The sequence below is a fragment of the Mycobacterium paraintracellulare genome, assembly GCF_000276825.1.
GTDB lineage: Bacteria > Actinomycetota > Actinomycetes > Mycobacteriales > Mycobacteriaceae > Mycobacterium > Mycobacterium intracellulare.
In genome coordinates this window covers 3770291-3882159 of the sequence record NC_016948.1, presented here as the reverse complement: position 1 = coordinate 3882159, position 111869 = coordinate 3770291, and the positions used below count along the sequence as shown (strand labels likewise).

Below are 111869 nucleotides of genomic sequence, written 5' to 3'. Positions count from 1 at the left end.
GCAAGGTCGACGTCACCCTCTCCGACGGATCGACGCTGACCGGCCGCATCGGCGAGACGAACGAGGACGCCGTCGCGCTGGTGGTTCGCACCGGCCGGGACTGGGCGATCCGCGAAATCTCGCTCGGTGATGTCGTCAAAGCTGTTGTCCAGGTGGAGTTTTCGCCCCCTGCCGACGCCGAACTGGCACTGGCGAAGCGTGGGGCTGGGGAGGAGCGGTGCTGATGAACCGCGCCGGCGACGATGCAGAGCGTAGCGATGAGAAGGAGCGGTGCTGATGAACCGCGCCGGCGACGATGCAGAGCGTAGCGATGAGAAGGAGCGGTGCTGATGAACCGCGCCGGCGACGATGCAGAGCGTAGCGATGAGAAGGAGCGGTGCTGATGAACCGCGCCGGCGACGATGCAGAGCGTAGCGATGAGGAGGAGCGGTGCTGATGAACCGCGCCGGCGACGATGCAGAGCGTAGCGATGAGAAGGAGCGGTGCTGATGAACCGCGCCGGCGACGATGCAGAGCGTAGCGATGAGAAGGAGCGGCGCAGATGAACATCGACATGGCCGCACTGCATGCGATCGAGGTGGATCGGGGCATCTCGGTCAATGAGCTGCTCGAGACCATCAAGTCCGCGCTGCTCACCGCCTACCGGCACACCGAGGGCCATCAGAACGACGCGCGGATCGAGATCGACCGCAAGACCGGCGTCGTCCGGGTGATCGCCCGGGAGACCGACGAAGACGACAACGTCATCAGCGAATGGGACGACACCCCCGAGGGCTTCGGCCGCATCGCCGCCACCACCGCACGCCAGGTGATGCTGCAGCGATTTCGCGATGCCGAGAACGAGCGCACCTACGGTGAGTTCTCCACGCGTGAGGGCGAGATCGTCGCGGGCGTGATCCAGCGTGACAGCCGGGCCAACGCGCGCGGCCTGGTGGTGGTGCGGATGGGCACCGAGACGAAGGCGTCCGAGGGCGTGATCCCGGCGGCCGAGCAGGTCCCCGGCGAAAGCTACGAACACGGCAACCGCGTGCGGTGTTACGTGATCGGGGTGACCCGCGGGGCCCGCGAGCCGCTGATCACGCTGTCGCGCACCCACCCCAACCTGGTTCGCAAGCTGTTCTCCCTGGAGGTGCCCGAGATCGCCGACGAGTCGGTCGAAATCGTGGCCGTGGCGCGCGAGGCCGGCCATCGCTCCAAGATCGCGGTGAAGTCGAACCTGCCCGGCCTGAACGCCAAGGGCGCCTGCATCGGCCCGATGGGTCAGCGGGTCCGCAACGTGATGAGCGAGCTATCCGGCGAGAAGATCGACATCATCGACTACGACGAGGACCCGGCCCGCTTCGTCGCCAACGCGCTGTCACCCGCCAAGGTGGTCTCGGTGTCGATCATCGACCCGTCCGCCCGCGCCGCCCGGGTGGTCGTCCCCGACTTCCAGTTGTCACTGGCCATCGGCAAGGAGGGCCAGAACGCGCGGCTGGCCGCCCGGCTCACCGGCTGGCGCATCGACATCCGCGGGGACTCGCCCGGCGGGCATCCGGAGAACGAGCCCGAACACGGCGCCACCCACGGAATGGCCCACGACCGCTAGGGCGCGCCCGCACATCCTCGGGCGGTGCTGACCATCGATCCGGTGACGCTAGACTATTTCTGATCCAGCGTGAGCCTTCGGCCTCCGAAACCCAGAAGGGCGCACCGACACATGGGTGGACCCGTGCGGACGTGTATCGGGTGCCGAAAGCAAGAGTTGGCCGTCGAACTGCTTCGCGTGGTGGCTGTGCCGACCGGGAACGGCGAATTCGCCGTGATCGTTGACACAGGCAGTCGCCTGCCGGGGCGGGGTGCGTGGCTGCATCCCGTGCCGCACTGCGCACAACAGGCGATCCGGCGGCGGGCTTTCACCAAGGCGCTGCGCATCACCGGTTCACCGGACACCTCCGCGGTGGTCGAGCACATAGAGTCGCTGAGTGCGCCCGATCGCCCGGCAACAGAACAGGTAGCAAAGAACATGAGCACACCGTGAAGTCCCGATGACAATGTGTCATAGCTAAACCCGAGGCGCGGCCCCACGACTGTCGCCTCATAGACAGGAGATGTAGTGGCAGGTAAGGCCCGCGTACACGAGTTGGCTAAGGAACTCGGTGTCACCAGCAAGGAAGTCCTCGCCCGACTGAATGATCAGGGCGAATTCGTCAAATCCGCATCGTCGACGGTAGAAGCACCGGTCGCTCGCCGGCTGCGCGAGTCCTTCGGGGGCGGCAAGCCCGCGGCCGAGAAGGCCCCCGCGAAGGCCGCGAAAGGCGACGCCAAGGCGTCCGCCAAGGCCCCCGACAAGTCGCTCGACGCGGCCCTCGACAACGCGATCAACAAGCCCGCCGGCAACGGCGAAGCGACCGCGACGCCGGCCCAGCCCGGTGGCGCGGCGCCCGCCGCCGCCGCCCAGGCCTCCGGCGCCGCGCCGAGCGACGCCCCGGCGCGACCGGGGCCGGCCCCCGCGCGCCCGTCGGAGCCGTCGCCAGGGCAGCCGAAGCCGCCCGCTCCCGGTCTTGTTCCGCACCCCGGCATGACGCCAGACCCGCGCCCCGGCCCCATCCCCAAGCCCCGCGCCCCGCGCGTCGGCAACAACCCGTTCTCGTCGGCGCAACCCGTCGACCGGCCCATCGCGCGCCCGGCGGCGCCGCGTCCCGGAGCGCCCCGCCCGGGCGCGCCGCGGCCCGGCGCCTCCCCGGGCAACATGCCACCCCGGCCCGCCGGCGCGGCCGGACAGGGCCGCCCGCCGCGCCCCGGCGCCCCGCGGCCCGGCGGCGGCCGGCCCGGTGGTCCCGGCGGTCGTGACGGGGGAGGCGGCAACTACCGCGGCGGAGGCGGCGGAGTCGGCGCCCCGCCCGGAGGCGGCGGCGGTTTCCGCGGCCGGCCCGGTGGCGGCGGTGGCCGTCCCGGCCAGCGCGGCGGTGCGGCCGGCGCGTTCGGCCGTCCCGGCGGCGCGCCCCGGCGTGGCCGCAAGTCGAAGCGGGCGAAGCGCGCCGAGTACGAGAACATGCAGGCCCCGGTCGTCGGCGGTGTGCGGTTGCCGCACGGCAACGGCGAGACGATCCGGCTGGCCCGCGGCGCGTCGCTCTCCGACTTCGCCGACAAGATCAACGCCAACCCGGCCTCGCTGGTGCAGGCGCTGTTCAACCTCGGTGAGATGGTGACGGCCACCCAATCGGTGGGCGACGAGACGCTCGAGCTGCTGGGCAGCGAGATGAACTACGTCGTCCAGGTCGTCAGCCCGGAGGACGAGGACCGCGAGCTGCTCGAGTCCTTCGATCTGACCTACGGCGAGGACGAAGGCACCGAGGAAGACCTGCAGACCCGCCCGCCGGTGGTGACCGTGATGGGTCACGTCGACCACGGTAAGACCCGGCTGCTGGACACCATCCGTAAGGCCAACGTGCGCGAGGCCGAGGCGGGCGGCATCACCCAGCACATCGGCGCCTACCAGGTGTCCGTCGAGCACGACGGCGACGAGCGGCCGATCACCTTCATCGACACCCCGGGTCACGAGGCGTTCACCGCCATGCGTGCCCGCGGCGCGAAGGCCACCGACATCGCGATCCTGGTGGTGGCCGCCGACGACGGTGTCATGCCCCAGACGGTGGAGGCCATCAACCACGCGCAGGCCGCCGACGTGCCCATCGTGGTCGCGGTCAACAAGATCGACGTGGAGGGCGCCGACCCGGCCAAGATCCGTGGCCAGCTCACCGAATACGGTTTGGTGGCAGAGGATTTCGGTGGCGAGACGATGTTCGTCGACATCTCCGCCAAGCAGGGCACCAACATCGACGCGCTGCTCGAGGCGGTCCTGCTGACCGCCGACGCCGCCCTGGACCTGCGGGCCAACCCCGACATGGAGGCCCAGGGTGTCGCGATCGAGGCGCACCTGGACCGCGGCCGCGGGCCGGTCGCGACCGTGCTGGTGCAGCGCGGCACGCTGCGCGTCGGCGACTCGGTGGTCGCCGGCGACGCCTACGGGCGCGTGCGCCGCATGGTCGACGAGCACGGCGACGACGTCGAAGAGGCGTTGCCGTCGCGGCCCGTGCAGGTCATCGGGTTCACGTCGGTGCCCGGCGCCGGTGACAACCTGCTGGTCGTCGACGAGGACCGCATCGCCCGCCAGATCGCCGACAAGCGCAGCGCCCGCAAGCGCAACGCGCTGGCGGCCCGCTCGCGCAAGCGGATCAGCCTGGAGGACCTGGACTCGGCGCTGAAGGAAACCAGCCAGCTGAACCTGATCCTCAAGGGCGACAACGCCGGTACGGTCGAGGCGCTCGAAGAGGCCCTGATGGGCATCCAGATCGACGACGAGGTGGCGCTGCGCGTCATCGACCGCGGCGTCGGTGGCATCACCGAAACCAACGTCAACCTGGCGTCGGCGTCGGACGCGGTGATCATCGGCTTCAACGTGCGGGCCGAGGGCAAGGCCACCGAGCTGGCCAACCGCGAGGGCGTGGAGATCCGCTACTACTCGGTGATCTACCAGGCGATCGACGAGATCGAGAAGGCCCTGCGCGGCATGCTCAAGCCGATCTACGAGGAGAACCAGCTGGGTCGCGCCGAGATCCGGGCGATCTTCCGGTCCTCCAAGGTCGGCATCATCGCCGGCTGCATGATCAGCTCCGGCGTGGTGCGGCGCAACGCCAAGGCCCGGTTGCTGCGCGACAACGTCGTGGTCACCGAGAACCTCACGATCAACTCGCTGCGACGCGAAAAGGATGATGTGACCGAGGTCCGCGAGGGCTTCGAATGCGGTATGACGCTGGGCTATTCCGACATCAAGGAAGGCGACATCATCGAGTCCTACGAGCTGGTCCAAAAGGAACGGTCGTGACCCGGCATGGCTGACCCCGCCCGGGCCCGCCGCCTCGCCAAGCGGATCAACACGATCGTCGCCTCGGCGATCGAGTTCGAGATCAAGGACCCCGGGCTTGACGGGGTCACCATCGTGGACGCGAAGGTGACCGCCGACCTGCACGACGCGACCGTGTTCTACACGGTCATGGGGCGCACGCTGGACGACGAGCCGGACTACGGCGCGGCCGCGGCCGCGCTGGAGCGGGCCAAGGGCGCGCTGCGCACCATGGTCGGGGCGGGCACCGGCGTGCGCTTCACGCCCACCCTCACGTTCACCCGCGACACCACGTCGGACAACGTGCAGCGGATGGACGAGTTGCTGGCGCGGGCCCGCGCCGCGGACGCTGATCTGGCGCGGGTTCGTTCGGGCGCCAAGCCGGCTGGGGAGGCCGATCCATACCGGGATAGCGGATCGGGCGCCGAGCCCGGCCTCGACGGGAGCATCGGTGACGACGACCAACGCGAATACTGAACTGGCCGGTGTGGGTGCACGCGTCGACGCGCCGGCCGCCGTCGACCTACTGTCGGACGCCGCCACCGTCGCGGTGATCGCCCACGTGCATCCCGACGCCGACACCATCGGCGCCGGTCTGGCGCTTGGTTTGGTGCTCGACAAGTGCGGCAAGCGGGTCGAGGTCAGTTTCGCCGAGCCCGCCGGCCTGCCGGAATCGCTGGCGTCGCTGCCGGGCCGTCACCTGCTGGTCAGCCCGGACGCGATGCGCCGCGACGTCGATCTGGTTGTCACCGTTGACGTTCCGAGCGTCAAGCGCCTGGGCGCGTTGAGCGAGCTGGCCGTGTCGGGCGCCGAGGTGCTGGTGATCGACCACCACGCCTCCAACGACATGTTCGGCACCGCCAATTTCGTTGACGTGTCGGCGGATTCGACCACGATGATGATCGCCGACATCCTCGACGCGTGGGGCAAGCCCATCGATTCCGACGTCGCGCACTGCATCTACGCCGGCCTGACGACCGATACCGGATCGTTCCGCTGGGCCAGCGCGCGCGCCCTTCGTCTGGCCGCCCGGCTGGTCGACGCCGGCGTGGACAACGCCGCAATCAGCCGGACCCTGATGGACACCCATCCGTTCGGATGGCTGCCGCTGCTGTCGCGCGTGCTGGCGTCGGCCCAGTTGGTGCCGGGCGCGGCCGGCGGCCGGGGGCTGGTGTATGCCGTTGTCGGCCACCAGGATTGGAGCGGCTCCCGCCCGGAGGAAGTCGAAAGCATCGTCGACATCGTGCGGACCACGCAGCAGGCCGAGGTGGCCGCGGTCTTCAAGGAGGTCGCGCCGGGGCAGTGGTCGGTATCGATGCGGGCCAAGGCCGAAGTGGACCTGGCGACGGTCGCGTCCGCATTCGGCGGCGGCGGGCACCGGCTGGCGGCCGGCTACTCGACCACCGGCCCGATCGAGGACGCCGTCGCGGCGCTGCGCACCGCGCTCGGGTGACCGAGCCGGATCGACCCGACGCCGGGGGCCGTCGGATCGCCGGCCTGGCGCTACCCGCGCTGGGCGTGCTGGCGGCCGAACCGCTCTACCTGCTCTTCGATACCGCGGTCGTCGGCCGGCTCGGCGCCCTGAGCCTGGCCGGGCTGGCCATCGGCGGGCTACTGCTCAGCCTGGTGGGTTCCGACCTCACCTTCCTTTCCTACGGCACGACGGCACGCTCGGCCCGCCACTTCGGCGCCGGCAACCGCTCGTCGGCGGTGACCGAGGGCGTGCAGGCGACGTGGTTGGCGCTGGGGCTGGGCGCACTCGTCGTGATCGCGGTGCAGACTGCGGCGGTGCCGCTGGTGTCGGTGATCGCCGGCGGCAAAGTGGGCGGGGAGGCGATCGCCGCGGCGGCGCTGCCGTGGCTGCGCATCGCGATCTTCGGCGCCCCGGCCATATTGGTGTCTCTGGCGGGGAACGGGTGGATGCGCGGCGTGCAGGACACCGTCCGCCCGCTGCGTTATGTGGTTGCCGGCTTTGGGCTTTCGGCGCTGCTGTGCCCGCTGTTGGTCTACGGCTGGCTGGGGTTGCCGCGGTTGGGGCTGGCCGGATCGGCGGTGGCCAACCTGGCGGGCCAGTGGCTGGCCGCGGTGCTGTTCGGGCGCGCGCTGCTGGCCGAGCGGGCACCGCTGCGGCTGGACCGCGCCGTGCTGCGGGCCCAACTCGTGATGGGCCGGGACCTGGTGGTGCGGACGCTGGCTTTTCAGGCCTGCTTCGTCTCGGCGGGCGCGGTCGCCGCCCGATTCGGCGCCTCGGCGTTGGCCGCGCATCAGGTCGTGCTGCAGCTGTGGGAATTCCTTGCGCTGGTGCTGGATTCGTTGGCGATAGCGGCGCAGGCCCTCGTGGGCGCCGCGCTGGGCGCCGGTGACGCCGCACACGCGAAATCGGTGGCGCGACGGGTGACGCTGTTCTCGGCGGCGGCCGCCGCCCTGCTGGCGGCCCTCTGCGCGGTCGGGTTTTCCGCGCTGCCCCGCCTGTTCACCGACGACCGTTCGGTGCTGGCCGCGATCGGGGTGCCGTGGTGGTTCCTGGTGGCCCAATTACCCTTTGCCGGAATTGTTTTCGCCCTGGATGGCGTGCTGCTGGGTGCGGGGGACGCCGCGTTCATGCGCACCGCCACCGTGATCAGCGCGCTGGTCGGCTTCTTGCCGTTGATCTGGCTGTCGCTGGTGTTCGGCTGGGGTCTGGCGGGCATCTGGACGGGGCTGACCACGTTCGTGCTGCTGCGGCTGGTCTTCGTTGGCGCCCGGGCGATCTCGGGCCGTTGGGCGGCCACCACGGGCCGCTAGAACGCCCAGCTGCCCGAGCGCTGCACGACGAATCCGTGGTCGCCGCTGGTGGTGTCCAGGCAGGCGACCAGGTTGTCGGCTCCCACCGCGCAGGTGACGTTGAGGTAGGTCAACTTCTGGCCCGCGGCCAACAGCTTGGCGCCCGTGGGCAGCGCGGGCGGGTTGCCGTCGCATCCGCTGTAGGACATGCGGCTCAATTGGTAGCCGGGGCCCTTGAAGTCGACGGAACCCACGACGCAATCGCCCGGCCGCGGGTGGCCCCCGGGGATGGGGACGTCGTCCATGCCCGACATGTCGCCCTTGCACTTGATGTCCTGCGAGGGTTGCGGCGCGGGCGCCGGCCCGCCGTAAAAGTCACAGACCAGCGCGTACGGGGCGGAAAAGGCGATCCGCGGCGAGGCGCCGGTGCTGAGGTAGCCCTCGGCCGGGACGGCGGTGTAGCCGTCGAGGTTGGGGAACTTGGGCGGCGGCTGCGCGGCCGCGAGGGGGCCACCGGCCGCGATCGCCGATGCCGCCAGCGCCAGGCAGGCGAGCGCCCTGCTGATTCCCACAACCGCGCGCATCACCTGATCGTATTGGGTGGCCGGAAATCGGCCCGACCGGACCGCCCGATCAGCGAACCTGGGCCCGCCCGCGTTGCAGCACGGCCTCGCGGTTGGCGGCGATGTCGTCGCCGCTGGTCCGGAATTGCCGGGCCGCCATCGCCTCCTGCCAGAGCCCCGCGCCGGTCTGCGCGTCGTCGATGCGGTGATAGGACGCCAGCAGCGCCCGCACCGCGTCCTGGTTGTTCCCCACGATCGACGCGGCGACCTGGCGCGCGGCACCCAGCAGCCGCTCGTGGGGCACCGCCTCGGTCACCAGGCCGGCGCGCAGCGCGTCGGCGGCGGACAGGTAGTCGCCGGTCATGCTCATCCGCCGGGCCAGGCCGATGCCCACCTTCTGCGGTAACCGCACGCTCAGCCCCCAGGTGGGCAGCAGGCCCACCCGGGCATGCGTGTCGGCGAAGCGGGCGTTCTCCGAGGCGATCAGGATGTCGCAGTACAGCGCCAGCTCCAGCCCGCCGGTCACGGCGGCGCCGTTGATGGCGCCGATCACCGGCTTGGTCATCGCCGGCCACCGCGGCGAGATGTCCGGCAGCGCCGACGAGCCGCCGAGCTCCTTGAGATCGAGTCCCGCGCAGAACACCGGGTCGGCGCCGGTGACGATGACGACGTCGACGTCGTCGTCGGTTTCGGCGTCGGCCAGCGCGCCGAAGAAGCGGTCCCGCAACGCCGAGGACAGCGCGTTGCGCGATTGGGGTCGGTTCAGGGTCAGGGTGCGGACCCGTTCCTCGGTGTCGATCAGCAGGATCTCGTCGGTCATGAATGCAACCGTAGTCAGCCGTCCGTTGCGACCGGAGGCGGTACGGCGGGGCAGCGCTTATCGTGGGGACCATGTGCCGGAACATCACCGAACTGCGGGGTCTTCAGCCGGCGGCCACCGCGGAGGAAATCGCCGCGGCGGCCCGCCAGTACGTGCGCAAGGTCAGCGGCATCACCCACCCGTCGGCCGTCAACGCCGAGGCGTTCGAGCAGGCGGTCGCCGAGGTCACCGAGACGACGACCCGGCTGCTCGGGCGGCTGGCCCCGCGGCGTCAGCCGCCCAAGACGGTGCCGCCGTTGCGCCGGCCCGAGGTGGTGGCCCGGTTGGCGGGTGCGACATGACGGTGACCGCCACGATGCCCGCGCTCAAAGAGTGGAGCGCCGCGGTCCACGCCCTGCTCGACGGCCGCCAACGGGTGCTGCTGCGCAAGGGGGGCACCGGGGAGAAGCGGTTCGACCTTGCCGCCCGCGAATTCCTGTTGTTCCCGACGGTCGCGCACAGCCACGCCGAGCGGGTGCGCACCGAACATCGAGACCTGCTCGAGCCCGCCGCCGCCGACAGCACCGACGACGAGCTGGTGATCCGCGCGGCCGCGAAAGTCGTTGCGGCGGTGGCTGTTGAGCGGCCCGACGGCCTGGCGGCCATCGAGGACCTGCACATCTGGACGCCCGAGTCGGTGCGCGCCGACCGGCTCGATTTTCGCCCCAAGCACAAGCTGGCCGTGCTGGTGGTGTCGGTGATCCCGTTGGCCGAACCGGCACGCATCGCCCGGACGCCCGAATACGCCGGCTGCAAGAGCTGGGTGGAGCTGCCGGTGCACGCACCGTTGGCGGCGCCGGTGCACGACGATCCCGCGCTAGACGCCGTCGCCGCCCGCGTCCGCGATGCCGTCGGCTGACAACTCCGCCGGGCCGACGGGCAACACCAGCCGGGAGCGTCCGTAGCGCACGCTGTGGGTGACCGGCGTGGCGCGCCGGGCGGTCAGCACCGGTTCGTCGCCGCCGAGGTTGTGCGCGTAGCGCGGGGACCAACTACCGGCGATCAGCACCCGGATGCGTGACCCGGCGCGGAACCGGTGGGCGATGCCGTCGAGCTCGAGGCGAACGACCTTCTCCGACTTCGTCTTCGCCGCGGTGGCCAACCGGCGGTAGGCCTCGCTCACGTTGCGCGACCGGCCCTTCGGATCGACCTCACTCACCCGCACGAACAGGTCGACGTGCGGATTGTCGGCGCCGTGTGCGAGCTCGACGACCGGGGTTCCGTAGGCGTACAGGTCCTGGGTGAGGGTGGCGCTGGTGAACGCCAGCACGTCGGCGCGCGACGCGAGCCGGCCGTCGTCGCGGTAACCGCCGTTGGCGGACAGCATCGGGCCGCCGATGGTCGGTGTCGGATCGGCCGGGTCGTAGCGAAACGTGGCCGGGGACAGCCCTTTCAGCGTCGGGGCGGTCTCACCCAGGTAGCCACCGGGCCGCAGGTACAGCGCGCGCTCGGTGGTGACGGGCGGCCACGCGGGCAGGCTGCGCCACCCTTGGCCTCGACCCACGCCGGTGACGTAGACCCGGACCGGGCTGGGCCGGCGGGCGGGGGCCTCACCCAGGTGAGTGCCCAGCCAATCCAGCGTCTCCCGGGCGCAGGTGGCGAGCCCGGTGGTGAGCAGCTGGGTGTGCGTCCACGGGCCGACGGTGAGCGCGACATCGACTCCCCGGCCGTGCAGATGCGCGTACTGCCGCAGCGTCTGCCTGATGAAGAGGTCCTGCCAGCCGCCGATGAGCAGCACGGGCACCTGAACCCGGTCCAGCGCCTCGTTGCAGCGCAACGCATTCCAGAAGGGATCGCCGGGATCGCTGTGTTCGGCCCACGATTCGAACCAGGGTGCGCCCGTGCCGAGCAGGGCCCGGGCGGCTTCGCCCAGTGGCGTCGCGGCCGCGGCCCGCGGCACCTTGCGGCGGGTCTGCAACTGGCGCAGCGCGGCGCGGGCGCGCACCGGGTCCTCCTGGTGCGCCACCATGTCGCTCCAGCCCAGGAAGTCGTTGACCGCGAACGACCCTGTGCCCCAAGTCGATTCGTTGAAGTCGTGCGGTCCCACCGCGATCACCGCGGTGGACAGTTCCGGCGGGGGATCCTGCAACAGGGCCCACTGCGTGAATCCCAGGTACGACATGCCGATGGTGGCGAAGCTGCCGGTGAACCACGGCTGCTCACGCAGCCATGCGACGGTGTCCGCGCCGTCGGCGATCTCGTCGGCCATCGGCTCGAAAACCCCGCCGGACCCGAACGTTCCGCGCACACTCTGCAGCACCACGTGGTAGCCGCGCGCCGCGTACAGCGCGCCGAATATCAGGGTGAACGGGAATCCGCGTCCGTAGGGGCTGCGGACCAGCAGGGTGCCGACGGGGGTGGCGGGCGTGTAATGGTCGGCCACCAAGGCGACCCCGTCGCGCATCGGCACGCGCACGCGCTCCACGGTGTAGTCGGTGGTCGCCGGCGGCAGACCCAGCAACCGGCCAAGGGCCTTGCCGCCCAAGTGATTCAGGGTGTGCAGGGTCGGCTGCGCGGGGCGGATCGAGGTGATGCTCACCCTAGAACTTGTAATACGGAGCGAGGTCGTTGGCGCGCTGCAGGTTGGTCTGCATGCAATCGACCTCGGGGTCGGAGTAGACGGTCGAGTAGTACAGCGCCTGCTGCAGCACCCCGTAACTGGTCTTGAACACGACCATGCAGGAGTAGAACCAGTAGCTGTTGTGATAGGTCGGCTTGAGCACCCAGTACTGCGCGGCGCGGTGGCCCGCGATCGTCGTCTCGACGGCGTCGGCGGGCAGCGAGGCCTCGTAGGTGCGCCAGATGATTGGCTCGACGGCCACCTGATAGTTGCCGGCGTCGAAGTGGCAGCGCAGCCCGTCCTCGTGCTCGGGCGGTGTGAATCCCAGCCCGAGGCGCTGGACGACGTCGAACGGGATGTCCTCGCACGCGTCGAACGGGCGCGGATCGGTGGTCGCCACGATCGGGCTCTTCATCGTGGTTTCCATCGGCTGGGCGGTCGACCGCAGCTCGACGGGTCGATCGCCGCCACCCGGTAGGGAAGGGGAACCGGACAACACGCCCACCGTGCCCCCGATGGCCGCTGTGAGCAGCGCACCGAGCGCCCCCATCAGACGAACATTGGCGAACACGACACCCCCTGACGCCGCAGCGGTCCTTTCGGGGGAGTGTACAAGTCGCGCGCTCGGGGTCACAGGCAAAGGTGAACTTGTTCTAGTTCACCCGCCGACCGGGCGCGAAAACAGATCGCCCGGCCCGGGTCGTTAGGGTGGTTATTCGTGGCTGGGCATAGATCGGGGCAGGACTCGACCAACGGTGGGCAACCGACGCTGTGGGCGGTGTCCGACCTGCACACCGGTCACCTCGGCAACAAGCCGGTCACCGAATCGCTGCATCCGTCGTCGCCGGACGACTGGCTGATCGTCGCCGGCGACGTCGCCGAGCGCACCGACGAGATTCGCTGGGCCCTTGACCTGCTACGACGGCGGTTCGCCGAGGTGATCTGGGTGCCCGGCAACCACGAGCTGTGGACCACCACCCGCGACCCCGTGCAGGTCTTCGGCAAGGCGCGCTACGACTACCTGGTCAACATGTGCGACGAGATGGGTGTGATCACGCCGGAGCATCCGTTCCCGGTCTGGACCGAGCGCGGCGGTCCGGCCACGATCGTGCCGATGTTCCTGCTCTACGACTACAGCTTCTTGCCCGAGGGGGCCACGAGCAAAGCCGAGGGGCTGACCATCGCGCGGGACCGCAACGTGGTGGCCACCGACGAGTTCCTGCTCTCCCCGGAGCCGTACCCCACCCGCGAGGCGTGGTGCCGCGAGCGCCTGGAGATCACCCGTGCCCGCCTCGAAGAGCTGGACTGGATGACGCCGACCGTTCTGGTGAACCACTTCCCGTTGGTCCGCGATCCCTGCGACGCGCTGTTCTACCCGGAGTTCTCGCTGTGGTGCGGAACCACCAAGACCGCCGACTGGCACACCCGCTACAACGCCGTCTGCTCGGTCTACGGTCACCTGCACATCCCGCGCACCACCTGGTATGACGACGTGCGCTTCGAGGAGGTGTCGGTGGGCTATCCGCGGGAGTGGCGGCGCCGCAAGCCGCCCAGCTGGCTGCGCCAGGTACTGCCGGATCCCCAGTACGCGCCCGGTGACCTCAACGACTTCGGCGGCCACTTCGAGATCACCCCCGAGATGCGACAGCAGGCCACGCAGTTCCGGGAACGGTTGCGGCAGCGGCAATCACGATGACGGGGGAGCACACGCTGGTGTCCTCCGTGTTGCCGGCCACCGACGGCCTGGCCTACTCGGAGGTGTATTCCGATCCGCCCGATCTCGCCCCGCTGCCCGAAGAGGAGCCGTTGATCGCGAGATCGGTGGCCAAGCGGCGCAACGAGTTCATCACCGTCCGGCACTGCGCCCGCATCGCGCTGGGCGAGCTCGGCCTGCCGCCGGTGCCGATCCTCAAGGGCGAGAAGGGAGAACCCTGCTGGCCCGACGGCGTGGTCGGCAGCCTCACCCACTGCACGGGGTACCGCGGCGCGGTGGTGGGCCGCACCGACGCGCTGCGCTCGGTGGGGATCGACGCCGAACCGCACGACGTGTTGCCCGACGGCGTGCTCAACGCGATCAGCCTGCCGGCCGAACGCACCGAGATCCCCGCCCACCTGTCGGGGGATCTGCATTGGGACCGAATCCTGTTCTGCGCCAAGGAGGCGACGTACAAGGCGTGGTTCCCGCTGACCAAGCGGTGGCTGGGCTTCGAGGACGCCCACATCGCGTTCGAGTCCGACGGCCCCGGCGCGGCGACGGGCCGGTTCGTCTCGCGGATCCTGATCGATCCGGCGGCGCTGTCCGGTCCGCCGCTGACGGAGCTGGCGGGCCGCTGGTCGGTCGAGCGCGGGCTGGTGCTGACCGCCATCGTCCTATGAGCGGTCCGGGCATCGTCGTCGTCGACAAGCCGCCGGCGATGACCAGCCACGACGTCGTGGGCCGCTGCCGCCGGATCTTCTCCACCCGGCGGGTGGGGCACGCGGGGACCCTGGACCCGATGGCCACCGGAGTGCTGGTGATCGGCGTCGAGCGCGCCACCAAGATCCTCGGCCTGCTGTCGGCTTCTTCGAAGTCGTACGCGGCCACCATCCGCCTGGGCCAGAGCACGTCGACCGACGACGCCGAGGGCGAGCCGGTGCGCAGCGTCCCGGCGGGGCACCTGACCGCCGAGGCGATCGGGACCGCCGTCGAGGGGCTGCGGGGTGACATCGCGCAGGTGCCCTCGACGGTCAGCGCCATCAAGGTGGGCGGCAAGCGCGCCTACCGCCTGGCCCGCGAGGGCCACGCCGTCGAGCTCGAGGCCCGCCCGGTGCGCATCGACCGGTTCGACGTGCGCGACATTCGCCCCGGACCGCACGGCGTGGACGTGCTCGACGTCGACGTCGAGGTCGATTGCTCGTCGGGGACCTACATCCGTGCGCTGGCCCGCGATCTGGGTGCCGCGCTGGGGGTGGGCGGGCACCTGACGGCGTTGCGCCGCACCCGGGCCGGCCGCTTCGGGCTAGACCAGGCGTATTCGCTCGACGAGCTCGCCGAGCGGCCGCGGCTGAGCTACAGCCTCGACGAGGCCTGCCTGCTGATCTTTCCGCGCCGGCAGTTGTCCGCCGGGGAGGCCGACGCCGCCGCCAACGGCCGGTCCCTGCCGGCGGCCGGGATCGACGGCGTCTACGCCGCCTGTGACCCCGACGGCCGGGTGGTTGCGCTGTTGCGCGACGAGGGGGCGCGGACCAAGTCGGTGGTGGTGGTCCGCCCGGCGACGATGCAGTCCGGAACGGACTGAGGAGGAGGCGGGCCATCGATCCCGCCCGGCGACGATGCAGTCCGGAACGGACTGAGGAGGAGGCGGGCCATCGATCCCGCCCGGCGACGCTCTAGGACGCGCTAACGGGTCCCGGCCGAGCGGTTGGTTGGGCTACGTTGCAGACTGAGGTATCCAGGCGGCCCACGGGAAGGGACAACGATGTCCAACAAGATGTCCAACAAGGTTTACGTCATCGGCGTCGGCATGACGAAATTCGAGAAGCCGGGTCGCCGCGAGGGCTGGGACTACCCCGACATGGCGCGCGAGTCGGGGACCAACGCGCTGGCCGACGCCGGCATCGCCTACCACGAGGTGCAGCAGGGCTACGTCGGCTACGTCGCCGGGGATTCGACGTCCGGGCAGCGCGCGCTCTACGAGCTCGGCATGACGGGGATCCCGGTGGTCAACGTCAACAACAACTGCTCCACCGGCTCCACCGCGCTCTTCCTGGCCGCGCAGGCGATCCGCGGCGGCATCGTCGACTGCGCGATCGCGCTGGGTTTCGAGAAGATGCAGCCCGGTTCGCTGGGCGGCGGAGCTCAGGACCGCGAATCGCCGATGGGCAAGCACGTCAAGGCGATGGCCGCGATCGACGAGTTCACGATGCCCGTCGCGCCGTGGATGTTCGGCGCCGCCGGCCGCGAGCACATGAAGCAATACGGTTCCACCGCAGAGCATTTCGCCAAGATCGGCTATAAGAATCACAAGCACTCGGTGAACAACCCGTTCGCGCAGTTCCAGGAGTCCTACACGCTCGAGGACATCCTGGCGGCGCGGATGATCTCCGACCCGCTGACCAAGCTGCAGTGCTCGCCGACCTCCGACGGTTCGGGCGCGGCCATCCTGGCCTCGGAGAGCTTCGTCGACAGCCACGGGCTGGCGGGCCAGGCCGTCGAGATCGTCGGTCAGGCCATGACCACCGACTTCGCCTCGACGTTCGACGGGAGCGCCAAGAACCTCATCGGCTACGACATGAATGTGCAAGCCGCACAACAGGTCTACGACCAGTCCGGGCTGGGTCCGCAGGACTTCCAGGTGATCGAACTGCACGACTGCTTCTCGGCCAACGAGCTGCTGCTCTACGAGGCGCTGGGCCTGTGTGGGCCGGGTGAGGCGCCCAAGCTGATCGACAACAACGACACCACCTACGGCGGCCGCTGGGTGGTCAACCCCTCCGGTGGCCTGATCTCCAAGGGGCATCCCCTGGGCGCGACCGGGCTGGCGCAGTGCGCGGAACTGACGTGGCAGCTGCGCGGGACGGCCGAGGCGCGTCAGGTCGACAACGTCAGCGCCGCACTGCAACACAACATCGGGCTGGGCGGCGCCGCCGTCGTCACCGCCTACCAGCGCGCCGAACGCTAGGGCGCCATGATCGAGTGGTCCGACACCGACCTGATGGTCCGCGACGCCGTTCGGCAGTTCGTCGACAAGGAGATCCGCCCGCATCTCGACGAATTGGAAACCGGCGCGATGTCGCCCTATCCGATCGCGCGCAAGCTGTTCAGCCAGTTCGGCCTCGATGCCATGGCCGCCGAATCGGTCAAGAAGATGCTGGACCGGGAGCGCTCGGGAGAGCGTCAAAGCGACGGCGAGGCAAGCGGTTTCGGCGGCGGAGCCCAGGGATCGATGATCGCGGTGCTGGTCTCCGAGATCGCCCGGGTCAGCATCGGGTTGCTGAGCACCGCGTCGGTGAGCCTCGGCCTGGGTGCGGCGACCATCATGAGCCGCGGCACGCTGGCGCAGAAGGAACGCTGGCTGCCCGAGCTGATGACGCTGGAAAAGATTGCGGCATGGGCCATCACCGAGCCGGACTCGGGCTCGGATGCGTTCGGCGGCATGAAGACCTACGTCAAACGCGACGGTGCCGATTACATCCTCAACGGGCAGAAGACGTTCATCACCAACGGGCCCTGCGCCGACGTCCTGGTCGTGTACGCCAAACTCGACGAGGGCGACGCCGACCCGACGAAGGTGGACAAGCGCAACCGCCCGGTGCTGGTGTTCGTGCTCGACGCCGGCATGCCGGGCCTGACGCAGGGCAAGCCGTTCAAGAAGATGGGCATGATGTCCTCGCCGACCGGCGAGCTGTTCTTCGACAACGTGCGGCTGAGCCCGGACCGGCTGCTCGGCGAGAGCGAACAGCACACCGACGGCGACGGCCGCGACAGCGCCCGCGCCAACTTCGCCGCCGAGCGGATCGGGATCGCCATGATGGCCCTGGGCATCATCGACGAATGCCACCGGCTGTGCGTCGACTACGCGAAGAGCCGCACGCTGTGGGGCAAGAACATCGGGCAGTTCCAGCTGATCCAGCTCAAGCTGGCCAAGATGGAGATCGCGCGAATGAACGTGCAGAACATGGTCTTTCACACCATCGAGCGCCAACAGGCCGGTAAGCCGCTGACGCTGGCCGAGGCGTCGGCGATCAAGCTGTACTCGTCGGAGGCGGCGACCGAGGTGGCCATGGAGGCCGTGCAACTGTTCGGCGGCAACGGATATATGGCCGAGTACCGCGTGGAGCAGCTGGCCCGCGACGCCAAGTCGCTGATGATCTACGCCGGCAGCAACGAGGTGCAGATCACCCACATCGCCAAGGGATTGCTGGCCGACTGAGCTACGCGGTCACCCAGATCGCCCGCGCGGCCGGGCTGCCCAGGTCGACGGTCGTCTCGTCGCCGTCGCCGGATTCGATCGCCACCGAGATCATGCCCGCGAACTCGCGGCGGGTCAGCACCCGCAGCCGGGAGTCGAGGTTGATGCCCACGTCGGTGAAGTAGCGCAGCATCTCGGGGTCGGCGTCGGAGATGCGGGCCACCGTCCCGGCGTCGCCGTCGCCGCACGCCCACAGCTGGCGCGCCGGCGGGGTGGGCACCTGCCCGTCGGTGGCGGGGATGGGGTCGCCGTGCGGATCGCGCTGCGGGAATCCCAGCTTGGCGTCGATGCGGGAAACCAGACGATCCGACACCGCGTGCTCGAGCACCTCGGCCTCGTCGTGCACCTCGTCCCACGCGTAGCCCAGCTCGTTGACCAGGAAGGTCTCCAGCAGCCGGTGCCGGCGCACCATCTCGAGCGCCGCGCGCCGTCCGGCCTCGGTCAGCGTCACCGCGCCGTACTTCTCGTGGTCGACGAGGCCCTGCTCGGCGAGTTTGCGGATCGACTCCGAGGCCGTGCTGGCCGACACCCCGATCTTCTCGGCCAGCATCTTCGTGCTGACCTTGTCGGGGGACCACTCCTGGGCATTCCAGATCGCCTTGAGGTAGTCCTGGCCGACCGCGGTGAGACCGCCACGCTCTTCGTCAGCACTCACAACGACAAAGTTTAGGCAACCCCATCCAAATCCGGCGTGTTCCCCGCCACCCTGGCGGGTGTCGGGCCCTCTGGATCTCCCGGCCGGGCACTCGGCGCCGTAGGCTTGCGGTCGTGCAGCGGTGGCGCGGCCAAGACGAGATTCCCACGGACTGGGGCAGGTGTGTGCTCACCATCGGTGTGTTCGATGGTGTGCATCGCGGGCACGCGGAGCTGATCGCGCATGCGGTGAAAGCGGGGCGGGCGCGCAGCGTGCCGACGGTGTTGATGACGTTCGACCCGCACCCGATGGAAGTGGTCTATCCCGGCAGCCATCCGGCCCAGTTGACGACGCTGACGCGGCGCGCCGAGCTGGTCGAGGAGCTGGGCATCGACGTCTTCTTGGTGATGCCGTTCACCACCGACTTCATGAAACTCACGCCGGACCGCTACGTGCACGAGCTGCTGGTGGAGAACCTGCACGTGGTCGAGGTCGTCGTGGGGGAGAACTTCACCTTCGGCAAGAAGGCGACCGGCAACGTCGAGACCCTGCGGCGCGCCGGCGATCGATTCGGGTTCGCCGTGGAGTCGATGTCGCTGCTCTCCGAGCACCACAGCAACGAGACCGTCACGTTCTCGTCCACCTACATCCGGTCCTGCGTGGACGCCGGCGACGTGGTGGCGGCCACCGAGGCCCTGGGTCGCCCGCACCGGGTCGAGGGCGTGGTGGTGCGGGGTCACGGGCGCGGTGCCGAACTGGGCTTCCCGACCGCGAACGTGGCGCCGCCGATGTATTCGGCCATCCCGGCCGACGGCGTGTACGCCGCGTGGTTCACCGTCCTCGGCCACGGCCCGGTGACCGGCACCGTCATCCCGGGTGAGCGTTACCAGGCCGCGGTGTCCGTCGGCACCAACCCGACCTTCTCCGGGCGCACCCGCACCGTCGAGGCGTTCGTCCTGGACACCGACGCCGACCTGTACGGGCAGCACGTGGCGCTGGATTTCGTCGGCCGCATCCGTGGGCAGCACAAGTTCGGCTCCGTGGAGGAACTCATCGTCGCGATGGGCGAGGACACCGAACGGGCCCGCACCATCCTGTCGACGCAGGACTGATCCACCGCGGTTTTCAGGAAGCGACCAGGTCGTCGATCTGGTTGATGGCCGACGACGAGCCCTCGACCACCCCCATGTCCAGCACCTGTTGCAGCGCCTCGGCGGACTCGAAGGCGCTCACGTAGGTCGCGCGAGTGCCGCCGTCGTGCTCGGTGAAGGTGTAGACGTTCCTCGAGACCGGCAGTCCGGGGTTCGGGTTGAAGTCCAGGTCGGCGAAGCCGTCGAGGAACGAGAAGCTCGTCGGCTCGTCGACGGCCGTGATCTCCCAATATCCGGCGTATTTCTCGCCGTCCGGACCGGTCATGAAATACGTCGTGCGACCTCCGGGCGTCAGGCTGTGGTCGACGACGGTCGCCGGATGGGACGGCGGCCCCCACACCTTCTCCAGTTGACGCGGGTCGGCGTAGACCTGCCAGATCCGGTGCACCGGCGCGGCGAAGTCCGCGGTGATGGTCAGCGTCAGGTTGTCGGGATCGTGCTCGACGCCGGTTACGGGCATGGTTCAGTCCTCCTTGGTTGAGTCGGATGAGATGAGTTCGTCGATGCGTGCGATCCGGTCGCGCCAGAGGAGTTCCAACTCGGCGAGCATCGAGGCCACCGACCGCACGGCCGTCACGTCACCGCTGGCCAGCTGCTCGCGACCGCTGCGTCGTTTGGTGACCAGGCCGGCCTTCTCGAGCACGACGACGTGCTTCTGCACCGCGGCGAAGCTCATGTCGTACTTGCGGGCGAGCGTGGAAACCGAGTGTTCCCCGGCCAGCGTCCGTCGCATGATGTCGCGCCGGGTTCGGTCGGCGAGCGCGTGGAACAGGGCGTCCACCCGGTCCTCTTCGTCCACATCCACCCGGCAAACATACAACCAAATGGTTGTATGTTGTCAAGTGTGCGGCGCTGGCCTGCGATTTCGGCGAACATCGCGGCCGCTGATAGACTCGCCCCCCGATACGGAGTGTGCTGCAGTCCGCGGCGGCCACGACCGAAATTTTCGCGGCACCGATTGATGGAGATAGTTCGTGGCGCTGACAGCCGAGCAGAAAAAAGAAATCCTGGGCACCTACGGCCTGCATGACACCGACACCGGTTCCCCGGAGGCGCAGGTCGCGCTGCTGACCAAGCGGATCGCCGACCTGACCGAGCACCTCAAGGTGCACAAGCACGACCACCACTCGCGGCGCGGCCTGTTGCTGCTGGTCGGGCGCCGTCGCCGGCTGCTCAAATACGTCGCCCAGATCGACGTGGAGCGCTACCGCTCGCTGGTCGAGCGCCTCGGCCTGCGCCGCTGACGCCGCCGTCACCGGGGCTATGACGCCCGCCCGATCCCGCGCGATGCTGGCGGGGCGGGCCCGCCCGTGTAGAGTAAGGACGTTCTGGGCCGGTTCGGCCCGAGCAAAACGGTGCGGCCACGCAGATCCGCGTGCGCCGTTCCAGCGTGTCACTACGCACCTTCGAGGGAGCAGCCCAGTCTGCATCGGGCGGTCTTCGGTAGTGGCTGCCGGGCTCTCCGGATCTGGGGCTTCTCGGCCGCTTCGATCGATGGCCGTAGCCGCATTCAGACTGGCTCTTCGGGATAGCTCCCAGGGTGACTCGCAGGCCCCAACGGGCGCTGCGGACCCTCTCCAGGTTGCGCGTGACGACGCGAAACAGCCGAATAAGAGAGGCCGTACGGACGTCCATGTCTGTCGCTGAAATTGAAGAGGGCGTGTTCGAGGCGACCGCCACCATCGACAACGGGAGCTTCGGCACCCGCACCATCCGTTTCGAGACCGGCCGGCTGGCCCAGCAGGCCGCCGGCGCCGTGGTCGCGTACCTGGATGACGAAAACATGCTGTTGTCGGCGACCACCGCCAGCAAGAGCCCCAAGGAGCACTTCGACTTCTTCCCGCTGACCGTCGACGTCGAGGAGCGGATGTACGCCGCCGGTCGCATACCCGGCTCGTTCTTCCGTCGCGAGGGCCGTCCCTCCACCGACGCGATCCTGACCTGCCGGCTCATCGACCGCCCGCTGCGCCCGTCGTTCGTCAGCGGACTGCGCAACGAGATCCAGGTCGTGGTCACGGTCATGAGCCTGGACCCCAACGACCTGTACGACGTGCTGGCGATCAACGCCGCGTCGGCCTCCACCCAGCTGAGCGGGCTGCCGTTCTCGGGTCCGATCGGGGGCGTGCGGGTCGCGCTCATCGACGGCCAGTGGGTGGCGTTCCCGACCGTCGAGCAGCTCGAGCGGGCGGTGTTCGACATGGTGGTGGCCGGCCGCATAGTCGGCGGCGGCGCCGCCGAAAAAGACATAGCGATCATGATGGTCGAGGCCGAGGCCACCGAGAACGTCATCGAGCTCGTCGAGGGCGGCGCCCAGGCGCCGACGGAAACCGTTGTGGCCGAAGGGCTCGAGGCCGCCAAGCCGTTCATCGCCACCCTGTGCACCGCGCAGGAGGAGCTGGCCGGGGCGGCCGCCAAGCCGGTCGGCGAGTTCCCGACGTTCCCGGACTACCAGGAAGACGTCTACTACTCGGTCGCCTCGGTGGCCACCGACGAGCTGGCCAAGGCGCTGACCATCGGCGGCAAGGCCGAGCGCGACGCGCGCACCGACGAGCTGAAAGCCGAGGTGCTCGCGCGCCTCGCCGAAACCTACGAGGGCCGCGAGAAAGAGGTCAGCGCCGCGTTCCGCTCGCTGACCAAGAAGCTGGTGCGCCAGCGCATCCTCACCGATCACTTCCGCATCGACGGCCGCGGCATCACCGACATCCGCGCGCTCTCGGCCGAGGTCGCCGTGGTGCCCCGCGCGCACGGCAGCGCGCTGTTCCAGCGCGGTGAGACCCAGATCCTGGGGGTGACCACGCTCGACATGGTCAAGATGGCCCAGCAGATCGACTCGCTGGGGCCGGAAACCTCCAAGCGCTACATGCACCATTACAATTTCCCGCCGTTCTCCACCGGCGAGACCGGCCGGGTGGGTTCGCCCAAGCGGCGCGAGATCGGGCACGGTGCGCTCGCCGAGCGGGCCCTGATCCCGGTGCTGCCCGGCGTCGAGGATTTCCCGTACGCCATCCGCCAGGTCTCCGAGGCGCTGGGCTCCAACGGCTCGACGTCGATGGGGTCGGTCTGTGCGTCCACCCTGTCGCTGCTGAACGCCGGTGTGCCGCTGAAGGCGCCGGTGGCCGGCATCGCGATGGGCCTGGTCTCCGACGACGTGGAGATCGACGGCCGGACCGAGCGGCGGTTCGTCACGCTGACCGACATCCTGGGCGCCGAGGACGCGTTCGGCGACATGGACTTCAAGTGCGCCGGCACCAAGGACTTCGTCACCGCGCTGCAGCTGGACACCAAGCTCGACGGCATCCCGTCGCAGGTCCTGGCGGGCGCCCTGGGCCAGGCCAAAGACGCGCGCCTGACGATCCTCGAGGTCATGGCCGAGGCCATCGACGCGCCCGACGAGATGAGCCCGTATGCCCCGCGGGTCACCACCATCAAGGTTCCGGTGGACAAGATCGGTGAAGTCATCGGCCCCAAGGGCAAGGTGATCAACGGCATCACCGAGGAGACCGGCGCGCAGATCTCCATCGAGGACGACGGCACCGTGTTCGTCGGCGCCACCGACGGGCCCTCGGCGCAGGCCGCGATCGACCGGATCAACGCCATCGCCAACCCGCAACTGCCGACGGTCGGCGAACGCTTCCTCGGAACCGTGGTCAAGACAACGGATTTCGGCGCCTTCGTCTCGCTGCTGCCCGGTCGCGACGGCCTGGTGCACATCTCCAAGCTCGGCAAGGGCAAGCGCATCGCAAAGGTCGAGGACGTGGTGAACGTCGGCGACAAGCTGCGCGTCGAAATCGCCGACATCGACAAGCGCGGCAAGATCTCGCTGGTGCTGGTGGAGGACGACAACTCGGCGCCAGCCGATGCCCCGGCGGCCGCCCCTGCCGATGCCGCGAGCTGATTCGGGAAAGCGAGCAGCTGACCCCGCGCTGCGGCGGGGTAACCACACGGCCGCGGCGGACCCGCACGCCGCACTGCGGCGCACGACGCTGCCGGGCGGCTTGCGGGTGGTCACCGAATACCTGCCGGCGGTGCGTTCCGCCTCGGTCGGGGTGTGGGTCGGGGTCGGCTCGCGCGACGAGGGCGCCACGGTCGCCGGCGCGGCCCACTTCCTCGAGCACCTGCTGTTCAAGTCGACCCCCAGCCGCACCGCGGTGGACATCGCCCAGGCGATGGACGCCGTCGGGGGAGAGCTGAACGCGTTCACCGCCAAGGAGCACACCTGCTACTACGCGCACGTGCTCGACAGCGACTTGGCGCTGGCCGTCGACCTGGTCGCCGACGTGGTGCTCAACGGCCGCTGCGCCGCCGAGGACGTCGAACTGGAACGCGACGTGGTCCTCGAGGAGATCGCGATGCGCGACGACGACCCCGAGGACGCGCTCGGGGACATGTTCTTGGGCGCGCTGTTCGGCGACCACCCGGTGGGCCGGCCCGTCATCGGCACCGCGCGGTCGGTGACGTCGATGACGCGTAGCCAGCTGCACTCGTTTCACGTCCGCCGCTACACGCCCGAACGCATGGTGGTGGCGGTGGCCGGCAACGTCGACCACGACGAGGTGGTCGCGCTGGTGCGCGAGCACTTCGGCCCGCATCTAGTCCGTGGGCGCGCACCCATCGCGCCGCGCAAGGGCGCCGGGCGGGTCAACGGCCGGCCCGGGCTGGCGCTGGGCCACCGGGACGCCGAGCAGACGCACGTGTCGCTGGGGGTGCGCACGCCCGGCCGCGGCTGGCAGCACCGCTGGGCGCTGTCGGTGCTCAACACCGCGCTGGGCGGCGGCCTGAGTTCTCGGCTGTTCCAAGAGGTTCGGGAGCTGCGCGGGCTGGCCTATTCGGTGTACTCGACGGTGGACATCTTCGCCGACAGCGGCGCGCTGTCCGTGTACGCGGCGTGCCAGCCCGAACGTTTCGCCGAGGTCATGGAGGTGACCGGTGCGGTCCTCGACGCCGTCGCGCGCGACGGCATCACCGAGGCGGAGTGCCGGATCGCCAAGGGCTCGCTGCGCGGCGGCCTGGTCCTCGGCCTGGAGGACTCGGGCTCGCGGATGAGCCGCCTCGGCCGCAGCGAGCTCAACTACGGCAAGCACCGCAGCATCGAGCACACCCTGCGGCAGATCGACCAGGTGACCGTCGATGAGGTCAACGCCGTCGCCCGCCGGCTGCTCGGGCAGCGCTACGGCGCCGCGGTTCTCGGCCCCTATGCCACCAAACGGTCACTGCCCCAACAACTTCGGGCGATGGTAGGCTAGCTCGAATGTCCGCCTCCTCACTCGCGCCCCCTCGGCGCTCGCCGTCGGCGGACTAGCCGAATGGTACTGGGCTTTTGGGACATCGCGGTGCCCATCGTGGGTGCCCCGATGGCCGGCGGCCCCGGGACTCCCGCGCTGGCCGCGGCGGTGTCCAACGCCGGTGGGCTCGGTTTCGTCCCCGGCGGGTATCTCACCGCCGAGCGGTTCGCCGACGACATCGCCGCCGCGCGCAAGGCCACCACCGGCCCGCTGGGCGTGAATCTGTTTGTGCCCCAGCCCAGTGTGGCCGACTGGGTGGCCCTGGACTACTACGCGGCCGAACTCGAAGAGATCGCCGATCACTACCAGGTGGAGGTCGGTCACCCGCGTTACGGCGACGACGACGGGTGGGAACAGAAGCTCGAGGTGGTCGCCGACGTCCGGCCCGAGCTGGTGTCGTTCACGTTCGGCGTCCCGCCGCCCGACGTGATCCGGCGCCTCGGCGCGCTGGGCCTGCTGGTGATGGTCACGGTGACGTCGGCGTACGAGGCCGGGGTGGCCGTCGCCGCCGGCGCCGACAGCCTGGTGGTCCAGGGCCCCGCCGCGGGCGGGCACCGCGGCACGTTCGCGCCCGACATGGAACCCGCCAACGAGTCGCTGCACCAGCTCATCGACCGCATCCGCAACACCCATGACATCCCGATCATCGCCGCCGGCGGGCTGGGCACCGCCGACGAGATCGGCGCCGCCCTGCGCCGGGGAGCGGTGGCCGCGCAGGTCGGCACCGCGCTGCTGCTCGCCGACGAGGCCGGCACCAACCCCGCCCACCGCACCGCCCTGAAGAACCCGCTGTTCGCGACCACCGTTGTGACACGGGCCTTCTCGGGCCGCTACGCGCGCGGGCTGGAAAACGACTTCACCCGCATGCTCGACCACGTGGCGCCGCTGGGCTACCCCGAGGTCAACCAGATGACATCGCCCATCCGGGAAGCCGCCGCCGCCCTCGAGGACCCGAACGGGATACCGCTGTGGGCCGGGGCGGCCTTCAAGCACGCCAGCGCCGGCCCCGCGGCCGACATCATCGCCGGCCTCGTGGCCACCGATTAGCCGATTAGCCGATTAGCCCAGCACGCAGGCGGGGTCGGTGCACGGCAGCCCGAGATCGGCGGCCACCTGCCCGGACAGCAGCGCGCCGTCGTGCGTCGAAAGGCCTTTGGCCAGAGCATGATCCGATCGGCACGCCGCACGCCAGCCGCGCTCGGCGAGCGCGAGCACATACGGCATGGTCGCGTTCGTCAGCGCCACCGTCGACGTCTTGGGCACCGCGCTGGGCATGTTGGCCACGCAGTAGAACAGCGTGTCGTGCACGGCGAAGGTCGGGTCGTCGTGCGTGGTCGGCCGCGAGTCCTCGAAGCAGCCGCCCTGGTCGATCGAGATGTCGACCAGCACCCCGCCCGGTTTCATCTGCGCGACAAGGGAATTCGAGACCAGGCTGGGGGCCTTGGCGCCGGGGCGCAGCACCGCGCCGATCACCAGGTCGGCGCGCTTGACGGTGCCCTCCAAGTCGTAGGCCGACGAGTACCGGGTGCGGACCTGCCCGCCGAACTCGGCGTCGAGCAACCGCAGCTTGTTGATGTTGACGTCGAGCACCGACACCATCGCCCCCATGCCGTTCGCGACGCGGGCCGCGTTGTAGCCCGCGGTACCCGCCCCGATCACGACGACGTCGGCCGGCTTGACGCCCGGCACGCCGCCCATCAGCACGCCGCGCCCGCCGTGGGTGCGCATCAGGTGATACGCCCCCACCTGAGCGGACAGCCGGCCCGCCACCTCGCTCATCGGCGCCAGCAACGGCAGTGTGCCGTCGGCGGTTTGGACCGTCTCGTACGCGATCGACGTCGTTCCGGACGCCAGCAAGGCCTCGGTGCACGCGCGCGAGGCGGCCAGATGCAGGTAGGTGAACAGAATCTGGTTGCGCCGCAACAGCTCATACTCGGCGGGCACGGGTTCTTTGACTTTGAGCAGCAGGTCGGCGTCGCCCCAAACCTGTTCGGCCGTATCGGCGAGTTGCGCGCCCGCCGCCTTGAACTCGGAGTCGGCGATCGCCGATCCCTCGCCGGCGCCGGTCTGGACGAGCACGTCGTGTCCGCGGCGGACCAACTCGGCGACACCAGCGGGGGTGATGGCGACGCGAAACTCGTTCGTCTTGGTCTCGGTCGGTACGCCGACTCGCATGATCGCCCCTCGTTCGCGCAGTCACTTTCGATTGTGAAGAAACTTCACAGGGCCCGCAATCGATGTGCATCGCATCGCCCGCTGGCTATGATCGGCGGATGACCGCCCCGTGCGTTTCGGCCACCGTGCAGATCGACGCCCGCCCCGACGTGGTGTACCGGCTCATCACCCACCTGCCCACCCTGGCTTCGCTGGCCGAGGAGGCGGTGGCGATGCAGTGGCGCAAGGGTGAGGCGGTCGCCCCGGGCGCGGTTTTCGCGGGCCACAACGAGAACCGCGGCCGGCGCTGGAGCACCAGATGCACCGTCACCGACGCCGAACCGGGCCGCCGCTTCGCCTTCGACGTGCGCTACAGCATCCTTCCCGTCGCCCGCTGGCAGTACGACATCGTCGCGGCGGACGGCGGCTGCGAGGTCACCGAGAGCACCTGGGACCGCCGGCCCGGGTGGTTCCGCAAGGTCGCCGGCAAGGCCACCGGCGTCAGCGATCGGGTGGCCGCCAACACCGAGCACATCCGGCTCACCCTGCAGCGCCTCAAGCAGCGCGCCGAAACCGAGTAGCCGAAGAGCCGCGGGAGTTCCGATGACGCGACGCGATCCCGCCGTAGCGGTCGTCGGAGCGGGCATGTCCGGGCTGTGCGTCGCAATTGCGTTGCTGCGCAGCGGCATTACCGATGTGACGATCTTCGAAAAGGCTGACGAGGTGGGCGGCACCTGGCGCGACAACACCTATCCGGGCCTGACCTGCGACATACCGTCCCGGGTCTACCAGTACACGTTCGCCACCAACCCGCACTGGTCGCACATGTTCTCACCGGGCGGTGAAATCCAGGACTACTTCCGGAAAATCGCGGACCGGTTCGGCCTGCGGGACCGCATCCGGTTCGGCACCGAAATCACCGACGCCCGTTTCGAGAACGGGCGCTGGTCCCTGCGCATCGCCGCCGGAGAACAGTGCGCGGCGGACTTTTTGATCACGGCCACCGGCGTGTTGCACCATCCCCGGATGCCGTCGATCGCCGGCCTGGACGACTTCGGCGGCCACGTCTTTCACTCGGCGTGCTGGGACCATTCCGTCGAGCTGGCCGGCCGGCGGATCGCGATCGTCGGCAACGGGTCCACGGGCGTGCAACTCGTCTGCGGCCTGGCCGGCGTGGCGGGCAGGGTCGTGCTGTTCCAGCGGACGCCGCAGTGGGTGCTCAAGCTGCCCAACCCCCGCTACACCCGGTTGGCCGGCATCACCCGCAACCGGTTTCCGTGGCTGGACCGGGTGGCGTACCGCGGCTACAGCATGGTGTTCGACCTCTTCGCGGTGGGGCTGACCAAGCCCGGCGTGCGCCGAAAGATCATGGGCGCGCTGTGCCGCGCCAGCCTCCGCGAGGTCCGCGACCCCGAACTGCGCCGGGCGCTGACCCCCGACTACACGCCGATGTGCAAACGGCTGGTGATGTCGGGCGGCTTCTACCGCGCGATGCAGCGCGACGACGTCGACCTGGTCACCGCCGGCATCGACCACGTGGAGCGGCGCGGCATCGTGACCGACGACGGCGTCCTGCACGACGTCGACATCATCGTGCTCGCCACCGGCTTCGACACCCACGCGTTCTTTCGGCCGATGCGGCTGATCGGCCGCGACGGCATCGCCGCCGACGACGTGTGGCGCGACGGGCCGCGGGCCTACCAGACCGTCGCGATGCCGGGCTTCCCCAACTTCTTCATGATGCTGGGGCCGCACAGCCCGGTCGGCAACCTGGCACTCACGACCGTCGCCGAATCGCAGGCCGATCACATCCTGGGGTGGATCCAGCGTTGGCGCCGAGGGGAATTCGACACCGTCGAACCGACACGCTCGGCGACCGACAGCTTCAACGCCCGGCTGCGGGCCGCGATGCCGAACACCGTGTGGACCACCGGCTGTGACAGCTGGTATCTCAACAAGGACGGGGTGCCCGAGGTGTGGCCGTTCACCCCGGCCGCGCACCGCGCCATGCTGGCCAACACCGATCCGGGATCCTACGACCTGCGCCCGGTCGCGCCCTAGACACCGGCCGGGACAAAACCCGGTACCGCTGGTTCCGCATACTTGGTTGCGCAACTATACTGGCAGCGCGCAGCGTCGGAAACGCCGAGGTAGGGGGCAATAATGCTGACCGTTGACGACCAGGCGGCGGGTCCGCACGACGCGTCGCTCGACCACGAACGGCTGGTCCTCGAGGCGCGCGACGTGCACTTCGATTGGGCGGCTCTGCCGTTCCATTACGTGCCCGGCGAGCCGTTCTCCACCCACGTCCTCAACGTGCTGCACCTGCTGCTGCCCGCGGGCGAGGAGTTCTTTGTCGACGTGTTCAAGAAGACCCTGCCGCTGATCAAAGACGATCAGCTGCGGCTCGACGTCCAGGGATTCATCGGGCAGGAGGCGGTGCACTCCCAGGCGCACGCCGGCGTGCTCGCCCACTTCGCCGCGCGGGGCATCGACCTGACCCCCTATACCGGACAGATCAAGTGGCTGTTCGACAAGCTGCTCGGGCCGCGGCCCCGCTGGAGCGAGCGCCGCCAGCACAGCTGGCTGCTCGAGCAGGTGTCCATGGTCTCCGCCATCGAGCACTACACCGCCATCCTGGGCGAGTGGATCCTGAATTCGCCGGCCCACGACGCGATCGGCACCGATCCGGTGATGCTGGACATGCTGCGCTGGCACGGCGCCGAGGAAGTCGAACACAAGGCGGTGGCCTTCGACACCATGAAGCATCTGCGGGCCGGCTACTGGCGGCAGGTCCGCGCCCAGCTGGTCGTGTCGCCCGCCATGCTGCTGTTGTGGATTCGCGGCGTGCGGTTCCTGTACTCGCTGGATCCCCACCTGCCGCCGGGCGCCAAGCCGCGCTGGCGGGACTACTTCGCCGCCGCGCGCCGCGGATTGGTGCCCGGGCCACTGCGATTCGTGCGTGCGATCGGGAACTACTACCGCCCGGGCTTCCACCCCTCGCAGCTCGGCGGGCTGGGACTGGCCGTGGACTACCTGGCCGTCTCACCGGCCGCGCGGGCCTCGCACTGACCGATGGGCACCACGTCTCGCATCACCGCCAGCGACGGCGTCACGCTGGCCGTGCACCGCTACACCGACATCGACCCGGCGCGCCCGACCATCCTGGCGATCCACGGCTTTCCGGACAACCACCACGTGTGGGACGGCGTCGCCGGCGAGCTGGCCGGCCGACCCTACAACTTCGTCGCCTACGACGTGCGCGGGGCCGGTGAATCATCTTCTCCCGCAGAGCCTTCCGGGTACCGGTTCGCGCAGCTCGTCTCCGACATCGAGGCGGTCATCGACAGCCTGGGCGTCGAGCGGGTCCACCTGCTGGGCCACGACTGGGGCTCGATCCAGGCCTGGGCGGCGGTCACCGACGACTCGGTGATGCCCAAGGTGGCCTCGTTCACGTCGATCTCGGGCCCGCACCTGCAATACGCGGGGGCGTTTCTGCGGTCCGCGCGCACCCCACGGGCCGTGGCCCAGGTCGCCAGGCAGCTGATCTCCTCGGGCTACATCGGCTTCTTCCTGTGCCCGGGGGTGCCCGAGCTGTCGTTTCGCTCGCGCGTCGGCGTGAAAGTCATTGAGGCCCTTGAGCGCATCGGCCGCTCCAGCACCCGCAGCCAGCGCCACGACACCAGGCGGTCGCTCACCGACTATGTCAACGGGCTCAACCTGTACCGGCAGAACATGCCCGCGCCCATGCTGGCGCCGGGCCCGCAACTCCCCGAGACCTCCGTCGCGGTCCAGACGTTGGTTCCGCGGCGGGACGTCTTCGTCACCCCCGCGCTGCAGCGCTTCACCGGCGCAATTCCTCAGGGCGCCAGGGTGATCGCGATCGAGGGCGGGCACTGGGTGGTGACCTCGCGCCCCGACGTCGTCGCCCGGCTGACCGCCGAGTGGGTCGACCGGACCGTCGCCGGTGCGCCGCCCGCGGTCGAGTCGCGCGGCGAACGGGGCGAGGTGCGCGGCAAGCTCGCCCTGGTCACCGGCGCGGGTGCCGGGATCGGCAGGGCCACCGCGGTGGAGCTGGCCCGGCGCGGCGCCCGCAAAATCGTGCTGGCCGACCGCGATCGGGCGGCCGCCGACCAGACCGCCGACGCGGTCCGCGCCGCGTGCGCCGAGGCCGCGGTCTACCAGGTCGACGTCAGCGACGAGGCCGCGATGAACGACCTTGCCACACAAGTGCGTAACGAGCACGGGGTGGTCGACATCCTGGTGAACAACGCCGGCATCGGGATGGCGGGCCGCTTCCTGGAGACCAGCTCGGCGAATTGGGAAAACATCATGGGGGTCAACGTCGGCGGCGTCATCTCCGGCAGCCGGGCGTTCGGTGCGCAGATGGTCGAGCGCGGCGAGGGCGGAACGATCATCAACGTGGCCTCGGCCGCGGCCTTCCTGCCGTCGAAGTCGATGGTCGCCTACAGCACCACCAAGGCGGCGGTGCTGGCGCTCAGCGAATCGTTGCGCGCCGACTTCGCCGACGAGGGCATCAGCGTCACCGCGGTGTGCCCGGGCTTCGTCAACACCAACATCGCCAAGAGCACCATCTACGCCGGGATGAGCGCCGAGCAGCAGGAGCGGGCGCGGGGCAAGGCCGACGCCGCCTACCGGCGCCGCAACTTCACCCCCGAGGCGACCGCCAAGGCGATCGTGAAGGCCGTCAAGACCGGACCGGCGGTGCTGCCGATCGCCGCCGAATCCAGGATCGGCTACGCGATGCGACGCATCAGCCCGGGGGCGGTCCGGCTGTTCGCGCGGTTGGACATTCGGCAGACCTAGGGGGACCGGTGCCGGAAAGCATTTGGGCCAGCAGGCCCGCCGACCTGTACGGCCGGCGCGCCCACGACCGCTTCGGGTCGTTGCTGTGGGGTGTGCGGGCGGTGTTCGAGGGATTCGCCTCGGTGTCGCGGTGGGAACCCTCGCGGGTGAAGCCGGTGCAGCGCACGCTGACCGCGGTCGTGACCCAACGCGAGCTCGTCGCGCCCGATGTCGTCGCGCTGACGTTGGCCGACCCCGACGGGGGGCTGCTTCCCTCCTGGACGCCCGGCGGGCACATCGACGTCCTGTTGCCCTCCGGCCGGCGCCGGCAGTACTCGCTGTGCGGTCCGCCCGGGCGGCGCACCGACTACCGCATCGCGGTGCGCTGCATCGCCGGCGGCGGCGGCGGATCCATCGAGATGCACGAGGCTTTCGGCGTGGGCGACACGTGCGAATTCGAAGGCCCGCGCAACGCGTTCTATCTCGGCACCGCCGAGCGCGACGTCTTGTTCGTCATCGGCGGCATCGGCGTGACCCCCATCCTGCCGATGATCCGCGCGGCCGCGCAGCGCGGGATCGATTGGCGCGCAATCTATACCGGGCGCAGCCGCGAGTACATGCCGCTGCTCGACGAGGTGGTGTCGGTGGACCCGGACCGGGTGACGGTGTGGGCCGACGACGAGCACGGCCGCTTCCCGAGCGTGGCGGAGTTGCTGGCCGGCGCCGGCCCGGCGACCGCCGTCTACGTGTGCGGCCCGAGCGCCATGCTCGAGGCCGTGCGGATCGCTCGCGACCAATATGCCGGGGCGCCACTGCATTACGAGCGGTTCAGCCCGGCGCCCGTTGTCGACGGGGTTCCGTTCGAACTCGAGCTCGCGCGCTCCCGGCGGGTGCTCGCGGTGCCGGCCAACCGCACGGCGCTGGACGTCATGCTGGACCGCGACCCGACGACGCCCTACTCGTGCCGGCAGGGGTTCTGCGGCACGTGCCGGGTCAAAGTGCTTGCCGGGCAGGTGGATCACCGCGGGCGTGCCTCGCCCGGGGACGACGGCATGCTGGTGTGCGTGTCGCGGGCCGGCGGCGATCGGGTGGTCATCGACGCCTGAGCCGGTTACGGTCGGGACGGCTCCAGGTAGGCGGCCAGCGCGTTGGTCAGGCCCCGGCGCGCCATGTCGAGGTCGGCGTAGGAGCCCAGCTGGCGCTCGGACACCAGGCCGCGCATCGCGCCGGGGATCAGGGCGGCCACCTCGCGGACCCGGTCGGGGTCGACGGCCAGACCGGCGAAGGCCTGCTGGCAGGTCTCCAGCCAGCTCTTGCCCCAGGAAAACAGCTCGGCGGCCGTGCGCGGATAGAGGCGTTCGAGCTCGTCGGGATCGCGGGGCAACGCCGCGCGCAGGTTCTCGATCGCGCGCGAATCGGCCGATGCCAGGCCGGTGTAGAGGGTGTCGATGATGGCGCCGACGCGTTCGCGCAGCGGGGCGTCCGGCGAGATCGGGGCCGACAGCGTCGAGAACGTCGCGGCGCGGCGCTCCGCGGTGCGGTGCAGCACCGCGGCCCAGAACCCGTCGGTGTCGCCGAACTGGTACTGCACCGCGCCCCAGGTGGCGCCGATGTCCTTGGCGATGCGGTTGGCCGATACCGAGCCCGGCTCGCCGGAGGCCAGCGAGCGCAGCGCGGCCTCGAGCATGCTTTCGCGAGTCGCATGGCCCCGCCGGTTCGGGCGCCGGCCCGCGATGCCGGCTCCGCTGGTCTGAGGGGTCATTGGGCGATCTTATCCACTCGGGCGGGCAGGCCGCCGACGTTTTCATAGAGGGTACTTTGATTTTCTCGGGGCGCGGCTTATATTCGTACCCGAGGGAGGGCAGCTCACATGGCAGGGTTCGATGGCTAAGCCGCCGTTGTCGATGAAGCCGACCGGTTGGTTCCAGGTCGCCTGGTCCGACGAGATCGGCGTCGGCGACGTGCACAAGATGAAGTACTTCGACTCCGAGATGGTCGCCTGGCGCGCGGAATCGGGTCAGCTCACCGTGATGAACGCCTACTGCGAGCACCTCGGGGCGCACCTGGGGTACGGCGGCACCGTCGTCGGCGAGGTGCTGCAGTGCCCGTTCCACGGCTGGCAGTGGAGCGCCGAGGGGCGCAACGTCTGCATCCCGTACCAGGACCGCCCCAACCGCGGCCGGCGCATGCGCACCTACCCGGTGGTCGAACGCAACGCGTCGGTCTACATCTGGCACGACGTCGAGCGCCGCGAACCGTACTTCGAGCCGCCGGATGTGTTCGCCGCCTTCGAGGACGGCAGCACCGCCGACGATTACTACCCGCAGCAGCGGCTGTACCGCGAGACCCTGGAGATGCACCCGCAGTACGTGCTGGAAAACGGGGTGGACTTCGCGCACTTCAAGTTCGTGCACAAGACCCCGATCGTGCCGGTGTTCACCCGCCACGACTTCGCCGAGCCGGTGTCGTACGTCGATTTCACCATCACCTTCGAGGGCGACGACGCCCAGTTGATCGAGGACGTCAACAGCGGCGTGCAGGCCATCAACGGCGGCCTGGGCATCGCGGTGACCAAGAGCTGGGGGATGATCGACAACCGCACCATCTCCGCGATCACCCCGGTGGACGAGCGCACCTCCGACGTCCGGTTCATGGTCTACATCGGCCGCGCGCCGGGCGGCGATTCGGAACGCGCCGAACGCAAGGCGGCCGAATTCGGCCAGGAAGTGATCCGCCAGTTCACCCAGGACATCGAAATCTGGCAGCACCAACGGTATTCGGATCCACCCGCGCTGGCCCCCGACGAGTACGAGGGATTCACGGCAATTCGCCAGTGGGCCAAGCAGTTCTATCCCGAGGCATTCGTATCGCAGGAAGGCTTAGCGCAATGAGTACAGCACCGATCCGCGTCTTTCAGGTCGGAAGCGGCAACGTCGGCTCGGAGATGATCAGGCGGATCGCGACCCAGCCCGATCTCGAACTCATTGGCGTGCATGCCTATTCGCCGGAGAAGGTCGGCACGGACACCGGGGAGTTCGCCGGCGTGGGGACCAACGGGGTCAAGTTCACCGGCACCATCGAGGAGATCATCGCCGCCAAGCCGGACGTGCTGACCTTCCACGGCGTGTTCCCCGACGAGGACCTCTACTTACACGTGCTCGAGGCGGGCATCGATATCGTCACCACCGCGGACTGGATCACCGGCTGGCACCGCGACACCAATCACCCGCACCCGTCGGGCAAACCGGTGAGCAAGCTGCTGGCCGACGCCTGTGAGAAGGGCGGTGCCACGTTCTACGGCACCGGGATGAACCCGGGGCTCAATCAGATTCTGGGCGTGGTGTGTTCGGCCGACGTCGCCGACATCGAGAACATCACCACCATCGAGTCCGTCGACGTGTCGTGCCACCACTCCAAGGACACCTGGATCGAAGTGGGCTACGGCCAGCCGGTCGACGACCCCGACATCCCGTCGAAGCTCGAGAAATACACCCGCGTCTTCGCCGACAGCGTGTACATGATGGCCGACTGCTTCGACCTGACACTCGACGAGGTCACGTTCAGCTACGAGCTGGGCGCCTGCACCAAGGACGTCGACCTGGGCTGGTACACGCTGCCCAAGGGCTCGCTGGGCGGCAACTACATCAAGTACCAGGGCATGGTCGACGGCGTGCCGCGGGTCGAGACGCACCTGGAATGGCAGATGACCCCGCACACCGAACCCAGCTGGAACATCAAGGGCTGCTACATCACCCAGATCAAGGGTGATCCGTGCATTTACAACAAGCACATGATCTTTCCCAAGCCCGGCGTGGACCTGTCCAACCCGGACAGCTTCGCCTCGATCGGCATGACCGTGACCGGCATGCCCGCCCTCGCCGCGATCAAGTCGGTGATCGCGGCGCCGCCGGGGCTGATCACCAGCGCCGACCTGCCGCTGCGCGGCTTCGCCGGGCGGTTCAAAAAGTAGGCGAGGCGTCGCACCGCCGCCAGCCACGCGTTTCTCGTGGCAGCGCCGCGGGTAACCACCCGTGGTGCGCGCGGGATTTGTAGGTGCGGCAGCCGCGGCCGCGGCGGTCATTGCCACATGCTCGTGTCCCTCCGGTTCGGCCGACCCCGCGTCCGAGAGCCCACCGTTCTCGACCGGTCAGATGGGCGTGCCCGTGCATGCGCGGGCGGCCGGCGGCGCGACCGCCGACATCACTATCGACAGTGCAACGTGGTTACCGCCGGGGTGCGCCTCGCACTTTGCGAGTCCGACGCCTGGCTCCGCATGCAACGTGGTGGAAATGACGATCACCGCGACGTCTCACTACTTCTTCCAGTTCGACCAGCGTTATATGTTCGCCGGATACGGCGGCGGCAACGACGCCCCCCAGCCGGCAACGATGGCGGTCGACTACCAGAGACTGAACAAGATGCCCCCGCTGGAATCGGGTGGCCTTCACGACGGGCAGACCGCACATGGATTCGTCGGTTTCGCTATGCCGACGGGAGGCGAGCTGTACATCACGATCAACGATCCCTCGCAACCCGCTCCCTACACCGAAGCGGCCTGGATCGTCCACACCTGATCGGCGCGAGAATCCCACGTTCGAGCTGTCATTGAGATAACCCCTCGACGCACGCCGCGGCGCGGAAGGGACTCGGTCTAGGGTGAAGGCCATGCGAGTGGGAGTGCTGGGAGCCAAGGGAAAAGTCGGATCGACGATGGTGGCCGCCGTGCAGGCCGCCGAGGATCTGACGCTGTCCGCCGAGGTGGATGCCGGTGACCCGCTGAGCCTGCTGACCGACGGCGGCACCGAGGCGGTCATCGACTTCACCCATCCCGACGTGGTGATGGGCAACCTGGAGTTCCTCATCGGCAACGGGATTCACGCCGTCGTCGGCACCACCGGCTTCACCGCCGAGCGTCTGCAGCAGGTGCGGGCCTGGCTCGCCGAGAACCCGAAAACCTCGGTGCTGATCGCGCCGAACTTCGCCATCGGGGCGGTGCTGTCGATGCACTTCGCCAGGCAGGCGGCGCCCTTCTTCGACTCGGCCGAGGTGATCGAGCTGCATCACCCGCACAAGGCCGACGCACCGTCGGGCACCGCCACGCGCACCGCCAAACTGATCGCCGAGTCACGAAAAGGCTTGCCGCCCAACCCCGACGCCACCAGCACCAGCCTGCCGGGCGCGCGGGGCGCCGACGTGGACGGCATCCCGGTGCACTCGGTGCGCCTGGCCGGGCTGGTCGCGCACCAGGAGATCCTGTTCGGCACCGAGGGGGAGACGCTGAGCATCCGCCACGACAGCCTCGACCGGACATCGTTCGTGCCGGGCGTGCTGCTGGCGGTGCGGCGCATCACCGAACATCCCGGACTGACGGTGGGCCTGGAGCCCCTGCTCAACCTGCAATGACCAAAGCGCTGCGCACCCAACTGCTCGTCGCCTTCATGTGCGTCGCGCTGTTGGTGTACTTCGCGCTGCTGGGACGGGTGGCCGTCGCCATGATCGCCTCCGGGCGGGCCGCCGCCGTCGGCCTCGGGTTGGCGGTGTTGGTGATGCCCGTCATCGGCCTGTGGGCGATGGTCGCGACCCTGCGCGCGGGATTGGCGCATCAGCGGCTCGCGCGCCTGATCGCCGCCGACGGAATGGAACTGGACACCAGCGACCTGCCGCGCCGGCCGTCGGGCCGCATCCAGCGAGACGCGGCCGACGCGCTGTTCGCCACGGTGCGCACCGAAGTGGAAGACCACCCCGACGACTGGCGGCGCTGGTACCGGCTGGCCCGCGCCTATGACTACGCCGGGGATCGACGCCGCGCCCGCGAAGCCATGAAGACGGCCGTGAACCTGCAGGGCGACCATGAGTAAGACGCTGCTGATCGTGCACCACACGCCGTCGCCGCACACGCACGAGATGTTCGAGGCGGTCGTCTCCGGCGCGACCGACCCCGAGATCGAGGGTGTGGAGGTGCTGCGCCGCCCGGCGTTGACGGTGTCGCCGGCCGAGATGCTGGCCGCCGACGGCTACCTGCTGGGCACCCCGGCCAATCTCGGCTACATCTCGGGCGCCCTCAAGCACGCGTTCGACTGCTCCTACTACCAGCTGCTCGACTCCACCCGCGGGCGACCGTTCGGGCTGTACCTGCACGGCAACGAGGGCACCGAGGGCGCCGAGCGCGCGGTCGACACGATCACGACCGGGCTGGGTTGGTCCAAAGCCGCTGAGACGGTGGTGGTTTCGGGCAAGCCCGGCAAGGAGCAGCTGCAGGCGTGCTGGGAACTCGGGGCGACGGTCGCCGCCCAGTTGATGGATTACGCGTAGGTCGGCTTGAACGCGTCGGCCGGTTGGGCCAGGGCCAGCGCCGAGCTGGTGCCGAGCGGGCCGTGCCGGTCGAACAGGGTGGCCGCCCCGGTGGCAACCCCGGCCGTGCCGTAGTGACTCTGGGCGGCCAACCCCAGGAATTCGCCGTCGGGCAACCGGCTAGCGGTGACGGTGTAGTCGGCGTTGATGTAGCGCAATCCGCCGGTGCCCCAATGGGTGAGCGAACTCGTGATGTCACCGACGAACGCCAGCCGGGTGAACGGGGTCAGCGGGTGGCCCTGCACCATCGGCCGAAAGATCCTGGCCCACGCGAACTTCTGCGAGTCGGACTGCTCCCACTCGCCGGCGGCGATGCCCGGGCTGCCGTCGCGGGTGGCCCCATACCCCCAGATGAGGAACGGCATGGCCTCCGGGAAGCCGTCGGAGGATGTCGGCAGCGGCGGCATCTCGACCGGGAAGGACCACACCCGGCCGTCCGGATGATCGCCGCGACGGAGGAACAGCGCGCTGGCCCGCGCGACGACCGTGCCGTTTTGTACCAGCTCGCCGTCGACCAGCTTGATGCGCCGACCCTCCCGCAGGACCGATGTCCGGATCTGCACCGGCGACATCAGCGCCGGGCGCAACAGGTCGACCGTGAACCGGGCGGGCTGCAGGTCCGGATCGACGCCGGATTGCTCTATGCCCCAACCCAACAGGCCGCCGACGATCTGGCCGCCCATGGCCGCGCCCCACGGCCCTTGCGTCATCGCGCCAGGAACGTAGGAGTCGCCGTCTACAGTGAAAAACGCCTCGGGCATGATGGCGGAATCGTTCGTCACCGCTATCACGATAGGACACCGGATAGTAAGGACCGGGTATGCCTCCAGTGATCGAAATCGCGCGCGACCACAACCCGTTCCCGACGGTCGGCGTGTCCCGCGGCCGCGACGGCGTCCCGCGCTACGACGAGCTGCCCGCCACCCTGCTGGACATGCTCGCCGAACACGTCGACAACCGTCCGGGCAGCGAGGCGCTGGTCGAGCTGGGCGGCGGCCGGCTGACGTACCGACAACTCTGGGACCGCGCCGCGCGGGTGGCTGGTGGGCTGCGCGCGGAAGGCATCAAGCGGGGCGACCGGGTCGCGGTGCGTTACCCCGCGGGGATCGACTGGGTGCTCGCGTTCTGGGGCGTCGTGATGGCCGGCGGCATTGCGGTGGCGGTCAATATGCGCTCCGCTCAACCGGAGGTCGACTTCGTCCTGTCCGACTCGGGTGCGGGGCTCGATCTGGCGCCGGATTCCCCGCTGCCCGAAGGGCCGCCGTACGTCAGCGAGCAACTCGGCCGGACCGACGTGGCCGCCCTGTTCTACACGTCGGGCACCACCGGCCACCCCAAAGGGGTGCCCACCACCCACGAGGCGTTCCTGACCAACACCGAGAACGCGATCCGGTGTCTGCAACAACCGCGAGACCTGGGCGAGGGAATGCGGACGCTGATCTCGGTTCCCCTGTTCCACGTGACGGGTTGCAATTCACAACTTTTGGCCGCCGCACGGCTCGGGGGAGCGTCGGTGATCATGCCCACCCTGAACCTCGACGCGTTGATCGCCGCGCTGGGCGCCGAGCGCGTGTCGGTGCTGGTGACGGTGCCGGCGATCTACTCACTGTTGTTGCGGCACAAGGGGTTTGCCGGGACAGACGTCTCGGGGATCCGGTGGGTGGGATACGGCGGGGCCCCCATCGCCCCGTCGCTGGTGCGGACGGTGAAGAACGCGTTCGGCCACGCCACCGTGTTCAACGGCTACGGCATGACCGAGACGGCATCGCTGATGACGGTGCTGCCCGACGGCGAGGCCGTCGAACACGCCGACTCGGTCGGGTACGCGGTCCCGTCGGTGGACCTCGGGCTGATCCCGTTGGGGGACGAGCCCGGCGTGGGTGAGCTGGTGACCCGCGGCGCCAACGTCACCGCCGGCTACTGGAACCGGCCCGAAGCCACGGCGACGACCTTTGCCGACGGCTGGCTGCACACCGGCGACGTGGTGCGCGTCGACGACGCGGGCAGGGTGCACCTCATCGACCGGCTCAAGGACATCATCAACCGCGGGGGCGAGAACGTCTCCAGCGTCGAGGTCGAGGCCGTGCTGCTGGGGGCGCCCCACGTCGCGGACGCCTGCGTGCTCGGGGTCGCCGACGACGTCATGGGGGAGAAGGTGGGGGCCGTGCTGTTCGGCGGTGACGACGACATCGACGTGCCGGCCGTGCTGGAGCACTGCCGCGGCCGGCTCGCCGATTTCAAAGTGCCGCAATACGTCACGGTGGTCGATACCGCGCTGCCGCGCAACGCCGGCGGCAAGCTGCTCAAGGCCAGGCTCCGCGAACAGGTGCGGTGGGGGGAGCCGCTGCGATGAGCGCGAGCCTGTTGGTCGCCAACCGCGGCGAGATCGCACTGCGAATCATCCGCACCGCAACCGAACTGGGCATGCGGACGATCGCCGTCTACGCCGGCGACGACGCGCAGAGCCCGCACGTGCACGCGGCCGACGAGGCGATCGGGTTGCCCGGCAGCGGCCCGCGGGCCTACCTGGACCAGTCCGCCGTGTTGGCGGTGGCGAAGAGCTCCGGCGCGGACCTCATCCACCCCGGATACGGATTCCTCAGCGAGAACGCCGAATTCGCCGACGCGTGCGCGGCCGGCGGCCTCACGTTCGTCGGCCCCGACCCCGGGGTGCTCGGGTTGCTCGGCCACAAGACCGCGGCCCGCGGCGCCGCGCTGGCCGCCGGGGTGCCGGTGCTGCCCGCGACCGACGGGGCGAGCAGCGTCGGGGACGTCAAGGCGTTCTTCGCGGCGCAGCAGGGCGGCATCATGCTCAAGGCCCTCGCCGGCGGCGGCGGACGGGGAATGCGCAAGGTGCACCGCGCCAATCAGATCGACGACGCCTACCAGCGCTGTGCGGCCGAGGCGCAGCTGGGTTTCGGCGAACCGGCGCTGTACGCCGAGGCGCTGCTCGACGACGCCCGCCACATCGAGGTGCAGGTCGTCGCCGCGCCGGCCGGCCACCAGACGCACGCGCTGGCGGTCGGGGATCGCGACTGCAGCATCCAGCGCCGCTACCAGAAGCTGGTCGAAATAGCCCCCGCCCAAGGGCTTTCGGATGAGCTGCGCCGGGCGCTGCATCAGGCGGCGGTGCGGCTGTGCGCGCGCGTGGGCCTGCGGGGGCTGGCCACGGTCGAATTCCTGGTCACCGGCGAGGATTTCGTCTTCCTCGAAGTCAACCCGCGAATCCAGGTGGAGCACACCGTCACCGAGGAAACCACCGGACTCGACCTGGTGGCCGTCCAGCTGGCGATCGCCGGCGGCGCGTCCTTCTACGGGCTGGGGTTGCCGGCCGGCATCGCGTCCGACGGGCTCGAAGTCATCGGCGAGCCGGCCGCCCAGCGCGGCATCGCGATTCAGCTCAGGGTCAACGCGGAGACGTTCGGGCCCGACTTCTCCGTGCTGGCGTCGGCGGGCACGCTCACGGCGTTCACCCCGCCCAGCGGGCCGGGCGTGCGGGTCGACACCTATGGCCGGCCCGGGCTGGTCGTGAGCCCCCAGTACGACTCGCTGCTGGCCAAGGTCATCGTCCATGTGCGGGGGACGTCGTGGCCGGCGGCGCTACGCAAAGCCGGCACCGCCCTGTCCGAGTTCGGCATCGAGGGCATCCACACAAACATCGGATTCCTCCGCGAGCTGCTGCGCGCGGACCGCGTCGAATCCGGTTGGGTGAGCACCGATTTCGTCGACCAGAAACTTCGCGAGCTGGCCCGCGCCGCGCAATCACACGAGCAAGAACCGCCGCCGGCGGAGGTCGAGCTCTATCCCGACGAGGACGCGCTGCGCGCGCAGCTGGCCGGCACCGTGGTCGAGGTGGCGCCCGAGGGGGCGCAGTACGCCGCCGGAAGCCAACTGGTCGTCCTGGAGGCGATGAAGATGCAGCACGTGCTCGTCGCGCCGGACGCGCTGCGGACCGTCCGGACTCTGGTGACGCCCGGGCAGGTCGTCGGCACCGGCGACCCGCTGCTGATCTTCACCCGCACGGACGCGGGGGACCGCGGAGAATCCGCAAGGGCCGCAACCGATCTCGACCGGCCGCGCGCCGACCTCGACGAGGTGACGCGGCGCCACGCGCTCACCCTGGACGAGGGCCGTGCGGCGGCCGTCGCCAAGCGGCACCAGCAGGGCCGCCGCACCGCGCGGGAGAACATCGCCGATCTGGTCGATCCCGGCAGCTTCGTCGAATACGGCGCGTTGGCCATCGCGGCGCAGCGCAGCCGCCGTTCCGAAGAGGACCTGATCGCCAACACCCCGGCCGACGGCCTGGTGGCCGGCCTGGCGACCATCGGCGCGGAGCGGTTCGGGCGGGCCGCCGCCGAGGCCGTCGTGGTGTCCTACGACTACACCGTGCTGGCCGGCACGCAGGGCATGCGTAACCACGCCAAAACCGATCGCGCCTTCGACCTGGCCGCGCGCAAGCGGCTGCCCGTGGTGCTGTTCGCCGAGGGCGGCGGGGGGCGACCGGGCGACACCGACGTCGGCGGCGCTGCCGGGCTGGACGTGCCGACCTTCCGGATGCTGGCCGGGCTGCGCGGCGAGGTGCCGCTGGTGTCGATCGTGTCCGGCCGATGCTTTGCCGGCAACGCCGCCCTGGCCGGGGTCTGCGACGTGATCATCGCCACGCCGGACGCCAACATCGGGATGGGCGGGCCGGCGATGATCGAGGGCGGCGGGCTGGGCGTGTACCCGCCGGAGGCGATCGGGCCGATCGGTGTGCAGCGCCGCAACGGCGTGGTCGGCCTGGTCGCCCGGGACGAGGCGCACGCCGTGGCGCTGGCCAAGCAGTACCTGTCCTACTTTCAGGGCAGCCTGGGTGAGTGGGAAGCGCCCGACCCCCGGCTGGCCCGGCATGTGGTGCCGCAGAACCGGTTACGCGCCTACGACGTGCACCGGGCGATCGAGTCGATCGTCGACGTCGGATCGGTCCTTCAGCTGCGGGCAGACTACGGCGTGGGCATCGTCACCGCGCTGGTGCGCGTCGAAGGGGTGCCGTACGGGCTGATCGCCAACAGCACCCACCACCTAGGCGGCGCGATCGATGCCGAGGCGGCCGACAAGGCGGGCGACTTCCTGGCCCTGTGCGAATCGTTTGGGCTGCCGGTGATTTCGCTGTGCGATACCCCCGGCTTCATGGTGGGTCCTGACGCGGAGACCCAGGCGGCGGTGCGCCGCTTCGGCCGCATGTTCGTACTCGGCGCGCGGCTGACGGTGCCGCTGGGCATGATCATCTTGCGCAAGGCATACGGGCTCGGCGCGATGGCGATGGCCGGCGGCTCCTTCCGCGCGCCCCAGTTCACCATCGCCTGGCCGACCGGCGAGATCGGCGGCATGGGATTGGAAGGCGCTGTGCGCCTTGGCTACAGCAAGGAGCTGGCCGCGGTCGACGATCCCGCCGAACGGCAGAGTCTCTTCGATCGCCTCGTGGCCGCCGCCTACGAGCACGGCAAAGCGTTGCGGGCGGCCACCACGTTCGAGCTGGACGACGTGATAGACCCGTCAGCCTCCCGGGCCTGGATCACCAGGCTCTCGGGAGGCTGACCGGGTTTGAGCGATTATCCGTGGCCGGAGCCGCAGCCGACGCCGGGCAGGCAGCCGGTGCCGCCGGGCACTCCGCCGGGGCCGGCGAACTGGCCGCCGGAGCCGCAGCCCACACCCGGGACGCAGCCCTGACCACCGGGTCCGCCGCCGGGACCCTCGAACTGGCCTCCCGAGCCGCAGTTCCCGTTGGCGTCGCAGCCGCCACCGCCCGGATCCTGCTTGAAGGTGATGTGGGTCGGCGCTGGTCCGGCTACGGAAACGTCAGCAACGGCCGCGGGCGCGGCAGCGATAGCCGCAGCCACAGCCCCGGCGACAACCAGCGGTTTCATGAGTGTCAATTTCGATAGCATGCGCGTGGCATACCACCTCAACACATGTCCAAAACATCGCGAATAAGATTCGGTGGCAAACGACGGAAGGCCAACGACATGACCTCACAAGATCTGACCGGCCGTACCGCAATCATCACCGGCGCGTCACGTGGAATTGGCCTGTCGATCGCTCAACAGCTCGCGGCAGCGGGCGCCAACGTGGTGCTGACCGCGCGCAAGCAGGAGGCGGCCGACGAGGCCGCCGCGCAGGTCGGCGAGCGGGCCGTCGGCGTCGGGGCGCACGCGGTCGACGAGGAGGCCGCCCGGCGCTGCGTGGACATGACCCTCGAGCGCTTCGGCACCCTCGACATCCTGGTCAACAACGCCGGGACCAACCCCGCGTACGGCGCGCTGATCGACCAGGATCATGCCCGTTTCACCAAGATCTTCGACGTCAACCTGTGGGCTCCGCTGCTGTGGACCTCGCTCGCCGTCAAGTCGTGGATGGGTGAGCACGGCGGATCGATCGTCAACACGGCCTCCATCGGCGGCATGCACCAGTCGCCGGCGATGGGCATGTACAACGCCACCAAGGCGGCGCTGATCCACGTCACCAAGCAACTGGCGCTGGAACTTTCGCCGCGCGTGCGGGTCAACGCGATCTGCCCCGGGGTGGTGCGCACCCGGCTGGCCGAGGCGCTGTGGAAGGACCACGAGGATCCGCTGGCGTCGTCGATCGCGCTCGGGCGCATCGGCGAACCGATCGACGTGGCCGCGGCGGTCGCCTTCCTGGTCTCCGACGCGGCGAGCTGGATCACCGGCGAAACCATGGTCATCGACGGCGGTCTGCTGCTGGGCGCCGCGCAGGGATTCCGGTCCGCCCCCGGCGGCGGTCAATGAACGCCTTCGACGCGGCCGAGCTGGACGCGCGGGTGCAGGCACTGCTCGACGAGCACGATCCGAAGGACGGCGACGCGCGGGAATTCCTTGGCGCGCAATACGATGCGGGACTGGCCTGGGTGCACCTGCCGCGGGGCTTCGGCGGGCTGGATCTGCCGCGCACCGCTCAGGAGCGCGTCGACGCCCGGCTGGCCGCCGCCGGGGCGCCGGTGGGCGGCACCCCCAAGAACTACATCGGCATGGGCATGGCCGCGCCGACCATCGCGGCGTTCGGCACCGACGAACAGAAGCGAAAGTTCTTGCGCCCGTTGTTCACCGGTGAGCAGATCTACTGCCAGCTGTTCAGCGAGCCGGGTGCCGGATCCGACCTCGCCGGGGTGTCGACCCGCGCGGTCCGCGACGGCGACGAGTGGATTGTCAACGGGCAGAAGGTGTGGACGTCGCAGGCGCAGCACGCGCACATGGCCATCCTGGTCGCCCGCACCGATCCGGCCGTGCCCAAACACGCCGGCCTGACCTACTTTCTCTGCGACATGACGCAGCCCGGCGTCGAGATCCGGCCGCTGCGCCAGATCACCGGCGAGGCCGAGTTCAATGAGGTCTTCCTCACCGACGTCCGGGTGCCCGACGCGAACCGGCTGGGCCCGGAGGGTGGGGGCTGGCGGGTCGCGACCACCACGCTGAACAACGAACGGGTCGCCATCGGTTCCCGCGCCGGCGCGCCGCGCGAGGGCGGCCACATCGGCAAGGTCGCCGACGCCTGGCGCGCCGAGCCGGCCCTGCGCGACCCCGCCATGCACGATCAGCTGATGCGGTTGTGGGTGGAGGCGGAGGTCTTCCGGCTCGCCGGTGAACGGCTGCGGCAGCAGGCCGCCACCGGTCAGCCGGGGCCCGAGGGGGCCGGCATGAAGGTGGCGTTCGCCAAGCTGGCGCAAGCGATTTCGGGCTTCGAGATCGAGCTGCACGGCGAATCCGGCCTGTATTACGACGACTGGACCATGCGCCGGCCCGAGACGGTCGACCTGGTCGGCCGCGGGCCCGGCTACCGCTACCTGCGGGCGCGCGGCAACTCAATCGAGGGCGGCACGTCGGAAATCCTGCGCAACACCATCTCCGAGCGGATCCTCGGCCTGCCGGGTGAACACCGCGTCGACAAGGACGCCGCGTGGAAGGACCTGCCCCGATGAGCCCCCTTGCCGTGCTGACCGGGGACCTGCTCTATTCGGACACCGAAGAGGCGCTGCGGGCCGGCGTCCGTCAGCTCTTCGCCGAGCGTTGCCCGCCCGAATCGGTGGCCGGCGTGTATGACGCCCAACCCCAAGACTTCTCGGGCGTGTGGCGGACGCTGGCCACCGAATTGGGCGTGGCCGGCCTGCTCGTTCCCGAGTCGCTCGGCGGGGCCGGCGCAAGCGCCCGCGAGGCTGCGGTGGTCATGGAGGAGATCGGCCGGGCCGTTGCGCCGGTGCCGTTCTTGTCCAGCGCGGTCCTCGCCACGGTGGCACTGCTGCGCGCCGGGGACACCCGGACCGTCTCGGCGCTGGCCCAGGGCGAGCTGACGGCGGCGTTGGTGGTGCCGCTGACCACCGCGCCGGGCGACCCGGTCACCGGGGTCAGCGGCGGACCCGGCGGACTCAGCGGATCGGTCACCGCCGTGGCCGGCGCCGGCGAGGCCGACGTGCTGGTGGTGCCCGTCACCGGTCCGGACGGGCTCGAGCTGCACACCGTCGACCGCGCCGCGGCGGGCGTGCAGGTGTCGCCGCTGCTCGCGCTGGACATGACCAGACCCCTTGCCGCCGTGACGTTTTCGGGCGCGCCCTCCTCGAAGGTCGGCGCGGGCGACGGGCCGGTGGCCGATGCCGTCCTCACCGGGGCGGCCCTGCTCGCGTCCGAGCAACTCGGAGTCGCCCAATGGTGTTTCGACACCACGCTGGACTACGCCCGGCAGCGCCGGCAGTTCGGCCGCACGATCGGCTCCTACCAGGCGATCAAGCACCGGCTGGCCGACCTGTGGTTCGACGTCGGCGCCGCCGCGGCCGCGGCCCGCTACGCGGCCGACACCTGCGCCCGGGCCGACGACGACGCGGCCGCGGCGGCCGCCATCGCCCAGGCCTACTGCAGCGATATCGCCGTGCACGCCGCCGAGGAATGCATCCAACTGCACGGCGGCATCGGGATGACCTGGGAGTATCCCGCGCACCTCTACCTCAAGCGGGCCAAGAGCGACCAGCTGGCGTTCGGCACCGGCTACCGGCACCGCGCCCGGCTGGCCGAGTTGGTGAACCTGCCGCCGACCTGACGGCCCCGCGCAACCGTCAGCGCGGGAACGCCGCGGCGAACACCTCCGTCATCGCGTCCCAGTGCCGCTCGGCGGCCGCGGGGTCATACGGCGCGTTGTCCGGGACGGCGAACCCGTGGCCCGCCGAATACCACTCGATGGTGTGCTCGACGCCGGCCGCCGTCAGCGCCTTGTCGAGCTGTTCGGCGTGATCGGCGGTGAACGACGCGTCGTTCTGGGCGCCGCCCACGTACACCGTCGCGCTCATCCGGTCGGCCAGCAGGTGCGGGCTGTCGTCGGTGTCGGTCACCAGGCCGCCCCCGTGGAACGACGCCGCCGCGGCCACCCGGTCGGGCACCCGGCCGGCGACGATCAGCGACGTCCGCCCGCCCATGCAATAGCCGCACACGCCGAAGCGCTCGCCGGACACCTCGGGGCGCGCCGCCAGGTAGTCGAAGAACGCGGTGGCGTCGGCGGCCATCCGGTCCGGGGTGACGCTGCCGATCATCGAAAACAGGCGCCCCCGTTCTGACTGGTCGTTGAAGACGGTCGCCATGTCGAACGGCGCCCAGTCGGCGGTGCGGTAGTAGACGTCCGGGAGCAGCACGGCATAGCCGAATCCGGCCAGCTTGGCGGCCATCTCCTCGAACGTGCCCCGCACGCCGCCGGCGTCGGGATACATGACCACACCGGGCCACGGGACTTGGGATTCCGGACCGTCGGGCGTGAACAGGTGCACCGGGCAGGTGCCATCGGGGGTGGTGACGACGTCGGTGATATTCGGCATGGCACCCGTTCTACTCCGCTTGCCTAGACGTATCCTGACCGCGTGCCAATCCCGACGCCCTACGAGGACCTGCTCCGACTGGTGCTCGACGAGGGAACGGCCAAATCCGACCGCACCGGCACCGGGACCCGAAGCCTGTTCGGCCGGCAGCTGCGCTATGACCTGTCGGCCGGTTTCCCGCTGCTCACCACCAAAAAGGTGCACCTCAAGTCGGTGGTGTATGAGTTGCTGTGGTTCCTGCGCGGCGATTCCAACGTCGCCTGGCTGCACGAGCACGGGGTCACCATCTGGGACGAATGGGCAAGTGACACAGGCGATCTCGGGCCGATCTACGGCGTACAGTGGCGGTCCTGGCCGACGCCGACGGGTGAGCACGTCGACCAGATCAGCGCCGCCCTGGATTTGCTGCGCACCGACCCCAACTCGCGGCGCATCATCGTGTCCGCCTGGAACGTCGGCGAGATCCCCCAGATGGCGCTGCCGCCGTGTCACGCCTTCTTCCAGTTCTACGTGGCCGACGGCCGGCTGAGCTGCCAGCTTTACCAGCGCAGCGCCGACCTGTTCCTCGGCGTGCCGTTCAATATCGCCAGCTACGCGCTGCTGACGCACATGATGGCCGCCCAGTCCGGCCTGTCGGTCGGCGAGTTCGTGTGGACGGGCGGGGACTGCCACATCTACGACAACCACGTCGAGCAGGTGCGGCTGCAACTGAGCCGCGAGCCGCGGCCCTACCCGGAACTCGTTCTGGGCGAACGTGATTCGATTTTCGACTACACCTACGACGACGTCGTCGTGCGCAACTACGATCCGCACCCGGCCATCAAAGCCCCCGTCGCGGTATGACGCGTACTATCACTGTGGGCCTGGTGTGGGCCCAGTCGACCTCCGGCGTCATCGGGCGCGGTGGCGGCATCCCCTGGAACGTGCCGGAAGACCTCGCCCGGTTCAAAGAGGTGACGATCGGGCACACCGTGGTGATGGGCCGGCGGACCTGGGACTCGTTGCCGGCCAAGGTGCGGCCGCTGCCCGGCCGGCGCAACGTCGTGCTGTCCCGCGAGGACGGCTTCGCCGCCGACGGGGCGCAGGTGGTCGGCTCGCTGGACGCGGCCTTCGCCCGGGCCGAGGGGGAGCCCGCGGTCTGGGTGATCGGCGGCGGGCAGGTGTATCTGGCCGCGTTGCCGTACGCCACCCGGTGCGAGGTCACCGAGATCGAGCTCGACCTGCGCCGCGACGACGACGACGCGCTGGCGCCCGCCCTGGACGACACCTGGGTGGGCGAGACGGGGGAGTGGCAGGCCAGCCGGTCCGGGCTGCGGTACCGCTTCCACAGCTACCGTCGCTGAGTCTGCGCAGCCGCTCGCGCCCGGCCCCGACCTGACATACTCGGACTCGGGGTCGGTCGCAGGGTCTACCAGGAGTTTGGTGAGAAGGGGGAATTGGCAGTGATAACCGAACCCGTGAAGACGTTCTCGCGAAAGTTCATGGGCTACGACGCGTCCGCCGTCGATGCCCACATCGAAATGTTGACCACCAAGCAGCAGCTGCTGCTTGACGATGTCGAAAGCCTGCGGGCCCGGCTGCAGGAATCCGGCGAGCAAACCGCCGCGCTGCGCAAGGAGGTCGCCGCCCTCACCGACACGTCACCCTCGCCGCACGCGATGCAGAAGCGGATGGCGAAAATGCTGCAGCGCGCGGTCGACGAGGTCGCTGAGATGCAGGCCGAGGCGCGCGCCGAGGCGGACGCGCTGATCGCGGCGGCCGAGGCCGAGGCCGAAGCCGCCGAACGCAAGCGCGACGAGGTGCTCGCCGACATGGCCGCCCAGCAAAAGGCGCTGGAAGCCGAGTACGAACAGACCAAGGAGAAGCTCGACGCCGAACTGGCCGAGATGCGCGCCGAAACCCAGGCGGCGATCGACGAGGCGCGGCGAAACGCCGAGCGGGAGTGCGAGCGGCTCCTCGGTGACGCCAAGCAGGGGGCCGATCACTACCGTGACAAGGCACGGCGCGCGGTCGATGAGGCGACCGCGCAGCGGATCGAGATCCTCGAGCAGCTGATGGGCGTCTACCGCGACCTCGACCGCGTTCCGGCCGCACTCGAGGCGGCCTACCAAGAACAGAAGAACCCGTCCGAGGACGGCGCCCTGGCTCCGGTGGACGGCAAGGTCCGCGCGAGCTGAGCTCCCGTCAGCCCGCGCCGACGGGCCCCGACGGCGGGGTATTCTCGGCGCCGTGTCGACCCGCAGGCTATCCGCCGCTCAAGCCCGGCGGATAGCCGTTGCGGCCCAAGGATTTACCGAGCCCCGGCCCGGCGGCGAGATCACCCGGGCGCACCTGAAACGGCTGATCTCCAGAATCCAAGTGCTGCAACTGGATTCGGTCTCGGTGGCGGTGCGCGCCCATTACGCCCCGGTGTTCAGCCGGCTCGGCCCCTACGACCGTGACGTGCTCGACCGCGCGGCCTGGGGCCCGCGTTCGTCGCGGCTGCTGGCCGAGTACTGGGCGCACGAGGCCGCGCTGATGGCCGTCGAGGACTGGCCGCTGCTGCGCTGGCGGATGCGCCAGTACCGCCACGGCCGGTGGGGGACCCACATCGTCAAGGCCAATCCGCGGCTGGCTGAGAAGGTGGTCGCCGCCGTCGCCGAGCTCGGGCCCAGCACGGCCGGCCAGATCGAGGCGCATCTGGCCGTCGGGCCGCGCGGGCCACGCGGGAGCTGGTGGGGCAGCCGCAGCGACACCAAATGGGTGGCCGAGGCGCTGTTTTCGGCCGGGGTGCTCACCACGGCCACCCGGGTGGGCTTCGCCCGCCATTACGACCTGGTGGAACGGGTGCTGCCGGCCGCGGTGCTGGCCCGCGAGGTCGACGACGACGAGGCGCTCCGCGAACTGACGCTGCGGGCGGCCACCGCGCTGGGGATGGGCACCGAGGCCGACATCCGCGACTATTTCCGGCTGTCCGCCGCGCAGGTCAAGCCCGCGATCGCCCAGTTACTGGCCGCCGGTGACATCGAGCGGGTCGACGTCGACGGCTGGTCCGCCCCCGCCTACCTGCTTGCGGGCCGGACGGTGCCGCGCGCCGACCGCGGCACCGCGCTGCTGTGCCCGTTCGACCCGCTGATCTTCTTTCGGCCCCGGGTCGAGCGGCTCTTCGAATTCCATTACCGCATAGAGATTTACACGCCGGCAGCCAAACGGCAGTACGGCTATTACGTGTGGCCGCTGCTGATGGACGGGCGGTTGGTGGCGCGGGTCGACCTCAAGGCCGACCGGCCCGCCGACTCGCTGCGTGTCGTCGGCGCATTCGCCGAGCCCGACACCCCCAAAGCCCGCGTGGCCGCCGCGCTGGCCGGCGAGCTTCGGTCCATGGCGTCCTGGCTGGGCCTGGGCGGGTTCAGCGTCTCCGGGCGGGGAGACCTGGCCGCCGACCTGCGGGCGATCAGCTGATGTCCGGCCTGCGACACCGATCCGCCCGGCACGCCTTAAGGTGGGCGCCGTGGCCGAGATCGCGCCGCTGCGCGTGCAACTGATCGCCAAGACCGAGTTCTTGGCGCCCCCGGACGTCCCGTGGAGCACCGACGCCGACGGCGGCCCCGCGCTGGTCGAGTTCGCCGGCCGGGCCTGCTACCAGAGCTGGTCGAAACCCAACCCCAAGACCGCGACCAACGCCGGCTACATCAAGCACATCATCGACGTCGGACACTTTTCGGTGCTCGAGCACGCGAGCGTGTCGTTCTACATCACCGGCCTGTCGCGCTCGTGCACCCACGAGCTGATCCGGCACCGGCACTTCTCCTACTCGCAGCTGTCGCAGCGCTACGTCCCCGAGACGGACTCGCACGTTGTCGTGCCGCCCGGCATGGAAGACGACCCCGAACTGCGGCAGATCCTGGCCGCGGCCGCCGACGCCAGCCGCGCCACCTACACCGAGTTGCTGGCCAAGCTGGAGGAGAAGTTCGCCGACCAGCCCAACGCCGTCTTGCGGCGCAAGCAGGCGCGCCAGGCCGCCCGCGCGGTGCTGCCCAACGCCACCGAAACCCGCATCGTCGTCACCGGCAACTACCGGGCGTGGCGCCACTTCATCGCCATGCGCGCCAGCGAGCACGCCGACGTGGAGATCCGGCGGCTTGCCATCGAATGCCTGCGTCAACTGGCGGGCGCGGCGCCGGCGGTGTTCGCCGACTTCGAGATCTCCGCCCTGGCCGACGGGACCGAGGTCGCGACCAGCCCGTTGGCGACCGAAGCCTGACCGACCATCGGGGACGCTTCAAAGACGCCGTCGTCGCTGCTAGGCGGGCGCTTATCGGCCACCCGCCCGGGTGTGACTCCTGCGGCGGCTGAGCCGGCGTGCGTCGCGGCAACGCGCGCTCGTGCGGGTGCGAAATTGCTTGCCGGCGCCAGGTAACCTGAACACCGTGAGCACGGCCGGATTCGACGCCCCAGCGCGGTTGGGAACCGTGCTGACCGCGATGGTCACACCGTTTCGCCCGGACGGCTCCCTTGACACCGCCACCGCCGCCCACCTGGCCAACCACCTGATCGACGCGGGGTGTGACGGGCTGGTGGTCTCCGGCACCACCGGCGAATCGCCGACCACCACCGACGACGAGAAGCGGGAGCTGCTGCGCGTCGTGCTGGAGGCGGTGGGCGACCGCGCCCGCGTCATCGCCGGCGCGGGCACCTACGACACCGCGCACAGCGTCCGGCTGGCCAAGGCCTGCGCGGCCGAAGGCGCGCACGGGCTGCTGGTGGTCACGCCGTACTACTCGAAACCGCCCCAGAGCGGGCTGATCGCGCATTTCACCACCGTCGCCGACGCGACCGAATTGCCGGTGGTGCTCTACGACATCCCGCCCCGGTCGGTGATCCCGATCCAGCCCGAGACCATCCGCGCACTCTCGGCGCACCCGAACATCGTCGGGATCAAGGACGCCAAGGCCGACCTGCACAGCGGCGGCCAGATCATCACCGAGACCGGCCTGGCCTACTACTCCGGCGACGACGCGCTGAACCTGCCGTGGCTGGCCATGGGCGCCACCGGCTTCATCAGCGTGATCTCCCACGTGGCGGCCAATCAACTTCGGGAAATGTTGTCCGCCTTCAACTCCGGGGATATCGCCACCGCCCGCAAGATCAACTCCACCGTCGCCCCGCTGTGCGACGCGATGGCGCGCCTGGGCGGCGTGACCTTGTCCAAGGCCGGCCTGCGCCTGCAGGGCATCGACGTCGGCGATCCCCGGCTGCCCCAAATGCCCGCTACGCCAGAGCAAATCGACGCCTTGGCCGCCGATATGCGCGCGGCGTCGGTGCTCAGGTGACCCAAGGAGCGTCCGAGAAGTGGATGTAGACCTCGCCCCGCCAGGCCCATTGGCCACTGGAGGGTTGCGGGTCACCGCGCTGGGCGGCATCAGCGAAATCGGCCGCAACATGACGGTTTTCGAACACCTGGGCCGGCTGTTGATCATCGACTGCGGGGTGATGTTCCCCACCCACGACGAGCCCGGGGTCGACCTGATCCTCCCGGATCTGCGCCATATCGAGGACCGGCTCGACGACATCGAGGCGCTGGTGCTCACCCACGCCCACGAGGACCACATCGGCGGCATTCCGTTCCTGCTCAAGCTGCGCCCCGACATCCCGGTCGTCGGTTCGAGATTCACCCTCGCGCTGGTCGCCGCGAAGTGCCGTGAGCACCGCCTCAAGCCGGTGTTCGTCGAGGTGGCCGAGGGCCAGAAGAGCACCCACGGCGTGTTCGAATGCCAATACTTCGCCGTCAACCACTCCATCCCCGACGCGCTGGCGATCGCCGTGCACACCGGCGCGGGAACGGTTCTGCACACCGGCGACATCAAGCTCGACCAGCTTCCGCTGGACGGCCGGCCGACCGACCTGCCCGGCATGTCCCGCCTCGGTGACGCCGGGGTGGACCTGTTCCTGTGCGATTCGACCAACGCCGAGCACCCCGGCGTCGGGCCGTCGGAAAGCGAGGTCGGTCCGACGCTGCACCGCCTGATCCGCGGCGCCGAGGGCCGCGTCATCGTCGCGTGCTTCGCCTCCAACGTGGACCGGGTCCAGCAAATCATCGACGCCGCAGTGGCATTGGGCCGCCGGGTGTCGTTCGTCGGCCGCTCCATGGTGCGCAACATGGGCATCGCCCGAGAGCTCGGCTTCCTGCGGGTGGCCGATTCCGACGTGATCGACATCGGCGCCGCCGAGATGATGCCGCCCGAGCGGGTCGTGCTGATCACCACCGGCACCCAGGGCGAGCCGATGTCGGCGCTGTCGCGCATGTCGCGCGGCGAGCACCGCAGCATCACGCTGACCGCGGGTGACCTCGTGGTGCTGGCGTCGTCGCTGATCCCGGGCAACGAGGAGGCCGTCTACGGCGTCATCGACGAACTCGCCAAGATCGGGGCCCGCGTCGTCACCAACGCCCAAGCGCGCGTTCACGTTTCGGGCCACGCCTACGCCGGCGAACTGTTGTTCCTGTACAACGGGATCCGGCCACGCCACGTCATGCCCGTGCACGGGACGTGGCGGATGCTGCGCGCCAACTCCAAGCTGGCGGCCCGCACCGGCGTGCCGGAGGAGTCGATCCTGCTCGCCGAGAACGGGGTCAGCGTCGACCTGGTCGCCGGCAAGGCCGCGATCGCCGGGGCGGTGCCCGTCGGCAAGATGTTCGTCGACGGCCTGATCAACGGCGACGTCGGCGACATCACGCTGGGCGAAAGGCTCATCCTCTCATCGGGTTTCGTGGCGGTGACCGTCGTGGTCGCCCGCGGCACCGGACGTCCGGTGGTCCCACCGCAGCTGCATTCGCGCGGCTTCTCCGAGGACCCCAAGGCGCTTGAGCCCGCCGTGCGCAGGGTCGAGGCGGAGCTGGAAGCGCTGGCGGCCGAGAACATCACCGACCCGAGCCGCATCGCCCAGGGCGTCCGGCGCACCGTCGGCAAGTGGGTGGGCGAAACCTACCGCCGCCAGCCGATGATCGTGCCGACCGTCATCGAGGTCTGACCAGTTAGATCTTCTCCGCGTAGGCCGACCACTCCAGTTGCGACGCCTTGAGTTTGCGACCCGTCGGAGCGACGTAGCGCTCGGCGAGCTCGTCGGGGCCGGCCTGCTCCACCAGCCGCCACCCGTACTCGCCGACGAACGCGGCGGCGTCGTCGGGTTGCAGGCCGAAATGCCACAGCTGCCGGCGCTGGCGGACGTTGCGGTACAGCGTGCGGGTGCCATACCGATTCGTGCCGTCGATGAAATCCCTACGGACGTAGGTGAACACCAAACGGCTGCCGGGTGCGGCCGCACGCAGCCCCTCCAGCGTGCGGCGAACCGTGGCCTCGGTCAGATATTGGGTGACGCCCTCGCAGATGAAGAAGACCCGGTAATCGGTGCGATAACCGTGCTCGGCCAGCGCGGTGAGCAGGTCGTCGTGCTCGAGGTTCAGCGCCACCAGCCGAACCGACAGCGGCGGCTCACCCAGCACCCGGCGGACCGTCTTGAATTTGCGGGCGATGTTGACCGGCAGGTCGACCTCGAACACCGGGATGCGAACCCGACGCGTCAGCAGATAGGCGCGGGTGTCCAGCCCCGCCCCCAGAATGACGACGGCGTCGATGTCGTCGAGCGACTCGGTGAGCTTGTCGGCGATAAAACGCTTGCGGCAGGCCAGATTCGCCCACAATCCGGGGCCGGTGAACTCCGAGCCGCGGATCATCAGGCGACGAACCGGCGCGAACCGCGTCGCGCCGACCAGCCACCGCAGCGGGGTGGGCAAGAACAGCTCGGCGAAATCGTCGTCCACCAGGCGGCGCCCGGGCGGCTCGTTCTGCTCGACGGCGGCCAACACCATGGGGCCGAACGCCGTCTGCGCTACCGGATTTCGAGCCATGGCCGCTACTTGTTCAGGAAGCCCGCGTCGACCGGCAACGTGACCCCCGTGATGTAGCGGGCCTGATCCGACACCAGCCAGGCCACCGCGTTGGCGACGTCCTCGACGTCCAGCACCTCCACCGGCATGGCGTTGCCCATGGCGCCGGGTGTGTCGGTCGCGGCGGCCATCTTGGCCAGCCACTCGCGGGTGAACTCGTTGTTGATCATCGGTGTCTCGACACCGGACGGATGAATGGAGTTGACCCGGATCATCTGCCCGGCAAGCAGATTCGCGTAAACCCGCATCAACCCGACGACCCCGTGCTTGGCGGCGGCGTAGCCCACCGAACCGGCGTCCGGGCTGCCGACGCCGGCCAGCCCGGCGCTCGAGCTGATCAGCACGATCGATCCGCCGGTGCCCTGCTTGACCATCGTGGGTATCGCGGCCTTGATCGTGTGGTACACGCCGGTGAGGTTGACGTCGATGACGTCGTGCCAGCCGTCGTCACCGGACTGCATGGGAGCGATCCCCGCGTTGGCCACCACGATGTCGAGGCGGCCGAACACGTCGAGCCCCGCTTGCAGTGCCGCCGACAGGGATTCGCGGTCGCGGACGTCGCCACGGGAGGCCACGATGCGCGCGCCGGTGTCCTCCACGAGCTTCACGGTGGCCGCCAGGTCCTCCGGCGTGGCCAGCGAGTAGGGGACGCTGGCGATCTGGTCGCACAGATCGACGGCGATGATGTCGGCGCCGTCGGCAGCCAGTCGCACGGCGTGTGCGCGCCCCTGGCCGCGCGCCGCGCCGGTGATGAACGCGACCTTGCCTTTGAGCGGGCCTTCCGACGACGGGGCCATCAGGGGCGCAACTGTCCTTTGGCCGGGTCGCCCGCCGAGATCGTCTGCAACATCTTGATGTCGGGGGCGCCGTCGAGGTGTTCGCCGGCCGCGCTGAACATCTTGCCGATCGCCGGGGCGGTGCTGTGCGCCTTGAGCGCCTCCTCGTCGGCCCACTGCTCGATGAAGACGAAGGTCTCGCCCGAGTGATGCAGCGAGTACAGCTGACAGCCCGGCTCGTCGTGCACCTCTTCGACCGCGCGGGTGAGGATGTCGCGAACGGTGTCGACCGATTCCGGTTTGACGGTCATGGTGGCGACGACGACAACGGGCATTGATGGCCTCCTGGGCGCTCCGGGACGGGTGACGAGCACGACTTCGCTCACCGAAATGTCACCCTACTCACGCGGCCGGGGAGCCGACCCGCCACATGCCGCACAAGCCGGGCGGTTACCAGTGTGGCGGGTGGTGTAGATGATGCCGTTGCGACTACCCTTGCCGTCATGCCCAGTAAGACCGCCGCCCGCTCCGCAAGCCGAACGAGCAGGTCAAAGGCCCCTTCGCGCGCGGGCGGATCCCGCGGCGCGCGACCAGCGGCGCCCCGCAGGAAGCCCAGCAAGCCCGCCCGCCGCCGGAATCGCTCACCGCTGGTCGGAATCGGGCTGACCTGTGGTCGCGCCCTGCGCGCCACCTGGTTGATGGCCGCGCGGGGGACCGGCGGCGCGGCCCGGTCGATCGGGCGGGCCCGCGACATCGACCCCGGCCACCGCCGCGACGGCATCGCGCTGCTGTTGCTGGGCTTTTCCGTGGTGGTCGCCGCGAGCTCGTGGTTCCACGCCGCCGGGCCGGTCGGGGCGTGGATCGACACCCTGGTGCGGACCTTCATCGGCGCCGGCGTGCTGGCACTGCCCGTCGTCACCGCCGCGGTGGGGGTGACCCTGATGCGGACGGAGCCCGACCCCGAGGTGCGGCCCCGGCTGATCCTGGGCGCCAGCCTGATCACCCTGTCGGTGCTCGGCCTGCGTCACCTGTGGTCGGGCTCGCCGGGCGACCCGGAGGCGCGCCGGCGCGCGGCGGGATTCATCGGCTTCGCCATCGGCGGGCCGCTCGCGGACGGGCTCACCCCGTGGATCGCGGCGCCGCTGCTGTTCATCGGCTTCATGTTCGGGCTGTTGCTGTTGACGGGCACCACGATCCGCGAGGTGCCCGTGGTGATGCGCAACCTGTTCCACACGCGGTTCGTCGACGAGGACTACGACGACGAGCCCTACGACTACGCCGACGAGTTCGACGACGCCGAACCCGACGATTACCCCGACGACGCCTCGAGCGAGCCGGCGCCGTGGTCGCCGGACGATGACGCCCAGGCCGCGCTGCAGGACGACATCCCCACGGTTCCCGAACCGGCGTTGCAACCCGGCTCAGAGCCCGGCGCGGCGCGGGGCCGCAAGCGCGGACGGTCGGCGGACAAGCAGGACACCATTGAGCTGGACCGGGTCGTCGAGGGCCCCTACGTGCTGCCGTCGCTGAGCCTGCTGGTGGCCGGGGACCCGCCCAAGAAGCGCAGCGCCGCCAACACCGTCATGGCCGACGCCATCACCGAGGTGCTGACCCAGTTCAAGGTCGACGCGGCGGTCACCGGCTGCACCCGCGGACCGACCGTCACCCGCTACGAGGTCGAGCTGGGCCCGGGCGTGAAGGTCGAGAAGATCACCGCCCTGCAGAAGAACATCGCGTATGCGGTGGCCACCGAAAGCGTGCGCATGCTGGCGCCCATCCCCGGCAAGTCCGCCGTCGGTATCGAGGTGCCCAACACCGACCGCGAAATGGTGCGGCTGGCCGACGTGCTCACCGCGCCGTCGACGCGGCGCGACCATCACCCGCTGGTGATCGGGCTGGGCAAGGACATCGAGGGCGACTTCATCTCGGCGAACCTGGCCAAGATGCCGCACCTGCTGGTCGCCGGCTCCACCGGATCCGGTAAGTCCAGCTTCGTCAACTCGATGCTGATCTCGCTGCTGGCCCGGGCCACCCCGGAAGAGGTCAGGATGATCCTGATCGACCCGAAGATGGTGGAACTCACGCCGTACGAGGGCATTCCGCACCTGATCACCCCGATCATCACCCAGCCCAAGAAGGCGGCGGCGGCGCTGGCATGGCTGGTCGAGGAGATGGAGCAGCGCTACCAGGACATGCAGGCGTCGCGGGTGCGCCACATCGACGACTTCAACGAGAAGGTCCGCTCCGGCGCCATCACCGCGCCGCTGGGCAGCCAGCGCGAATACCGGCCCTACCCGTACGTGGTCGCGATCGTCGACGAGCTGGCCGACCTGATGATGACCGCGCCCCGCGACGTCGAGGACGCCATCGTGCGGATCACCCAAAAGGCCCGGGCCGCAGGCATTCACCTGGTGCTGGCCACCCAGCGCCCGTCGGTGGACGTGGTCACCGGGCTGATCAAGACCAACGTGCCGTCACGGCTGGCGTTCGCCACGTCGTCGCTCACCGATTCCCGGGTGATCCTGGACCAGGCCGGAGCGGAGAAGCTGATCGGCATGGGCGACGGCCTGTTCCTGCCGATGGGCGCGGGCAAGCCGATCCGGTTGCAGGGCGCCTTCATCACCGACGAGGAGATCCAGGCCGTCGTCACCGCCTGCAAGGACCAGGCCGAACCCGAGTACACCGAGGGCGTCACCGCCGCCAAGCCCACCGGGGAACGCACCGACGTCGACCCGGACATCGGCGACGACATGGACGTCTTCCTGCAGGCCGTCGAGCTGGTGGTGTCCAGCCAGTTCGGCTCCACCTCGATGCTGCAGCGCAAGCTGCGCGTCGGCTTCGCCAAGGCCGGCCGGCTGATGGACCTGATGGAGACCCGCGGCATCGTCGGGCCGTCGGAGGGGTCCAAGGCGCGCGAGGTGCTGATCAAGCCCGACGAGCTGGCCGGGACGCTGGCGTTGATCCGGGGCGGCGCCGACGCCGACGGCGGCGACCCCAACCCCGACTAGCGCGAGCGTGGAATTCCGGCCGGTTAGAGCACCAACAGCATCCGGGAGTTGCCGAGGATGTTCGGCTTGACGTAGCTCAGGTCCAGGAACTCGGCCACACCGATGTCGTAGGAGCGGCACATCTCCTCGAACACCTCGGCGGTGACGGGCGTGCCCTCGATCTCGGTGAACCCGTGCCGCGCGAAGAACTCCGTCTCGAACGTCAGCACGAACAGCCGCTTGAGCGCCAACTCGCGGGCGACCTCGAGCAGCCGGTCGACGATCGCGTGGCCGATGCCGTGGCCGGTCATCGCCGGGTTCACCGCGACGGTCCGCACCTCGCCGAGGTCGGCCCACAGCACGTGCAGCGCGCCGCAACCGACGACGCGGCCCTCGTGCTCGGCCACCCAGAACTCCTGAACGGCCTCGTAGAGCGTCACGAGGTTCTTTTCGAGCAGGATCTTGCCCGCGTAGGTGTCGACCAGTTGCTTGATGGCGGGAACGTCGGATGTTCGCGCTCGCCGCACCAGCGGCCGGTAGCCCTGTGGACTTGTGCTCACGGCTAACAGTATCGGCATCGGGAACGGCGACGCTGGTCAACGGTTATTCTGTTGCCGTGTCGGGGCAGCCGCAGACCGGTCCGGTGGTAGGCCGCGCGAACATCGCCAACCTCGCCAACACGCTGACGCTGCTGCGGCTGGTGCTGGTCCCGGTCTTTCTGCTCGCCCTGTTCGCCGGTGACGGCCAGGAGCCCGGCTTCCGGGTGGTGGCGTTCCTGATCTTCGCGGTGGCGTGCATCACCGATCGCCTGGACGGCCTGCTGGCCCGCAACTACGGCATGGCAACCGAATTCGGCGCGTTCGTCGACCCGATCGCGGACAAGACCCTGGTGGGATCGGCGCTGATCGGCCTGTCGATGCTCGGGGAGCTGCCGTGGTGGGTCACCGTGGTGATCCTGGTTCGCGAATTCGGGGTCACCGTGCTGCGGCTGGCCGTGATCCGCCGCGGCGTCATCCCGGCCAGCTGGGGCGGCAAGCTCAAGACCGTCGTTCAGGTGTTGGCCATCGGATTGTTCGTCCTGCCGCTGGGGGGACCGTTCCGGGTGGCCGCCGCGGTGGTGATGGGCGCGGCGATCGTGCTGACGGTGATCACCGGGATCGACTACGTGGTCTCGACCGTTCGGGAACTGCGCCGCACGAACGGCTGATTCTTTCGCCGCCGAGCGGGAACCAGACCGCCGCTGACGGCGTTCACCTAATGAGCACCTGCCGGAGCCAAACTGGCGACGTGCCGCGCAGGGCCGACTGGACGAAGGAGGGCGGGATGCCGCCATTGGTGCGCGAGGTGATCGGCGACGTGCTGCGCGAGGCCCGCACGACACAGGGCCGCACGCTGCGTGAGGTGTCCGATTCGGCGCGAGTGAGCCTCGGGTATCTGTCCGAGGTCGAGCGCGGCCGCAAGGAGCCGTCCAGCGAGCTGCTCAATGCGATCTGCGACGCGCTGGACGTCCCGTTGTCGTCGGTTCTCACCGACGCCGGTGAGCGGATGGCCGGCCAGGAACGGGCCCACGAGCGGGCGCCCGCCGACGCGGCCGCGGGCAGCAGCATCGACGTCAGCACCAAGGTCGTCATTCCGCCGGTGGCGACGCTCGCGCTGGCCTGAGTGCCGGTCGGCCGATGCCGCGCAAAGGGTGGGGCGATCGGCGCCGACCCACTAAATTGAGCGTCAGGCGCGCGGCCCGTCAGGGTCGATCCGGAACCATCCGGCCCCTCAGGAAGCGAAGGTGGAGCTAACTCATGGCCAATCCGTTCGTCAAGGCGTGGAAGTACCTCACGGCGCTGTTCAACGCGAAGATCGACGAGCACGCAGACCCCAAGGTGCAGATCCAGCAGGCCATCGAGGAGGCGCAACGCACGCACCAGGCGCTGACCCAGCAGGCCGCGCAGGTCATCGGCAACCAGCGGCAACTCGAGATGCGGCTCAACCGTCAGCTGGCGGACGTGGAAAAACTTCAGGTCAACGTGCGTCAGGCCCTGACGCTGGCCGACCAGGCCACCGCCGCCGGGGACGCCGCCAAGGCCACCGAATACAACAACGCCGCGGAGGCGTTCGCCGCCCAGCTGGTCACCGCCGAGCAAAGCGTCGAAGACCTCAAAACGCTGCACGATCAGGCGCTGAACGCGGCCGGACAGGCCAAGAAGGCGGTCGAACAGAACGCCATGGTGCTGCAGCAGAAGATCGCCGAGCGCACCAAGCTGCTCAGCCAGCTCGAGCAGGCCAAGATGCAGGAACAGGTCAGCGCCTCGCTGCAGTCGATGAGCGACCTGGCCGCCCCGGGCAACGTCCCCAGCCTCGACGAGGTGCGCGACAAGATCGAGCGCCGCTACGCCAACGCGATCGGGGCCGCCGAGCTGGCGCAGGGCTCGGTGCAGGGCCGGATGCTCGAGGTCGAGCAGGCCGGCGTGCAGATGGCCGGCCATTCCCGCCTCGAGCAGATCCGTGCCTCCATGCGCGGCGAGGCGCTGCCGACCGGGGGGACGCCCGCGGCGGGGACCACGCCCGCCACTCCGGCGCCGGCGGAGAGCGCCGGCGGTGCTGTCAGCGAGAAGCCACTTGGCCAGTAGTCCGGTCTCATGGCGGTGAACGCGCCGCGGCCCCGCCTGTGGCGCGCGCTGCTGCACCGCGGATTGGCCACCGCCGCCGACGTTTCCGACCGGGTGGCCCGCAAGATCAGCGCGGCCGCGGATCCGCGCGCACGCCAGCTGCGCCGTCGCCGCCGCGCGCTGCGGTGGGGCCTGATCTTCGCCGCCGGGTGCGCGTTCTGGGCGGTGGTGACCATCTTGCTCGCGGCCTGGGGATGGTTCGCGTTGCTGCTGGAGATCACCGGCGGGGTCGCGGTCGTCATGGCCATTCCGGCCACCTTGCTGCTGCTGCGCTACCGCTGGCTGCGGTCCGAGCCGCTGCCGGTACCGCGGACCACGACCGCGCGCCGGCTGCCGCCGCCGGGTTCGGCGGCGCGCCCCGCCATGTACGCGCTGGGGGCCTCTGAGCGCGGATTCTTCTCGCTGGTGGCCGTGCTGGAGCGGGGCGCGATGTTGCCGACGGCCGAGATCCGCGACCTGACCGCGGCCGCCACCAAGACCTCGGCGGCCATGGCGTCCACGGCCGCGCAGGTGGTGTCGATGGAGCGGGCGGCGCAGGCCAGCGAACAGTCGCGGTCGTATCTGGTGCCCACCATCAACGCGTTCACCGCGCAACTGAGCGCCGGCGTTCGCCAATACAACGAAATGGTCACCGCCGCAGCGCAATTGGTGTCCTCTGCCAACGGTGACGGGCTCACCGAGTCGCAGCGCTACCGCGCGGAGCTGGCCGGGGCGACCGACCGCCTGCTCGGTTGGGCGCAGGCGTTCGATGAACTCGGCGGACTGCGCGGCGCCGGCTAATCTTCCGGGCGCGGGCCGTAGCGCTCGATGTACGACTGGTGCATGCGGGCGTCGCGCTTGCGGGCCAGCTCGTCGACCAACTCGGGATCCAGATCGTGCACGGCCAGCATGTGGCGCCGCCACACCTTGTTCAGCGCGTGCGAAAAGTACACGAACGGAATGAGAATCGGCAGCGTCATGCTCAGATGCACGTCGAGCGTCGTCGGGATCAACCAGAACGGCGCCAGCACCACCACAGCCGGCACCGCCACGCGGCGCATCATCCGCGCGCTCGCGCCCTTGCCGGCCAGGTCGTTGCGCACCCAGTCGCGCATCGAGTCCGGTAGCCGGCCACCGCAGCAATAGCGGACGAACTGCCAGAAATTCGGCCGCGTGCGGGCGGCGTCCCGGTTTATCATCGTGCCCCCGCTCAGAACGCCGCTTTCAGCGACGGCACCACCAGCGCCGCCAGGCCGCGCGCGGTGGCCTTGAGCATGTCGAAGAAGTCAAAGTAGTCCCGCCACAGCGTGATTCGCCCGTTGTGCACCTCGAACACGCCGCACACCCAGAACTGCAGCCGCAGGGGGCCGAAGATCAGCGCGTCGGTGCGTTCGGTGAGCACCGCGCCGCCGTCGGCCGCGATGCGGTGGATCTTCACCTCGAAGGCCGCGCGGCCCTCCATCTGGCGAAACAGCTTCATGGCCCTGGCGCGGCCATGGATGGTGGGCAGGCCGACGTTTTCGTAGACGAGGTCGTCGGCCAAAGCGGCGTCGGCGGCCTCGTAATCGGCGTCCTGCAGCGCGTTCAGGAATCCCTCGACCGTGCGGGTGTTCGCCACGGTTGTCCCAGTCAGCTCGGTCATCTTGCCAGCGTAGGCGAGCGTGGCGGCCGTGCGCTGTGGCAGGGTGAACCCGATGCGTGTCGCCGTGGTCGCCGGGCCCGATCCCGGGCATTCGTTCCCGGCGATCGCGCTGTGCCGGCGCTTCGCCGAGGCGGGCGACGAGCCCACGCTGTTCACCGGCGCCGAATGGATCGACACCGCCCGCGGCGCCGGCATCGACACCGTCGCGCTGGACGGGCTGGTGGCCACCGACGACGACGTCGACGCCGGGGCCAGGATCCACCGGCGCGCCGCGCGGATGGCCGTCCTCAACGTGCCCGCGCTGCGCGACCTGGCGCCCGACCTGGTGGTCTCCGACGTCATCACCGCGGGCGGCGGGATGGCCGCCGAGCTGTTGGGGATCCCGTGGATCGAGCTCAATCCGCATCCGCTGTACCTGCCGTCGAAGGGCCTGCCCCCGATCGGCAGCGGGCTCGCGCCGGGGACCGGCATCCGGGGCCGGTTGCGCGACGCCGCGATGCGCGCGCTCACCGCGCGCTCCTGGCGGGCGGGCCTGCGGCAGCGCGCGGCGGTGCGCACCGAGATCGGCTTGCCGGCCGCCGACCCCGGACCGCTGCGACGGCTGATCGCCACGCTGCCCGCGTGCGAGGTGCCCCGCCCGGACTGGCCGCCGGAGGCGGTGCTGGTGGGCCCGCTGCACTTCGAGCCGACCGACCGGGCGCTGGACATCCCCGCGGGGTCCGGGCCCGTGGTCGTGGTCGCGCCGTCGACCGCGTCGACCGGCACCGAAGGCCTGGCCGAGGTGGCGCTGGCCTGCCTGATACCGGGGGACACCCTGCCGCCGGGGGCGCGGGTGGTGGTCTCGCGGCTGGGCGGGGCGGAGCTGACGGTGCCGCCGTGGGCGGTGGCCGGGCTGGGCAGCCAGGCCGAGTTGCTGACGCACGCCGACGTGGTGATCTGCGGCGGCGGGCACGGCATGGTGGCCAAGACGCTGCTGGCGGGGGTGCCGCTGGTCGCGGTGCCCGGCGGCGGCGACCAATGGGAGATCGCCAACCGGATCGTCCGCCAGGGCAGCGCGCGGCTGGTTCGTCCGCTGAGCGCCGACGCGCTGGTGGCCGCGGTCAACGACGTGCTGGCAGCGCCGGGCTACCGGGCCGCGGCGCGGCGGGCCGCCGCTAGCATCGCCGACGTCGCCGACCCGGTCGCGGTGTGCCACGACGCGCTGGCGGTGGCCGGATGACCCGCCCCGCACCGCCTTATGCTTCGGCGGGAGGCACGCAATGAGGATGATCACGGCGGTCACGGCCGGCGCCCTGCTGGCGGGGCCGGTGTTCGGGGCGGGCGTCGCGCGCGCCGACAGCCCCGAGGAGCAGCAGGCCTGTCAATTGATGGACGATCCCGCCGCCGCCGAGCAGGGACTCGCGCCGGCCGAATACGCCTTCATGCGACTGCGCGCCACGATGTCGGCGCAACACGCCCGCGACACCATGTCCCTCGCGGTCCAGGAGGACTGCCCGAATCACATCATCGACCTGCCGGCCAGCTGGCGATGACCGGCGTCGCGCCCCGGTGTCCGATCCATGCCCGCTGGGTATGTTCACTGGCGTGCGGCTAACGGAGTTTCACGAGCGGGTGGTGCTGCGCTTCGGTTCCACCTACGGGTCATCGGTTTTGGTCGATCACGTGCTGACCGGTTTCGACGGCCGGACGGCCGCCCAGGCCATCGAGGAGGGCATCGAGCCCCGCGACGTCTGGCGGGCGTTGTGCGTCGACTTCGACGTGCCCCACGAGCAGTGGTGACTCGCGCGCGTTATTCGTATGCCGGATAAGGGTTTTGCCGCAGCACCGTGGCCAGGTGCACGGCATTGCGGGTCGCGTTGGCGGTGGCGAACGCGACCGCGTCCGGGACGTCGTCGAGGTCGGTGTAGTCCGTGCCCTGCATCGCCTCGCCGTTCCAGTAGGTGCAGCCCTGCGCGGCGATCGAGAACCCGATGTCGTTGAGCGCCTGAAAGAGGTCGGCCACGATCTTGTGCGCGCCGTCCTCGTTGCCGACGACCGCGGCCAGGGCCACCTTGCCCACCATTGCCGGCCGTCCCGCGTCGTCGGTGTCGGACAGCTCGGCATCCAGGCGCTCCAGGACGCGCTGCGCGACGCTGGACATGTGCCCGACCCAGGTGGGCGTCGACACGATGACGATGTCGGCCGCCTTGATCTTGGTCAGCACCGCCGGCCACTCGTCGCCCGGGCCCATATCGGCCTCGACACCCGGCAGCAGCGCCAGGTCCACGCATCGCACCTTCTCGCCCTGGACGCCCGCGCCGCGCAGCTGATCGAGCAACTGGTCGGCGAGCAGGTCGCTGCTGGACGGCGCGGGGCTCTTCTTCAACGAGCAGACCAGCGCGAGGGCGCGCAGGGACGGTGCTGAGGTCGGGGCCATGGTGGGCCACATACCCCGGCGCGGCGGCACCAAACGGCGCCCGGCCCTACCGCGGCGTCCGGTGCAGCACGCAGTCGCCGCACAACGAGCCGTCGGGCAGGCGATAGAACAGGCAGCAGCTGCGGCGCCGGAAGCCCAGCCGCGGGCCGGTGATCACGCCGGATCCGGCCAGCACGCCGGTGTCCAGCAGGGACCGGGTGGTCTCGGTGATCGCGCGGCGCAGGTCGGGCCGCGCCGTCAGCAGCGCCCGCGCGGCGCCCACCAGCGCGGAGGCGATGTTGCCCGCGAGCAGCGCCGGCGCCAGCTTGACCCGCAGGCCGGCGGCGAGCGGGCGCATGTGCTCGCTCACCACGGCGCGATACAGCGCGTCCGGTGAATCGGCGGGCATCCCAACGGGTCGGGGCAGTCGTAGCTGCGCGCCGTCGTCGGCGCGTTGCAGGTCGTCGAGCCGGGGGAGGACGCCGTGGCCGATCGCGCACGCGAGCACCGGCGACCACAGCCGGGTGGCGTGGCCGAGGTGAACCAGCGAGGCGCCGATCCGCAGGTCGGTCGTGCGGTAGCGCCGGGCGGTGGCGTCGATCAGGTCGGCGCAGCCGTCGGTGTAGGACTGGGTGACCGGATGCCATCCCGCCGCGTCGCCGCCGACGGTCAGGGCGAAAAAGCCTCCATAGGAAGCCGTTTCGGCCAGCTCGGTGGAGATGTCCATCGCGTCGCGCCCGCCTCTTGAGGAAATCCGCCGCGAAGCCCCGTCGACGCCTTTCGGTGGCCGATGTTGCCACACGCGATGGCGATGAACGGCGTGTCAGACTTGAATCGAACACCTGTTCGGCTAGTGTGGGGAGCGTTCGGCCAGTCAACTTGTCGGTGGGCTTCTCTAGTGTCACCGCCAACCGACCGATACCGGTCAGACGAACACCGACTATAGGAGAGACACCATGGCGCAAGCCCCCGATCGCGAGAAGGCTCTCGAACTGGCGATGGCCCAGATCGAAAAGAGCTACGGCAAAGGCTCGGTAATGCGTCTCGGCGACGAGATGCGCCAGCCGATCTCGGTCATCCCGACCGGATCCATCGCACTGGACGTGGCCCTGGGCATCGGCGGCCTGCCCCGCGGCCGGGTCGTGGAGATCTACGGCCCGGAATCCTCGGGTAAGACCACCGTCGCCCTGCACGCCGTGGCCAACGCCCAGGCCGCCGGCGGCGTCGCGGCCTTCATCGACGCCGAGCACGCCCTGGACCCGGAGTACGCCAAGAAGCTCGGCGTGGACACCGATTCCCTGCTGGTCAGCCAGCCCGACACGGGGGAGCAGGCCCTCGAGATCGCCGACATGCTGATCCGCTCCGGCGCCCTGGACATCCTGGTCATCGACTCGGTGGCGGCGCTGGTGCCGCGCGCGGAGCTCGAGGGCGAGATGGGGGACAGCCACGTCGGCCTGCAGGCCCGGCTGATGAGCCAGGCGCTGCGGAAAATGACTGGCGCGCTGAACAATTCGGGCACCACCGCGATCTTCATCAACCAGCTGCGCGAGAAGATCGGCGTGATGTTCGGCAGCCCCGAGACCACCACGGGTGGAAAGGCGCTGAAGTTCTACGCCTCGGTGCGCATGGACGTTCGCCGGATCGAGACCCTCAAGGACGGCACCAACGCGGTGGGTAACCGCACCCGGGTCAAGATCGTCAAGAACAAGGTGTCGCCGCCGTTCAAGCAGGCCGAGTTCGACATCCTCTACGGCCGGGGCATCAGCCGGGAAGGCTCGCTGATCGACATGGGGGTGGATCAGGGCTTCATCCGCAAGTCCGGTTCCTGGTTCACCTATGAGGGCGAGCAGCTCGGCCAGGGCAAGGAGAACGCCCGCACCTTCTTGATGGAGAACGACGAAGTGGCCAACGAGATCGAGAAGAAGATCAAGGAAAAGCTCGGCATTGGCGCGGTCGTGACCGATGACTTGTCCGATGACAGCGTCCTGCCCGCCCCCGTCGATTTCTGATCCCTCCCGCGAGGAGCAGGCGCGGGCGCTGTGCCTGCGCCTGCTCACCGCGAGAGCGCGCACCCGGGCCGAGCTGCGCGGCCGGCTGGCCAAGCGGGGCTACCCCGACGACGTCAGCGAGCGGGTGCTCGACCGGTTGGCCTCCGTCGGCCTGATCGATGACACCGACTTCGCCCAGCAGTGGGTGCGGTCCCGCCGCGCTCACGCCGGAAAGAGCAAGCGCGCCTTGGCCGCCGAGTTGCACACCAAGGGCGTCGACAACGAGGTGATCACCACCGTGCTGGCCGGCATCGACGCCGGCGCCGAGCGGGACCGGGCCGAACAGCTGGTCCGGTCCAAGCTGCGCCGCGAGACGCTCAGCGACGACGACGCGCGGGTGACGCGGCGGCTGGTGGGGATGCTGGCGCGCCGCGGCTACAGCCAGAACCTGGCGTGCGAGGTGGTGTTCGCCGAGCTGGCCGCCGAGCGGGAGCGCCGCCGCGTCTAGGCGGTGACGTGCGGTTTCACCCGCGCCGACCGCCCGCCGTACCATGGCCCCGTGACTTCGACGGTGCGAGAGGCGGTGGCGCGGGGCGCCGCACCGGCGCGCACCTACCAGGTCCGCACCTACGGCTGCCAGATGAACGTCCACGATTCCGAGCGGCTGGCGGGCCTGCTGGAGGCGGCCGGATACCAGCGGGCGGCCGAGGACGCCGACGCCGACGTGGTGGTGTTCAACACCTGCGCGGTCCGCGAGAACGCCGACAACAAGCTCTACGGCAACCTCAGCCACCTGGCCCCGCGCAAGCGCGACGATCCCGAGATGCAGATCGCGGTCGGGGGCTGCCTGGCGCAAAAGGACCGGGACGCGTTGCTGCGCAAGGCGCCGTGGGTCGACGTCGTCTTCGGCACCCACAACATCGGGTCGCTGCCCACGCTGCTCGAGCGGGCCCGGCACAACAAGGTCGCCCAGGTCGAGATCGCCGAGGCGCTCCAGGAGTTCCCGTCGTCGCTGCCCAGCGCCCGCGAATCCGCTTACGCCGCTTGGGTTTCCATCTCGGTCGGGTGCAACAACAGCTGCACGTTCTGCATCGTGCCGTCGCTGCGAGGCAAGGAAGTCGACCGCAGCCCCGACGACATCCTGGCCGAGGTCGCCTCGCTGGTGGACGACGGCGTGCTCGAGGTCACGCTGCTGGGCCAGAACGTCAACGCCTACGGGGTGTCCTTCGCCGATCCCGCGCTGCCGCGCGACCGCGGCGCCTTCGCCCGCCTGCTGCGCGCCTGCGGCGACATCGACGGGCTGGAGCGGGTGCGGTTCACCTCGCCGCACCCGGCCGAATTCACCGACGACGTCATCGAGGCCATGGCGCAGACGCCGAACGTGTGCCCCGCCCTGCACATGCCGCTGCAATCCGGGTCCGACCGGGTGCTGCGCGCGATGCGGCGCTCGTATCGCGCCGAGCGCTACCTCGGCATCATCGACCGCGTCCGGGCGGCGATGCCGCACGCCGCCATCACCACCGACCTGATCGTCGGGTTCCCGGGTGAGACCGAGGAGGATTTCGCCGCCACGCTGGACGTCGTGCGCCGGGCCCGATTCTCGGCCGCCTTCACCTTCCAGTACTCCAAGCGGCCCGGCACCCCCGCCGCCGACCTCGACGGTCAGCTACCGAAAGCCGTTGTGCAGGAACGCTATGAGCGGCTGGTCGCGCTGCAGGAGGAGATCTCGCTGCAGGGCAACCAGGCCCTGGTCGGCCAAACCGTCGAACTGCTCGTCGCCACCGGCGAGGGGCGCAAGGACACCGCCACCGCCCGGATGAGCGGGCGGGCGCGCGACGGCCGGCTGGTTCACTTCGCCGTCGGCGACGCGGCCCGCGGGTCCGCCGACACCCGGCCGCGCCCCGGCGACGTCATCACCACGGTGGTCACCGGGGCCGCACCCCACCACCTCATCGCCGACGCGGGCATCCTGACCCACCGCCGCACCCGGGCGGGTGACGCGCACGCCGCAGGGCGGCGCCCGCGCGGCATCGGCCTGGGCATGCCCGCCGTCGGTCCGCCCGCCGGCCCGGCCCAACCCCTGGGATGTGCACGATGAAAAAAGACGACACACAACTTGGCGCCCTGCGCACCGAGATCGAGGCCGCCGAACGCCGGGTGGCGCGCGGGATCGACCCCGGCCCACGGGGCTTCTTCGTGTCGATCCTGGTGTTCGTGCTGCTCGGATCGTTCATCCTGCCGCACACCGGCGATGTGCGCGGCTGGGACGTGCTGTTCGGGAGCCACGGCGCCGGCGCGGCCGCGGTCGCGCTGCCGTCGCGGGTGTTCGCCTGGCTGGCGCTGGTCTTCGGCGTGGGCTTTTCGATGCTGGCGCTGGTGACCCGGCGCTGGGCGCTGGCCTGGGTTGCGCTCGCCGGCTCGGCGATCGCGGGCGCGGCGGGCATGCTGGCGATCTGGTCGCGTCAGACCGTGGCCGCGGGGCACCCGGGGCCGGGGTGGGGCCTGATCGTCGCCTGGATCACCGTGCTGCTGCTCATCTATCACTGGGCGCGCGTGGTGTGGCAGCGGACCATCGTGCAGCTCGCCGCCGAGGAGCAGCGCCGCCGCGCCGCCTCCCAGCAGCAGTCGACCTCGCTGCTGGACGACCTGGACCGCCCGCGTGACGATCCCGGAAGCGGTACCGGATCGGGCGGCGGCAGCTAGGACTTGCGGCTCAGGGCCTCCACGGCCGCCTGCGCCCACTGCCGCCACTGTTCGGCGTTGGCGTTGGCCTCTTCGGCCTCTTTGGCCCGGCCCGCCGCCGCGGCCTTCTGGGCCTGCTGTTCGTATTGCTCGGCGCGCGCCTGGAATTGCTCGGCCCGGGCCTGCGCCTGGGGATCCGACCAATCCGCCTCGCCGGCGTCGCGCACCTTCTTCTCGACCGCGCGCAGCCGGCGCTCCAGCTCGGCGGTGCGCTCCCGCGGGACCTTGCCGATCGCGTCCCACTTCTCGACGATCGAGCGCAGCGCCGCCCGAGCGGCGTCGTGATTGCTGGTGTCCAGCTTTTCGGCCTCCGCCAGCAGCGCCTCTTTGGCCGTCGCGTTGGCGCGGAACTCCGCGTCCTTTTCCGCGGTCGCCGCGTTGCGGGCGGTGAAGAACACGTCCTGGGCGGCCTTGAAGCGCCGCCACAGCGCGTCGTCGACCTCCCGGGTCGCCCGCCCGGCCGCCTTCCATTCGGTGAGCAACTTGCGAAACTCCGCGCTGGTGGCGGTCCAGTCGGTCGAATCGGAGAGTTCCTCGGCCCGCTCGCACAGCCGTTCCTTGGCCTGGCGGATTCCCGAGCGTTCCCGATCCAACTCGGCGAAATGCGCTCCCCGCCGCCGGTTGAAGGCCTCGCGGGCCGCGGAATAGCGCTTCCACAACGCGTCGTCCACCTTGCGGTCCAGGCCGGTGATGGTCTTCCACTCGTCGAGGATCGCGCGCAGCCGGTCGCCGGCGGCCTTCCATTGCGTCGAGGTGGCGGCCAACTCCTCGGCCTCGGCGGCCAGCGCCTCCTTGCGGGCGGTCTGGGCGGCCCGATGTTCCTCGCGCCGGGAGCGGTCCGCGGCGACGGTCGCCTCGGCGTGTTCGGCGATGCTGGCCAGCCGGGTGGCCAAAGCGTCGATATCGCCCAGCACGGCGGCCGTCGGCAGCGTCTCGGCCAGCTCGGACGCGTGCGCCTTGATCTTGCGCGCGTCCCCGGTGCCCGAGGCCAGCCGCTCCTCCATCAGCGTGACCTCGGTGGCGAGGTCGTCGAATCGCCGGCCGAAGTGGGCGAACGCCGCTTCGCGGTCACCGGCCTGCCAGGAGCCCACGATCCGCTCGCCGGCGGCGCTGATCAGCCACACCGTGCCGTCGTCGTCCACGCGCCCGAACTGGTGCGGATCGCTGGGTGGGGGCGGCACCACGACCGGGTGAGCGGCCGGCCGCGACCCCGAGCCCGCGGGCCGCGGACCGGGACGCGGCCCCGGACGCGGCACCGGCCGGGCCGATTCGTCGCGAGGCTGGTCAGCCGTCATGCGCTCGTCACTACCCTTTCGCAAACCTTCCGCGCGGTTGGCGTACCGCGCGCCTGCCGCGCGTAGCGGCACCGTTCTTGCATCTGCGGACGTCCCACCCGGGTTTTCCCAGCAGGCGCCTAACAGTATTCAAGCAGCTTGCGCGACCACACGCCGCCACCTTGGTATTCGGGGCGGGGAACCGGGGCGGCCGCCTCGGCTCGCGCTACCTGTGATGTTCTCTTAGAGTTATCCAAGCGGTCACATAGATTGCTGAAGTAATAATCGAAGGATCGCCCGCGGCGCGGCCGGACGTGTGAAACGTCATAGATTTGTATCTGAACTGAACGCGAAATGTGCGTGTATTTGCTTGCGCCCCGGGGAAAGCTGGGTCGGACGGTCGTGAGCTCTGGGGGTCGGGGATATGTCGAAAGTTGATGTCGCAGCGTTGATTGCCTTGTGCGCGGCGCTGGCATCGGCGATCGGCGACGTGATCCGTCAGCGCTCCGCGCACGAGATCACCGACAAGCAGGTCGGGCACCTCGAACTGTTCCGCATGTCGCTGCGCGACGCGCGATGGTGGCTCGGCGGCATGGCCGCGGTCACCAATTACAGCCTGCAGGCCGCCGCCCTGGCGTGGGGCTCGGTGGTCATGGTGACCGCCCTGCAGGTGACCGCGCTGCTGTTCGCGCTCCCGATCTACGCGCGGCTCGCCCATCATCGGGTCAAGCCGCGGGAATGGATCTGGGCGCTGGTCCTGGCGGCCGGGCTGGCGGTGGTCATCATCGTCGGCGACCCGGAGTCCGGCCACCAGCGCGCGCCGCTGCAGACCTGGATCATCGTGGCCCTGGTCATGGCGCCGCTGCTGGTGGGCTGCGTGGTGGCCGCACGAATCTGGTCCGGCAGCCCGTTCGCGGCGGTGCTGCTCGCGGTGGTGGCGGGGTCCTCGCTGGCGCTGTTCGCGGTGTTGACCAAGGGCATCGTCGAGATGTCCGAGCACGGCGTCGCGCGCGTGCTGACCTCGCCGGAGTTCGTGCCCTGGCTGCTGGTGGCGCTGGCCGGGATGATCTTCCAGCAATCGGCATTCCGCGCCGGCACGCTGACCGCGTCGCTGCCGACGATGACGGTCGCCAAGCCGGTGGTCGCGGGGCTGCTCGGAGTGCTGGTGCTGGGCGAGACGGTCAACGCCAGCGGGGCCGAGTCGTTCGTGCTGGTCGCCGCGGTGTCGGTGGTGATCGTCGCGACCATCGCGCTGGCGCGCGGCGAGGCCGCCGCCGTCGACCGGACCGAATCCGGTGGGGGCGCACCGCGAAGAAAGCGGGCCCGGGACGCATCCGCCGAAGAGAGCCTCGGTCCCTACGGCGAGTGCCTGGTGGTCGCCGACGGCCCACGCTGCTGACTGGTTCGCTGGTGGCGGCCCGATCACGTTAGTTTGGTGGCGTGCTGAGCGCCATTGCCATCGTCCCGTCGGCGCCGGTGCTTGTTCCCGAGCTTGCCGGGGCGGCCGCCGCCGAGGTGGCCGATCTGGTCGCGGCGACGCTCGCGGCGGCCGCGTTGCTGCCCAAACGCTGGGTGATCATCGGGACCGGCCCCGCCGACGAGGAATTCGGTCCCGACGCCGCGGGCACGTTCGCGGGTTTCGGAGTTGACGTGCGTGTCCGGTTGTCACCGCAGGACGGCGACGAGCCCGAGCCACTTGCACTCCCGGTGTGCGCGCTGCTGGGCGGCTGGGTGCGCGGCCGGGCGCAGCCGCAGGCCAGCGCGCGGGTCCGCGTCTACCGCGGCGACCACGGCGCCACCGCGGCGCTTCGCCGGGGCCGCGAACTGCGAACCGAGATCGACCGGCTGCCCGAGCCGATCGGGGTGCTGGTCGTCGCCGACGGCGCCAACACCTTGACCCCGTCCGCCCCCGGCGGACACCACCCGGACAACGCGCCCGCGCAAGAGGCCCTCAACGACGCGCTCGCCGACGGCGACGTGGCGGCGCTGACCCGCCTGCCGCCCCAGATCCTGGGGCGGGTCGCCTTTCAGGTGCTGGCCGGCCTGGCCGAGCCGGGGCCCCGATCCGCCAAGGAGCTGTACCGGGGGGCGCCCTACGGGGTGGGATACTTCGCCGGCGCCTGGCAGCTGTGACGGTGGCCGTGCGACCACTGGCCATCATCGGTCCCACCGGAACGGGCAAGTCGCAGCTGGCCCTCGACATCGCGGAGCGGCTGGGCGCACAGATCGTGAACGCCGATGCGATGCAGCTGTATCGGGGCATGGACATCGGCACCGCCAAGCTGCCCGTCGACGCGCGCCGCGGCATTCCGCATCACCAGCTCGACGTCCTCGACGTCACCGAGACCGCGACCGTCGCCCGCTATCAGCAAGCCGCCGCCGCGGACATCGAGGCGATCGCGGCCGCCGGCGCGGTGCCCATCATCGTGGGCGGCTCCATGCTCTACATCCAGTCACTCCTCGACGACTGGTCGTTTCCCGCCACCGATCCCGCCGTGCGCGCACGCTGGGAGCGGCGGCTGGGCGAGGTCGGGGTGGGGGAGCTGCACGCGGAGCTGGCCCGTCGCGACCCCGCCGCGGCCGCATCGATCCTGCCCACCGACGCGCGCCGCACGGTGCGGGCCCTGGAAGTGGTGGAACTGACCGGCCGGCCGTTCGCCGCCTCCGCGCCCAGGATCGGCGCCCCGCGATGGGACACCGCCATCATCGGATTGGACTGTGACACAACGATTCTCGATGACCGGCTGGCCAAGCGGACCGACGCCATGTTCGACCAGGGCCTGGTCGGGGAGGTCACCGCCCTGCTCGAGCACGGCCTGCGCGACGGGGTCACCGCCTCGCGAGCCCTGGGCTACGCGCAGGTGATCGCGGCGCTCGACGACGGTGGCGGCCCGGATCGACTCCGCGAGGCCAGGGAGCAGACGTTCGTGGGCACCCGCCGCTACGTGCGACGGCAGCGCTCGTGGTTCCGGCGCGACCACCGGGTGCAGTGGCTCAACGCCGACGATCGCGCCGGGCTCGTCGACGGCGCGGTACGCGCGTGGCGGCACGTATCCTGAACTGGTGAAATTCGCAAAGGGCCACGGCACCCAGAACGACTTCGTGGTGCTGCCCGACCCGGCGGCCGAGCTGAGCCTGACCGGGCCCCGGGTGGCCGCCCTCTGCGACCGGCGACGCGGGCTGGGCGCCGACGGGGTGCTGAGGGTCACCACGGCCGGCGCCGCCGCCGCGGCCGGCGTGCTGGACCGGTTGCCCGACGGCGTGGCCGCCGACGACTGGTACATGGACTACCGCAACGCCGACGGGTCCATCGCCCAAATGTGCGGCAACGGCGTGCGGGTCTTCGCCCACTACCTGCGCGCGAGCGGGCTGGAGGACCGCGACGATTTCGTCGTCGGGTCGCTGGCCGGCCCCCGGCCGGTCACCGTGCATCGCGTCGACGGGACCACCGCCGACATCAGCGTCGACATGGGCAAGGCCAACACGCTCGGCCCGGGCGACGCCGTCCTGGGCGGGCGGCGGTTTTCCGGCGTGGCGATCGATGTGGGCAATCCCCACTTGGCCTGCGTCGACCCCGACCTGACCGTCGACGCGCTGGCCGCGCTGGACGTGGCCGCGCCGGTCAGTTTCGACCCCGCCCAATTCCCGGACGGGGTGAACGTCGAGATCCTCACCGCACCGGACGCCGGGGCGGTGCACATGCGCGTCCACGAGCGGGGGGTCGGCGAAACACGCTCGTGTGGCACCGGAACGGTCGCGGCCGCGGTCGCCGCGCTGGCCGGCACCGGGGCGGACACCGGCACGCTGACCGTCCGGGTGCCGGGCGGCGAGGTCGTCGTCACCATCACCGACGCCACCAGCTACCTGCGGGGGCCGTCGGTACTGGTGGCCCACGGAGAAATCAGCGAGGAATGGTGGCGCGCACAGTAGCGTTAAATCAGATGCACGCCACCGACTTTGCGTGCATCATCTCTTATTGCCTATGACACATCCCGAATTTCGCGATCACGCGGTCACGGAGCCCAGCACGGGCGAACTCGCCCTCGAGGATCGGTCGGCGCTGCGCCGCGTCGCCGGCCTGTCCACCGAGCTCGCCGACGTCACCGAGGTCGAATACCGCCAGCTTCGGCTGGAGCGGGTCGTCCTGGTGGGCGTGTGGACCGACGGCACCGCCGCCGACAGCCAGGCCAGCATGGCCGAGCTGGCCGCCCTCGCCGAAACGGCCGGCTCCCAGGTGCTCGAAGGGCTCATCCAGCGCCGCGACAAGCCCGACCCGTCGACCTACATCGGCTCGGGTAAGGCCGCCGAACTGCGCGAGGTGGTGCTGGCGACGGGCGCCGACACCGTCATCTGCGACGGTGAGCTGTCCCCGGCTCAGCTGACCGCGCTGGAGAAGGCGGTGAAGGTCAAGGTCATCGACCGCACCGCGCTGATCCTGGACATCTTCGCCCAGCACGCCACGAGCCGGGAGGGCAAGGCGCAGGTGTCGCTGGCCCAGATGGAATACATGCTGCCGCGGCTGCGCGGTTGGGGTGAGTCGATGTCGCGGCAGGCCGGTGGCCGCGCCGGCGGCAGCGGGGGAGGCGTGGGCCTGCGCGGTCCCGGTGAGACCAAGATCGAGACCGACCGGCGCCGCATCCGCGAGCGGATGGCGAAGCTGCGCCGCGAGATCAAGGACATGAAGCAGGTCCGCGACACCCAGCGCAGCCGCCGGTTGCACAGCGACGTGCCGTCGATCGCCATCGTCGGCTACACCAACGCCGGCAAGTCCAGCCTGCTCAACGCGCTGACGGGCGCCGGGGTGCTGGTGCAGGACGCGTTGTTCGCCACCCTGGAGCCCACCACGCGGCGCGCCGAGTTCGACGAAGGACGTTCGTTCGTGCTCACCGACACCGTCGGGTTCGTCCGGCACCTGCCCACCCAGCTCGTCGAGGCCTTCCGCTCCACCCTGGAGGAGGTCGTCGACGCCGACCTGCTGGTGCACGTCGTCGACGGCTCCGACGTCAACCCGCTGGCGCAGATCAATGCGGTCCGGCAGGTGGTCACCGACGTCATCGCCGACCATGACGGCGCGCCCCCGCCCGAGCTGCTGGTGGTGAACAAGGTCGACGCCGCAAGCGATTTGGCGTTGGCCAAGCTCCGCCACGCGCTGCCGGGCGCGGTGTTCGTCTCCGCGCGCACCGGCGAGGGCATCGACGCCCTGCGCCGCCGCATCGCCGAGCTGGCCGTGCCCGCCGACACGGCCGTGGACGTGGTGATCCCGTATCACCGCGGGGACCTGGTGGCCCGCCTGCACGCCGACGGGCGCGTCCAGCACGAGGAGCACGACGCCGAGGGCACCCGGATCAAGGCCCGGGTCCCGGTCGCCTTGGCCGGCCGGCTGCGCGAGTTCGCCGCCCGCTGAGCCGTCGGCCGTAGCGGCCGATTCCCCAGCGCACCGCCGGCGCCGACCCGCCAGCTGCCGACCAACCGTCCGGTTGGTATATGTTGGGCTGCAGAAATCACCGTCGCCGGAGGTCTATTCCATGAGCAGCGCCATCAAATACCAGCGCACTCTTTTCGAGCCAGAGCACGACCTGTTCCGCGAGTCCTACCGGGCCTTCCTCGAGCGCCACGTCGCGCCGTACCACGACGAGTGGGAGAAGGCGAAGATCGTCGACCGCGGCGTGTGGCTCGAGGCCGGCAAGCAGGGCTTCCTGGGCATGGCGGTGCCCGAGGAGTACGGCGGCGGGGGTAACCCGGATTTCCGGTACAACACGATCATCACCGAGGAGACCACCGCCGGTCGCTACAGCGGCATCGGTTTCGGCCTGCACAACGACATCGTGGCGCCGTACCTGTTGGCGCTGGCGACCGAGGAGCAAAAGCAGCGCTGGCTGCCGAAATTCTGCACCGGAGAACTGATTACGGCGATCGCGATGACCGAGCCGGGCACCGGCAGCGACCTGCAGGGCATCAAGACCCGCGCGGTCAAGCAGGGCGACCACTACGTGCTCAACGGTTCAAAGACGTTCATCACCAACGGGATCAACTCCGACCTGGTCATCGTCGTCGCGCAGACCGATCCGGACAAGGGCGCCCAGGGCTTCTCCCTGCTCGCCGTCGAGCGTGGGATGGAAGGCTTCGAGCGCGGACGGCACCTGGACAAGATCGGGCTCGACGCGCAGGACACGGCCGAGCTGTCGTTCACCGACGTGAAGGTGCCGGCCGAGAACCTGCTGGGCCAAGAGGGCATGGGGTTCATCTACCTCATGCAGAACCTGCCCCAGGAGCGGATCTCGATCGCCATCATGGCCGCCGCGGCGATGGAGCAGGTGCTGGAGCAGACGCTGCAATACACCAAGGAGCGCAAGGCTTTTGGCAAGCCGATCGGCAGCTTCCAGAACAGCCGCTTCGTGCTCGCCGAGCTGGCGACCGAGGCGACCGTGGTGCGCATGATGGTCGACGAATTCGTTCGCCTGCACCTGGACCACAAGCTGACCGCCGAGCAGGCCGCAATGGCCAAGTGGTACTGCACCGAAAAGCAGGTGCACCTGATCGACCGCTGTCTGCAGCTGCACGGCGGCTATGGTTACATGCGCGAATACCCGGTCGCCCGTGCCTATCTGGACGCCAGGGTACAAACCATCTACGGCGGCACGACCGAAATCATGAAGGAAATCATCGGCCGCAGCCTCGGCGTATAGCTTTTCGTTTAACGGATCGTCGTCCAGTCGGCGAACGCCCCGCGGGCCGCGGTGGCCGCGCTCGATTGATGAAATCCCGGCCGGCTTTGGGCGCGATATGCGCCGACGCATGGATGGTCGCGATTCGGCCGTGGCCCGGCATCATTTCGACATCGGTGTGGTATCCCTTTTTGTAAAATTCGTGATTTGACTTCGCATTTCTTGTTGGCTGGAGCAAAGTTATGCGAGCCCGGCGATAAGGCGGATCGTGAGCGGGTCCATTCCCCGCGGAAGAACGGCCCGTTTCGCCGGTTATGCAGGTAAGGGCATAGCCGCAGATAGAGCCGTATCCGGAGGCTGGAAGGCTTGGTGAAGGTGCATAGAGGTCACATGCGCAAGCTGATCGGAAGCGCGCTGGTCAGCCTGACGACCACAGCACTAGCCGCCGTATTGCTGGCGCCCGTCGCCACCGCGAGCCCGATAGGTGACGCCGAAGCGGCGATGATGGCCGCGTGGGAGAAGGCCGGCGGCGACACGTCCCCGCTCGGCCCCCGCAAGGGTGACGTGTACCCCGCCGGGGAGGGGTTCGCCCTGGACTTCGACGGCGGCAAAATGTTCTTCACCCCGGCCACCGGGGCCAAATTCGCCTACGGGCCCATCCTGGAGAAATACGAGATGCTGGGCGGGCCGGCCGGTAGCGATCTGGGTTTCCCGGCCATCAGCGAAGTTCCGGGCCTGGCGGGCCCCGACAGCCGGGTGATCACCTTCTCGGCCACCGACAAGCCGGTGATTTTCTGGACACCCGAGCACGGCCCGTACGTGGTGCGCGGCGCCATCAACTCCGCCTGGGACAAGCTGGGCAGCTCGGGCGGGGTGCTCGGTGTTCCGGTCGGCGACGAGACCTACAACGGCGAGGTGTCCTCGCAGAAGTTCAGCGGCGGCCAGGTTTCGTGGAACCGGCAGACCAAGCAGTTCACCACCGAACCGCCGGGGCTGGCCGACCAGTTGAAGGGCCTGCAGGTGGCGATCGATCCCACCGCGGCCATCAACATGGCGTGGCGGGCGGCCGGGGGACCCAACGGACCGCTGGGTGCCAAGCAGGGCGGGCAGACCCCGATCGGCGGTGACGGCATCGTCCAGAACTTCGCCGGCGGCAAGGTGTTCTTCACCCCGGCGACCGGCGCGAACGCGCTCGAGACCGACATCCTGGCCAAATACGAGTCGCTCGGCGGGCCCGTCGGCAGCGGCCTCGGATTCCCGGTCACCAACGAAACCGACGGCGGCATCGGCCCGTCCAGCCGGATCTGCACCTTCTCGGCCGCCGACAAACCGGTGATCTTCCGGACCGCCGAGCACGGCGCGTTCGTCGTGCGCGGGGCGATGAAGGCCGCCTGGGACAAACTGCGCGGTCCGGCCGGCAAACTGGGGGCGCCCGTCGGCGACCAGGCCGTGGACGGTGACGTGATCTCGCAGCAGTTCACCGGCGGCAAGATCTCGTGGAACCGGGCGAAGAACACGTTCAGCACCGACCCGGCCAACCTGGCGCCGTTGTTGAGCGGCCTTCAGGTCTCGGGCCAGAACCAGCCGAGCAGTTCGGCCATGCCGTCACACGCCAACAAGTTCGGCTGGCATTCGTGGTGGTGGCTGGCCGCCATTCCGGTCCTGGTGCTGCTGGTGGTGGTGGCGTGGGCGCTGTTCGGATGGCGCCGGCGCCGCTCCGGCGCGGACGGTGCCGCCGGGTATGCGTCCGACCAGGGGTATGACGCGCCCTGGGGCCCGGAGGACCCCGACCTCGCGACCGAGCATTTCGCGCCGGGCGGGCCGCGCGAACCCGAGCGGCCGACCGATGCCGCGGCCACCGCGCGGGTCAGCTGGCAGCGTCAGGCGCCGTCGGAGAGCGACTACGGCGTCGAGCAGGAAGACCCCGACGCGATCGACACCGACTCCATTCCCGTCGTCTCGGAGGAGATGCTGGCGGAGGCCGACTATCCCGATGCCGAGGCCGATTACACCGACTACACCGACGCCGTTCCCGAGGTCGCCGAGGCCGAGACCGCCGACGATGCCGCCTACGTCGACGCCGACTACGCCGACGCCGGCTATCCGGAGGACGAGTACGCCGACGACGAGTATCCCGACGTCGCCGTTGCGCACACGCCGCCGGATGCCGACGCCGTCACCGGTGCCCTGGAAACCGCCGCGCCCGAGGATGAGTATCCCGACGTCGCGGTCCCTGAGGCGGAAGTCGAACCCGAGGACGATGTCGCCGCGGAGCCCGACGTGTCCGGGGCCGCCGAGGCCGGGGCGGTCGGCGCAGGGGCGGCCGGGGCCTTCGTCGCCGCGCAGCGATCCGGCGGTCGGCACGCCGCCGCGGACGACGCCGAGGACGGCTCGGAGAACGGGCTGGCGGGCCCGGACGGGCGCCCGACCATCCACCTGCCACTCGACGACCCGTACCAGGCGCCGGACGGCTACCCGATCAAGGCGAGCGCCCGGTACGGCCTGTATTACACGCCCGGCAGCGACCTGTACCAGGACACGCTGCCCGAGATCTGGTTGTCCAGCGAAGAGGTCGCGCTGGCCAACGGCTTCACCCGGGCCGACTAGCGGGGCCGCCGGCCGCTAGACCTTGCGGATCACCGTGACGACCTTGCCCAGCACGGTCGCGTCGTTTCCCGGGATGGGGTCGAACGCCGGGTTGTGCGGCATCAGCCACACCTGACCGCCGGCGCGTTTGAACGTCTTGACGGTGGCCTCGCCGTCCAGCATCGCCGCGACGATGTCGCCGTTGTCGGCGACGTTCTGCTGGCGCACGACCACCCAGTCGCCGTCGCAGATCGCGGCCTCCACCATCGAGTCGCCCACCACTTTGAGCAGGAACAGCGTGCCCTCGCCGACCAGCTCGCGCGGCAGCGGGAACACGTCTTCGACGGCTTCCTCGGCCAGGATGGGTCCACCGGCCGCGATCCGCCCGAGAACCGGGACGAACGTGGGTTCCGGCAACGCATCCGACCCGGCCACCTCGGTGGCGGGCGCGGCCACGTCGTCGTCGGCGCCGCGGACATCGACCGCCCGGGGCCGGTTGGGGTCGCGGCGCAAATACCCCTTGCGTTCCAGCGTGCGCAGCTGGTGCGCCACCGAGGACGTCGACGTCAGCCCGACGGCGTCGCCGATCTCCCGGATGCTCGGGGGATAGCCGCGGCTGGTCACCGAGGCGCGAATGACATTCAAAATGGTGCGCTGCCGCTCGGTCAGCGCGGAGTCCACGGAGTGCAGCCGGCCGTCCGCCGCGGCCGGGCCGGTGTTCGGGGAAGTGTCGTTGCTGTCGCCCATGGCACTGAATGTAGCCGCACCGCCGACAAGAATCAAACATGTGTTCGACTGGCGTGTCGCCCGGGCGTCCCGGGCCGGAAAAGCGCCGCCATCGGCCGAATCACAAATGTGTAACTCTTGCCGAGACCGGGTATTTGTGCCTCGTGACAGTGGTAGAGGCCGACGGAGTTGTCGGTGGTGTGATCTAGCGTTTTGCTCGTGCGACACGCTTCGCTCAAATGTTCGGGTTTCGAACACACAAGCGATTAGAGTCGAACACACGAGCGAGAGCTAGTTGACCGGAGGAACGCAGATGACAGTCATCCACACGCTTGCGCCGCGCACCAGCAGTCTTCGGCGCCCGGTCAACGGACCGGTTCAGGGCGTTCGGTACGGCAGGGACGGCCTGGCCCGCTCGCGGCGCCCCGCGCCGTCGCGGCCCGCGGGCGCCCCGACGCGCTACTACGGCACCGGGGTCGCGATGTCTGTCGCTCCGCACCGCAGGCGCGCCGTCACCTGGGCGACGACGGTTGGTCTGGCACTCGCCGCCGGGGCGATCACGCTGTGGCTGGGCCTCGTCGCGAACGTGGGGCAGGCGCTCAACGGCGACTCGACGAATTCGGCCGCCCCCGTCCCGAACCGGCTCGCCGTCGTGCGGGTCGACGCGGGGGAGTCACTGCAGGATGTCGCTCACCGCGTGGCCCCCGACGCGCCGGCCGCCGCGGTGGCCGATCGCATCCGTGAGCTCAACGACCTGAACTCGCCGACGCTGGTTGCCGGCCAAACGCTGATCGCCCCGATCGGCTGACGGTCGTTGTGTCCCAACGGTTCCGGCCCGTGAGGTGCGCGGCCCGCGTGGCGCCGCCCCAGGGAGGGCGGCTCCGTTAGCCGTGCAGGTCAGCGCACGGGTACGCTCAAAGTTCTGCGGTACCCGGTTGTCGGCACGGTGAAGGAGCGGTCATGCACTGTCCCTTCTGCCGCCATCCGGATTCCCGGGTGATCGACTCGCGCGAAACCGACGAGGGGCAGGCCATCCGGCGTCGCCGATCGTGCCCCGAATGCGGAAAGCGTTTCACCACCGTGGAAACCGCGGTCCTGGCGGTGGTCAAGCGCAGCGGCGTCACCGAGCCCTTCAGCCGGGAAAAGGTCATCAGCGGAGTCCGCCGGGCCTGCCAGGGCCGCCAGGTGGACGACGACGCGCTGAATCTGCTGGCCCAGCAGGTCGAAGACACCGTGCGCGCCGTGGCCTCCCCGGAGGTCCCCAGCCACGAGGTCGGCCTGGCCATCCTCGGGCCGCTGCGCGATCTCGACGAGGTGGCGTACTTGCGGTTCGCGTCCGTGTACCGCTCCTTCGAGTCCGCCGACGACTTCGAGCGCGAGATCCAGGCGCTGCGCGAGCACCGCGGAGTGGCCACGCCGGGCTGACGGATCCCGCCGGGGGGCCCGCTAGGCTCGGTGCATGCCCCCTGAGTTGCATCCCGACCTGGCGGCCCTGGCCCCGCTCCTCGGCACGTGGGTCGGCCAGGGCGCGGGCAAGTACCCGACGATCCCGCCGTTCGACTACCTCGAAGAAGTCACGTTCGCCCATGTGGGCAAACCCTTTTTGGCCTACGCCCAGAAAACCAAGGCGGTGGCCGACGGCAAGCCGCTACACGCCGAGACGGGATACCTTCGCGTGCCGCAGCCGGGCCACGTCGAGCTGGTGCTGGCCCACCCGAGCGGCATCACCGAGATCGAGGTCGGCACCTATTCGGTCACCGGCGACCTCATCGACATGCAGATGTCCACCACGACGGTCGGCCTCACGCCTACGGCCAAAGAGGTGACGGGACTGGGGCGTTGCTTCCGCATCGACGGCGATGAGCTGTCCTACACGGTGCAGATGGGTGCGGTCGGCCAGCCGCTGCAGGACCACCTGGCCGCGGTGTTGCACCGGCAGCGCTGAGCGTGCGACCGCCGGCGGCCCCGGTCAGTCCAGCTGTCGCACACCGTCGTTGACCACCCGCCCGGCCACCGCGACCCAGCCCTCGGCGCTCCAGGTGGTTTCGATGACCGAGCCGTTGCCCTGGGTGATCCGCAGGTTTTGGCTCAGGTAGTCGGTGATGCGCATCGCGGCCGAACCGGTCGCCTCGTCTTCGGCCACACCGAGGTTGGCGGCGAACATGCGCACCCGCAGCGCCCCGGCGGCCCGGTCGGTCCAGGCCCACAGGTAGTGCGCCGTGTCGTCGGGGAAGTCCGTCGGGTCGGCGGCGAGAACATCGTCGGCCGAAGCGAATTCGTGCAACGCGAACTCGGGCGCCCATTCCGCGCGGGCGCTGATGCGGGTGTGGTGTTCGTCGTAGCCCACCTGCACGATTCCCGCCGGTATCTGCAACGTGTTGATCGGCCGACCGTTCTCCCGCAGCCACCACGAGGCGCCGACCGTCGGGTGCCCGGCGAACGGCAGCTCGGTCCGGGGCGTGTAAATGGTGGCGTGCGCGGTCGCGGAGCCCGCGGCCGGACGGTCGACGAAAACCGTTTCGCTGTAGCCCAATTGGGTCGCCACCCGTTGCCGGTCCGCGACCCCGACCTCAGCGGCATCCACCACGCCGAGCGGATTGCCGAAATTGCCGTCCGCGTCGGTGAACACCCGCAACACCGTGACGTCGATACCCATGGCCCGACTGTACGACCCCGAACCGCGCCGCCTCGATCAAGGTGGAATCAGGTGGCGCTGCGTTCGTCGGACCCCATGGCGTTCAGCACGGCGACGCGCGTGGGCGCCGGGCCGCTCACGGCCCGCTCGCCACCACCGGTGCGCAGCAACCCGCGCAGCGCGGCCTGATCGTATTCGGCGGGCGCGGTCGAATCCATGAAGCGCTCGACGACCTCGATGAAGCGGGCGGGGTCGTCGTGAAAGGGAAAGTGGCCGGAGCCCTCGAAGATCTCGAGCCGCGAACCGGGCATCGCGGCATGGGCCATCCACGCGTGCCGGACCGGGACCACCACATCCTTGGTGCCCCAGACGATCTGCACCGGGATGGCTTCGGTCAAATAACATCGGTCGAGCATGGTGACGATCTGCCCGCGCCAGTCCACCACCGCCCGCAGGGTTCGGCTGAATGCCGCCGACGCCGTCGGTTCCGGCAGATCGTCGAGGATCCGCAGGACGTTGGGCAGGTCACGGCCCAGGCCGGTGCTGCCCAGCGCGGCGCCCAGGACCCGGCCCACGACCTGAACCGCCGGCAGCACCAGGGGCAATCGCAGCAGGGCGATGGCTTCGCTGCCCATCGGCAGCGAAGCCCACCGCAGGACGAAGTTGACGTCCTTGGTCACGCCGCCGGCGCCCACCAGGATCAGCCGCTCCACCAAATGCGGGAACTGGTAGGCGAATTGCATGGCCACACCGCCGCCCAAGGAATGACCGACGATGGTGGCCCGTTCGATGTCGAGCACGCTGAGCAGGTCCCGCATCCCGTTGGCGTATGCGGCGATCGAGTAGTCGGCGCGCGGCTTGTCGGATCGGCCGTGACCCAGCAGGTCCGGGGCGATGACCGTGAAGCGCTGGGCGAGCTTGGCCTGCACGGCATTCCACGTGGTGGAGTTGTCGCCGATGCCGTGGATCAGCAGGATCGCCGGCCCGGAGCCCGCGATGCGGTAGGCGCGCCGGTAACCGTGGATGGTGCGGAACTCGAGTGTGGGTGCGGTCACTTCGCGCACCGGGCGGAGCCTGTTCTTGCGCTTCCGCTCGGTCATAGGGCCAACCTTGCTGTCGGGCCGGGCTAAGGGCGGTGTGGCTGGGTGTTCGGCAGAGGGTCAGGCCTGATCGTCGTCGTCGAACTTCTTCTCCGCCTGCTGGGCGAGAAATCGCTCGAACTCCGCGCCCAGCTCGTCGCCGCTCGGCAGATCCTCGTCGCGCGACAGTAACGATCTGTTCTCCTGAGCGTCGATGAAGGCATCGTACTGGCGCTCCAGCGCCGCCACCACCTGAGCGACCTCTGCGCTCGCCTCGACCTGCTCGTCGATCTTGGCCCGGATCACCTCCGCGGCTTCGGTCAACGCGGTCAGCGGCAGCTCCAGCGACGCGGTCTTGGCGACCTGCTCGAGCAACGCCTGAGCTGCGGCCGGGTAATCGGTCTGGGTGAGGTAGTGGGGGACGTGCACGGTGAAGCCGACCACCTCATGGCCGTGCTGGGCCATCCGGTACTCGAGCAGGTTGGACGCGCTGCCCGGGACCTGGATCTCGGCGATCCACGGCTGGAAATTGGCGATCAGCTCCGGGTTGTTGGAGTGCGCGGTCATCGTGGTCGGCCGCGTGTGCGGAACGGCCATCGGGACGGTGCCCAGGCCGATGGTCTGGCGCACGTTGAGCCGCTCGGCCAGCAGGCGGACTGCGGTGATGAAGCGCTCCCACTTGAGATCGGGCTCCATGCCGGCCAGCAACAGGAACGGGGTGCCGACGGTGTCGCGCAACGCGTAGAGGCTCAGCTCCGGGTCGTCATAGTTGGTGAAGTGATCGGTCTTGAAGGTCATCAGCGGCCGCCGTGAGCGGTAGTCCAGCAATTCGTCGATCGCGAAGGACGCGACCAGCTCGGTGTCCAGCACGGCCTTGAGATGCGAGGCCGCCAGCCGGATGGCGTGACCGGCGTCGGAAAAGCCCTCCAGGGCGTGCACCAGTACGGGGCCGCGGCCGTCGGACGTCGACAACTGCGGCGCGGGCAGCTCCAGCTCGTACATGCCGGGCTGGCCCTGCTGGTACTGGTCACCTGGGTCTCGATGGTGATCCATCTTCGATCGCCTCCTCTCGGGGGTCCCTTCAGGGTGCCCTACCAAGTGTCCCCTGAATCAGGCGGCACCCGGATAGAACAGCGAACTCGGTTCCGGCGTTCGCACCGTGGAACGCGATAATTCTCAGGCGTAATCCGGTGAGACCCTATCGGGGGTCCCCTCCGCGGCGTCAGCAAACCCCGTGGCGCACGGCGTCGCGCGGAAGTCGGCTCGCCGCCGCGGCGTCGGGCATGATGAAGGCGATGCGCATACCGATCCTGGTGCTCTGCTCGGTGGTGGGGGTGGCGACGTCGCTGACGTCGTGTCATCGGCCCGTCGAGCAGGTGTCGGGCGCCCCGGTGTCGGCGCCGCGGACCGGCGGCCCCGTGCAGCGGCTCAGCCAGCCCGAGCAGAAGGCGGTCGCGGGTCCGGTGGAGCCGGACCGGCGGATCGGGGCGATCTTCATCGACGGTGGGCCGCTCCACGTTTGCACCGGTTCGGTGGTGCATTCCAAGGGCGGGGACCTGATCATGACCGCGGCGCATTGTCTGGCCGGGGCGTCGCTGATCACCTTCGTTCCCGGTTTCGCCGGCGACGCCGCGCCCGCTCCCACCGACATGTGGAAGGCCGACGCGGTCTACCTCGATCCGCGCTGGGTCGCCAGCAAGGATCCGCATGCCGACTACGCGATCGCGCGAGTCAGCAACGACACCGGCGCCAGCGTCGAGTCCCGCGCGGGTCTGGCGCTGACGCTGGGCGTGACGCCCCCACCGGGCAGTCGCGTCACCGTGCTGGGTTATCCGGTCGGCGTGGGCGGCGAGCCCATCGGGTGCCAGGGCAGCACCTCGGTCAGCGACAGCGGGTTCCCCGCGCTCGCGTGCGAAGGTCTGGTGGACGGCACCAGCGGCGCTCCGTGGGTCAGCGGCACCACGCTCACGGGGCTGATCGGCGGTCTCGAGCGCGGCGGGTGCGCGCCGGACATCTCGTATTCGGCGCCGTTCGACGCCCAGACCGCGGAGCTGCTGGCCCGCGCCGAAGTCGGTGGGCCGGGCGACCCCGTCCCCGGCGACCTGCAGGACGCCTGTTAGCTATGGCGACCGCCAGCGCGGCCGTGGCCGCAGCGGGTCGCCACCATATGTCGGAGCCGGGCGCAGCGGGTCGCCACCATCTGGCCTAGCGGCGGAACTGATTGAGCGCGCGCACCTTGTTCATCACGTCGAGCGCGGCCACCTTGTAGGCCTCGGAAAACGTGGGGTAGTTGAACACGGCGTCCACCAGGTAGTCCACCGTGCCCCCGCACCCCATCACCGCCTGCCCGATGTGCACCATCTCGGTGGCACTGGTGCCGAAGATGTGCACGCCGAGCAGTTTCAGGTCCTCGGTGGACACCAGCAGCTTGAGCATCCCGTAGGAGTCCCCGGCGATCTGGCCGCGGGCCAGCTCCCGGTACCGGGCCACCCCGACCTCGTAGGGGACCGCGTCCTTGGTCAGCTCCACCTCGGTGGCCCCGACGTAGGAGACCTCGGGGATCGAGTAGATGCCGATCGGCTGCAGCTCGGTGATGCCGTCGCACGCCTCCCCGAACGCGTGGTAGGCGGCCAGCCGCCCCTGCTCCATCGAGGTCGCGGCCAGCGCGGGGAAACCGATCACGTCCCCGACGGCGTAGATGTGCGGCACCTTCGTCTGGAAATAGTCGTCAACGAAGATCCGGCCGCGGTTGTCGGCCTCCAGCTCGGCGTGGTGCAGGTCGAGATGGTCGGTCTGGCCCTGCCGACCGGCCGAGTACATCACCGTCTCGGCGGGGATCTGCTTGCCGCTGGCCAAGGTGGTGACGGTGCCCGCCGAGCCGACGTCGACCGCGGTCACCTCCTCGCCGAACCGGAACGTCACCGCCAGGTCGCGCAGGTGGAACTTCAGGGCCTCGACCACCTCGGGGTCGCAGAAGTCCAGCATGTCACCGCGCTTTTCCACCACGGTGACCTTGGTGCCCAGCGCGGCGAACATCGAGGCGTACTCGATGCCGATGACCCCGGCGCCGACGACCACCATCGAGGCCGGCAGCGTCTTGAGGTCGAGGATGCCGTCGGAGTCGAGCACGCGCTCCTCGTCGAACTCGACGCCGGACGGCCGCGCCGGCCGCGTTCCGGTGGCGATGACGATGTATTTGCCACTGATGGTTACCTTTTCGCGCCGCGACGGGTCTTCGACCTCGATGGTGTGCGGGTCGACGAACCGCCCGTGGCCGATCAGCAGGTCGATGCGGTTGCGCATCAGCTGGTTGCGCACCACGTCGACTTCCTTGCCGATCACGTGCTGGGTGCGGGCCAGCAGATCAGCCGGGGTGATCTTCTCCTTGACCCGATAGCTCGCGCCGTAGAGTTCGCGCTGGCTCATCCCGGTGAGGTAAAGGACCGCCTCGCGCAACGTCTTTGACGGGATGGTGCCGGTCTGGACGCAGACGCCGCCGATCATCTGGCCGCGTTCGACGATGGCGACCGACTTGCCCAGCTTGGCCGAGGCGATGGCGGCCTTCTGCCCGCCGGGCCCCGAACCGATGACCACCATGTCGTACTCTTGCGCCGAGCCCATGGGCTAAACAGTAGAGCAGCACAACTCACAGTGCCGGGTTCATCCACAGCTGGGTTGCCGCGCCGGCGCGCGCGAGCACCGGCCGACGGTGGCGGCCGTCAGCGTTGGTGCTCATGACCACGCATGCACAACCCGACTTCGAGCTTTCCCGCCCCGGCGCGCTCATCGCCGCGCTGCCCGCCGTTCTCGGCTTCATTCCCGAAAATTCATTGGTATTAGTGTCTTTGGAGGATCGGCACCTCGGGTCGGTGATGCGCGTCGACCTCTCCGAGGAGTTGTTCGGACGGGTCGGTCATCTGGCCGAGGTCGCCGCGGCGGCCCGGCCCGAGGCCGTCATCGCGGTGATCGTCGACGCCGACGGCGCGCACTGTCCCAGCTGCAACGACGAGTACCGGCAGTTGTGTGAGGCCCTCGCAGAGTCCTTGTCGCAGCACGACATTGAGCTCTGGGCCACCCACGTGGTCGACCGGGTCGCCCTCGGCGGACGCTGGCATTGTGTCGAGGGCTGCGGGTCGAGCGGCCTCGTCGAGGACCCCTCGGCCTCGCCGCTGGCCGCGGCGGCGGTGCTGGAGGGCAGGCGGCTCTACCCGCGCCGCGCCGACCTGCAGGCGGTCATCGCGCCCGACGACCCGGCCCGCAGCGCCGCATTGGCCGGCGCGGTCGGCCGGCACGCCGCCCGGCGCCGCGCCGCGCATCGCGCGCATCCGGTCCGCTGCACCCGCGGCGACGTGGAGGGCGCGATGGCGGCCGCCGCCCGGGTCGCCTCGGGCGAATCGCTGTCCGACGCCGAACTGGCGGCGCTGGGCTGCGCGCTGAGCGACTCGCAGGTCCGCGACATCCTGTACGCGCTGGCCGTCGGCGAGGGCGCCGACGACGTCGAGTCGCTGTGGGCGGTGCTGGCGCGCACCCTGCCGCCGCCGTGGCGGGTCGAGGCGCTGGTCCTGCTCGCGTTCAGCGCGTACGCGCGCGGCGACGGCCCGCTGGCCGGGGTGTCGCTGCAGGAGGCGCTGCGCTGTGAGCCCGAGCACCGGATGGCGGGCATGCTGGACACCGCGTTGTCCTCGGGCCTGCGGCCCGAGGACATCCGGGATCTCGCGCTCACCGGGTACCGGCTGGCCAAGCAGTTCGGGGTGCGGCTCCCGCCGCGTCGGCCGTTCGGCCGCAGGGCGGGCTAGCCGGGGGGCCAGGGGTGGTGGGTCAGACCTTTTCGACCTTGACCGCGTGGGCCATCTCGTGGGGCAGGGTGACGTTTTCGTGGCCGGGGATGACGATGGTCACGCCGGCGGGGCCGGTCTCGACGGTCACGCGCGCGTTGGGGACCACGCCGGCGTCCTTGAGGCGGGTGATCAGGTCGGTGTCGCCCTGGACGTGTTCGGTCAGCTGCCGGACCACCACCGCCACCGGGGAGCCGGGCGGCAACTCGGTCAGCCGGACGAGGATGGCCTCCTCGGCGCCGGACTCAGGGCCCACGCCCAGGTCCAGAAGCCCGGGGATCGGGTTGCCGAACGGCGAGGTGGTCGGGTGGTTGAGCACCTTGACCAACCGCCGCTCGACCTCCTCGCTCATCACGTGCTCCCAGCGGCACGCCTCGGCGTGCACTTCCTCCCAGGGCACACCGATGACGTCGACCAGCAGTCGCTCGGCGAGGCGGTGCTTGCGCATGACGGCCACGGCCAGCGCCCGGCCCTTGTCGGTGAGCTCGAGGTGGCGGTCACCGGCCACGTGGAGCAGCCCGTCGCGCTCCATCCTGGACACGGTTTGGCTGACAGTCGGCCCGCTCTGATCGAGGCGTTCGGCGATTCGGGCACGTAGCGGCGTTACGCCCTCTTCTTCGAGGTCGTAGATGGTCCGCAGGTACATCTCGGTGGTGTCAACCAGGTCGTTCATTCAGCACCTTCCATCGACGCTGAGTCTACTTGGCCAGCTGCATGAATGGGTGTAACGCCTCCCAGGCAAGCAGTATGCCCGCCGCTGACGCGGCGGGCATACTGTCTGCTACCTAGCTTGAGTGAGTTGTCAGCTCGCGTACGACCGTAGCCTGTCGGCGCGCTCCCCGTTGCGGAGTTTGGACATTACGTCCCGCTCGATTTGGCGAACCCGCTCGCGGGACAGCCCGAACAGCTTGCCGATCTGGTCCAGCGTGCGGGGCTGGCCGTCGTCGAGGCCGAACCGCAACCGGATCACCTGGTGCTCGCGCTCGTCGAGCGTGGCCAGCACGCTGCGGATGTCGGTGTGCAGCAACTCGGCGATCACCGCGTTCTCGGCCGACATCGCCTCGGCGTCCTCGATGAAGTCGCCCAGCGGGGCTTCCTCCTCGGAGCCGACCGGCATGTCCAGGCTCACCGGGTCGCGGCTGTGCTCGAGCAGGTCGTTGATCTTGTCGACCGGGATGCCGGATTCGGCGGCCAGTTCCTCGTCGGTGGCCTCGCGGCCGAGGTTCTGGTGCATCTCACGCTTGATCCGCGCCAGCTTGTTGACCTGCTCCACCAGGTGGACGGGCAGCCGGATGGTGCGGCTCTGGTCGGCCATGCCGCGGGTGATGGCCTGACGAATCCACCACGTGGCGTAGGTCGAGAACTTGAATCCCTTTGTGTAGTCGAACTTTTCCATCGCGCGGATCAGCCCGAGGTTGCCCTCCTGGATCAGGTCCAGCAGCGGCATGCCACGACCCGTGTACCGCTTGGCCAGCGACACCACCAGGCGCAGGTTCGCCTCCAGCAGGTGACGGCGCGCGGCCTTACCATCGCGCACCACGGCCTCTAGATCGCGTTTACGGTTCTCCCCGAGGCGCTTACGCGTTTCGAGCAGGTGCTCGGCGTAGAGCCCGGCTTCGATCCGCTTCGCGAGTTCAACTTCCCCCGCCGCATTGAGCAACGCCGTCTTGCCGATTCCGTTCAGATATACGCGCACTAGATCCGCCGCGGGGCTTTGAGCATCCAGATCGCCGTCAAATCTGCTCGTGCTGGCGTTCGCCATAGCGACCTCCCGTTCGGCTTGTACTGTCATCGAGTTCAACGACCGATTAGGGTTCAGAGTTCCCAGCGGTTCCCCATCTCACACGTCTTGACGTGCACAAATGTCCCGAAGACCTGAGAATGTCCTGAGAAGTGCGCCGCGACGGCACCGAAGACGGAACGAGCGCTAGCCGTCGTCGATTCCGCCCCGCGGGTCGGGAGGCCACCCCGGCTGCGGGTGTCGCGGAGCCTCGAGCGCCGGGCGTTCGGCGCGGGGGAACAGGGGGGTGCGCCGGCGCGCGTTGTCGAACCGGCGGGGCTCGTCGGGGCGGCGCGGCGGGCGGTCGTTGGCGATCAGCACGGCCATCCAGGGCAGGGGGATGGACACCGCCACGATCGCCAGCGAGATCAGGCCGTTGTGCCACGCGCCGTAGGCGAGCGCGGCGAGGATGAGGGCCGGAATCCGGAATGCCATCAGGGTCAGGTATTTACGGACCCGCGCGCGATGCTGCTCCTCATAGGAGGGCTCGGCGGCGGTGATGAGCACCGGGCGGCCCTTGTGGCCGGCGAAGTCATCGAAGCTGCCGTCGAACCCCGCGTCGGAGCCGTGCTTCATTTCTCCACTGTCCCACACCTGGACGATTCCGGCGTGGCCGGTTTCGGGGCGGCCCGGCAGCGCACCGGGCAGTGCAAGAATGTCAGGTATGCAGACCCAGACGATCGAGCGCACCGAGACCGACGAACGCGTCGACGACGGGACCGGCAGCGACACACCCAAGTATTTTCACTACGTCAAGAAGGACAAGATCGCCGAGAGCGCGGTGCTGGGCAACCACGTCGTCGCGTTGTGCGGCGAGGTGTTCCCCGTCACCAAGGCGGCCAAGCCGGGCTCACCCGTCTGCCCGGAGTGCAAGCAGATCTACGACCGGCTCAAGAAGGGCTGATCACCCGGGCGGCTTCGCCGGCGCGGTATCGCGTTGTTGCGTGGCGGGATTCGCGATCGGGCTGGCCAGCGTCTCCACCGTCTTCTTCAGGGCGGGCGAGCGGGAGAACAACCAGGTGCGCACCCGGTGGGCGTGCGTGGTGGGCGCGGGAAACTCCTCCTGGACCGCGGCGTTGAGTTCGGCCCCGAGCATGATCGCGAACCCGCCGAAGAACGCGAACAGCAGGAATGCGATCGGGGTGGAGAGCGCGCCGTAGGTGTAGCCGGTGCTGGTGATCCACCTCAGGTAGAACCGCAGGCCCAGGGTGGCGGTGACGAACACCGTGGTCGCCAGCATCGCACCGAGGATCAGCCGGTGTGACGGCAGCGGTTCGGGCAGTGCGACCCGGTACAGGATCATCACCCCGAGCGTCAGGCCGATGATCAGCGCCGGGTAGTAGCCGTAGCGCAGCACGTTGGACAGGCCGAGCGGGATGTGTTCTTCCACCTTGCGCGGGCCCACCACGACCAGCGGCGCGGTCGCCACCACGACCACAAGCATCACGACGTAGAGGAACAGCGCGAAGAAGCGCTGCCGCACCGGATGGCGCAGCGGCGTCTGGTCATGCGCCTCGACGACGGAATCGACGAACGCCGAGATCGCCGACGACCCCGCCCACAGCGAGATGATGAATCCCAGCGACACCACCTCTCCGCGGGCGTTGCTGGCGATGTCGCGGACCGTCGGCTCGATGATCTCGTTCACCACGCTGGGGGAGAACACGCTGTGCGCCGTCGAAAGCAGCTGCCGCAGGATGTTGGGCAGCATGTCCGGCCCGAACAGCGGCGCCACGTAGGCCATCGTGCCCAGCATCCCGAGCAGCAACGGCGGCAGGGACAACGCCGACCAGAAACCAGCCTGAGCCGACTCGGAAAAGATTGAGTCGTCCCAGCTCTTGGACAGAGCCCTCAGGGTGATTCGCCAGATGTGGTGGCGCGACGGTTTTGCGACCTGATCGCTCATACCAGTCCAGCATTACCGAAGATCGCCCGCGCTGCCCACATTGGGGACGGGCGAGTTCGGTTGGCTAGCTTCCGCTGACCTCCAGCACGGCGTCCAGCTCGGTCAGCTTGGCCTCGTGCTCGTTGGCGTGGTGCTGGCAGAAGAGAAGCTCGAGGCCGGAAGGCAGCTTGGCGCGCACACGGGCCGCGGCACCGCAGCGGTCGCAGCGGTCGGCCCGTGTCAGTTCTGGACTCGTCAGAGTTGCATTCATGGCTTCTCCGTTCTCGTACATTCACTTTCTCAGACGTATGGCGTTTTCGCCTTGTTCCCCGATCGTTATCGGGTGTGTCGTTTCTCACGGCCTGGTCAGATTTGGTGTGGACGGTTCTCTAGGGTGACCGTCGTGACCTTCGCTGCCGACGTGCTGGTGCACCTGTGCGGGGCCGAGCAGTGGGCGCAGGCCCGCCGTGACGGCGCCATCCGCCCCGCGGACGGCGCCGAATTCATCCACCTGTCGACGCCCGAGCAGGTCCACCTGCCCGCCAACCGGCTCTACCGGGGCCGGCGTGACCTGGTGCTGTTGCGCATCGACCCGGCTCGCCTCGACGCACCGGTGCGCTGGGAGCCGGGAGTGCCAACCGATCCGGCGTCGATGTTGTTCCCGCACCTGTACGGCACCCTGCCGGTCGCCGCGGTGACCCGCGTCACCCCTTACCCCCCGGGGGCCGACGGCGCCTTCCCTCCGGTCACCGGCGAGTCGACGTAGGCGTCGGCCTCGATCTCCACCAGCAACTCGGGCGCGATGAGCGCCGAGACCTCGACCATGGTGGCCACGGGGCGGATCGCGCCGAACACCTCCTCGTGCACGGCGCCCACCTCGCGCCAGCGCGAGATGTCGGTGACGTAGAGGCGCGTGCGTATCACGTCGGTGAGTGACGCGCCGGCTTGTTGCAGTGCAATGTCGATGCGGCGCAGGGCATCTCGCGTCTGGGCGGCGATGTCACCGGCGGGCCCGGTGCCGGTCGTACCGGCCACCGCCACATGCGGACCGACCCGCACCGCGCGCGAGTAACCGACCACCGATTCGAATTCCGAACCGGACGAGACCACTGTGCGGTGTGCTGACATGCGCCTCACCGTACGACGGCGGCGCCGCCAGCGCAGCCGAATTTCCCCGCGGCATGGGTTGTTTGGCTCGGTCGGGGTGCCGCGAGCCGCGAACAGCTTGTGCGCCAACCGTTCTCACGGAAGGCCGGACCGGGCTCAGTCCAGGTAGTCGCGCAGCACCTGCGAGCGGCTGGGGTGGCGCAGCTTCGACATGGTCTTGGACTCGATCTGGCGGATGCGCTCGCGGGTCACCCCGTACACCTGCCCGATCTCGTCCAGGGTGCGGGGCTGGCCGTCGGTGAGGCCGAAGCGCAGCCGCACCACGCCGGCCTCGCGCTCCGAGAGCGTCTCGAGCACCGACTGCAACTGGTCCTGCAGCAGCGTGAACGACACCGCGTCGACGGCCACCACGGCCTCGCTGTCCTCGATGAAATCGCCCAGCTGGCTGTCGCCCTCGTCGCCGATGGTCTGGTCCAGCGAGATCGGCTCGCGCGCGTATTGCTGGATCTCCAGCACCTTTTCCGGCGTGATGTCCATTTCCTTGGCCAGCTCTTCGGGCGTGGGCTCGCGGCCCAGGTCCTGCAGCAGCTCGCGCTGGATGCGGCCCAGCTTGTTGATCACCTCGACCATGTGCACGGGGATGCGGATGGTGCGGGCCTGGTCGGCCATGGCCCGGGTGATGGCCTGGCGGATCCACCAGGTGGCGTACGTGGAGAACTTGTAGCCCTTGGTGTAGTCGAACTTCTCGACCGCGCGGATCAGACCCAGGTTGCCTTCCTGGATGAGGTCGAGGAACGCCATGCCGCGGCCCGTGTAGCGCTTGGCCAGCGACACCACCAGCCGCAGGTTGGCCTCCAGCAGATGGTTTTTGGCGCGGTCGCCGTCGCGGCAGATCCACTGCATGTCGCGGCGCTGGGCGGCCGGCAGTTTGTCGCCGCGCTCGGTCATCTCGGTCATCAGCTGCGTGGCGTACAGGCCGGCCTCGATCCGCTTGGCCAGCTCGACCTCTTCCTCGGCGTTGAGCAGCGCGACCTTACCGATCTGCTTGAGGTACGCGCGAACCGAGTCGGCGGAGGCGGTGAGCTCGGCGTCCTTGCGGGCCTGGCGCAGCGCCTCGGATTCGTCCTCGTCCCAGACGAAATCGCCGGAGGCCTTGTCCTTTTCGGTGGGCTCGGCGATCTCGTCGTCCTCGTCGGCGGCGGGCTCGGCGGCCGCCGCGGGGGCGGGCGCCTCCTCGTCGTCACCCACCTCGGAATCGCCCGATTCGACCTCGGCGTCTTCGGACGCCACGTCTTCCTCGAGGTCGTCGAGGGACAGGTCGCTGTCGATGTCGAGGTCCTCGCCGGGCTCAGCCTCGAGGTCTGGTTCGTTGTCGAGATCCTCGACGGCGCCGTCGGAATCGAGGGCGTCGGGATCCGCCGGGCCGCCCTTGGCCGCTTTGGTGCCGCGGCCCTTGGCCTCGGCGCCCTTGGCGCGGGTCTTCTTGGCGGGCTCGGCGGCGTCGGACTTGGTGGACCGCGCGGTCGTCTTGGCGGCCCGTTTGGCGGGCGCGGAGCCATTGGCGGCCTTGGCCGCCGGACGCTTGGCGGGGGACGACGCAGACTTCGTGGCGGTGCGTTTCACCGGCCCATCGGTTGCCGGGCTTGCCTTGGTCGCTGCCACTTACACCCCTTCGTTTGGGCTCACCTTCGGTGGGTATTGGGCATGGTTAACCGAAAGTGTCTGCTATGTCGATGTCGGCGTTGGTATCAGCGTGCGTAGTCGCACGCTATCGGTTGGGCGTTCGCCGAAGACCATTGTAACGACAGTGCGCGGTACTACAGCTGTGCCGGGCGAAATTCAGTGGGTCACGTCCGAGGTGGCGGCCATCGCCGCGCCGACGATCCCGGCCGTGTTGAGCAGGGCCGCGGCCACCACCGGGGTGCGGTTTTCGAGCAGCGGCAGCCACTTGTCGGCCTTGCGGCTGATCCCGCCCCCGGCGATGAACAGGTCCGGCCACATCGCGTTCTCGATGCTCACCAGCACCTCGGTGACGTGTTTGGTCCATTTTTCGTAGGACCAGCCCTTCTTTTCCTTCACCGAGGAGGCGGCTTGTTTCTCGGCTTCCTTGCCGCCGACCTCCAAGTGCCCGAATTCGGTGTTGGGGATCAGCGTGCCGTTGTGGATGACCGCCGAGCCGATACCGGTGCCGAACGTCAAGAGAATCACCAGGCCCGTCTGATTCCTGCCCGCCCCGTAGTGCTCCTCGGCCAGCCCGGCCGCGTCGGCATCGTTGAGGACCGTCACGTCCTGACCGTCCAGCTCGGCGCTGATGATGTCGCGGGCGTTGACCCCGATCCAGGACTTGTCCACGTTGGCGGCGGTTTGCACCACACCGTGCGTGACCACCCCGGGGTAGGTCACGCCGAGGGGCCCGGTCCACCCGAATTCGTTGACGACCGCGGCGATGGTCTTGGCGACCGCCGACGGCGTCGCGGGTTGCGGGGTCAGCAGTTTGACCCGTTCGCCGATCAACAACCCCGTGTCCATGTCGACGATGCCGCCCTTGATGCCGCTGCCGCCGACGTCGATGCCGAAGCCGCGGCGTTCATGTGTGCCGTCGGCCGGTGCTGCGCCGGGCGTGTCCGTGGTCGAGTCGGTGCTGGTCATCGAATCTCCTCGGCGTGACGGGGCTGTCCGCTCACCTTAACGCCGCGACGCCGGCAGCCCGCGGTGTCTGCGCGCCCGCGCCGACTGTGATGCGATAGACCGGTGATCCAATCCGATGACGAGCTCGTGCGGCTGCGTTCAGTGGCCGAAACCGTGGCCACGGAGGCCGCCGCGTTCGTGCGGCGCCGGCGCGCCGAGGTATTCGGCGCCGAGCCGGCCGGCGTGACAGGCCCCGACAGCGGCGCGGTGCGGACCAAGAGCACCCCGACCGATCCGGTGACGGTGGTCGACACCGAGACCGAGCGCCTGTTGCGGGACCGGCTGGCCGAATTGCGGCCTGGGGACCCCATTCTCGGCGAGGAGGGCGGCGGACCGACCGACCCGGCGGGCACCCCGCCCGGATCGGTGACCTGGGTGCTCGATCCCATCGACGGCACAGTGAATTTCGTTTACGGCGTTCCCGCCTACGCGGTGTCGGTCGCCGCGCAGGTCAACGGCGAGTCGGTGGCCGGGGCGGTCGCCGACGTCGTCGCCGACCGGGTGTACTCGGCGGCCAGCGGCCTCGGCGCGCACGTCAGCGACGGCCAAGGGACTCAGCCCTTGCAGTGCGCGGCGGTCGAGGACGTGTCAATGGCGTTGCTGGGCACCGGTTTCGGCTATTCGCGGCAGCGCCGCGCGGCGCAGGCGGCGTTGTTGGCGCGCATGCTGCCGGTGGTCCGCGACGTTCGCCGCATCGGCTCGGCGGCGCTGGATCTGTGCATGGTGGCCTCGGGCCGGCTGGACGCCTACTACGAGCACGGCCTGAAGGTGTGGGACCGCGCCGCGGGCGCGCTGATCGCCACCGAGGCGGGGGCCCGGGTGGTGCTGCCGGCGCACGACGCCACCGGGGCGGGATTGGTGCTGGCCGCCGCCCCCGGGATCGCCGACGAGCTGCTGGCCGTCCTGGAGCGGTTCAACGGCCTGGATCCGATCCTGGATTGAGCGCCTCAGCAGCTGCTGGCGTGAATCTTGGCCAGCAGCGTGGGATCTGACGGCTCGGTCGCGCCGGGCCGCAGGGTGGCGAGCACGGCGTCGATGTCGTCGTTGTGGGCCAACGCGCTGAAGTCGGTTCCCAAGGCGAGGTCGACGGAGTCGTCGGCGCGGCTGTCGTTGAACAGTTCGGTGCACGGCGCCACCAGCCACACCGCCGCGGCGGTGGCCTGTCCGGCGGTGCCGAAACGGATTTGGCCTTGGCAGGCGAGCCGGGTGCCGGCGTAGAGCGGGTCGTTGGCGGCGGTCGGCTGCGCGAAGCCGAGGTCTTTCATCGCCCCGGCGACGTCGCCGGCCTGCCCGCCCCGGCCGCTGGCGTTGAGGACGCGGACCTTGGTGTCGGCGAGTTTGGCGGGCGCGACGTCCATCATGGCGCTGCGCGACACCTGCTCACCGAGCTGCGCCGACGCCGAACCGGTCGCCTGCGGCGGGGGATTGCACACCACCGCCTCGTGCACCTTGGCGGGCCGGGTCAGCGCCACGGTCCAGACGACCGCGGTGGCCACTGCGAGCAAAATCACCACGACGATCGCGGGCTTGGGGTTGCGCCGCCGGAAGGGCCGACCATGCTTGTCAAAAGCTGTACCCTCGGTGATTTGCGTGACCACAGCTGCACTCTAGTCGCACCCCAAACCCACTGTTCAGAAGCGAGCGCAAGGGTGAAAATGGGTGTGTGAGGTAAATCACACCTTAATGGGCCGCGATACGGGCACGAATCATTTGGTGGATGCGTTCGACGCTGGTACAAAGCGATGCTTGAGATTTACGAGGGCATGCAGAGGCAAGCAGAGGCAATAGGGCAGGGGAATAGATATGCCTACCGATTATGACGCTCCACGGCGCACCGAGACGGACGACGTTTCGGAGGACTCGCTGGAGGAGCTCAAAGCGCGACGGAACGAGGCGGCTTCGGCCGTCGTCGATGTCGACGAATCTGAATCCGCTGAGAATTTCGAACTGCCCGGCGCCGACCTGTCCGGTGAAGAACTTTCGGTCCGTGTCGTTCCGAAGCAGGCTGACGAGTTCACCTGCTCGAGTTGCTTTCTGGTGCAACACCGCAGTCGGCTGGCCAGCGAGAAGAACGGCGTGATGATCTGTACCGACTGCGCGGCCTGATAGCTGCCGCTACGTTGTCAGGGCCGACAGCACCCGTTCCGGGTGACGGCAACTCACCAGCCAGTACGGCGTCGGGTCGTCCGGGTCGTCGAGGACGATCAGGATCATCGGCGCCACCCACGCCCTGTGCAGCACGTAGGCCGCCGGGTCGAGCTGGCGGCCCAACGCGGCGGATTTGGCCGAGGGCGCTACCTGTGCGGACCGGGCGATCGCGGTGACCGGCAGGTGCGCGGGGCCCGCCCACAGTTCCACTTCCCCCGGCGCGGACGGGTTGGCGGTGACCCGGATCTCGACGCGCCCCAGCCACAACAGTGCCGCGGCCGCCACCGCGAACAGTGCCGCGTACGGCCACCACGAGGAGTGGCGGGTGACGCCCATGTTGAACTCGAACGCGAGGATGCCGGCGAGCGCGAGGGCCGGTGGCCACCACCACCACGGAACCCACAATCGTTCGCGATACCGCACGTTGTGCGGCGCGACGCGGGTATCGGACACGCAGTCAAGGGTAGTCTGTGGCCCCGTGTCGACCAGTCTGGCCATCGTCCGCCTTGACCCCGAGCTTCCGCTGCCCGCCCGCGCCCACGAAGGCGACGCCGGGATCGATCTCTACAGCGCCGAGGACGTCAAGCTCGAGCCCGGGCGGCGCGCCCTGGTGCGCACGGGCGTGGCGGTCGCCATCCCGTTCGGCATGGTCGGGCTGGTCCATCCTCGGTCGGGATTGGCTGCGCGCGTTGGGCTTTCGATCGTCAACAGTCCCGGCACCATCGACGCGGGCTACCGCGGCGAGATCAAGGTCGCGCTGATCAACCTCGATCCGACCGAGCCGATCGTGGTGCATCGCGGCGACCGCATCGCCCAGCTGCTGGTGCAGCGGGTCGAGTTGGTGGAGCTGGTCGAGGTGTCGTCGTTCGACGAGGCCGGGCTGGCCGAAACGTCCCGTGGCGACGGTGGTCACGGTTCCTCCGGCGGACACGCGAGTCTGTGATGCGCCGGCGAGCAGGGCGAAGCGATGAAAAGGAGCGGCGCTGATGGCTGCATTCGGTAAACGCTCACGCAAGGACGACAGCGCTTCGGCCGCGGACGCCCGGGCGGACGAGGCCGTGACGCCGGGCGCCGACGAGCCCGCTGCCGAGGAACTCGAGGGCCCGTTCGACATCGAGGACTTCGACGATCCCGCCGTCGCCGAGCTGGCCCGGCTCGACCTGGGCTCGGTGCTGATCCCCATGCCCGAGGCCGGCCAGCTGCAGGTCGAGTTGACCGAAACCGGTGTCCCGAGCGCGGTCTGGGTCGTCACGCCCAACGGTCGTTTCACCATCGCCGCCTACGCGGCGCCCAAGACGGGTGGGCTGTGGCGTGAGGTGGCCGGCGAGCTCGCCGAGTCGCTGCGCAACGACTCCGCCCAGGTCAGCATCAAGGACGGGCCGTGGGGGCGCGAGGTGGTCGGCACCGCCACCGGCGTGGTGCGCTTCATCGGCGTCGACGGCTACCGCTGGATGATCCGCTGCGTCATCAACGGCGCCCACGAGACGATGGAGGCGCTCGAGCAGGAGGCGCGAGCGGCGTTGGCCGACACCGTGGTTCGGCGCGGCGACACGCCCCTGCCGGTGCGCACACCGCTGGCCGTGCAGCTGCCCGAGCCGATGGCGCAACAGCTGCGCGAAGCCGCCGCGGCGCAACAGGCCGCCCAACAAGCGGATGCGCAGCAATCCGAGGACCAGCAGGCCCCCGCCGACCAGCCGGCCGCGCGCCGCAGCGCCGACGGGTCGGCGATGCAACAGCTGCGCACCACCACCGGCGGCTGAGACCCCGGCTAGCCCAGCTCGGCCAGCGCCGCCAGGCAGGCCGCGCCCAGGGCGGCGGGATCCGCGCCGATCTGATCCAGCGTCACCGTGCGCAGCGCCGCGCGCGGCGCCGCGGCGACCCAGTCGAGGCCGGCCTGCAGCGGATGGATCGGATCGTCGACCGCGGCCGCCACCGCCAGCGGCGCGGCCAGCCCGGCCAGCTCGTCGCAGCTCGGCGCGACGTAGTCGGCCGCCTCCTCCATGGCGTCCGGAAGGTGCGGCCACTGGGCGCCCCACGAGCGGGTCAGCTCGTCGGCCAGCCACGGGGGGCTGGACGCCCGCATCTGGGTCGTCGTCGCCGCCAGGCCGTCGGCGCGCAGCCGGGAGGCCGAGTACCGCGCCGCGAGGGCGGCCGGCGCCTCACCGGGCGCCCCCGCCCACGCCGGCAGCGCGGCCAGCACCGCGACCGTCCGGTCCGGATGGGCCAGCGCCCAGGCCGCCGCGACCGCCGCGCCGATCGACACGCCGCCGACGGCGATCGGACCTTCGCACGCCGCGGCATCCAGCGCCGCCAGGTAGCCGTCGATCAGCCGGTCGGGACGCGGCGGCGGGTTCATCAATACCGCGCCGACGTGGGCCAGCGGGCCCGAAAACGCCCGCTGAACGTAGTCGTCGTCGGAGCCGGTTCCGGGCAATAACACCGTCGTCACACCGTTCAGATCGACCACCACCCCTCGATAGTGCACGGCGTTGACCTGCGGTCCAACATCACGTTTGAGTCGGTTGGCGCTGGGGAACCAAGAGGTCTACGGTGTCCGTTGGCATAGAGGGAAGCATCGAAGCTTTTATCGTCAGGAGTGGCCATGGGGGCCCAAGGGTATCTGCGCCGGCTGACCCGTCGGTTGACGGAGGATCCGGAGCAACGCGACTCTGAGGAACTGTCCGACGAAGTCGCCAGCACCGGCGCGCAACGGGCTATCGATTGCGAGCGTGGCCAGGAGGTCACGATGGTTGGCACGCTACGCAGCGTGGAATGCAACGGCAGGGCCTGCGCCGGCGGGGTTCGCGCGGAATTGTTCGACGGCAGCGACACCGTCACGCTCGTGTGGCTGGGCCAGCGCCGCATCCCGGGCATCGACTCGGGCCGCACCCTGCGCGTGCGGGGCCGCCTCGGCAAGCTCGAGAACGGAACCAAGGCGATCTACAACCCGCACTACGAAATTCAACGGTGACCGTCCCGGAAGGATTGGGCGGGGCCACCCCGCCCGCCCGGGAGCCGGGCTCATCGGAACAAACCACTAGTCGCATCAGCCCCGAGCGCCTGCTGGCGCAGGCGGGCGGCGTCAGTGGCGTCATCTACTCGTCGCTCCCGGTGGTCGTCTTCGTGATCGTCTCGAGCGTGTCGGGACTGGTCCCGGCGATCGCGGCCGCGCTGGGGGTGGCCGCGCTGGTCTTGCTGTGGCGGCTGATCCGGCGGGATTCCCCACAACCGGCGTTGTCCGGGTTCTTCGGCGTGGCGCTGTGCGCGCTGATCGCCTACGTGCTGGGGGAGTCCAAGGGCTATTTCCTGCTGGGCATCTGGATGTCGCTGGTGTGGGCGGTGGTGGTCGCGGCGTCGGTGGCGATCCGCCGGCCGCTGGTGGGCTACGCGTGGAGCTGGGCCACCGGCCGCGGGGACGGCTGGCGCAGCGTTCCAAAGGCCGTCCTTGCGTTCGACATCGCCTCACTGGGCTGGGTGCTGGTGTTCACCTCCCGCTTCGTGGTCCAGGGGCTGCTCTACGACGCCGATCGGACCGGGTGGCTGGCGGCCGCGCGGATCGGGATGGGCTGGCCACTGACCGTGCTGGCCGCGCTGGCGACCTACGCGGCGATCAAGTCGGCGCAACGGGCCATCGCGGCGGGCGCCGAGCTGGCACCCCGTAGCGTCGGCGACTAGCCCAACAGCAGCTTCTGCAGGTCCTCTTCGGCCTCGGCGACGGCGACGAACAGCAGCTCGTCGCCGCCTTCGAGCGGCTCGTCCTCCTCGGGCACGATGACCCGCGGGCCGCGCAGGATCGTCACCAGCGAGGTGTCGCGCGGCAGCTGCAGTTTGCGCACCGGCTTGCCGCCCCAGGGCGTGTCATCGGGCAGCGTGATCTCGACGAGGTTGGCCTGCCCCTTGCGGAACTCCATCAGCCGCACCAGATCGCCGACGGCGACGGCCTCCTCGATGAGCGACGCCAGCATGCGCGGTGTCGACACCGCGACGTCGACGCCCCAGGCGTCGGTGAACAGCCACTCGTTGCGCGGGTCATTGACCCGGGCCACCACCCGGGGCACCGCGAATTCGGTTTTGGCCAAGAGGCTTAGCACGACGTTGGCCTTGTCATCGCCGGTCGCGGCCACCACCACGTCGAACTCCTGCATGTGCACCGATTCCAGCAGCGTCAGCTCGCACGCATCGCCCAGGCGCCAGTGCGCGGCCGGGATGGCGTCGACGTCGACGTGGTCGGGGTTGCGCTCGATCAACGTCACGTCGTGGCCGTTGCCAATGAGTTCCCGCGTGACCGAGCGACCGACCGCACCGGCACCGGCAACCGCTACCTTCATATGCGCCGTCCCCTCACAGCCGGTCCCGTATTCATCACAGGTCTTCGCTCGGCGGTAGCGCGGCGATGGCGACCGCCTCGGCGGCGCGCCCGGATATCGCCGCGACATAGACCTGGTCGCCGGCCTGGATCACCGACTTCGGCTCGGGCAGGACGCCGGCCCCGAATCGGATCAGGAAGGCGACCCGCGCGCCGGTGGCCTGCTCGAGATCGGTGACCCGGTGGCCGATCCAGTCCTCGTGCAGGACGACCTCGGAGACGGCGACCGTGCCGGTCGGGTCGCGCCACTTGGCCGTCTCGGTCTCCCGCAGCAGGGCATTGAGCAGGCGGTCGGTGGTCCAGGGCACGGTCGCGATGGTCGGGATGCCCAGGCGCTCGTAGACCTCGGCGCGCTTGGCGTCGTAGATGCGGGCCACGACCCGCTTGACGCCGAACGTCTCCCGTGCCAGGCGCGCGGAGATGATGTTGGAGTTGTCACCGGAGGACACCGCGGCGAACGCGTCCGCCTCTTCGATACCGGCCCTCAGGAGTACATCTCGGTCGAATCCCTGCCCCAGGACCCGCTCGCCGGCGTATTCGGGGCTGAGCCGGTTGAAGGCCGTGCTGTCGCGGTCGATGACGGCCACGTCGTGACCGATGCGGGACAGCCCGTCGGCGACCGAGGAGCCGACACGGCCGCAGCCCATCACTACTACTCGCACTTGTGGTCCTCTCGGCCGCGTCCTGCGCCCTTCGTCGGCAACGCACGTGGGCAAGCCGTTTCGGTCGGCGAACATTCTCGTCCACGAACGCTACCGTCAGAGGCGTCTGGGCTTACTCTTGGCTCTCGTGTCCAAACTTTCAACCGCCACTCGTCGGTTGCTTATCGGCCGGCCGTTTCGCAGCGACCGGCTCAGCCACACCCTGTTGCCCAAGCGGATCGCCTTGCCGGTGTTCGCCTCCGACGCGTTGTCCTCGGTGGCGTATGCGCCCGAGGAGGTCTTCCTCATGCTCTCGGTGGCGGGGGTCTCGGCGTACGCGCTGACGCCGTGGATCGGGCTCGCCGTGGCGGCGGTCATGTTGGTGGTGGTGGCCAGCTACCGGCAGAACGTCCACGCCTACCCCTCCGGTGGCGGCGACTACGAGGTGGTCACCACCAACCTGGGCGAGACGGCGGGCCTCGTCGTGGCGAGCGCGCTGATGGTGGATTACGTTCTGACCGTGGCGGTTTCGACGGCGTCGGCGATGGCGAACATCGGCTCGGCCATCCCGATCGTGGCCGAACACAAGGTGTTCTTCTGTGTGGCCTCCATTCTGCTGGTGATGGCGCTGAACCTGCGCGGGGTGCGCGAATCCGGGGTGGCGTTCGCCATCCCGACGTATGCGTTCATCATCGGGGTCCTCGTCATGATCGGCTGGGGCCTGTTCCGGATCTTCGTGCTGGGTGATCCCTTGCGGGCAGAGTCCGCCGGTTTCCAGATGCACGCCGAACACGGCCAGGTCGTCGGTTTCGCGTTGGCGTTCTTGGTGGCGCGGTCGTTCTCCTCGGGGTGTGCGGCGCTTACGGGTGTCGAGGCGATCAGCAACGGGGTGCCGGCGTTTCAGAAACCCAAGTCGCGCAACGCGGCCACGACCCTGCTGATGTTGGGCGCAATCGCGGTGACGCTACTGATGGGCATCATCGTGCTGGCGCAGAAGATCGGCGTTCAGCTCGTCGAGGATCCCGCGACCCAGCTGAGCGGAACCCCGAAGGGGTACTACCAAAAGACCCTGGTCACCCAACTGGCGCAGGCGGTGTTCGGCGGCTTTCACCTCGGGTTCCTGCTGATCGCCACGGTGACCGCCCTCATCCTGGTGCTCGCGGCCAACACCGCGTTCAACGGATTCCCGGTGCTCGGTTCGATCCTGGCCCAGCACAGCTACCTTCCGCGCCAATTGCACACCCGCGGAGACCGGTTGGCGTTCTCCAACGGAATCCTGTTCCTGTCCGGGGTGGCCGTGCTGGCGATCGTGGCGTTCCGCGGCGAGGTCACCGCGTTGATTCAGCTGTACATCGTGGGCGTGTTCATTTCGTTCACGCTGAGCCAGATCGGCATGGTGCGGCACTGGACCCGGTTGCTGCGCACCGAGACCGATCCCGGGGTACGGCGCAAGATGATGCGCTCGCGGGTGGTCAACACGGTCGGATTGCTTTCCACCGGTGCGGTTTTGCTGGTGGTGCTGGTCACCAAGTTCGTCGCCGGGGCGTGGATCGCGCTGTTCGCGATGAGCCTGCTGTTCGGCATGATGAAGATGATCCACCGGCACTACAACACCGTGAACCGCGAATTGGCGCAGCAGGCCGAGGACGAGGAGGACGCGGTGTTGCCCAGCCGCAACCACGCCGTGGTGCTGGTGTCGAAGCTGCACCTGCCGACGCGGCGCGCGCTGGCCTACGCGAGGGCCACCCGCCCCGACGTTCTCGAGGCGGTGACGGTCAGCGTCGACGACGCGGAAACCCGCGAGCTGGTGCGCAAGTGGGAGGCGAGCGATATCAGCGTTCCGCTCAAGGTCATCGCCTCGCCGTATCGCGAAATCACCCGCCCCGTACTGGAATACGTCAAGCGGGCCCGGGAGGAGTCGCCCCGCACCGTGGTCACGGTGTTCATCCCGGAGTATGTGGTGGGGCACTGGTGGGAGCAGGTGCTGCACAATCAGAGCGCGCTGCGGCTCAAGGGGCGGCTGCTGTTCATGCCCGGCGTCATGGTGACTTCGGTTCCGTGGCAACTGAGTTCGTCCGAACGGCGCAAGACGTTGCAGCCGCACGTGGCGCCGGGCGACGCTCGTCGGGGTATTTTCGATTGACCCGCGAATCGACCCGCCCACCGCGCGGGGTGTCGCCCGCGGTGGGGGAGCTGACGTTGACCACCGGCGCCCCGGCCAACGGCGGCAGCTGCGTGGCGCACCACGAAGGCCGGGTGGTGTTCGTCCGGTACGCGCTGCCCGGTGAGCGGGTGCGGGTGCGGGTGACCGCGGACCGCGGATCCTATTGGCACGCGGAGGTTGTCGAGGTCGTCGAGCCGGCGGACGGCCGCACGGCGTCGCTGTGCCCGATCGCCGGGGTCGGCGGCGCCGGCTGCTGCGACCTGGCGTTCGCCGCCCCCGAGGTGGCGCGCGCGCTCAAGGCCGAGGTGGTGGCCAATCAGCTGGAGCGCCTCGGTGGGCATCGCTGGAGCGGGGAGGCCGAACCGCTGTCGTCGCGACCCACGGGCTGGCGCACCCGCGTCCGCCTCGACGTGGGCGCCGACCATCGACCGGGCTTTCACCGTTACCACAGCGACGATTTGGTGACCGACCTGCGTTGCGCGCAGCTGCCCGACGGCATGCTAGACGGGATCGCCGAGACCGAGTGGCCGCCGGCCGCCCAGCTGCACGTGGCCGTCGACGACGACGGCGCGCGCCACGTGGTGCGCACCCTGCGGCAGGGCAGACGCACGGCGACCAAGGTGATGGAGGGCCGCTACGAGGCGGTGCAGCGGGTGGCGGGGCGCACCTGGCAGGTGCCGGTGACCGCCTTTTGGCAGGCGCACCGCGACGCCGCAGCGACCTACAGCGCCCTGGTCGCCGACTGGGCGGCCGCCGGCACCGGCATGAGCGCCTGGGATCTTTACGGTGGCGCAGGCGTTTTCGCCGCCGCGCTCGGCGAGGCCGTGGGGGCCTCGGGGCGGGTGCTCAGCGTGGACACCTCGCGCGGGTCGACGCGGGCCGCCCGGAGCGCGCTGGCCGATCTGAGCCAGGTGCAGATCGTCACCGACTCGGTGCGCCGCGCGCTGGCGGCGCAGCGAGAAGGCGCCTCAACAGCAGATGTGGCGGTGCTTGACCCACCGCGGGCGGGCGCCGGGCGCGAGATCATCGATCTGCTCGCCGCGGCCGGTGTCCCGCGTGTGGTGCACATCGGTTGTGAGGCAGCGTCTTTCGCGCGCGATATCGGTATCTATCTCGGCCACGGCTACGCCGTCGAGAAGATCAAGGTGTTCGACGCGTTCCCGTTGACCCACCACGTCGAATGCGTCGCGCTGCTGACACGTGGCGATTAGTCCGGCGCCTAGGCCATCACGAAATACCGCAGCCACACATACAGCGCGGCCAGCGCGATGGAGACGGCGGTGACGAGCGCGCCCTTGCGGGTGAATTCCCAGAAGGAGATGGGGTTGTCGGAGCGGTGGGCGATCCCGAGCATGACGATGTTGGCGCTGGCGCCGATGGCGGTCAGGTTGCCGCCGAAGTCCGTGCCCAGCGCGAGTGACCACCACAGGGCGCCGGGGTTGGCGTGATCGGTCAGGGCGGGCACCAGGTCGGCCACCACCGGCGCCATCGTCGCGGCGTAGGGGACGTTGTCCACGACCCCGCTGATGACGGCCGACGCGACCAGGATGATCATCGTCGCGGCCAGGGTGTTTCCTCCGCTGGCGGAGATCAGCACGCGGGCAAGCTCTTTGACGACTCCCGTCTTCACCAGCGCGCCGACCATGATGAACAGGCCGGCGAAGAACAGCAGCGTGTCCCACTCCACGCTGGACAGGTAATCGGACGGCTTGAGTCGTGACGCCACGACCAGGATCCCGGCGCCCAGCAGCGCCACCATGGAGGGTTCCATATGCAGCGGCGAGTGCGCGATGAACGCGGTGAACACCGCCAGCAAGACGATCCCGCACGTGACGAGCAGCCGGGGGTCGCGGATGGCCTCCTTTTCCTCCAGCGACATCACGTCGGCAACCCGATCGGGGTCGACGCTGAACGCCCCGGGAAAAAGGCGCGGCAACAACACCATCAGGACGCCGAGGACGATGACCACGATCGGCGCCAGATGAACGAGAAAGTCGTTGAACGTCAGACCGGCCCTGCTGGCGATGATGATGTTGGGCGGATCGCCCACCAACGTTGCCGCGCCGCCGACATTCGATGCGAACACCTCGGCCATCAAAAAGGGCGCCGCGTTGATCGCCAGTCGTTCGCACACCAACAGCGTCACCGGGGCGACCAGCAACACGGTGGTGACGTTGTCGAGCAGGGCTGAGGCGATCGCGGTCACCAGGGCCAGCAGGATCATGACGCGCAACGGCGAGCCGCGGGCGCGTTTGGCCGACCAGATCGCCACGTACTCGAACACGCCGGTCTGCCGCAGCACGCTGACGATGATCATCATGCCGAGCAGCAAAAAGATGACGTCCCAATCGATTCCGGTTTCGTGTGAGTAGAAGACGTCGTCGGATCGGATGATCGGCAGGGTGACCACGATCGCGGCGCCGGCGAGGGCCACGAATGTCTTGTTGACGCGGTCGCTGGCGATCAGGACATAGGCGACCACGAAGACCAGGATCGCGATGAAGCTCATCGATGTGCCTGGGGCATCAGGTTTTCAGCGCGGCGGCGAGCACCCGCGATGCCGTGATCACCCCGACCAGTCCGCCGTCTTTGACCACCGCGACGAGCGGGCTGCGCAGTCGCGCCATGAGCGCGGCCACTTCGATGATGGTGTCGTCGGCGTGGGCCGGGGGCACGTCGACCAGGTGGTCGGGCAACACGTCGCGCACCTTCTTGCCGCTCAATTTTTCCGCGCAGCGGTCGGCGGTCGATTCGTTGAGCACGCCGGCCAGCGACGGGTCGTCCTGCACGTATCGCGGCACGATGAAGCGGACGACCTGGGAGGCGGGCAGCACCGCGTAGGGGCGCCCCGAACCGTCGGTGACCAACAGCCCGGGCAGCCGGTGCTCGGCCAGCATCCGGGCGGCTTCCAGCGCGTCCGCGTCGATGCTGACGACGGGGAAGTCCTCGGCGATCTGCTCGGCACGCACACTGCGACGATACGTCCGCGGGGAGTGGATGGTGCGGCGGCCTCGATGCTCATGGCGTGCTCCTGGGTCGGAAGTAGAAGTGCCGACCAGGCTTCCCGGCTCACCGCGCATTGACGCTACCAAACCTGCGCGTGTGGCTGCGTAGACTGACGGGATGCTGGAACAGATCCGCGGGCCCGCTGATCTGCAGCACCTTTCTGCGCATCAGCTCCGCGAATTGGCCGCCGAGATTCGCGAGTTCCTGATTCACAAGGTCGCTGCCACCGGGGGACACCTCGGGCCCAATCTCGGCGTGGTCGAACTGACCCTCGCGCTGCATCGGGTGTTCGACTCGCCGCACGATCCGATCATCTTCGACACCGGCCATCAGGCCTACGTCCACAAGATGCTGACGGGACGTTCCCACGAGTTCCAAACCCTGCGCAAAAAGGGTGGGCTGTCCGGGTATCCGTCGCGCGCCGAGAGCGAGCACGACTGGGTGGAGTCCAGCCATGCCAGCGCCGCGCTGTCCTACGCCGACGGGTTGGCCAAGGCCTTCGAGCTGAGCGGGCACCGCAACCGGCACGTGGTCGCGGTGGTCGGCGACGGGGCGCTGACCGGTGGCATGTGCTGGGAGGCGCTGAACAACATCGCCGCGTCGGGCCGCCCGGTGATCATCGTCGTCAACGACAACGGGCGCAGCTACGCCCCGACGATCGGCGGCGTGGCCGACCATCTCGCCACGCTGCGGCTGCAACCGGTCTACGAGCAGGCCCTGGAAAGGGGCCGCGACGCGCTGCGGGCGCTGCCGCTGGTCGGCCGGCTCGCCTACCGGGTGATGCACAGCGTCAAGGCCGGCATCAAGGACTCGTTGTCACCGCAGCTGCTGTTCACCGACCTGGGGCTGAAGTACGTGGGCCCCGTCGACGGCCACGACGAACGCGCGGTGGAGGCCGCGCTGCGCCACGCCCGCGGCTTCGGGCGCCCGGTGATCGTGCACGTGGTGACCCGCAAGGGGATGGGCTACGCGCCCGCCGAGGACGACGAAGCCGAGCAGATGCATTCCTGCGGGGTGATCGATCCCCTTACCGGCCAGGCGACCAGCGTCCCCGGCCCGGGCTGGACGGCGACCTTCTCCGATGCGCTCATCGGCTACGCCCGCAAGCGCCGCGACATCGTCGCCATCACCGCGGCCATGCCCGGCCCCACCGGGCTGACGCCGTTCGGGCAGCAGTTTCCCGATCGCCTGTTCGACGTCGGCATCGCCGAGCAGCACGCCATGACGTCGGCGGCCGGCCTGGCCATGGGCGGGATGCACCCGGTGGTGGCCATCTATTCGACGTTCCTCAACCGCGCCTTCGACCAGATCATGATGGACGTGGCGCTGCACCGGCTGCCCGTCACCATGGTGCTGGACCGGGCCGGGATCACCGGATC

118 protein-coding genes (2 of these 118 running past the window's edge) are annotated in these 111869 nt (G+C 69.7%); 77 read left to right on the top strand and 41 right to left on the bottom strand.

Going from position 1 to position 111869, the window contains the following annotated elements; all coding sequences use genetic code 11:
• The 7 genes from rimP to OCQ_RS17725 form a co-directional block, all read left to right on the top strand.
• Window positions 1-224, top strand: the final stretch of a protein-coding gene (rimP, locus tag OCQ_RS17755) for a ribosome maturation factor RimP (protein WP_014385427.1). It extends 301 nt beyond the left edge of the window; the window shows 224 of its 525 coding nt (coding positions 302-525); its start codon lies beyond the left edge, outside the window; the stop codon is at window positions 222-224.
• 317 nt (window positions 225-541) lie between these two features.
• Window positions 542-1588: a transcription termination factor NusA gene (gene nusA, locus OCQ_RS17750; RefSeq protein ID WP_009955964.1), complete on the top strand. Its 1047-nt coding sequence runs from the start codon at window positions 542-544 to the stop codon at window positions 1586-1588.
• A gap of 156 nt (window positions 1589-1744) precedes the next feature.
• On the top strand, window positions 1745-2020 hold the full coding sequence (locus tag OCQ_RS17745; RefSeq protein ID WP_009955965.1) for a YlxR family protein: 276 nt from the start codon (window positions 1745-1747) through the stop codon (window positions 2018-2020).
• A gap of 75 nt (window positions 2021-2095) precedes the next feature.
• Window positions 2096-4867 carry a translation initiation factor IF-2 gene (gene infB / locus OCQ_RS17740; RefSeq protein WP_041785118.1) on the top strand — a complete coding sequence of 924 codons (2772 nt, stop codon included), beginning with the start codon at window positions 2096-2098 and terminating at the stop codon, window positions 4865-4867.
• Between the two features lie 6 nt (window positions 4868-4873).
• Window positions 4874-5362 (top strand): 30S ribosome-binding factor RbfA, encoded by a 489-nt coding sequence (gene rbfA, locus OCQ_RS17735; protein ID WP_008258717.1) that lies wholly within the window; start codon window positions 4874-4876, stop codon window positions 5360-5362.
• A complete protein-coding gene (locus tag OCQ_RS17730) occupies window positions 5337-6338 on the top strand; it encodes a DHH family phosphoesterase (protein WP_179960084.1) in 1002 nt (333 codons plus the stop codon). Before rbfA ends, OCQ_RS17730 begins: the two co-directional genes overlap by 26 nt.
• Entirely contained in the window at window positions 6335-7669 is a 1335-nt protein-coding gene (locus tag OCQ_RS17725) for an MATE family efflux transporter (protein ID WP_014380657.1), read from the top strand. Before OCQ_RS17730 ends, OCQ_RS17725 begins: the two co-directional genes overlap by 4 nt.
• On the opposite strand, the gene OCQ_RS17720 is transcribed toward OCQ_RS17725, so the two are convergent.
• Window positions 7666-8232, bottom strand: coding sequence for a hypothetical protein (locus tag OCQ_RS17720; RefSeq protein WP_036390080.1), 567 nt, complete (start codon window positions 8230-8232; stop codon window positions 7666-7668). The two genes, OCQ_RS17725 and OCQ_RS17720, sit on opposite strands and share 4 nt — an antisense overlap.
• Window positions 8233-8281: 49 nt before the next feature.
• Window positions 8282-9031, bottom strand: a complete 750-nt coding sequence (locus OCQ_RS17715) for an enoyl-CoA hydratase (RefSeq protein WP_014385425.1) — start codon at window positions 9029-9031, stop codon at window positions 8282-8284.
• A gap of 71 nt (window positions 9032-9102) precedes the next feature.
• Here OCQ_RS17715 and OCQ_RS17710 point away from each other — a divergent pair, with 71 nt between their 5' ends.
• Together OCQ_RS17710 and OCQ_RS17705 are read left to right on the top strand one after the other, a co-directional pair.
• Window positions 9103-9372 carry a DUF2277 domain-containing protein gene (locus tag OCQ_RS17710; protein ID WP_008258698.1) on the top strand — a complete coding sequence of 90 codons (270 nt, stop codon included), beginning with the start codon at window positions 9103-9105 and terminating at the stop codon, window positions 9370-9372.
• On the top strand, window positions 9369-9929 hold the full coding sequence (locus OCQ_RS17705) for a DUF1802 family protein (RefSeq protein WP_008258696.1): 561 nt from the start codon (window positions 9369-9371) through the stop codon (window positions 9927-9929). Before OCQ_RS17710 ends, OCQ_RS17705 begins: the two co-directional genes overlap by 4 nt.
• On the opposite strand, the gene OCQ_RS17700 is transcribed toward OCQ_RS17705, so the two are convergent.
• Together OCQ_RS17700 and OCQ_RS17695 are read right to left on the bottom strand one after the other, a co-directional pair.
• Entirely contained in the window at window positions 9888-11609 is a 1722-nt protein-coding gene (locus tag OCQ_RS17700) for a CocE/NonD family hydrolase (RefSeq protein WP_014385424.1), read from the bottom strand. The genes OCQ_RS17705 and OCQ_RS17700 overlap by 42 nt on opposite strands.
• A gap of 1 nt (window position 11610) precedes the next feature.
• Entirely contained in the window at window positions 11611-12201 is a 591-nt protein-coding gene (locus OCQ_RS17695; RefSeq protein WP_014380652.1) for a DUF3558 domain-containing protein, read from the bottom strand.
• Window positions 12202-12348: 147 nt separating this feature from the next.
• Between OCQ_RS17695 and OCQ_RS17690 the strand changes: the two genes are divergently transcribed.
• From OCQ_RS17690 to OCQ_RS17670, 5 genes are all read left to right on the top strand, one after another.
• Window positions 12349-13326, top strand: a complete 978-nt coding sequence (locus tag OCQ_RS17690; protein WP_014385423.1) for a metallophosphoesterase family protein — start codon at window positions 12349-12351, stop codon at window positions 13324-13326.
• Complete coding sequence (gene pptT / locus OCQ_RS17685) at window positions 13323-14006, top strand: 4'-phosphopantetheinyl transferase PptT (RefSeq protein WP_014385422.1); 684 nt, start codon at window positions 13323-13325, stop codon at window positions 14004-14006. The genes OCQ_RS17690 and pptT overlap by 4 nt, the downstream gene beginning before the upstream one ends.
• Window positions 14003-14908, top strand: a complete 906-nt coding sequence (gene truB, locus OCQ_RS17680; protein ID WP_014385421.1) for a tRNA pseudouridine(55) synthase TruB — start codon at window positions 14003-14005, stop codon at window positions 14906-14908. Before pptT ends, truB begins: the two co-directional genes overlap by 4 nt.
• Before the next feature lie 192 nt (window positions 14909-15100).
• Window positions 15101-16291, top strand: coding sequence for a lipid-transfer protein (locus OCQ_RS17675; protein WP_407937430.1), 1191 nt, complete (start codon window positions 15101-15103; stop codon window positions 16289-16291).
• A gap of 6 nt (window positions 16292-16297) precedes the next feature.
• On the top strand, window positions 16298-17542 hold the full coding sequence (locus tag OCQ_RS17670; RefSeq protein WP_014385419.1) for an acyl-CoA dehydrogenase family protein: 1245 nt from the start codon (window positions 16298-16300) through the stop codon (window positions 17540-17542).
• 1 nt (window position 17543) lies between these two features.
• Here OCQ_RS17670 and mntR read toward each other — a convergent pair whose 3' ends face one another.
• The gene (mntR, locus tag OCQ_RS17665; RefSeq protein WP_009955351.1) at window positions 17544-18236 is read right to left on the bottom strand and encodes a manganese-binding transcriptional regulator MntR; all 693 of its coding nucleotides are present in this window, start codon (window positions 18234-18236) and stop codon (window positions 17544-17546) included.
• A gap of 113 nt (window positions 18237-18349) precedes the next feature.
• On the opposite strand from mntR, the gene OCQ_RS17660 reads away from it, so the two are divergent.
• Window positions 18350-19327: a bifunctional riboflavin kinase/FAD synthetase gene (locus OCQ_RS17660; protein WP_036453365.1), complete on the top strand. Its 978-nt coding sequence runs from the start codon at window positions 18350-18352 to the stop codon at window positions 19325-19327.
• A 13-nt stretch (window positions 19328-19340) separates the two neighbouring features.
• Here OCQ_RS17660 and OCQ_RS17655 read toward each other — a convergent pair whose 3' ends face one another.
• Window positions 19341-19826, bottom strand: coding sequence for an SRPBCC family protein (locus OCQ_RS17655; protein WP_014385417.1), 486 nt, complete (start codon window positions 19824-19826; stop codon window positions 19341-19343).
• A gap of 3 nt (window positions 19827-19829) precedes the next feature.
• Window positions 19830-20171 (bottom strand): ArsR/SmtB family transcription factor, encoded by a 342-nt coding sequence (locus tag OCQ_RS17650; RefSeq protein WP_036453363.1) that lies wholly within the window; start codon window positions 20169-20171, stop codon window positions 19830-19832.
• Between the two features lie 169 nt (window positions 20172-20340).
• Between OCQ_RS17650 and rpsO the strand changes: the two genes are divergently transcribed.
• The 4 genes from rpsO to OCQ_RS17630 all read left to right on the top strand — a co-directional run bounded on the left by rpsO (window position 20341) and on the right by OCQ_RS17630 (window position 25695).
• A complete protein-coding gene (gene rpsO, locus OCQ_RS17645) occupies window positions 20341-20610 on the top strand; it encodes a 30S ribosomal protein S15 (protein WP_003878661.1) in 270 nt (89 codons plus the stop codon).
• A 389-nt stretch (window positions 20611-20999) separates the two neighbouring features.
• Complete coding sequence (locus OCQ_RS17640) at window positions 21000-23261, top strand: polyribonucleotide nucleotidyltransferase (RefSeq protein WP_014380645.1); 2262 nt, start codon at window positions 21000-21002, stop codon at window positions 23259-23261.
• Entirely contained in the window at window positions 23248-24609 is a 1362-nt protein-coding gene (locus OCQ_RS17635) for a M16 family metallopeptidase (protein ID WP_014385415.1), read from the top strand. The genes OCQ_RS17640 and OCQ_RS17635 overlap by 14 nt, the downstream gene beginning before the upstream one ends.
• A gap of 60 nt (window positions 24610-24669) precedes the next feature.
• On the top strand, window positions 24670-25695 hold the full coding sequence (locus OCQ_RS17630) for a nitronate monooxygenase (protein WP_009952939.1): 1026 nt from the start codon (window positions 24670-24672) through the stop codon (window positions 25693-25695).
• Between the two features lie 12 nt (window positions 25696-25707).
• On the opposite strand, the gene ald is transcribed toward OCQ_RS17630, so the two are convergent.
• Window positions 25708-26823: an alanine dehydrogenase gene (gene ald, locus OCQ_RS17625; protein ID WP_014385414.1), complete on the bottom strand. Its 1116-nt coding sequence runs from the start codon at window positions 26821-26823 to the stop codon at window positions 25708-25710.
• A 98-nt stretch (window positions 26824-26921) separates the two neighbouring features.
• Between ald and OCQ_RS17620 the strand changes: the two genes are divergently transcribed.
• The 5 genes from OCQ_RS17620 to OCQ_RS17600 all read left to right on the top strand — a co-directional run bounded on the left by OCQ_RS17620 (window position 26922) and on the right by OCQ_RS17600 (window position 32714).
• Window positions 26922-27383 carry an SRPBCC family protein gene (locus OCQ_RS17620; RefSeq protein WP_009952942.1) on the top strand — a complete coding sequence of 154 codons (462 nt, stop codon included), beginning with the start codon at window positions 26922-26924 and terminating at the stop codon, window positions 27381-27383.
• A 22-nt stretch (window positions 27384-27405) separates the two neighbouring features.
• A complete protein-coding gene (locus tag OCQ_RS17615; protein ID WP_014385413.1) occupies window positions 27406-28863 on the top strand; it encodes a flavin-containing monooxygenase in 1458 nt (485 codons plus the stop codon).
• 102 nt (window positions 28864-28965) lie between these two features.
• On the top strand, window positions 28966-29874 hold the full coding sequence (locus tag OCQ_RS17610) for a metal-dependent hydrolase (protein WP_014385412.1): 909 nt from the start codon (window positions 28966-28968) through the stop codon (window positions 29872-29874).
• Window positions 29875-29877: 3 nt separating this feature from the next.
• A complete protein-coding gene (locus tag OCQ_RS17605) occupies window positions 29878-31629 on the top strand; it encodes an SDR family oxidoreductase (protein ID WP_014385411.1) in 1752 nt (583 codons plus the stop codon).
• An 8-nt stretch (window positions 31630-31637) separates the two neighbouring features.
• Window positions 31638-32714 carry a PDR/VanB family oxidoreductase gene (locus OCQ_RS17600; RefSeq protein WP_014385410.1) on the top strand — a complete coding sequence of 359 codons (1077 nt, stop codon included), beginning with the start codon at window positions 31638-31640 and terminating at the stop codon, window positions 32712-32714.
• Between the two features lie 5 nt (window positions 32715-32719).
• Here the strand turns inward: OCQ_RS17600 and OCQ_RS17595 are convergent, their stop codons facing one another.
• Window positions 32720-33295 (bottom strand): hypothetical protein, encoded by a 576-nt coding sequence (locus OCQ_RS17595; RefSeq protein WP_009952948.1) that lies wholly within the window; start codon window positions 33293-33295, stop codon window positions 32720-32722.
• Between the two features lie 196 nt (window positions 33296-33491).
• Between OCQ_RS17595 and OCQ_RS17590 the strand changes: the two genes are divergently transcribed.
• From OCQ_RS17590 to OCQ_RS17565, 6 genes are all read left to right on the top strand, one after another.
• Window positions 33492-34499, top strand: coding sequence for a Rieske 2Fe-2S domain-containing protein (locus OCQ_RS17590; protein ID WP_014385409.1), 1008 nt, complete (start codon window positions 33492-33494; stop codon window positions 34497-34499).
• Window positions 34496-35578, top strand: coding sequence for an NAD(P)H-dependent amine dehydrogenase family protein (locus OCQ_RS17585; RefSeq protein WP_014385408.1), 1083 nt, complete (start codon window positions 34496-34498; stop codon window positions 35576-35578). The genes OCQ_RS17590 and OCQ_RS17585 overlap by 4 nt, the downstream gene beginning before the upstream one ends.
• Window positions 35579-35642: 64 nt before the next feature.
• A complete protein-coding gene (locus OCQ_RS27275; RefSeq protein WP_041785737.1) occupies window positions 35643-36182 on the top strand; it encodes a hypothetical protein in 540 nt (179 codons plus the stop codon).
• Between the two features lie 91 nt (window positions 36183-36273).
• A complete protein-coding gene (gene dapB / locus OCQ_RS17575) occupies window positions 36274-37011 on the top strand; it encodes a 4-hydroxy-tetrahydrodipicolinate reductase (protein ID WP_008258635.1) in 738 nt (245 codons plus the stop codon).
• Entirely contained in the window at window positions 37008-37466 is a 459-nt protein-coding gene (locus tag OCQ_RS17570; protein ID WP_014385405.1) for a membrane protein, read from the top strand. Before dapB ends, OCQ_RS17570 begins: the two co-directional genes overlap by 4 nt.
• A complete protein-coding gene (locus OCQ_RS17565) occupies window positions 37459-37920 on the top strand; it encodes a flavodoxin family protein (protein ID WP_008258632.1) in 462 nt (153 codons plus the stop codon). Before OCQ_RS17570 ends, OCQ_RS17565 begins: the two co-directional genes overlap by 8 nt.
• On the opposite strand, the gene OCQ_RS17560 is transcribed toward OCQ_RS17565, so the two are convergent.
• Window positions 37911-38720 carry a thioesterase family protein gene (locus OCQ_RS17560; RefSeq protein ID WP_036455232.1) on the bottom strand — a complete coding sequence of 270 codons (810 nt, stop codon included), beginning with the start codon at window positions 38718-38720 and terminating at the stop codon, window positions 37911-37913. The two genes, OCQ_RS17565 and OCQ_RS17560, sit on opposite strands and share 10 nt — an antisense overlap.
• Before the next feature lie 59 nt (window positions 38721-38779).
• Between OCQ_RS17560 and OCQ_RS17555 the strand changes: the two genes are divergently transcribed.
• Together OCQ_RS17555 and OCQ_RS17550 are read left to right on the top strand one after the other, a co-directional pair.
• On the top strand, window positions 38780-40312 hold the full coding sequence (locus tag OCQ_RS17555; protein WP_179945037.1) for a class I adenylate-forming enzyme family protein: 1533 nt from the start codon (window positions 38780-38782) through the stop codon (window positions 40310-40312).
• Window positions 40309-43536 (top strand): acetyl-CoA carboxylase family protein, encoded by a 3228-nt coding sequence (locus tag OCQ_RS17550; RefSeq protein ID WP_014385402.1) that lies wholly within the window; start codon window positions 40309-40311, stop codon window positions 43534-43536. Before OCQ_RS17555 ends, OCQ_RS17550 begins: the two co-directional genes overlap by 4 nt.
• Window positions 43537-43550: 14 nt before the next feature.
• Here the strand turns inward: OCQ_RS17550 and OCQ_RS17545 are convergent, their stop codons facing one another.
• Window positions 43551-43865, bottom strand: coding sequence for a hypothetical protein (locus OCQ_RS17545; protein ID WP_008258627.1), 315 nt, complete (start codon window positions 43863-43865; stop codon window positions 43551-43553).
• Window positions 43866-43964: 99 nt separating this feature from the next.
• Here OCQ_RS17545 and OCQ_RS17540 point away from each other — a divergent pair, with 99 nt between their 5' ends.
• The 3 genes from OCQ_RS17540 to OCQ_RS17530 are packed head-to-tail and all read left to right on the top strand — an operon-like array spanning window position 43965 to window position 47043.
• The gene (locus OCQ_RS17540; protein ID WP_008258626.1) at window positions 43965-44747 is read left to right on the top strand and encodes an SDR family oxidoreductase; all 783 of its coding nucleotides are present in this window, start codon (window positions 43965-43967) and stop codon (window positions 44745-44747) included.
• Window positions 44744-45934: an acyl-CoA dehydrogenase family protein gene (locus tag OCQ_RS17535; protein WP_008258625.1), complete on the top strand. Its 1191-nt coding sequence runs from the start codon at window positions 44744-44746 to the stop codon at window positions 45932-45934. Before OCQ_RS17540 ends, OCQ_RS17535 begins: the two co-directional genes overlap by 4 nt.
• A gap of 11 nt (window positions 45935-45945) precedes the next feature.
• Window positions 45946-47043, top strand: a complete 1098-nt coding sequence (locus OCQ_RS17530; protein WP_014385401.1) for an acyl-CoA dehydrogenase family protein — start codon at window positions 45946-45948, stop codon at window positions 47041-47043.
• A gap of 16 nt (window positions 47044-47059) precedes the next feature.
• Here the strand turns inward: OCQ_RS17530 and OCQ_RS17525 are convergent, their stop codons facing one another.
• Window positions 47060-47809, bottom strand: a complete 750-nt coding sequence (locus OCQ_RS17525) for a dienelactone hydrolase family protein (RefSeq protein ID WP_009955233.1) — start codon at window positions 47807-47809, stop codon at window positions 47060-47062.
• A gap of 42 nt (window positions 47810-47851) precedes the next feature.
• On the opposite strand from OCQ_RS17525, the gene OCQ_RS17520 reads away from it, so the two are divergent.
• The 7 genes from OCQ_RS17520 (at window position 47852) to OCQ_RS17490 (ending at window position 54817) form a co-directional block, all read left to right on the top strand.
• Complete coding sequence (locus OCQ_RS17520) at window positions 47852-48652, top strand: thymidylate synthase (RefSeq protein WP_014380625.1); 801 nt, start codon at window positions 47852-47854, stop codon at window positions 48650-48652.
• Window positions 48649-49152 (top strand): dihydrofolate reductase, encoded by a 504-nt coding sequence (locus OCQ_RS17515; RefSeq protein ID WP_041785115.1) that lies wholly within the window; start codon window positions 48649-48651, stop codon window positions 49150-49152. The genes OCQ_RS17520 and OCQ_RS17515 overlap by 4 nt, the downstream gene beginning before the upstream one ends.
• Window positions 49153-49251: 99 nt before the next feature.
• Window positions 49252-49986, top strand: a complete 735-nt coding sequence (locus OCQ_RS17510) for a coiled-coil domain-containing protein (protein ID WP_051019745.1) — start codon at window positions 49252-49254, stop codon at window positions 49984-49986.
• A 52-nt stretch (window positions 49987-50038) separates the two neighbouring features.
• Window positions 50039-51250, top strand: coding sequence for a winged helix-turn-helix domain-containing protein (locus tag OCQ_RS17505; protein WP_014385399.1), 1212 nt, complete (start codon window positions 50039-50041; stop codon window positions 51248-51250).
• A gap of 49 nt (window positions 51251-51299) precedes the next feature.
• Window positions 51300-52052, top strand: a complete 753-nt coding sequence (gene thyX / locus OCQ_RS17500) for an FAD-dependent thymidylate synthase (protein WP_036455230.1) — start codon at window positions 51300-51302, stop codon at window positions 52050-52052.
• Between the two features lie 166 nt (window positions 52053-52218).
• The gene (gene dapA, locus OCQ_RS17495) at window positions 52219-53121 is read left to right on the top strand and encodes a 4-hydroxy-tetrahydrodipicolinate synthase (protein WP_014385397.1); all 903 of its coding nucleotides are present in this window, start codon (window positions 52219-52221) and stop codon (window positions 53119-53121) included.
• Between the two features lie 19 nt (window positions 53122-53140).
• Window positions 53141-54817: a ribonuclease J gene (locus OCQ_RS17490; RefSeq protein WP_009955241.1), complete on the top strand. Its 1677-nt coding sequence runs from the start codon at window positions 53141-53143 to the stop codon at window positions 54815-54817.
• A 4-nt stretch (window positions 54818-54821) separates the two neighbouring features.
• Here the strand turns inward: OCQ_RS17490 and OCQ_RS17485 are convergent, their stop codons facing one another.
• The 3 genes from OCQ_RS17485 to OCQ_RS17475 are packed head-to-tail and all read right to left on the bottom strand — an operon-like array spanning window position 54822 to window position 56844.
• Entirely contained in the window at window positions 54822-55694 is an 873-nt protein-coding gene (locus OCQ_RS17485; protein ID WP_014385395.1) for an SAM-dependent methyltransferase, read from the bottom strand.
• A gap of 5 nt (window positions 55695-55699) precedes the next feature.
• A complete protein-coding gene (locus OCQ_RS17480) occupies window positions 55700-56530 on the bottom strand; it encodes a mycofactocin-coupled SDR family oxidoreductase (protein ID WP_008258614.1) in 831 nt (276 codons plus the stop codon).
• Window positions 56530-56844: a putative quinol monooxygenase gene (locus tag OCQ_RS17475; RefSeq protein ID WP_008258613.1), complete on the bottom strand. Its 315-nt coding sequence runs from the start codon at window positions 56842-56844 to the stop codon at window positions 56530-56532. The genes OCQ_RS17480 and OCQ_RS17475 overlap by 1 nt, the downstream gene beginning before the upstream one ends.
• Before the next feature lie 168 nt (window positions 56845-57012).
• Between OCQ_RS17475 and OCQ_RS17470 the strand changes: the two genes are divergently transcribed.
• Window positions 57013-59517 carry a DNA translocase FtsK gene (locus OCQ_RS17470; protein ID WP_193375231.1) on the top strand — a complete coding sequence of 835 codons (2505 nt, stop codon included), beginning with the start codon at window positions 57013-57015 and terminating at the stop codon, window positions 59515-59517.
• A 23-nt stretch (window positions 59518-59540) separates the two neighbouring features.
• Here OCQ_RS17470 and OCQ_RS17465 read toward each other — a convergent pair whose 3' ends face one another.
• Window positions 59541-60074, bottom strand: a complete 534-nt coding sequence (locus OCQ_RS17465; RefSeq protein WP_014385393.1) for an amino-acid N-acetyltransferase — start codon at window positions 60072-60074, stop codon at window positions 59541-59543.
• A 38-nt stretch (window positions 60075-60112) separates the two neighbouring features.
• Here OCQ_RS17465 and pgsA point away from each other — a divergent pair, with 38 nt between their 5' ends.
• The 4 genes from pgsA to pspM all read left to right on the top strand — a co-directional run bounded on the left by pgsA (window position 60113) and on the right by pspM (window position 62939).
• Window positions 60113-60703: a CDP-diacylglycerol--glycerol-3-phosphate 3-phosphatidyltransferase gene (gene pgsA / locus OCQ_RS17460; protein WP_008258610.1), complete on the top strand. Its 591-nt coding sequence runs from the start codon at window positions 60113-60115 to the stop codon at window positions 60701-60703.
• Between the two features lie 116 nt (window positions 60704-60819).
• A complete protein-coding gene (clgR, locus tag OCQ_RS17455) occupies window positions 60820-61158 on the top strand; it encodes a transcriptional regulator ClgR (protein ID WP_008258609.1) in 339 nt (112 codons plus the stop codon).
• Between the two features lie 134 nt (window positions 61159-61292).
• Window positions 61293-62120 (top strand): phage shock protein PspA, encoded by an 828-nt coding sequence (gene pspA, locus OCQ_RS17450; RefSeq protein WP_008258608.1) that lies wholly within the window; start codon window positions 61293-61295, stop codon window positions 62118-62120.
• A 9-nt stretch (window positions 62121-62129) separates the two neighbouring features.
• Window positions 62130-62939, top strand: a complete 810-nt coding sequence (gene pspM / locus OCQ_RS17445; RefSeq protein ID WP_014385391.1) for a phage shock envelope stress response protein PspM — start codon at window positions 62130-62132, stop codon at window positions 62937-62939.
• Here the strand turns inward: pspM and OCQ_RS17440 are convergent.
• Both OCQ_RS17440 and OCQ_RS17435 read right to left on the bottom strand, forming a co-directional pair.
• The gene (locus tag OCQ_RS17440; protein ID WP_008258606.1) at window positions 62936-63337 is read right to left on the bottom strand and encodes a DUF5313 domain-containing protein; all 402 of its coding nucleotides are present in this window, start codon (window positions 63335-63337) and stop codon (window positions 62936-62938) included. The two genes, pspM and OCQ_RS17440, sit on opposite strands and share 4 nt — an antisense overlap.
• A gap of 11 nt (window positions 63338-63348) precedes the next feature.
• Window positions 63349-63780 (bottom strand): limonene-1,2-epoxide hydrolase family protein, encoded by a 432-nt coding sequence (locus tag OCQ_RS17435; protein ID WP_009956010.1) that lies wholly within the window; start codon window positions 63778-63780, stop codon window positions 63349-63351.
• 52 nt (window positions 63781-63832) lie between these two features.
• Between OCQ_RS17435 and OCQ_RS17430 the strand changes: the two genes are divergently transcribed.
• From OCQ_RS17430 to OCQ_RS17420, 3 genes are read left to right on the top strand one after another with little or no spacing between them, the layout of a single operon-like run.
• Window positions 63833-64999 carry a glycosyltransferase gene (locus tag OCQ_RS17430; RefSeq protein WP_041785735.1) on the top strand — a complete coding sequence of 389 codons (1167 nt, stop codon included), beginning with the start codon at window positions 63833-63835 and terminating at the stop codon, window positions 64997-64999.
• A gap of 40 nt (window positions 65000-65039) precedes the next feature.
• Window positions 65040-65312 (top strand): hypothetical protein, encoded by a 273-nt coding sequence (locus OCQ_RS17425; RefSeq protein WP_026071291.1) that lies wholly within the window; start codon window positions 65040-65042, stop codon window positions 65310-65312.
• A 52-nt stretch (window positions 65313-65364) separates the two neighbouring features.
• Window positions 65365-65559, top strand: a complete 195-nt coding sequence (locus OCQ_RS17420; RefSeq protein ID WP_407558019.1) for a DUF3046 domain-containing protein — start codon at window positions 65365-65367, stop codon at window positions 65557-65559.
• A gap of 10 nt (window positions 65560-65569) precedes the next feature.
• Here the strand turns inward: OCQ_RS17420 and OCQ_RS17415 are convergent, their stop codons facing one another.
• Entirely contained in the window at window positions 65570-66208 is a 639-nt protein-coding gene (locus tag OCQ_RS17415) for a flavodoxin family protein (RefSeq protein WP_014385389.1), read from the bottom strand.
• Window positions 66209-66242: 34 nt separating this feature from the next.
• A complete protein-coding gene (locus OCQ_RS17410; RefSeq protein ID WP_014385388.1) occupies window positions 66243-66902 on the bottom strand; it encodes a (2Fe-2S)-binding protein in 660 nt (219 codons plus the stop codon).
• A gap of 229 nt (window positions 66903-67131) precedes the next feature.
• Between OCQ_RS17410 and recA the strand changes: the two genes are divergently transcribed.
• The 4 genes from recA (at window position 67132) to OCQ_RS17390 (ending at window position 70866) form a co-directional block, all read left to right on the top strand.
• Window positions 67132-68184, top strand: a complete 1053-nt coding sequence (gene recA, locus OCQ_RS17405) for a recombinase RecA (RefSeq protein ID WP_008258595.1) — start codon at window positions 67132-67134, stop codon at window positions 68182-68184.
• Window positions 68150-68671 carry a recombination regulator RecX gene (recX, locus tag OCQ_RS17400; RefSeq protein ID WP_008258586.1) on the top strand — a complete coding sequence of 174 codons (522 nt, stop codon included), beginning with the start codon at window positions 68150-68152 and terminating at the stop codon, window positions 68669-68671. Before recA ends, recX begins: the two co-directional genes overlap by 35 nt.
• Window positions 68672-68803: 132 nt before the next feature.
• A complete protein-coding gene (miaB, locus tag OCQ_RS17395; protein ID WP_230487580.1) occupies window positions 68804-70261 on the top strand; it encodes a tRNA (N6-isopentenyl adenosine(37)-C2)-methylthiotransferase MiaB in 1458 nt (485 codons plus the stop codon).
• Complete coding sequence (locus OCQ_RS17390; RefSeq protein WP_050989391.1) at window positions 70249-70866, top strand: Rv2732c family membrane protein; 618 nt, start codon at window positions 70249-70251, stop codon at window positions 70864-70866. The genes miaB and OCQ_RS17390 overlap by 13 nt, the downstream gene beginning before the upstream one ends.
• Here the strand turns inward: OCQ_RS17390 and OCQ_RS17385 are convergent.
• On the bottom strand, window positions 70863-72200 hold the full coding sequence (locus OCQ_RS17385) for a DUF349 domain-containing protein (protein ID WP_080588034.1): 1338 nt from the start codon (window positions 72198-72200) through the stop codon (window positions 70863-70865). The two genes, OCQ_RS17390 and OCQ_RS17385, sit on opposite strands and share 4 nt — an antisense overlap.
• A gap of 403 nt (window positions 72201-72603) precedes the next feature.
• Between OCQ_RS17385 and OCQ_RS17380 the strand changes: the two genes are divergently transcribed.
• From OCQ_RS17380 to OCQ_RS17350, 7 genes are all read left to right on the top strand, one after another.
• A complete protein-coding gene (locus tag OCQ_RS17380; RefSeq protein WP_014380607.1) occupies window positions 72604-73578 on the top strand; it encodes a DMT family transporter in 975 nt (324 codons plus the stop codon).
• 41 nt (window positions 73579-73619) lie between these two features.
• Window positions 73620-74312 carry a class III extradiol ring-cleavage dioxygenase family protein gene (locus OCQ_RS17375; protein WP_014385385.1) on the top strand — a complete coding sequence of 231 codons (693 nt, stop codon included), beginning with the start codon at window positions 73620-73622 and terminating at the stop codon, window positions 74310-74312.
• A gap of 8 nt (window positions 74313-74320) precedes the next feature.
• A complete protein-coding gene (gene miaA / locus OCQ_RS17370; RefSeq protein WP_008258573.1) occupies window positions 74321-75238 on the top strand; it encodes a tRNA (adenosine(37)-N6)-dimethylallyltransferase MiaA in 918 nt (305 codons plus the stop codon).
• A gap of 4 nt (window positions 75239-75242) precedes the next feature.
• On the top strand, window positions 75243-76109 hold the full coding sequence (gene dapF / locus OCQ_RS17365) for a diaminopimelate epimerase (protein ID WP_014385383.1): 867 nt from the start codon (window positions 75243-75245) through the stop codon (window positions 76107-76109).
• A 52-nt stretch (window positions 76110-76161) separates the two neighbouring features.
• Window positions 76162-77583, top strand: a complete 1422-nt coding sequence (gene hflX / locus OCQ_RS17360) for a GTPase HflX (RefSeq protein ID WP_014380603.1) — start codon at window positions 76162-76164, stop codon at window positions 77581-77583.
• 121 nt (window positions 77584-77704) lie between these two features.
• Window positions 77705-78865 carry an acyl-CoA dehydrogenase family protein gene (locus OCQ_RS17355; protein ID WP_008258570.1) on the top strand — a complete coding sequence of 387 codons (1161 nt, stop codon included), beginning with the start codon at window positions 77705-77707 and terminating at the stop codon, window positions 78863-78865.
• A 369-nt stretch (window positions 78866-79234) separates the two neighbouring features.
• Window positions 79235-81451 carry an LGFP repeat-containing protein gene (locus OCQ_RS17350; RefSeq protein WP_014385381.1) on the top strand — a complete coding sequence of 739 codons (2217 nt, stop codon included), beginning with the start codon at window positions 79235-79237 and terminating at the stop codon, window positions 81449-81451.
• 15 nt (window positions 81452-81466) lie between these two features.
• Here OCQ_RS17350 and lexA read toward each other — a convergent pair whose 3' ends face one another.
• Window positions 81467-82177: a transcriptional repressor LexA gene (gene lexA, locus OCQ_RS17345; protein ID WP_008258568.1), complete on the bottom strand. Its 711-nt coding sequence runs from the start codon at window positions 82175-82177 to the stop codon at window positions 81467-81469.
• Window positions 82178-82469: 292 nt separating this feature from the next.
• Between lexA and OCQ_RS17340 the strand changes: the two genes are divergently transcribed.
• From OCQ_RS17340 to OCQ_RS17330, 3 genes are all read left to right on the top strand, one after another.
• Window positions 82470-82964, top strand: coding sequence for a LysM peptidoglycan-binding domain-containing protein (locus OCQ_RS17340; RefSeq protein ID WP_008258566.1), 495 nt, complete (start codon window positions 82470-82472; stop codon window positions 82962-82964).
• Between the two features lie 152 nt (window positions 82965-83116).
• Window positions 83117-83581, top strand: coding sequence for a transcriptional regulator NrdR (gene nrdR / locus OCQ_RS17335; RefSeq protein WP_008258565.1), 465 nt, complete (start codon window positions 83117-83119; stop codon window positions 83579-83581).
• Between the two features lie 34 nt (window positions 83582-83615).
• A complete protein-coding gene (locus OCQ_RS17330) occupies window positions 83616-84101 on the top strand; it encodes a peroxynitrite isomerase (protein WP_009955003.1) in 486 nt (161 codons plus the stop codon).
• Between the two features lie 24 nt (window positions 84102-84125).
• Here the strand turns inward: OCQ_RS17330 and OCQ_RS17325 are convergent, their stop codons facing one another.
• Genes OCQ_RS17325 through OCQ_RS17315 form a run of 3 tightly spaced genes read right to left on the bottom strand, consistent with a single transcriptional unit; the run spans window position 84126 to window position 86923 of the window.
• Window positions 84126-84812, bottom strand: a complete 687-nt coding sequence (locus tag OCQ_RS17325) for a PhzF family phenazine biosynthesis protein (RefSeq protein WP_009955002.1) — start codon at window positions 84810-84812, stop codon at window positions 84126-84128.
• Between the two features lie 47 nt (window positions 84813-84859).
• Window positions 84860-85891 (bottom strand): alpha/beta fold hydrolase, encoded by a 1032-nt coding sequence (locus tag OCQ_RS17320; protein ID WP_008258562.1) that lies wholly within the window; start codon window positions 85889-85891, stop codon window positions 84860-84862.
• 60 nt (window positions 85892-85951) lie between these two features.
• The gene (locus tag OCQ_RS17315) at window positions 85952-86923 is read right to left on the bottom strand and encodes a proteasome assembly chaperone family protein (RefSeq protein WP_008258561.1); all 972 of its coding nucleotides are present in this window, start codon (window positions 86921-86923) and stop codon (window positions 85952-85954) included.
• 230 nt (window positions 86924-87153) lie between these two features.
• On the opposite strand from OCQ_RS17315, the gene OCQ_RS17310 reads away from it, so the two are divergent.
• A complete protein-coding gene (locus tag OCQ_RS17310; RefSeq protein WP_014385380.1) occupies window positions 87154-87990 on the top strand; it encodes a trypsin-like serine peptidase in 837 nt (278 codons plus the stop codon).
• An 85-nt stretch (window positions 87991-88075) separates the two neighbouring features.
• Here OCQ_RS17310 and sthA read toward each other — a convergent pair whose 3' ends face one another.
• Window positions 88076-89491: a Si-specific NAD(P)(+) transhydrogenase gene (gene sthA, locus OCQ_RS17305; RefSeq protein WP_009954997.1), complete on the bottom strand. Its 1416-nt coding sequence runs from the start codon at window positions 89489-89491 to the stop codon at window positions 88076-88078.
• A gap of 113 nt (window positions 89492-89604) precedes the next feature.
• Here sthA and OCQ_RS17300 point away from each other — a divergent pair, with 113 nt between their 5' ends.
• Entirely contained in the window at window positions 89605-90666 is a 1062-nt protein-coding gene (locus tag OCQ_RS17300) for a DUF4192 domain-containing protein (RefSeq protein WP_014385379.1), read from the top strand.
• Window positions 90667-90688: 22 nt separating this feature from the next.
• Here the strand turns inward: OCQ_RS17300 and OCQ_RS17295 are convergent, their stop codons facing one another.
• The 3 genes from OCQ_RS17295 to OCQ_RS17285 form a co-directional block, all read right to left on the bottom strand.
• Window positions 90689-91378 carry a metal-dependent transcriptional regulator gene (locus tag OCQ_RS17295; RefSeq protein ID WP_008258556.1) on the bottom strand — a complete coding sequence of 230 codons (690 nt, stop codon included), beginning with the start codon at window positions 91376-91378 and terminating at the stop codon, window positions 90689-90691.
• 129 nt (window positions 91379-91507) lie between these two features.
• On the bottom strand, window positions 91508-92497 hold the full coding sequence (gene sigB / locus OCQ_RS17290) for a sigma-70 family RNA polymerase sigma factor SigB (RefSeq protein ID WP_050782802.1): 990 nt from the start codon (window positions 92495-92497) through the stop codon (window positions 91508-91510).
• 135 nt (window positions 92498-92632) lie between these two features.
• Window positions 92633-93079: a DUF3099 domain-containing protein gene (locus tag OCQ_RS17285; protein ID WP_008258554.1), complete on the bottom strand. Its 447-nt coding sequence runs from the start codon at window positions 93077-93079 to the stop codon at window positions 92633-92635.
• A 70-nt stretch (window positions 93080-93149) separates the two neighbouring features.
• On the opposite strand from OCQ_RS17285, the gene OCQ_RS17280 reads away from it, so the two are divergent.
• Window positions 93150-93389 (top strand): DUF3039 domain-containing protein, encoded by a 240-nt coding sequence (locus OCQ_RS17280; RefSeq protein WP_008258553.1) that lies wholly within the window; start codon window positions 93150-93152, stop codon window positions 93387-93389.
• Here the strand turns inward: OCQ_RS17280 and OCQ_RS17275 are convergent, their stop codons facing one another.
• Window positions 93390-94391 carry a YihY/virulence factor BrkB family protein gene (locus OCQ_RS17275; RefSeq protein ID WP_009955740.1) on the bottom strand — a complete coding sequence of 334 codons (1002 nt, stop codon included), beginning with the start codon at window positions 94389-94391 and terminating at the stop codon, window positions 93390-93392.
• A 64-nt stretch (window positions 94392-94455) separates the two neighbouring features.
• Complete coding sequence (locus OCQ_RS17270) at window positions 94456-94641, bottom strand: DUF7455 domain-containing protein (RefSeq protein WP_008258551.1); 186 nt, start codon at window positions 94639-94641, stop codon at window positions 94456-94458.
• Window positions 94642-94764: 123 nt separating this feature from the next.
• Between OCQ_RS17270 and OCQ_RS17265 the strand changes: the two genes are divergently transcribed.
• The gene (locus OCQ_RS17265) at window positions 94765-95136 is read left to right on the top strand and encodes a DUF952 domain-containing protein (RefSeq protein WP_038536870.1); all 372 of its coding nucleotides are present in this window, start codon (window positions 94765-94767) and stop codon (window positions 95134-95136) included.
• On the opposite strand, the gene OCQ_RS17260 is transcribed toward OCQ_RS17265, so the two are convergent.
• The 3 genes from OCQ_RS17260 to ppgK form a co-directional block, all read right to left on the bottom strand.
• On the bottom strand, window positions 95082-95498 hold the full coding sequence (locus tag OCQ_RS17260; RefSeq protein ID WP_041785112.1) for a RidA family protein: 417 nt from the start codon (window positions 95496-95498) through the stop codon (window positions 95082-95084). The genes OCQ_RS17265 and OCQ_RS17260 overlap by 55 nt on opposite strands.
• Before the next feature lie 135 nt (window positions 95499-95633).
• Window positions 95634-97139 (bottom strand): RNA polymerase sigma factor, encoded by a 1506-nt coding sequence (locus OCQ_RS17255; RefSeq protein ID WP_026071295.1) that lies wholly within the window; start codon window positions 97137-97139, stop codon window positions 95634-95636.
• Window positions 97140-97316: 177 nt separating this feature from the next.
• Window positions 97317-98126 (bottom strand): polyphosphate--glucose phosphotransferase, encoded by an 810-nt coding sequence (gene ppgK, locus OCQ_RS17250; RefSeq protein ID WP_008258547.1) that lies wholly within the window; start codon window positions 98124-98126, stop codon window positions 97317-97319.
• Between the two features lie 102 nt (window positions 98127-98228).
• On the opposite strand from ppgK, the gene OCQ_RS17245 reads away from it, so the two are divergent.
• Entirely contained in the window at window positions 98229-99107 is an 879-nt protein-coding gene (locus OCQ_RS17245) for an inositol monophosphatase family protein (protein ID WP_014385377.1), read from the top strand.
• A 5-nt stretch (window positions 99108-99112) separates the two neighbouring features.
• Here the strand turns inward: OCQ_RS17245 and cei are convergent, their stop codons facing one another.
• Complete coding sequence (gene cei / locus OCQ_RS17240; protein ID WP_008258545.1) at window positions 99113-99763, bottom strand: envelope integrity protein Cei; 651 nt, start codon at window positions 99761-99763, stop codon at window positions 99113-99115.
• 205 nt (window positions 99764-99968) lie between these two features.
• Here cei and OCQ_RS17235 point away from each other — a divergent pair, with 205 nt between their 5' ends.
• Window positions 99969-100271, top strand: a complete 303-nt coding sequence (locus OCQ_RS17235; RefSeq protein ID WP_008258544.1) for a DUF4193 domain-containing protein — start codon at window positions 99969-99971, stop codon at window positions 100269-100271.
• 9 nt (window positions 100272-100280) lie between these two features.
• Here OCQ_RS17235 and OCQ_RS17230 read toward each other — a convergent pair whose 3' ends face one another.
• Window positions 100281-100766: a DUF3093 domain-containing protein gene (locus OCQ_RS17230; RefSeq protein ID WP_009955729.1), complete on the bottom strand. Its 486-nt coding sequence runs from the start codon at window positions 100764-100766 to the stop codon at window positions 100281-100283.
• A gap of 25 nt (window positions 100767-100791) precedes the next feature.
• On the opposite strand from OCQ_RS17230, the gene dut reads away from it, so the two are divergent.
• Together dut and OCQ_RS17220 are read left to right on the top strand one after the other, a co-directional pair.
• Window positions 100792-101256 (top strand): dUTP diphosphatase, encoded by a 465-nt coding sequence (dut, locus tag OCQ_RS17225; RefSeq protein WP_014385376.1) that lies wholly within the window; start codon window positions 100792-100794, stop codon window positions 101254-101256.
• Window positions 101257-101299: 43 nt separating this feature from the next.
• Window positions 101300-102073 carry a DUF3710 domain-containing protein gene (locus OCQ_RS17220; RefSeq protein WP_008258541.1) on the top strand — a complete coding sequence of 258 codons (774 nt, stop codon included), beginning with the start codon at window positions 101300-101302 and terminating at the stop codon, window positions 102071-102073.
• 8 nt (window positions 102074-102081) lie between these two features.
• Here OCQ_RS17220 and OCQ_RS17215 read toward each other — a convergent pair whose 3' ends face one another.
• Complete coding sequence (locus OCQ_RS17215) at window positions 102082-102783, bottom strand: hypothetical protein (RefSeq protein ID WP_014385375.1); 702 nt, start codon at window positions 102781-102783, stop codon at window positions 102082-102084.
• A 132-nt stretch (window positions 102784-102915) separates the two neighbouring features.
• Between OCQ_RS17215 and OCQ_RS17210 the strand changes: the two genes are divergently transcribed.
• Both OCQ_RS17210 and OCQ_RS17205 read left to right on the top strand, forming a co-directional pair.
• Window positions 102916-103284: an OB-fold nucleic acid binding domain-containing protein gene (locus tag OCQ_RS17210; RefSeq protein ID WP_003875251.1), complete on the top strand. Its 369-nt coding sequence runs from the start codon at window positions 102916-102918 to the stop codon at window positions 103282-103284.
• Window positions 103285-103298: 14 nt separating this feature from the next.
• Window positions 103299-103988: a DUF3159 domain-containing protein gene (locus OCQ_RS17205; RefSeq protein ID WP_043955794.1), complete on the top strand. Its 690-nt coding sequence runs from the start codon at window positions 103299-103301 to the stop codon at window positions 103986-103988.
• Here the strand turns inward: OCQ_RS17205 and OCQ_RS17200 are convergent.
• Entirely contained in the window at window positions 103985-104641 is a 657-nt protein-coding gene (locus OCQ_RS17200) for a potassium channel family protein (RefSeq protein ID WP_008258524.1), read from the bottom strand. The two genes, OCQ_RS17205 and OCQ_RS17200, sit on opposite strands and share 4 nt — an antisense overlap.
• Window positions 104642-104675: 34 nt before the next feature.
• Window positions 104676-105341 (bottom strand): potassium channel family protein, encoded by a 666-nt coding sequence (locus OCQ_RS17195; RefSeq protein WP_008258523.1) that lies wholly within the window; start codon window positions 105339-105341, stop codon window positions 104676-104678.
• A gap of 127 nt (window positions 105342-105468) precedes the next feature.
• On the opposite strand from OCQ_RS17195, the gene OCQ_RS17190 reads away from it, so the two are divergent.
• Both OCQ_RS17190 and OCQ_RS17185 read left to right on the top strand, forming a co-directional pair.
• Complete coding sequence (locus tag OCQ_RS17190) at window positions 105469-107463, top strand: APC family permease (RefSeq protein WP_009955810.1); 1995 nt, start codon at window positions 105469-105471, stop codon at window positions 107461-107463.
• A 29-nt stretch (window positions 107464-107492) separates the two neighbouring features.
• Window positions 107493-108695, top strand: coding sequence for a class I SAM-dependent RNA methyltransferase (locus OCQ_RS17185; protein ID WP_008258521.1), 1203 nt, complete (start codon window positions 107493-107495; stop codon window positions 108693-108695).
• An 8-nt stretch (window positions 108696-108703) separates the two neighbouring features.
• Here the strand turns inward: OCQ_RS17185 and OCQ_RS17180 are convergent, their stop codons facing one another.
• Complete coding sequence (locus OCQ_RS17180; RefSeq protein ID WP_014385373.1) at window positions 108704-109993, bottom strand: ArsB/NhaD family transporter; 1290 nt, start codon at window positions 109991-109993, stop codon at window positions 108704-108706.
• Between the two features lie 16 nt (window positions 109994-110009).
• The gene (locus tag OCQ_RS17175) at window positions 110010-110453 is read right to left on the bottom strand and encodes a CBS domain-containing protein (RefSeq protein WP_008258518.1); all 444 of its coding nucleotides are present in this window, start codon (window positions 110451-110453) and stop codon (window positions 110010-110012) included.
• 154 nt (window positions 110454-110607) lie between these two features.
• Here OCQ_RS17175 and dxs point away from each other — a divergent pair, with 154 nt between their 5' ends.
• Window positions 110608-111869, top strand: partial view of a 1-deoxy-D-xylulose-5-phosphate synthase gene (gene dxs, locus OCQ_RS17170; protein ID WP_008258517.1) — the 5' portion only. Its footprint extends 664 nt past the window's final position; only the first 1262 of its 1926 coding nucleotides appear in the window; it begins with the start codon at window positions 110608-110610; its stop codon lies beyond the right edge, outside the window.

Coding starts and splice junctions, on each gene's coding strand:
- OCQ_RS17435 (WP_009956010.1), bottom strand. CDS start 63,780: ATGACCGAGCTGACTGGGACAACCGTGGCGAACACCCGCACGGTCGAG.
- OCQ_RS17425 (WP_026071291.1), top strand. CDS start 65,040: ATGAGGATGATCACGGCGGTCACGGCCGGCGCCCTGCTGGCGGGGCCG.
- OCQ_RS17260 (WP_041785112.1), bottom strand. CDS start 95,498: ATGTCAGCACACCGCACAGTGGTCTCGTCCGGTTCGGAATTCGAATCG.
- OCQ_RS17610 (WP_014385412.1), top strand. CDS start 28,966: ATGCTGACCGTTGACGACCAGGCGGCGGGTCCGCACGACGCGTCGCTC.
- OCQ_RS17350 (WP_014385381.1), top strand. CDS start 79,235: ATGCGCAAGCTGATCGGAAGCGCGCTGGTCAGCCTGACGACCACAGCA.
- OCQ_RS17180 (WP_014385373.1), bottom strand. CDS start 109,993: ATGAGCTTCATCGCGATCCTGGTCTTCGTGGTCGCCTATGTCCTGATC.
- OCQ_RS17235 (WP_008258544.1), top strand. CDS start 99,969: ATGCCTACCGATTATGACGCTCCACGGCGCACCGAGACGGACGACGTT.
- lexA (WP_008258568.1), bottom strand. CDS start 82,177: ATGGGCGACAGCAACGACACTTCCCCGAACACCGGCCCGGCCGCGGCG.
- OCQ_RS17355 (WP_008258570.1), top strand. CDS start 77,705: ATGAGCAGCGCCATCAAATACCAGCGCACTCTTTTCGAGCCAGAGCAC.
- sthA (WP_009954997.1), bottom strand. CDS start 89,491: ATGGGCTCGGCGCAAGAGTACGACATGGTGGTCATCGGTTCGGGGCCC.
- OCQ_RS17485 (WP_014385395.1), bottom strand. CDS start 55,694: ATGGCTCGAAATCCGGTAGCGCAGACGGCGTTCGGCCCCATGGTGTTG.
- sigB (WP_050782802.1), bottom strand. CDS start 92,497: ATGACAGTACAAGCCGAACGGGAGGTCGCTATGGCGAACGCCAGCACG.
- OCQ_RS17270 (WP_008258551.1), bottom strand. CDS start 94,641: ATGAATGCAACTCTGACGAGTCCAGAACTGACACGGGCCGACCGCTGC.
- OCQ_RS17440 (WP_008258606.1), bottom strand. CDS start 63,337: ATGATAAACCGGGACGCCGCCCGCACGCGGCCGAATTTCTGGCAGTTC.
- OCQ_RS17340 (WP_008258566.1), top strand. CDS start 82,470: ATGACAGTCATCCACACGCTTGCGCCGCGCACCAGCAGTCTTCGGCGC.
- OCQ_RS17585 (WP_014385408.1), top strand. CDS start 34,496: ATGAGTACAGCACCGATCCGCGTCTTTCAGGTCGGAAGCGGCAACGTC.
- OCQ_RS17535 (WP_008258625.1), top strand. CDS start 44,744: ATGAACGCCTTCGACGCGGCCGAGCTGGACGCGCGGGTGCAGGCACTG.
- OCQ_RS17275 (WP_009955740.1), bottom strand. CDS start 94,391: ATGAGCGATCAGGTCGCAAAACCGTCGCGCCACCACATCTGGCGAATC.
- OCQ_RS17525 (WP_009955233.1), bottom strand. CDS start 47,809: ATGCCGAATATCACCGACGTCGTCACCACCCCCGATGGCACCTGCCCG.
- OCQ_RS17475 (WP_008258613.1), bottom strand. CDS start 56,844: ATGCCCGTTGTCGTCGTCGCCACCATGACCGTCAAACCGGAATCGGTC.
- OCQ_RS17220 (WP_008258541.1), top strand. CDS start 101,300: ATGGCTGCATTCGGTAAACGCTCACGCAAGGACGACAGCGCTTCGGCC.
- OCQ_RS17330 (WP_009955003.1), top strand. CDS start 83,616: ATGCCCCCTGAGTTGCATCCCGACCTGGCGGCCCTGGCCCCGCTCCTC.
- ald (WP_014385414.1), bottom strand. CDS start 26,823: ATGCGAGTCGGCGTACCGACCGAGACCAAGACGAACGAGTTTCGCGTC.
- OCQ_RS17595 (WP_009952948.1), bottom strand. CDS start 33,295: ATGCTCGAGGCCGCGCTGCGCTCGCTGGCCTCCGGCGAGCCGGGCTCG.
- recX (WP_008258586.1), top strand. CDS start 68,150: ATGACAGCGTCCTGCCCGCCCCCGTCGATTTCTGATCCCTCCCGCGAG.
- OCQ_RS17410 (WP_014385388.1), bottom strand. CDS start 66,902: ATGGACATCTCCACCGAGCTGGCCGAAACGGCTTCCTATGGAGGCTTT.
- OCQ_RS17470 (WP_193375231.1), top strand. CDS start 57,013: ATGCCCAGTAAGACCGCCGCCCGCTCCGCAAGCCGAACGAGCAGGTCA.
- clgR (WP_008258609.1), top strand. CDS start 60,820: ATGCCGCCATTGGTGCGCGAGGTGATCGGCGACGTGCTGCGCGAGGCC.
- OCQ_RS17465 (WP_014385393.1), bottom strand. CDS start 60,074: ATGCCGATACTGTTAGCCGTGAGCACAAGTCCACAGGGCTACCGGCCG.
- OCQ_RS17565 (WP_008258632.1), top strand. CDS start 37,459: ATGAGTAAGACGCTGCTGATCGTGCACCACACGCCGTCGCCGCACACG.
- pptT (WP_014385422.1), top strand. CDS start 13,323: ATGACGGGGGAGCACACGCTGGTGTCCTCCGTGTTGCCGGCCACCGAC.
- OCQ_RS17620 (WP_009952942.1), top strand. CDS start 26,922: ATGACCGCCCCGTGCGTTTCGGCCACCGTGCAGATCGACGCCCGCCCC.
- OCQ_RS17545 (WP_008258627.1), bottom strand. CDS start 43,865: ATGAAACCGCTGGTTGTCGCCGGGGCTGTGGCTGCGGCTATCGCTGCC.
- OCQ_RS17280 (WP_008258553.1), top strand. CDS start 93,150: ATGCAGACCCAGACGATCGAGCGCACCGAGACCGACGAACGCGTCGAC.
- OCQ_RS17210 (WP_003875251.1), top strand. CDS start 102,916: ATGGGGGCCCAAGGGTATCTGCGCCGGCTGACCCGTCGGTTGACGGAG.
- pspM (WP_014385391.1), top strand. CDS start 62,130: ATGGCGGTGAACGCGCCGCGGCCCCGCCTGTGGCGCGCGCTGCTGCAC.
- dapB (WP_008258635.1), top strand. CDS start 36,274: ATGCGAGTGGGAGTGCTGGGAGCCAAGGGAAAAGTCGGATCGACGATG.
- OCQ_RS17295 (WP_008258556.1), bottom strand. CDS start 91,378: ATGAACGACCTGGTTGACACCACCGAGATGTACCTGCGGACCATCTAC.
- OCQ_RS17630 (WP_009952939.1), top strand. CDS start 24,670: ATGGTACTGGGCTTTTGGGACATCGCGGTGCCCATCGTGGGTGCCCCG.
- OCQ_RS17560 (WP_036455232.1), bottom strand. CDS start 38,720: ATGCCCGAGGCGTTTTTCACTGTAGACGGCGACTCCTACGTTCCTGGC.
- OCQ_RS17320 (WP_008258562.1), bottom strand. CDS start 85,891: ATGACCGAGCGGAAGCGCAAGAACAGGCTCCGCCCGGTGCGCGAAGTG.
- OCQ_RS17710 (WP_008258698.1), top strand. CDS start 9,103: ATGTGCCGGAACATCACCGAACTGCGGGGTCTTCAGCCGGCGGCCACC.
- recA (WP_008258595.1), top strand. CDS start 67,132: ATGGCGCAAGCCCCCGATCGCGAGAAGGCTCTCGAACTGGCGATGGCC.
- nrdR (WP_008258565.1), top strand. CDS start 83,117: ATGCACTGTCCCTTCTGCCGCCATCCGGATTCCCGGGTGATCGACTCG.
- OCQ_RS17705 (WP_008258696.1), top strand. CDS start 9,369: ATGACGGTGACCGCCACGATGCCCGCGCTCAAAGAGTGGAGCGCCGCG.
- OCQ_RS17315 (WP_008258561.1), bottom strand. CDS start 86,923: ATGGATCACCATCGAGACCCAGGTGACCAGTACCAGCAGGGCCAGCCC.
- OCQ_RS17430 (WP_041785735.1), top strand. CDS start 63,833: ATGCGTGTCGCCGTGGTCGCCGGGCCCGATCCCGGGCATTCGTTCCCG.
- OCQ_RS17605 (WP_014385411.1), top strand. CDS start 29,878: ATGGGCACCACGTCTCGCATCACCGCCAGCGACGGCGTCACGCTGGCC.
- OCQ_RS17415 (WP_014385389.1), bottom strand. CDS start 66,208: ATGTGGCCCACCATGGCCCCGACCTCAGCACCGTCCCTGCGCGCCCTC.
- OCQ_RS17300 (WP_014385379.1), top strand. CDS start 89,605: ATGACCACGCATGCACAACCCGACTTCGAGCTTTCCCGCCCCGGCGCG.
- OCQ_RS17555 (WP_179945037.1), top strand. CDS start 38,780: ATGCCTCCAGTGATCGAAATCGCGCGCGACCACAACCCGTTCCCGACG.
- OCQ_RS17385 (WP_080588034.1), bottom strand. CDS start 72,200: ATGACGGCTGACCAGCCTCGCGACGAATCGGCCCGGCCGGTGCCGCGT.
- OCQ_RS17675 (WP_407937430.1), top strand. CDS start 15,101: ATGTCCAACAAGGTTTACGTCATCGGCGTCGGCATGACGAAATTCGAG.
- OCQ_RS17640 (WP_014380645.1), top strand. CDS start 21,000: ATGTCTGTCGCTGAAATTGAAGAGGGCGTGTTCGAGGCGACCGCCACC.
- OCQ_RS17715 (WP_014385425.1), bottom strand. CDS start 9,031: ATGACCGACGAGATCCTGCTGATCGACACCGAGGAACGGGTCCGCACC.
- ppgK (WP_008258547.1), bottom strand. CDS start 98,126: ATGACCAGCACCGACTCGACCACGGACACGCCCGGCGCAGCACCGGCC.
- OCQ_RS17550 (WP_014385402.1), top strand. CDS start 40,309: ATGAGCGCGAGCCTGTTGGTCGCCAACCGCGGCGAGATCGCACTGCGA.
- OCQ_RS17615 (WP_014385413.1), top strand. CDS start 27,406: ATGACGCGACGCGATCCCGCCGTAGCGGTCGTCGGAGCGGGCATGTCC.
- OCQ_RS17200 (WP_008258524.1), bottom strand. CDS start 104,641: ATGAAGGTAGCGGTTGCCGGTGCCGGTGCGGTCGGTCGCTCGGTCACG.
- OCQ_RS17515 (WP_041785115.1), top strand. CDS start 48,649: ATGACGCGTACTATCACTGTGGGCCTGGTGTGGGCCCAGTCGACCTCC.
- OCQ_RS17635 (WP_014385415.1), top strand. CDS start 23,248: ATGCCGCGAGCTGATTCGGGAAAGCGAGCAGCTGACCCCGCGCTGCGG.
- OCQ_RS17570 (WP_014385405.1), top strand. CDS start 37,008: ATGACCAAAGCGCTGCGCACCCAACTGCTCGTCGCCTTCATGTGCGTC.
- OCQ_RS17310 (WP_014385380.1), top strand. CDS start 87,154: ATGATGAAGGCGATGCGCATACCGATCCTGGTGCTCTGCTCGGTGGTG.
- OCQ_RS17390 (WP_050989391.1), top strand. CDS start 70,249: ATGTGCACGATGAAAAAAGACGACACACAACTTGGCGCCCTGCGCACC.
- hflX (WP_014380603.1), top strand. CDS start 76,162: ATGACACATCCCGAATTTCGCGATCACGCGGTCACGGAGCCCAGCACG.
- OCQ_RS17380 (WP_014380607.1), top strand. CDS start 72,604: ATGTCGAAAGTTGATGTCGCAGCGTTGATTGCCTTGTGCGCGGCGCTG.
- OCQ_RS17590 (WP_014385409.1), top strand. CDS start 33,492: ATGGCTAAGCCGCCGTTGTCGATGAAGCCGACCGGTTGGTTCCAGGTC.
- truB (WP_014385421.1), top strand. CDS start 14,003: ATGAGCGGTCCGGGCATCGTCGTCGTCGACAAGCCGCCGGCGATGACC.
- nusA (WP_009955964.1), top strand. CDS start 542: ATGAACATCGACATGGCCGCACTGCATGCGATCGAGGTGGATCGGGGC.
- rbfA (WP_008258717.1), top strand. CDS start 4,874: ATGGCTGACCCCGCCCGGGCCCGCCGCCTCGCCAAGCGGATCAACACG.
- OCQ_RS17540 (WP_008258626.1), top strand. CDS start 43,965: ATGACCTCACAAGATCTGACCGGCCGTACCGCAATCATCACCGGCGCG.
- pspA (WP_008258608.1), top strand. CDS start 61,293: ATGGCCAATCCGTTCGTCAAGGCGTGGAAGTACCTCACGGCGCTGTTC.
- OCQ_RS17655 (WP_014385417.1), bottom strand. CDS start 19,826: ATGCCCGTAACCGGCGTCGAGCACGATCCCGACAACCTGACGCTGACC.
- OCQ_RS17480 (WP_008258614.1), bottom strand. CDS start 56,530: ATGGCCCCGTCGTCGGAAGGCCCGCTCAAAGGCAAGGTCGCGTTCATC.
- OCQ_RS17325 (WP_009955002.1), bottom strand. CDS start 84,812: ATGGGTATCGACGTCACGGTGTTGCGGGTGTTCACCGACGCGGACGGC.
- OCQ_RS17720 (WP_036390080.1), bottom strand. CDS start 8,232: ATGCGCGCGGTTGTGGGAATCAGCAGGGCGCTCGCCTGCCTGGCGCTG.
- OCQ_RS17670 (WP_014385419.1), top strand. CDS start 16,298: ATGATCGAGTGGTCCGACACCGACCTGATGGTCCGCGACGCCGTTCGG.
- miaB (WP_230487580.1), top strand. CDS start 68,804: ATGAACGTCCACGATTCCGAGCGGCTGGCGGGCCTGCTGGAGGCGGCC.